The organism is Candidatus Palauibacter sp., from assembly GCF_965208055.1.
Lineage (GTDB): Bacteria > Gemmatimonadota > Gemmatimonadetes > Palauibacterales > Palauibacteraceae > Palauibacter.
Window position 1 is genome coordinate 1,434,796 of sequence record NZ_CBDBNY010000004.1, and the last position, 115,343, is coordinate 1,550,138.

The 115,343-nt window shown below is 68.6% G+C and carries 96 protein-coding genes and 3 pseudogenes (2 of these 99 only partly in view); 29 read left to right on the forward strand and 70 right to left on the reverse strand.

Translation table 11 applies throughout. The annotated features are described in order from the left end of the window. The 4 genes from lepA to ACOGXI_RS06585 form a co-directional block, all read right to left on the reverse strand. Window positions 1–1,329, reverse strand: the 5' portion of a protein-coding gene (gene lepA / locus ACOGXI_RS06570; RefSeq protein WP_419938074.1) for a translation elongation factor 4. 486 nt of this gene lie to the left of the window's left edge; 1,329 of the gene's 1,815 nt are visible here — the first part of the coding sequence; its start codon is at window positions 1,327–1,329; its stop codon lies off the left edge, out of view. Continuing rightward, complete coding sequence (locus ACOGXI_RS06575) at window positions 1,326–2,054, reverse strand: MBL fold metallo-hydrolase (protein WP_419938075.1); 729 nt, start codon at window positions 2,052–2,054, stop codon at window positions 1,326–1,328. Before ACOGXI_RS06575 ends, lepA begins: the two co-directional genes overlap by 4 nt. Before the next feature lie 75 nt (window positions 2,055–2,129). Continuing rightward, on the reverse strand, window positions 2,130–3,578 hold the full coding sequence (gene pyk, locus ACOGXI_RS06580; protein ID WP_419938076.1) for a pyruvate kinase: 1,449 nt from the start codon (window positions 3,576–3,578) through the stop codon (window positions 2,130–2,132). A gap of 33 nt (window positions 3,579–3,611) precedes the next feature. Further along, window positions 3,612–3,941: a hypothetical protein gene (locus tag ACOGXI_RS06585; RefSeq protein WP_310756488.1), complete on the reverse strand. Its 330-nt coding sequence runs from the start codon at window positions 3,939–3,941 to the stop codon at window positions 3,612–3,614. 333 nt (window positions 3,942–4,274) lie between these two features. Between ACOGXI_RS06585 and rpsU the strand changes: the two genes are divergently transcribed. Then, window positions 4,275–4,475 (forward strand): 30S ribosomal protein S21, encoded by a 201-nt coding sequence (gene rpsU / locus ACOGXI_RS06590; RefSeq protein ID WP_310756486.1) that lies wholly within the window; start codon window positions 4,275–4,277, stop codon window positions 4,473–4,475. Between the two features lie 29 nt (window positions 4,476–4,504). Here rpsU and ispG read toward each other — a convergent pair whose 3' ends face one another. From ispG to murQ, 6 genes are all read right to left on the reverse strand, one after another. Next, window positions 4,505–5,662 (reverse strand): flavodoxin-dependent (E)-4-hydroxy-3-methylbut-2-enyl-diphosphate synthase, encoded by a 1,158-nt coding sequence (ispG, locus tag ACOGXI_RS06595; protein WP_419938077.1) that lies wholly within the window; start codon window positions 5,660–5,662, stop codon window positions 4,505–4,507. Window positions 5,663–5,752: 90 nt separating this feature from the next. Further along, on the reverse strand, window positions 5,753–8,392 hold the full coding sequence (locus tag ACOGXI_RS06600) for a vitamin B12-dependent ribonucleotide reductase (protein ID WP_419938078.1): 2,640 nt from the start codon (window positions 8,390–8,392) through the stop codon (window positions 5,753–5,755). A 333-nt stretch (window positions 8,393–8,725) separates the two neighbouring features. Then, a complete protein-coding gene (locus tag ACOGXI_RS06605; RefSeq protein WP_419938079.1) occupies window positions 8,726–10,453 on the reverse strand; it encodes a sodium:solute symporter family protein in 1,728 nt (575 codons plus the stop codon). Continuing rightward, entirely contained in the window at window positions 10,450–11,910 is a 1,461-nt protein-coding gene (locus ACOGXI_RS06610; RefSeq protein WP_419938080.1) for a glycoside hydrolase family 3 N-terminal domain-containing protein, read from the reverse strand. The genes ACOGXI_RS06605 and ACOGXI_RS06610 overlap by 4 nt, the downstream gene beginning before the upstream one ends. After that, entirely contained in the window at window positions 11,907–13,034 is a 1,128-nt protein-coding gene (locus ACOGXI_RS06615; protein ID WP_419938081.1) for an anhydro-N-acetylmuramic acid kinase, read from the reverse strand. The genes ACOGXI_RS06610 and ACOGXI_RS06615 overlap by 4 nt, the downstream gene beginning before the upstream one ends. Then, a complete protein-coding gene (murQ, locus tag ACOGXI_RS06620) occupies window positions 13,031–14,473 on the reverse strand; it encodes an N-acetylmuramic acid 6-phosphate etherase (protein ID WP_419938082.1) in 1,443 nt (480 codons plus the stop codon). Before murQ ends, ACOGXI_RS06615 begins: the two co-directional genes overlap by 4 nt. 157 nt (window positions 14,474–14,630) lie before the next feature. Here murQ and ACOGXI_RS06625 point away from each other — a divergent pair, with 157 nt between their 5' ends. After that, the gene (locus ACOGXI_RS06625) at window positions 14,631–15,377 is read left to right on the forward strand and encodes an endonuclease III domain-containing protein (RefSeq protein WP_419938083.1); all 747 of its coding nucleotides are present in this window, start codon (window positions 14,631–14,633) and stop codon (window positions 15,375–15,377) included. Between the two features lie 31 nt (window positions 15,378–15,408). Here ACOGXI_RS06625 and ACOGXI_RS06630 read toward each other — a convergent pair whose 3' ends face one another. Beyond that, the gene (locus ACOGXI_RS06630) at window positions 15,409–16,179 is read right to left on the reverse strand and encodes a hypothetical protein (RefSeq protein ID WP_419938084.1); all 771 of its coding nucleotides are present in this window, start codon (window positions 16,177–16,179) and stop codon (window positions 15,409–15,411) included. A gap of 101 nt (window positions 16,180–16,280) precedes the next feature. On the opposite strand from ACOGXI_RS06630, the gene ACOGXI_RS06635 reads away from it, so the two are divergent. Continuing rightward, on the forward strand, window positions 16,281–18,062 hold the full coding sequence (locus tag ACOGXI_RS06635; RefSeq protein WP_419938085.1) for an ABC transporter ATP-binding protein: 1,782 nt from the start codon (window positions 16,281–16,283) through the stop codon (window positions 18,060–18,062). Window positions 18,063–18,080: 18 nt separating this feature from the next. Here ACOGXI_RS06635 and speB read toward each other — a convergent pair whose 3' ends face one another. The 8 genes from speB to ACOGXI_RS06675 all read right to left on the reverse strand — a co-directional run bounded on the left by speB (window position 18,081) and on the right by ACOGXI_RS06675 (window position 23,437). Then, on the reverse strand, window positions 18,081–19,151 hold the full coding sequence (speB, locus tag ACOGXI_RS06640) for an agmatinase (protein ID WP_419940166.1): 1,071 nt from the start codon (window positions 19,149–19,151) through the stop codon (window positions 18,081–18,083). Continuing rightward, a complete protein-coding gene (locus tag ACOGXI_RS06645; protein WP_419938086.1) occupies window positions 19,061–19,462 on the reverse strand; it encodes a Fur family transcriptional regulator in 402 nt (133 codons plus the stop codon). The genes speB and ACOGXI_RS06645 overlap by 91 nt, the downstream gene beginning before the upstream one ends. A 113-nt stretch (window positions 19,463–19,575) precedes the next feature. Further along, window positions 19,576–20,025: a hypothetical protein gene (locus tag ACOGXI_RS06650; protein ID WP_419938087.1), complete on the reverse strand. Its 450-nt coding sequence runs from the start codon at window positions 20,023–20,025 to the stop codon at window positions 19,576–19,578. Window positions 20,026–20,133: 108 nt separating this feature from the next. Beyond that, window positions 20,134–21,162: a DHH family phosphoesterase gene (locus ACOGXI_RS06655; RefSeq protein WP_419940167.1), complete on the reverse strand. Its 1,029-nt coding sequence runs from the start codon at window positions 21,160–21,162 to the stop codon at window positions 20,134–20,136. A 2-nt stretch (window positions 21,163–21,164) separates the two neighbouring features. After that, window positions 21,165–21,794, reverse strand: coding sequence for a dephospho-CoA kinase (gene coaE / locus ACOGXI_RS06660; protein ID WP_419938088.1), 630 nt, complete (start codon window positions 21,792–21,794; stop codon window positions 21,165–21,167). A 34-nt stretch (window positions 21,795–21,828) separates the two neighbouring features. Then, complete coding sequence (locus ACOGXI_RS06665) at window positions 21,829–22,188, reverse strand: HesB/IscA family protein (RefSeq protein WP_419938089.1); 360 nt, start codon at window positions 22,186–22,188, stop codon at window positions 21,829–21,831. Window positions 22,189–22,289: 101 nt separating this feature from the next. Continuing rightward, complete coding sequence (locus ACOGXI_RS06670) at window positions 22,290–23,126, reverse strand: PHP domain-containing protein (protein ID WP_419938090.1); 837 nt, start codon at window positions 23,124–23,126, stop codon at window positions 22,290–22,292. A 62-nt stretch (window positions 23,127–23,188) separates the two neighbouring features. Continuing rightward, complete coding sequence (locus ACOGXI_RS06675; RefSeq protein WP_419938091.1) at window positions 23,189–23,437, reverse strand: hypothetical protein; 249 nt, start codon at window positions 23,435–23,437, stop codon at window positions 23,189–23,191. Between the two features lie 107 nt (window positions 23,438–23,544). On the opposite strand from ACOGXI_RS06675, the gene ACOGXI_RS06680 reads away from it, so the two are divergent. Further along, window positions 23,545–24,318: an NAD-dependent deacylase gene (locus tag ACOGXI_RS06680; RefSeq protein ID WP_419938092.1), complete on the forward strand. Its 774-nt coding sequence runs from the start codon at window positions 23,545–23,547 to the stop codon at window positions 24,316–24,318. On the opposite strand, the gene ACOGXI_RS06685 is transcribed toward ACOGXI_RS06680, so the two are convergent. The 5 genes from ACOGXI_RS06685 to ACOGXI_RS06705 form a co-directional block, all read right to left on the reverse strand. Further along, the gene (locus ACOGXI_RS06685; protein WP_419938093.1) at window positions 24,315–24,983 is read right to left on the reverse strand and encodes a metal-dependent transcriptional regulator; all 669 of its coding nucleotides are present in this window, start codon (window positions 24,981–24,983) and stop codon (window positions 24,315–24,317) included. The two genes, ACOGXI_RS06680 and ACOGXI_RS06685, sit on opposite strands and share 4 nt — an antisense overlap. Further along, on the reverse strand, window positions 24,980–25,804 hold the full coding sequence (locus ACOGXI_RS06690; RefSeq protein ID WP_419938094.1) for a hypothetical protein: 825 nt from the start codon (window positions 25,802–25,804) through the stop codon (window positions 24,980–24,982). Before ACOGXI_RS06690 ends, ACOGXI_RS06685 begins: the two co-directional genes overlap by 4 nt. Window positions 25,805–25,879: 75 nt before the next feature. Next, the gene (locus ACOGXI_RS06695) at window positions 25,880–26,326 is read right to left on the reverse strand and encodes a hypothetical protein (protein WP_419938095.1); all 447 of its coding nucleotides are present in this window, start codon (window positions 26,324–26,326) and stop codon (window positions 25,880–25,882) included. After that, window positions 26,323–28,143, reverse strand: coding sequence for a hypothetical protein (locus ACOGXI_RS06700; protein WP_419938096.1), 1,821 nt, complete (start codon window positions 28,141–28,143; stop codon window positions 26,323–26,325). Before ACOGXI_RS06700 ends, ACOGXI_RS06695 begins: the two co-directional genes overlap by 4 nt. A gap of 1 nt (window position 28,144) precedes the next feature. After that, window positions 28,145–29,182 carry an MBL fold metallo-hydrolase gene (locus ACOGXI_RS06705; protein WP_419938097.1) on the reverse strand — a complete coding sequence of 346 codons (1,038 nt, stop codon included), beginning with the start codon at window positions 29,180–29,182 and terminating at the stop codon, window positions 28,145–28,147. 83 nt (window positions 29,183–29,265) lie between these two features. On the opposite strand from ACOGXI_RS06705, the gene ACOGXI_RS06710 reads away from it, so the two are divergent. Continuing rightward, window positions 29,266–29,532 (forward strand): hypothetical protein, encoded by a 267-nt coding sequence (locus tag ACOGXI_RS06710; RefSeq protein ID WP_419938098.1) that lies wholly within the window; start codon window positions 29,266–29,268, stop codon window positions 29,530–29,532. Beyond that, window positions 29,532–31,022: a sodium:solute symporter family protein gene (locus tag ACOGXI_RS06715; RefSeq protein WP_419938099.1), complete on the forward strand. Its 1,491-nt coding sequence runs from the start codon at window positions 29,532–29,534 to the stop codon at window positions 31,020–31,022. Before ACOGXI_RS06710 ends, ACOGXI_RS06715 begins: the two co-directional genes overlap by 1 nt. A 1-nt stretch (window position 31,023) precedes the next feature. Here the strand turns inward: ACOGXI_RS06715 and ACOGXI_RS06720 are convergent, their stop codons facing one another. The 20 genes from ACOGXI_RS06720 to ACOGXI_RS06815 form a co-directional block, all read right to left on the reverse strand. Beyond that, window positions 31,024–32,100 carry a carboxypeptidase regulatory-like domain-containing protein gene (locus ACOGXI_RS06720; RefSeq protein WP_419938100.1) on the reverse strand — a complete coding sequence of 359 codons (1,077 nt, stop codon included), beginning with the start codon at window positions 32,098–32,100 and terminating at the stop codon, window positions 31,024–31,026. A gap of 101 nt (window positions 32,101–32,201) precedes the next feature. Further along, a complete protein-coding gene (locus ACOGXI_RS06725) occupies window positions 32,202–33,419 on the reverse strand; it encodes a M20 family metallopeptidase (RefSeq protein ID WP_419938101.1) in 1,218 nt (405 codons plus the stop codon). A gap of 94 nt (window positions 33,420–33,513) precedes the next feature. After that, window positions 33,514–34,944: an amidase gene (locus tag ACOGXI_RS06730; RefSeq protein ID WP_419940168.1), complete on the reverse strand. Its 1,431-nt coding sequence runs from the start codon at window positions 34,942–34,944 to the stop codon at window positions 33,514–33,516. A gap of 31 nt (window positions 34,945–34,975) precedes the next feature. Next, window positions 34,976–36,136, reverse strand: coding sequence for a serine hydrolase domain-containing protein (locus ACOGXI_RS06735; RefSeq protein WP_419938102.1), 1,161 nt, complete (start codon window positions 36,134–36,136; stop codon window positions 34,976–34,978). Further along, window positions 36,133–36,933: a cyclase family protein gene (locus ACOGXI_RS06740; RefSeq protein WP_419938103.1), complete on the reverse strand. Its 801-nt coding sequence runs from the start codon at window positions 36,931–36,933 to the stop codon at window positions 36,133–36,135. Before ACOGXI_RS06740 ends, ACOGXI_RS06735 begins: the two co-directional genes overlap by 4 nt. Window positions 36,934–37,027: 94 nt before the next feature. Next, window positions 37,028–38,617 (reverse strand): acyl-CoA synthetase, encoded by a 1,590-nt coding sequence (locus ACOGXI_RS06745; protein WP_419938104.1) that lies wholly within the window; start codon window positions 38,615–38,617, stop codon window positions 37,028–37,030. Beyond that, window positions 38,614–39,510, reverse strand: coding sequence for an FAD binding domain-containing protein (locus ACOGXI_RS06750; RefSeq protein ID WP_419938105.1), 897 nt, complete (start codon window positions 39,508–39,510; stop codon window positions 38,614–38,616). The genes ACOGXI_RS06745 and ACOGXI_RS06750 overlap by 4 nt, the downstream gene beginning before the upstream one ends. Beyond that, the gene (locus tag ACOGXI_RS06755; protein WP_419938106.1) at window positions 39,507–41,900 is read right to left on the reverse strand and encodes a molybdopterin cofactor-binding domain-containing protein; all 2,394 of its coding nucleotides are present in this window, start codon (window positions 41,898–41,900) and stop codon (window positions 39,507–39,509) included. The genes ACOGXI_RS06750 and ACOGXI_RS06755 overlap by 4 nt, the downstream gene beginning before the upstream one ends. 16 nt (window positions 41,901–41,916) lie before the next feature. Further along, a complete protein-coding gene (locus ACOGXI_RS06760; protein ID WP_419938107.1) occupies window positions 41,917–42,462 on the reverse strand; it encodes a (2Fe-2S)-binding protein in 546 nt (181 codons plus the stop codon). After that, window positions 42,459–42,773 (reverse strand): type II toxin-antitoxin system RelE/ParE family toxin, encoded by a 315-nt coding sequence (locus ACOGXI_RS06765; protein ID WP_419938108.1) that lies wholly within the window; start codon window positions 42,771–42,773, stop codon window positions 42,459–42,461. The genes ACOGXI_RS06760 and ACOGXI_RS06765 overlap by 4 nt, the downstream gene beginning before the upstream one ends. Then, the gene (locus ACOGXI_RS06770) at window positions 42,770–43,048 is read right to left on the reverse strand and encodes a type II toxin-antitoxin system prevent-host-death family antitoxin (protein ID WP_419938109.1); all 279 of its coding nucleotides are present in this window, start codon (window positions 43,046–43,048) and stop codon (window positions 42,770–42,772) included. Before ACOGXI_RS06770 ends, ACOGXI_RS06765 begins: the two co-directional genes overlap by 4 nt. 129 nt (window positions 43,049–43,177) lie before the next feature. Then, complete coding sequence (locus ACOGXI_RS06775; RefSeq protein WP_419938110.1) at window positions 43,178–45,130, reverse strand: Ig-like domain-containing protein; 1,953 nt, start codon at window positions 45,128–45,130, stop codon at window positions 43,178–43,180. Between the two features lie 152 nt (window positions 45,131–45,282). After that, a complete protein-coding gene (locus tag ACOGXI_RS06780; protein ID WP_419938111.1) occupies window positions 45,283–45,879 on the reverse strand; it encodes a hypothetical protein in 597 nt (198 codons plus the stop codon). Window positions 45,880–46,035: 156 nt separating this feature from the next. Continuing rightward, window positions 46,036–47,199 (reverse strand): ATP-binding protein, encoded by a 1,164-nt coding sequence (locus ACOGXI_RS06785; protein WP_419938112.1) that lies wholly within the window; start codon window positions 47,197–47,199, stop codon window positions 46,036–46,038. 112 nt (window positions 47,200–47,311) lie between these two features. After that, on the reverse strand, window positions 47,312–48,991 hold the full coding sequence (gene asnB, locus ACOGXI_RS06790; RefSeq protein WP_419938113.1) for an asparagine synthase B: 1,680 nt from the start codon (window positions 48,989–48,991) through the stop codon (window positions 47,312–47,314). A gap of 36 nt (window positions 48,992–49,027) precedes the next feature. Next, window positions 49,028–51,358, reverse strand: a complete 2,331-nt coding sequence (locus ACOGXI_RS06795; RefSeq protein WP_419938114.1) for a choice-of-anchor B family protein — start codon at window positions 51,356–51,358, stop codon at window positions 49,028–49,030. A 2-nt stretch (window positions 51,359–51,360) separates the two neighbouring features. Continuing rightward, window positions 51,361–52,803 (reverse strand): MBL fold metallo-hydrolase, encoded by a 1,443-nt coding sequence (locus ACOGXI_RS06800; protein WP_419938115.1) that lies wholly within the window; start codon window positions 52,801–52,803, stop codon window positions 51,361–51,363. Window positions 52,804–52,845: 42 nt separating this feature from the next. Next, the gene (locus ACOGXI_RS06805; RefSeq protein ID WP_419938116.1) at window positions 52,846–54,042 is read right to left on the reverse strand and encodes a M20 family metallopeptidase; all 1,197 of its coding nucleotides are present in this window, start codon (window positions 54,040–54,042) and stop codon (window positions 52,846–52,848) included. Continuing rightward, window positions 54,039–54,887, reverse strand: coding sequence for a zinc ribbon domain-containing protein (locus tag ACOGXI_RS06810; protein ID WP_419938117.1), 849 nt, complete (start codon window positions 54,885–54,887; stop codon window positions 54,039–54,041). The genes ACOGXI_RS06805 and ACOGXI_RS06810 overlap by 4 nt, the downstream gene beginning before the upstream one ends. Continuing rightward, the gene (locus ACOGXI_RS06815) at window positions 54,884–56,221 is read right to left on the reverse strand and encodes a M20/M25/M40 family metallo-hydrolase (protein WP_419938118.1); all 1,338 of its coding nucleotides are present in this window, start codon (window positions 56,219–56,221) and stop codon (window positions 54,884–54,886) included. Before ACOGXI_RS06815 ends, ACOGXI_RS06810 begins: the two co-directional genes overlap by 4 nt. 308 nt (window positions 56,222–56,529) lie before the next feature. On the opposite strand from ACOGXI_RS06815, the gene ACOGXI_RS06820 reads away from it, so the two are divergent. The 4 genes from ACOGXI_RS06820 to ACOGXI_RS06835 are packed head-to-tail and all read left to right on the forward strand — an operon-like array spanning window position 56,530 to window position 60,243. After that, window positions 56,530–56,967 carry a cytochrome c maturation protein CcmE gene (locus tag ACOGXI_RS06820; RefSeq protein WP_419938119.1) on the forward strand — a complete coding sequence of 146 codons (438 nt, stop codon included), beginning with the start codon at window positions 56,530–56,532 and terminating at the stop codon, window positions 56,965–56,967. Between the two features lie 53 nt (window positions 56,968–57,020). After that, window positions 57,021–59,087 (forward strand): heme lyase CcmF/NrfE family subunit, encoded by a 2,067-nt coding sequence (locus tag ACOGXI_RS06825; RefSeq protein WP_419938120.1) that lies wholly within the window; start codon window positions 57,021–57,023, stop codon window positions 59,085–59,087. 29 nt (window positions 59,088–59,116) lie between these two features. Continuing rightward, a complete protein-coding gene (locus ACOGXI_RS06830; RefSeq protein WP_419938121.1) occupies window positions 59,117–59,671 on the forward strand; it encodes a redoxin family protein in 555 nt (184 codons plus the stop codon). After that, window positions 59,671–60,243 (forward strand): cytochrome c-type biogenesis protein, encoded by a 573-nt coding sequence (locus ACOGXI_RS06835; RefSeq protein WP_419938122.1) that lies wholly within the window; start codon window positions 59,671–59,673, stop codon window positions 60,241–60,243. Before ACOGXI_RS06830 ends, ACOGXI_RS06835 begins: the two co-directional genes overlap by 1 nt. A gap of 55 nt (window positions 60,244–60,298) precedes the next feature. Here the strand turns inward: ACOGXI_RS06835 and acnA are convergent, their stop codons facing one another. Beyond that, window positions 60,299–63,082, reverse strand: a complete 2,784-nt coding sequence (gene acnA, locus ACOGXI_RS06840) for an aconitate hydratase AcnA (protein WP_419938123.1) — start codon at window positions 63,080–63,082, stop codon at window positions 60,299–60,301. A gap of 211 nt (window positions 63,083–63,293) precedes the next feature. Here acnA and ACOGXI_RS06845 point away from each other — a divergent pair, with 211 nt between their 5' ends. Genes ACOGXI_RS06845 through ACOGXI_RS06855 form a run of 3 tightly spaced genes read left to right on the forward strand, consistent with a single transcriptional unit; the run spans window position 63,294 to window position 66,770 of the window. Further along, on the forward strand, window positions 63,294–64,733 hold the full coding sequence (locus tag ACOGXI_RS06845; RefSeq protein ID WP_419938124.1) for an ABC transporter substrate-binding protein: 1,440 nt from the start codon (window positions 63,294–63,296) through the stop codon (window positions 64,731–64,733). Continuing rightward, the gene (locus ACOGXI_RS06850) at window positions 64,730–65,470 is read left to right on the forward strand and encodes a hypothetical protein (protein WP_419938125.1); all 741 of its coding nucleotides are present in this window, start codon (window positions 64,730–64,732) and stop codon (window positions 65,468–65,470) included. The genes ACOGXI_RS06845 and ACOGXI_RS06850 overlap by 4 nt, the downstream gene beginning before the upstream one ends. A 1-nt stretch (window position 65,471) precedes the next feature. Beyond that, window positions 65,472–66,770, forward strand: a complete 1,299-nt coding sequence (locus ACOGXI_RS06855) for an OFA family MFS transporter (RefSeq protein ID WP_419938126.1) — start codon at window positions 65,472–65,474, stop codon at window positions 66,768–66,770. Window positions 66,771–66,777: 7 nt separating this feature from the next. Here ACOGXI_RS06855 and ACOGXI_RS06860 read toward each other — a convergent pair whose 3' ends face one another. The 4 genes and pseudogenes from ACOGXI_RS06860 to ACOGXI_RS06875 all read right to left on the reverse strand — a co-directional run bounded on the left by ACOGXI_RS06860 (window position 66,778) and on the right by ACOGXI_RS06875 (window position 68,329). After that, a complete protein-coding gene (locus tag ACOGXI_RS06860) occupies window positions 66,778–67,194 on the reverse strand; it encodes a HEPN domain-containing protein (protein WP_419938127.1) in 417 nt (138 codons plus the stop codon). A gap of 7 nt (window positions 67,195–67,201) precedes the next feature. Continuing rightward, window positions 67,202–67,558, reverse strand: coding sequence for a nucleotidyltransferase family protein (locus ACOGXI_RS06865; protein ID WP_419940169.1), 357 nt, complete (start codon window positions 67,556–67,558; stop codon window positions 67,202–67,204). Window positions 67,559–67,747: 189 nt separating this feature from the next. Continuing rightward, window positions 67,748–68,092, reverse strand: a pseudogene (locus ACOGXI_RS06870) (type II toxin-antitoxin system VapC family toxin); the annotation flags it as partial. Between the two features lie 6 nt (window positions 68,093–68,098). Then, window positions 68,099–68,329, reverse strand: coding sequence for a FitA-like ribbon-helix-helix domain-containing protein (locus ACOGXI_RS06875; protein WP_419938128.1), 231 nt, complete (start codon window positions 68,327–68,329; stop codon window positions 68,099–68,101). Between the two features lie 165 nt (window positions 68,330–68,494). Between ACOGXI_RS06875 and ACOGXI_RS06880 the strand changes: the two genes are divergently transcribed. The 3 genes from ACOGXI_RS06880 to ACOGXI_RS06890 are packed head-to-tail and all read left to right on the forward strand — an operon-like array spanning window position 68,495 to window position 70,351. After that, complete coding sequence (locus ACOGXI_RS06880) at window positions 68,495–69,331, forward strand: ankyrin repeat domain-containing protein (RefSeq protein WP_419938129.1); 837 nt, start codon at window positions 68,495–68,497, stop codon at window positions 69,329–69,331. Beyond that, window positions 69,328–69,678 carry a PadR family transcriptional regulator gene (locus tag ACOGXI_RS06885; RefSeq protein ID WP_419938130.1) on the forward strand — a complete coding sequence of 117 codons (351 nt, stop codon included), beginning with the start codon at window positions 69,328–69,330 and terminating at the stop codon, window positions 69,676–69,678. The genes ACOGXI_RS06880 and ACOGXI_RS06885 overlap by 4 nt, the downstream gene beginning before the upstream one ends. Then, window positions 69,662–70,351, forward strand: coding sequence for a hypothetical protein (locus tag ACOGXI_RS06890; protein ID WP_419938131.1), 690 nt, complete (start codon window positions 69,662–69,664; stop codon window positions 70,349–70,351). The genes ACOGXI_RS06885 and ACOGXI_RS06890 overlap by 17 nt, the downstream gene beginning before the upstream one ends. Window positions 70,352–70,442: 91 nt before the next feature. Here the strand turns inward: ACOGXI_RS06890 and ACOGXI_RS06895 are convergent, their stop codons facing one another. Continuing rightward, entirely contained in the window at window positions 70,443–71,171 is a 729-nt protein-coding gene (locus tag ACOGXI_RS06895; protein ID WP_419938132.1) for a hypothetical protein, read from the reverse strand. Window positions 71,172–71,928: 757 nt separating this feature from the next. On the opposite strand from ACOGXI_RS06895, the gene ACOGXI_RS06900 reads away from it, so the two are divergent. Further along, a complete protein-coding gene (locus tag ACOGXI_RS06900) occupies window positions 71,929–77,106 on the forward strand; it encodes a hypothetical protein (RefSeq protein WP_419938133.1) in 5,178 nt (1,725 codons plus the stop codon). 399 nt (window positions 77,107–77,505) lie between these two features. Here the strand turns inward: ACOGXI_RS06900 and ACOGXI_RS06905 are convergent, their stop codons facing one another. After that, entirely contained in the window at window positions 77,506–78,528 is a 1,023-nt protein-coding gene (locus ACOGXI_RS06905) for an IS110 family transposase (protein ID WP_419938134.1), read from the reverse strand. A 234-nt stretch (window positions 78,529–78,762) separates the two neighbouring features. Between ACOGXI_RS06905 and ACOGXI_RS06910 the strand changes: the two are divergent. From ACOGXI_RS06910 to ACOGXI_RS06920, 3 genes and pseudogenes are all read left to right on the forward strand, one after another. Then, window positions 78,763–79,397, forward strand: a pseudogene (locus ACOGXI_RS06910) (IS3 family transposase); the annotation flags it as partial. A gap of 299 nt (window positions 79,398–79,696) precedes the next feature. Next, window positions 79,697–80,765, forward strand: a pseudogene (locus tag ACOGXI_RS06915) (IS110 family transposase). Between the two features lie 70 nt (window positions 80,766–80,835). After that, entirely contained in the window at window positions 80,836–81,066 is a 231-nt protein-coding gene (locus ACOGXI_RS06920) for an integrase core domain-containing protein (protein WP_419938135.1), read from the forward strand. 276 nt (window positions 81,067–81,342) lie between these two features. Here ACOGXI_RS06920 and ACOGXI_RS06925 read toward each other — a convergent pair whose 3' ends face one another. Continuing rightward, on the reverse strand, window positions 81,343–81,591 hold the full coding sequence (locus ACOGXI_RS06925) for an integrase core domain-containing protein (RefSeq protein WP_419938136.1): 249 nt from the start codon (window positions 81,589–81,591) through the stop codon (window positions 81,343–81,345). A 245-nt stretch (window positions 81,592–81,836) separates the two neighbouring features. Between ACOGXI_RS06925 and ACOGXI_RS06930 the strand changes: the two genes are divergently transcribed. Then, a complete protein-coding gene (locus ACOGXI_RS06930; protein WP_419938137.1) occupies window positions 81,837–82,712 on the forward strand; it encodes a M23 family metallopeptidase in 876 nt (291 codons plus the stop codon). Here ACOGXI_RS06930 and ACOGXI_RS06935 read toward each other — a convergent pair. The 12 genes from ACOGXI_RS06935 to ACOGXI_RS06990 all read right to left on the reverse strand — a co-directional run bounded on the left by ACOGXI_RS06935 (window position 82,693) and on the right by ACOGXI_RS06990 (window position 100,696). Beyond that, complete coding sequence (locus ACOGXI_RS06935; RefSeq protein ID WP_419938138.1) at window positions 82,693–83,454, reverse strand: DUF1295 domain-containing protein; 762 nt, start codon at window positions 83,452–83,454, stop codon at window positions 82,693–82,695. The two genes, ACOGXI_RS06930 and ACOGXI_RS06935, sit on opposite strands and share 20 nt — an antisense overlap. A 16-nt stretch (window positions 83,455–83,470) precedes the next feature. Further along, window positions 83,471–84,478 (reverse strand): ornithine cyclodeaminase family protein, encoded by a 1,008-nt coding sequence (locus tag ACOGXI_RS06940; RefSeq protein WP_419938139.1) that lies wholly within the window; start codon window positions 84,476–84,478, stop codon window positions 83,471–83,473. Between the two features lie 112 nt (window positions 84,479–84,590). After that, window positions 84,591–84,983 carry a hypothetical protein gene (locus ACOGXI_RS06945; protein WP_419938140.1) on the reverse strand — a complete coding sequence of 131 codons (393 nt, stop codon included), beginning with the start codon at window positions 84,981–84,983 and terminating at the stop codon, window positions 84,591–84,593. Window positions 84,984–85,118: 135 nt separating this feature from the next. Continuing rightward, a complete protein-coding gene (locus ACOGXI_RS06950) occupies window positions 85,119–86,054 on the reverse strand; it encodes a TSUP family transporter (protein ID WP_419940170.1) in 936 nt (311 codons plus the stop codon). Continuing rightward, complete coding sequence (locus ACOGXI_RS06955; protein WP_419938141.1) at window positions 86,051–89,524, reverse strand: hypothetical protein; 3,474 nt, start codon at window positions 89,522–89,524, stop codon at window positions 86,051–86,053. Before ACOGXI_RS06955 ends, ACOGXI_RS06950 begins: the two co-directional genes overlap by 4 nt. Before the next feature lie 12 nt (window positions 89,525–89,536). After that, window positions 89,537–91,636, reverse strand: coding sequence for a BatA domain-containing protein (locus ACOGXI_RS06960; protein ID WP_419938142.1), 2,100 nt, complete (start codon window positions 91,634–91,636; stop codon window positions 89,537–89,539). Beyond that, on the reverse strand, window positions 91,633–92,559 hold the full coding sequence (locus ACOGXI_RS06965) for a DUF58 domain-containing protein (RefSeq protein WP_419938143.1): 927 nt from the start codon (window positions 92,557–92,559) through the stop codon (window positions 91,633–91,635). Before ACOGXI_RS06965 ends, ACOGXI_RS06960 begins: the two co-directional genes overlap by 4 nt. A 20-nt stretch (window positions 92,560–92,579) precedes the next feature. Beyond that, window positions 92,580–93,680 (reverse strand): AAA family ATPase, encoded by a 1,101-nt coding sequence (locus ACOGXI_RS06970; RefSeq protein ID WP_419938144.1) that lies wholly within the window; start codon window positions 93,678–93,680, stop codon window positions 92,580–92,582. A 41-nt stretch (window positions 93,681–93,721) separates the two neighbouring features. Next, window positions 93,722–94,528, reverse strand: a complete 807-nt coding sequence (locus ACOGXI_RS06975) for a DUF4159 domain-containing protein (protein ID WP_419938145.1) — start codon at window positions 94,526–94,528, stop codon at window positions 93,722–93,724. Then, window positions 94,525–97,215, reverse strand: coding sequence for a tetratricopeptide repeat protein (locus ACOGXI_RS06980; protein WP_419938146.1), 2,691 nt, complete (start codon window positions 97,213–97,215; stop codon window positions 94,525–94,527). Before ACOGXI_RS06980 ends, ACOGXI_RS06975 begins: the two co-directional genes overlap by 4 nt. After that, window positions 97,206–98,252: a hypothetical protein gene (locus ACOGXI_RS06985; protein WP_419938147.1), complete on the reverse strand. Its 1,047-nt coding sequence runs from the start codon at window positions 98,250–98,252 to the stop codon at window positions 97,206–97,208. Before ACOGXI_RS06985 ends, ACOGXI_RS06980 begins: the two co-directional genes overlap by 10 nt. Further along, window positions 98,249–100,696, reverse strand: coding sequence for a glutamine amidotransferase (locus ACOGXI_RS06990; protein WP_419938148.1), 2,448 nt, complete (start codon window positions 100,694–100,696; stop codon window positions 98,249–98,251). The genes ACOGXI_RS06985 and ACOGXI_RS06990 overlap by 4 nt, the downstream gene beginning before the upstream one ends. Window positions 100,697–100,922: 226 nt before the next feature. Between ACOGXI_RS06990 and ACOGXI_RS06995 the strand changes: the two genes are divergently transcribed. The 3 genes from ACOGXI_RS06995 to ACOGXI_RS07005 are packed head-to-tail and all read left to right on the forward strand — an operon-like array spanning window position 100,923 to window position 102,732. Then, the gene (locus ACOGXI_RS06995) at window positions 100,923–101,228 is read left to right on the forward strand and encodes a ribbon-helix-helix protein, CopG family (protein WP_419938149.1); all 306 of its coding nucleotides are present in this window, start codon (window positions 100,923–100,925) and stop codon (window positions 101,226–101,228) included. Continuing rightward, entirely contained in the window at window positions 101,225–101,773 is a 549-nt protein-coding gene (locus tag ACOGXI_RS07000; protein WP_419938150.1) for a type II toxin-antitoxin system VapC family toxin, read from the forward strand. Before ACOGXI_RS06995 ends, ACOGXI_RS07000 begins: the two co-directional genes overlap by 4 nt. Before the next feature lie 26 nt (window positions 101,774–101,799). After that, on the forward strand, window positions 101,800–102,732 hold the full coding sequence (locus tag ACOGXI_RS07005) for a virulence RhuM family protein (protein ID WP_419938151.1): 933 nt from the start codon (window positions 101,800–101,802) through the stop codon (window positions 102,730–102,732). Here the strand turns inward: ACOGXI_RS07005 and ACOGXI_RS07010 are convergent. Continuing rightward, on the reverse strand, window positions 102,638–103,540 hold the full coding sequence (locus tag ACOGXI_RS07010) for an alpha/beta fold hydrolase (protein WP_419938152.1): 903 nt from the start codon (window positions 103,538–103,540) through the stop codon (window positions 102,638–102,640). The genes ACOGXI_RS07005 and ACOGXI_RS07010 overlap by 95 nt on opposite strands. Window positions 103,541–103,576: 36 nt before the next feature. After that, a complete protein-coding gene (locus tag ACOGXI_RS07015) occupies window positions 103,577–104,485 on the reverse strand; it encodes an aminotransferase class IV (protein ID WP_419938153.1) in 909 nt (302 codons plus the stop codon). Window positions 104,486–104,924: 439 nt separating this feature from the next. Between ACOGXI_RS07015 and ACOGXI_RS07020 the strand changes: the two genes are divergently transcribed. From ACOGXI_RS07020 to ACOGXI_RS07035, 4 genes are all read left to right on the forward strand, one after another. Next, window positions 104,925–107,339: a TonB-dependent receptor gene (locus tag ACOGXI_RS07020; protein WP_419938154.1), complete on the forward strand. Its 2,415-nt coding sequence runs from the start codon at window positions 104,925–104,927 to the stop codon at window positions 107,337–107,339. A gap of 153 nt (window positions 107,340–107,492) precedes the next feature. After that, window positions 107,493–108,467, forward strand: a complete 975-nt coding sequence (locus ACOGXI_RS07025; RefSeq protein ID WP_419938155.1) for a phosphorothioated DNA-binding restriction endonuclease — start codon at window positions 107,493–107,495, stop codon at window positions 108,465–108,467. A gap of 128 nt (window positions 108,468–108,595) precedes the next feature. Next, window positions 108,596–109,099 (forward strand): hypothetical protein, encoded by a 504-nt coding sequence (locus tag ACOGXI_RS07030; RefSeq protein WP_419938156.1) that lies wholly within the window; start codon window positions 108,596–108,598, stop codon window positions 109,097–109,099. A gap of 4 nt (window positions 109,100–109,103) precedes the next feature. Beyond that, a complete protein-coding gene (locus ACOGXI_RS07035) occupies window positions 109,104–109,988 on the forward strand; it encodes an HNH endonuclease (protein WP_419938157.1) in 885 nt (294 codons plus the stop codon). A 1,020-nt stretch (window positions 109,989–111,008) separates the two neighbouring features. Here ACOGXI_RS07035 and ACOGXI_RS07040 read toward each other — a convergent pair. After that, window positions 111,009–111,605: an aminotransferase class IV gene (locus ACOGXI_RS07040; RefSeq protein ID WP_419938158.1), complete on the reverse strand. Its 597-nt coding sequence runs from the start codon at window positions 111,603–111,605 to the stop codon at window positions 111,009–111,011. Window positions 111,606–111,750: 145 nt separating this feature from the next. On the opposite strand from ACOGXI_RS07040, the gene ACOGXI_RS07045 reads away from it, so the two are divergent. Further along, window positions 111,751–113,100, forward strand: a complete 1,350-nt coding sequence (locus ACOGXI_RS07045) for a type II toxin-antitoxin system death-on-curing family toxin (RefSeq protein ID WP_419938159.1) — start codon at window positions 111,751–111,753, stop codon at window positions 113,098–113,100. A gap of 375 nt (window positions 113,101–113,475) precedes the next feature. Here ACOGXI_RS07045 and ACOGXI_RS07050 read toward each other — a convergent pair whose 3' ends face one another. The 3 genes from ACOGXI_RS07050 to ACOGXI_RS07060 form a co-directional block, all read right to left on the reverse strand. Continuing rightward, on the reverse strand, window positions 113,476–114,213 hold the full coding sequence (locus tag ACOGXI_RS07050) for a hypothetical protein (protein WP_419938160.1): 738 nt from the start codon (window positions 114,211–114,213) through the stop codon (window positions 113,476–113,478). Continuing rightward, window positions 114,206–114,529 carry a hypothetical protein gene (locus ACOGXI_RS07055; protein ID WP_419938161.1) on the reverse strand — a complete coding sequence of 108 codons (324 nt, stop codon included), beginning with the start codon at window positions 114,527–114,529 and terminating at the stop codon, window positions 114,206–114,208. The genes ACOGXI_RS07050 and ACOGXI_RS07055 overlap by 8 nt, the downstream gene beginning before the upstream one ends. A gap of 87 nt (window positions 114,530–114,616) precedes the next feature. Beyond that, a protein-coding gene (locus ACOGXI_RS07060; RefSeq protein WP_419938162.1) for an IS30 family transposase crosses the window boundary here: on the reverse strand, window positions 114,617–115,343 show its 3' portion. The gene runs 434 nt beyond the window's last position; the window shows 727 of its 1,161 coding nt (coding positions 435–1,161); its start codon lies off the right edge, out of view; the stop codon is at window positions 114,617–114,619.

Sequence of the window (115,343 nt, forward strand, 5' to 3'; positions counted from 1 at the left end):
GGGATCCAGGTACTGGAGGTCGACGTACTTCCCGCGCCGATCGTGGCAGATCCTCTGGATCGCGCCGATGTACTCGGCCGGCGACACGACGCGAATCCGGACGAAGGGCTCCCGCACTTCGCTGATGTGGACGCGGTCCGGCATCTTCGACGGGTTTTCGAGCTGGATCTCGTCGTCGTTCGTGAGCGTCACCTGGTACTCCACGCTGGGCAGCGTCGTGATGAGGTCGACGCCGAACTCCCGGTCCAGCCGCTCCTGCACGATCTCCAGGTGGAGGAGCCCCAGGAAGCCGCACCGGAACCCGAAGCCGAGCGCGCCCGATGTCTCCGGCTCGTAGTTGAGGCTGGCGTCGTTCAACTGGAGCTTCTCGAGCGCCTCGCGGAGTTCCTCGAACTGGTCGGAGTCCGTCGGATAGACGCCGGCGAAGACCATCGGCTTCGCTTCCCGGTAGCCGGGGAGGACCTCCGCAGCGCGATCTCCGGCGTCCAGCACCGTATCGCCGACCCGCGTATGGCCCACGTTCTTGATCTGGGCCGTGAGATACCCGACCTCCCCGCAGCGGAGGGCGCCGGCGCGCTCGAACCCGAGTCGCATGAAGCCGACCTCGTCGACTTCGTACACCGCCTCGTGGCGTCCGAAACCGATGCGCAGCCCCTCGCGCAGTTCGCCATCCACGACGCGCAGCATGGGCATCGCCCCGCGGTAGCGGTCGTACTGCGAGTCGAAGATGAGCGCCCGCAACGGCGCCCCGGGGTCTCCGCCCGGGGCCGGGACGCGCTCGACGATGGCGTCGAGGACCGCGTCGATTCCCGTCCCTTCCTTCGCGGAGACCTGGATCGTCGAGGCGGGATCCACGCCGATCAACTCCGAGATCTCCGCCGCGACGCGTTCCGGGTCGGCCGCGGGGAGGTCGATCTTGTTGATCACGGGGACGACTTCGAGATCCGCCTCGAGTGCGAGGAAGAGGTTCGCGAGCGTCTGCGCCTCGATGCCCTGCGTCGCGTCGACGACGAGGAGGGCCCCCTCGCACGCGGCGAGACTCCGGCTCACCTCGTAGGCGAAGTCGACGTGCCCCGGCGTGTCGATGAGGTTGAGCTGATACTCGACGCCGTCCCGGTACCCGTAGGCCATGCGAATCGCGTTGAGTTTGATCGTGATCCCGCGTTCGCGCTCAAGCTCCATCGAGTCGAGGATCTGCTTCCGCATCCGTCGCGCGTCCACCGTGCCGGTACGCTCGAGCAGCCGGTCGGCCAGCGTCGATTTCCCGTGGTCGATGTGCGCGATGATGGAGAAATTCCGGATGCGCTCCGTGGTCCGGGGTGCCGTCACAGTTCCACCACCAGTCCGTCGTACGCCGGCGTGACGCCGGCCGGGAGGCGCCGTTCGATGTCCTCGTGTCTCGTCCTGTGCGCGATGTGCGTGATGTACGTGCGTCCGGCCCCGAGTCGACGCGCCGTCGCCGCAGCCTCCTCCATCGAGAAGTGTCCCGGATGCGGGTCTCCGAACCAGAGCGCGTTCGCGACGAGGACGTCGACGCCCGCGAACACCTCCATGGCATCCTCGGGTACGGACTTCGCGTCGATCAGGACTCCGAGACCGCCGACGCGGAACCCGTAGCTGCGGTACGCCCCGTGCGGAAGCGCAACGACCTGCAGCGGGAGCCCGCCGGGCTCGATGACGTCGCGGTCGTCGAAAAGCGTCAGATCGAGTCGGGGCACCGCGGATCCGGGCTGGGAAGGGGCGTCTCCCCAGATATACGAGAAGCGGCTCCGGATGCCGGCGTCGAACTCGCGCGCCACATAGAACGGGATGGGCCGGCGCTCCCGGAGAGAGAAGATCCGCAGATCGTCGATCCCGTGCGTATGGTCCGCGTGCTCGTGCGAGAGAAAGACGGCGTCCAGCCGCTCGACGCCCGCCCGCAGCAACTGAAGGCGAAGTTCCGGGGGCGTATCCACGAGGAGACGGGTCCCGCCGGCTTCGATGAGGAGTCCGTGGCGCGTGCGTCGGTCCCTGGGGTCCGACGAGCGGCACGTCGCACAGTCGCAGCCGATCACCGGAACCCCGAAGGAAGTACCGGTACCGAGAAAACGGACTCTCACGGGCCGGGCGTCAGTGGCGGAAGAGGCGGATCACAACTCTTCGACGCGCATCATGTTGGTCGTGCCGGGGACGTGGAAGGGGACTCCGGCCGTCACCACGAAACGCTGCCCCGCCTCGCCCATGCCCAGCTCGAGGGCCACATCCCGGGCCTTGTCGAGCATGCTCGAATAGCTGATTCCGCCGTGGAAGAGGATCGGCTGCACGCCCCACACGAGCGCCAGCTGGTTGTACGTCCTCCACTGGTCCGTGATCGCCAGGATCGGGACCGAGGGACGCTGCGCCGACACGATGCGGGCCGTGTAGCCGCTCTGCGTGAACGTCACGATGAACGGCGAGCCCACGCGCTCGACCGCGATCAGCGACGCCGCCGCGATCGCTCCCGATGTCGTCTGCTGGATCTTCGAGAAGCCCTCCACCTGTTTGCCCGCCCGCCCGGTGCGTCCCAGCCGCTCGTGCTCGATCCGGCGGATGATCCGGTCCATCGTAAGGACGGCCTGCACAGGATACCCGCCCGCGGCGGTCTCGGCCGAGAGCATCACCGCATCGGTGCCGTCGAGCAGTGCGTTCGCGACGTCCGACACCTCCGCCCGCGTCGGCTGCGGGCTCTCGATCATCGACTCCAGCATCTGCGTCGCCGTGATCACCGGCCGCGCCCGTTCCTGCGCCAACCCGATGATCCGCTTCTGGATCATCGGCACTTCCTCGTACGGCAGCTCCACGCCGAGGTCGCCCCGCGCGACCATGACGGCGTCGCTCAGAGGCAGGATCTCCGCCAGGTTCTCCAGCGCCTGCGACTTCTCGATCTTCGCGATGAGCAGGCACCCCCGGTCCATTTTCCGGCGGGTCGTTTCGAGGTCGGCCGGTTGCCGCACGAAGCTCAGCGCCAGGTAGTCGATGACCTGTTCGACGGAGAACTCGATGTCCGCGATGTCCTTCTCGGTCAGCGCCGGCGCGCCGACCCGCACGCCGGGGAGATTGATCCCCTTCTGGGATTTGAGGACGCCGGCACTGAAGGCCACCGCCGAAACCCACGGCGGGTCATCGCAGACTTCGCGGACCGCGAACTCGAAGTGCCCATCGTCCAGAAGGATCCGGGTTCCGGGCTCGACCTCCTCGGCCAACTCCGGATACGTGGTCGGAATCCGTCCGCGCGGCGTGCTGCCCGCGGGGGGATCTTCGCCTTCGGGAAAGAACCAGTACGTGCCTTCAGGCTCGATATCGAGCTGGTCGCCCGGCAGATCGCCGACCCGGATCTTCGGTCCCCCGAGGTCGCCGACGATCGCCACCGGCCGACCGACCTCGCGGGCCACGTCGGAGATCTTCCGTACCATGCCGGCGGCGCGATCCGTCGACGTATGAGTGAAGTTGATGCGAACTGCGTCGCTGCCGGCCTCAATCAGGTCGTGCAGCACGTCCCGGTCCCAGGAAGCGGGGCCGATCGTGCTGACGATCTTCGCTCTGCGGAAACCTGCGCTCATCCGTGGCCCAAATGGCGTGGGAGGCCACGGTTCCTATCCAGGCAGCCGGCCAGCCTCCGAGAGATCGGGTCGGTGGGCTACGATCCACTCGTGCATGTGCTGCAACTGGCCGAGCGGGAGCCCCTCGAGGGATTTTACCTGCAAGCCCGGGATGATACAGGCGGCGGCGCGGCGGAGAAAGTAAGCGCGCTGGCGGCGGCGCTGTTCCGGGTTGAGGCTCGTACCGCCGGGGATGTCCGGGATCGGCTCCATGAGGCGGCGGTAACTGTAAACTTCGCGGGCGGAAAACTCTGCGGGGATCAGATAGGCGTGGCCTTCGAGTTCGAGGGTGCCGTCCGATGAGATGGCAACGGGACCTGCCATGTCCAGCCTCCTTACGCCTTACGTAGCTGCCAGAGACGCAAAAGACCGTGCCGCCGGAAGGTCGGACAATCTCCTCGATTCCCCTTCATCCCAGCCACACGGTCCTCGGGCTTCCAAGACCTACTATAGGCTTGAACGTGCCCTCGATGCAAACTTCCCGTCCCCGTTTCGCCTGGTTCCGCGCCGTGTGCGGACCCCGGACGCCGCCCGGGGGAGGATCGGGCCGTGACCGGGCGTGGGCGGGATATTTGACGCGCCGCCGCGGCGGCCGCTAAACTTCGGCCCTGTTGCGCCTACGGGCCGTCAGAGTTGCCCTGCCAGGGAGGCTTACACTTGCAGTACACGCTACGCGACAACGAAGAACTCGACCGCGCGCTGCGGAAATTCCGCCGCAAGGTCCAGCGAGCCGGGATCTTCCGGGATATCAAGAAGCACCGGTTCTACGAGAAGCCGAGCGAGGCGCGCCGTCGCAAGATGAAGGCGGCGGAACGGCGTCGGCGTCGGCGTCGGCGTCGCCAGAAGGCCCGCCGCTAGCCGGCAGTTCTCCCCGCAGTCTCGCAGTCTCAGGAAAAGCGGCGTTCGACGTACCCGTCGAGAATCTGCAGGAACTCCTCCACGATCCCGTCGCCGCGCAGCGTCGAGTGGTGTTCGCCATCGACGTAGACGGGCGCGGTCGGCGCCTCGGCGACCCCCGGCAGCGAGATACCGAGGTCCGCATGCTTCGACTCGCCCGGCCCGTTGACCACGCACCCCATCACGGCCACGGAGAGGTCCTCGACGCCGGGATAATGCTCCCGCCAGGCCGCAAGACGATCCGCAATATGGCTTTCGACGTCGAGCGCCAGCTGCTGGAAGAAGGTGCTCGTCGTCCTTCCGCAGCCGGGGCACGCCGTCACCTGAGGCTTGAAGCTCCTCAACTCGAGCGACTGCAGCAGCTGCTGCGCGATCCGGACCTCCTCGGTCCGGTCGGCGCCGGGTTCCGGCGTCAACGACACGCGGATCGTGTCGCCGATCCCCTCCGAGAGCAGGATGGCGAGGGCGGCCGAGGACGCGACCGTGCCCTTCCGCCCCATCCCCGCTTCCGTGAGTCCGAGGTGTAGCGGGTAGTCGCAGCGGGACGCGAGTTCGCGGTACACGGTCACGAGATCCGGCACGCGCGACACCTTCGCGCTGAGCACGATCCGGTCGGGTCCGAGACCGAGACTTTCCGCGGTTTCGGCGGAGGCCAGCGCACTCTCCACGATCGCGTCGAGGGTCACCCGGTGCGCATCCAGCGGCTCCGCGCGGCGCGCGTTCTCATCCATGAGCCGGGTCAGGAGCATCTGATCCAGCGAACCCCAGTTGACGCCGATGCGGACGGCCTTGTCGTGCTCGATCGCGGAGCGGATGATCGTCGCGAACTGCTCGTCGCGCCGCTTTCGGCCGACGTTGCCCGGGTTGATGCGAAACTTGGCGAGGGCGGCGGCGCAGTCGGGATGGCCGGGCAGGAGGATGTGCCCGTTGAAGTGGAAGTCCCCGACGAGGGGGACTTCGATGCCCAGGCCGGAAAGACGTTCCGCGATCCGCGGCACCGCCCGGGCGGCACGTGACGTATTCACGGTGATGCGGACGATTTCCGAACCCGCCTCGCAGAGGGCCCGGACCTGGTCCGCCGTGGCCGCCACATCCGCCGTATCGGTGTTCGTCATCGACTGGACGACGATGGGATGGGCGCTGCCCACCCGAACGCCTCCGATGTCGACGGACTTCGTCGAGCGACGTGAAGAAGTGGGAGTGTTCAAGGGCTTACTGCTGTGGATGAACCGGTGGCGTCAACCGCACTCGCTGTAGCCGCAAGCGTAGCACTTCGCGCAGCCTTCCTCAAAGGCGAGGCTGCTGCCGCACTCCGAGCACGCTCCGAGGAAGAGCCGGGCCGCCGACTCCTGGTAACGTTCGATCACGGGGCGCTGCGCCGACCGGGCGCCCCCGTTCGTGTTCTTGCTCCGAGCGGTTTCGACATCCTCGATGGGAAGCGTCTGCTGAATTCCTTCTTTCTCCTCGAGGTAGCGTTCGATGACCTGAGCGATCGCGTCGGGGCCGGACAGCACCTTGCTCGCCCCGAGTCCGACGGCCCGGTCGGAAGAAATCCCGCGCAACTGCTTGTGCACATCGCGCAGCGAGATCCCCGAGCGCAGGGCGAGCGAACACAGCCGTCCGATGGCTTCGGCATCCGCCATCGCCGCTCCCCCCGTCTTGCCGAGGGCGACGAAAACCTCGAACGGACGACCCTGATCATCCTCGTTGATCGTCACATACATCGTACCCAGCGGCGACTCGATCTGCCGGGTGTGGCCTCGCAGGACCTTGGGCCGCTGCCGCCTCTCGACGCGGCGCATTCTGGAACCTTCGAGTTCGGTGATCCGCCGCTGATTCTTCTCGACGGCATTCTCGAGCTTCCGGTTGTGCGCGCGCAGTTCGCCGTTCTGCGTCTCCGCGGCGGCGAGCCGGGTCAGCGTGTCCGCGAGATCTCCGGCAAGTTCGGGCTCCACGTCGACGGCTTCGAGCCGGACTCCGTCCGCGGCAACGGCCGAGCCGCTCTCGCTCGTCTGACGCTGGACATCCTTCGCCGTCGAGCCTGTCGACAGCACCTGCTCGTCACGCGACCCATCGCGGTAGACGGTGACCCCCTTGCACCGCAACTCGTACGCCATCTCGTAGATCTTGCGCACGTCCTCCTCCGTGGCGGTCGTCGCAAAATTGCACGTCTTCGAGATGGCGGAGTCGCAGTGCGCCTGAAACGCCGCCTGCATGCGGATGTGCTGCTCGGGCGGAACATCGTGCGCCGTGACGAAGATCCCCTGGACATCCCCCGGCACTTCATCGAAGTGGATGTGGCCCTCGTCGGCGATGCGCTGCATCAGCTCCTCGAAGTACCAACCCCCTTCCTTCGCACGGCGCACGAAGTCCGGATTCACATCCGGCATCAGCACGCCTGCCTGATTCCTCATGAATGCGACCGCGAACAACGGCTCGATCCCACTTGAACACCCCGCAATGATCGAGATGGTCCCTGTCGGGGCGACCGTCGTCAGGTTGCAGTTGCGGAGCCGGCGTTCCGGGCGGATCCGGTGGCCGTCGGCGTCCCGCGCGCACGTCTCGTCGGGACCCCAGATCGATCGCTCCCACTCGGGAAAGACCCCGCGCTCGGCGGCCAGCCGTTCGGACTCGACCTTGGACTCCTCGTCGACGAACTCCATCAACTCGCGCGCGAGTTCGACGGCGCGCTCGGAGCCGTAGGGTTCGCCGACCCTTACGAGCATGTCGGCCCATCCCATGATTCCGAGACCGACGCGGCGGATCCGCTGCGACAGGTCTTCGATTTTCGAGAGCGGATAGCGGTTGGCATCGATGACGTTGTCGAGGAAACGAGTCGATGCGTGGACGGCCTTTCCGAGCCCGTCCCAGTCGATCCGACCCTGATCGTCGACGAAGTAGCCGACGTTGATCGAGCCGAGATTGCACACGTCGTAGGCGAGCAGCGGCTGTTCGCCGCAGGGATTCGTGGCTTCGTAGTCGCCGAGGTGCGGGACCGGGTTGTAGCGGTTCGCCTCGTCGATGAAGAAGACCCCGGGCTCGCCGTTCCGCCACGCGCTGGAGATGACGCTCGAGAACACCTCCTCGGCGTTCAGCTGATCCACGACATCGCCGGTCCGCGGGCTGATGAGATCGTAGTTCGAACCCGTCCGGACCGCCGCCATGAAGGCGTCGGTGACGCCGACCGAGATGTTGAAGTTCGTGATCCGCGTCTTGTCGGCCTTGCACCCGATGAAGTGGCGGATGTCCGGATGATCGACGCGCAGGATGCCCATGTTCGCACCCCGTCGCGTGCCGCCCTGCTTCACGGCCTCGGTCGAGGCGTCATAGACCTCCATGAAGCTGACCGGGCCGCTCGCCACGCCCATCGTCGACTTGACGACATCGCCGGAAGGACGAAGGCGACTGAACCCGAACCCGGTGCCGCCTCCGCTCTGATGGATGAGGGCCATGTCTCGCAGCGTCTCGTAGATGCCGTCGAGACTGTCCGGAACGGGGAGCACGAAGCACGCGGAGAGTTGCCCGAGCGGACGCCCGGCGTTCATGAGCGTGGGGCTGTTCGGCTCGAAGATGCCGTCGGCCATCAGGTGATAGAAGCGTTCCGTGCATTCGCGGATCGCCTCGTCCGTCGCCCCGTAGCGGCCGTCCTGCGATGCGACGACGTCGGCCACGCGCCAGAAGAGGTCGCGCGGCCCCTCGATGGGTTCGCCACGGTCGTTCTTCTTCAGATACCGGCGCGCCAGCACCGTCCGCGCGTTCTCGGCAAGTCCGGGCTCGGCGAGGTCGGCCGGCCTGGCATTGGATCCCATCCGCATTTCACCCCGCACCGGAGCGCTCGTCGACCCGCCCTCCCGCACCGCCACATCCGGTGGATTCATTGCCGCCCCCGCCTTCCTGTTCACGACCGTCCACAACTCAGGTCAATCCGCGAAAAAAACCGGCTTCGGCCGGGACCCGACGACCGCGCGAGTCGAATGCCGGCCTAGGCCGGGAAGCCTGACGGGCGCGGAGATCGACTTACCCCGCGCCCATCGTTCTGGTTCTTCCTGGGCGACCGCTGTGGGCCGTCGTGCGGTTTTCCACGACTCCACAGCTTTTCCACACAAACCCCGTGTTTTTCCACACGCACCGCTATATGTGGTGGCCTCCGGATGATAACTACACCATATGTTGTGGTCAAGCCGGCGAACCGCGCCTCCCGGGCCTGCCGGCTAGACCGCCCGCCGGGTGCGCAGGATCCAGAGTCCGGCCCCGCCCAGAGCGGCCACGCCGGCGGAGAGCGTGCCGGTCCGCGGCTCGAGCAGCAGGAAGGCGCCGAGGGCGAACATCGCCCCGAACAGAAGCAGCGTGGCCCCGGCCGTCCGGAGCAGCGCCTCGCTGAGGGGAAGGTCGGGAGAAACGCCCGCGCGTTCGCGGATCGCGCCCCAGCCCGGTCCGGCGGGCCGCACCCGTCGACAGAACTCCACCAGGGTCGCCTCGTCCTCGGCGCGCGTGAGCCACATCACGGGAAGCCAGACCGCGGCCGACCCGAAGGCGGTCAGCGCGAGCCGCGTCCCGAATTCCATCGCGCCGAACGCCGGCAGGTAGGAACAGAGCGCGATGGCGAAACCGGCGAGCATGGAGGCGAGTTCGGCCCAGGCGTTCACCCGCCACCAGAACCAGCGCAGGATGAGCACCGCCCCGGGCCCCGTGCCGATGGCGATCATGAACCGAAAGAGGGCCCCGATGTCATTGGCGAAGAACGCTGCCGCCGTCGCGGCCGCCACGATGCCGACCGAGGCGATCCGGCCCAGCAACACGAGTCTCGCGGCCGAGGCGTCCGGGTCGACGAAGCGGGCGTAGAGGTCGTTCACGAGATAGCTCGCGCCCCAGTTGATCTGTGTCGAGACGGTCGACATGAAGGCGGCGAAGAACGACGCGACGACGAGGCCCAGGAGACCGGCGGGAAGGTAGCGCAGCATGAGCATCGGGTATCCCAGATCGGGATCGGCCAAGTCCGGAAAAACGACGACGGCCACGAGTCCGACGAGCACCCAGGGCCACGCGCGGACCACGTAGTGAAGCCACACGAACCACCATGCGGCGCGCTCGGCGTCCGCCTCGGAGCGGCAGGCGAGGAGGCGCTGCACGAACTCGCCTCCGCCATCGGAGCGGCGGAACGCCCACCACTGTATGCCGAGGTAGGCGAGGAAGGTCCCGAACGGGAGGGCTTCGGACCCCGGCCGGGGGACCATCTCCAGCACATCGCTCCGCCCCGCCGCCGCGAGTTGCGCCTTGAGTTCCGCGATCCCCCCGATTTCCGCCAGCGCGAAAGCGGCCACGAGAATGGCCCCGAAGAGCGCGAGAAAGAACTGGAAGAAGTCCGTCGCGACGACCCCCCACAGCCCGGCGATGCTCGCGTAGGCGAGCACGAAGATGGAGAGAGCCACGACGGCCCACAGGCGCTCGTCTCCCGGCATCCAGCCGGACAGGTCCGGAAGGAGCCCGAGAGCCTCGACGACCTTGCGCATGGCCAGCATCACGAAGCCGATCGAGATGCAGTTGATCGGTACCGCGAACAGGAAGGCGCGCGTGGCCCGCAGGACCGCGGCCGGGCGGCCGCCGTAGCGAAGTTCCGTCAGTTCCACGTCCGTGACGATGCCGGCGCGGCGCCACAGGCGCGCGAAGAGGTAGATGAGGAGGAGATGGGAGAGGCCGAAGGACCACCATTCCCAGTTGCCGGCGATGCCCCGGCGCGCGATGAGGGCCGAGACATAGAGCGGCGTATCCACCGAGAAGGTGGTCGCGGCCATCGACGTGCCCGCAAGCCACCATGGCAGCGCTCGTCCCCCGACGAAGAAATCGACGATGCTCCCGCGCGCCCGGCGCGAGAGCCACAGTCCGACGCCGAACGTGAGCGCGAGGTAGATCGCGACGATCCACCAGTCGACCGGGCTCAACGGCCTGTCCCGCCGGGCCGCGTCCCCGCCGCCGCCCCGACCGCGGAGCGCAGCCAGCCCGCGGCGGCTCGCTCCATCACCGTCTCGGTGGACCAGGCGCAGATGCCGGGGACGCCGAGCGCATCGAGCCAGCGGCGGTGACCGAGCAGGACGACGAGGCCGCGGCGCGCCGAGCGGATGAGGGCGCGCGTCTGCTCGACGACTTCGGCGGCGGGCGCGCCACGGCCCTTCCAGCCGCGAGGCGTCGCGGCGAGCACGACGATGCACTGCCCGGAATCGGAGTCGTCCGTGATCCGCCAGCCGGCCGCGCGCAGCTCGCCGGCGACGATCGTGCCCAACGCTCCCGCCCGGCCGGCCGGCGGCCCGACATCCGGATCGTCGGACACTCCGACGACCCGCGTTGGCGTCCGCGGCGTCCAGCCGCGCAGGATCTTCACGTCTCCCACGATGGTATCCCGGGCGAACGCGACCGGCTCGAACTCCGGCCGCGACGTTCGCGCGGAAGGCGGGCAGCCGCGGGCCGAGCGGGTCAGGGCCTCCTCGAACCTGGCGGCAAAGAGCGCGTCGTCGGCGGCCCGCGCCAGCGCAGCGACCGTCGCACCGGCATCCGCCGGGTAGCAGATGAGGTCGCACCCGGCGGCGACCGCCTCGACCGCGGCGCTCGCATCGTCGGGGCCGGCGCCGCCCATGATCATGGCGTCCGTCGTCACGACGCCTTCGAAGCCCAGCCGTCCGCGAAGGAGCCCCGAGACGATGTTCGGCTCCACCGTCGCCGCCCGCTCGCCGCCGAGCGCCGGGTAGGCGACGTGCGCCACCATCACGCTGGCGACCCGGTCCGCCGCGGCCGCGAAAGGCGCGAGATCTTCCTCGAGCAGTTCGGCGGGGGCATCGATGGACGGAAGTCCGATATGCGAGTCCTCGGTCGTCCGGCCGTGGCCCGGAAAGTGCTTCGCGCACGCCGCGGCTCCGGCGGATTGGCAGGCGTCGACCCAACGGACACCCAGCTCTCCGACGCGCCGCGGATCCGCGCCGAAACTGCGCGTGGCGATGATCGGGTTGTCGGGTTCCGCATCCAGATCGAGTACCGGTGCGATCACCCAGTTGATCCCGACGGACAGCGCTTCCCGAGCCGTGACGCGACCCGCCGCGGCGGCTGCGTCGCCGGGATCCGGATGCGCCGCGAGAGCCGCGGGCGGCGGTAATTCGATCAGACCCCGGATCTGCTGACCCGCTCCCCGCTCGAGGTCCGCCCCGATCCAGAGCGGCCGCGCCGCGTCGTCGCGGATCCGTTCGACCAGACGGCCGACTCGTTCCGCGTCGCCGCCGAACAGAATGAATCCGCCCACCCCGAGGGCGAGCGCCCGGTCCGCACGCCTCTCCACGTCATCGGGGGACCAGCGATCGAGCCGGAGCGCCTCAATGACGACCCGGGCCGGGCCCACGTCGGATCCGGTCACACGGCGGTCCGTACGCCGAGCAGGCGGGGACCGCGCGCACCCGTGGCCCATGGAGCGTTGGCCGGATAGCCGAGCACATGCTGTCTCGCCAGGAGTGCGAAGGCCACGGCCTCGCGGGCGTCCGCGTCGAGGCCGAGGACGGACAGGTCGCGGACGGGCACGGGATCCAGCAACTGCTCCAGTTGCGATGCGAGAACCGGGTTCCGGGCTCCGCCGCCGCAGAGGTAGCACGCCATCGGCGCTTCCTCGATCCACCGGTAGGCGTCCGCGATCGTGCGCGCCGTGAGTTCCGTCAGGGTCGCGACCGCGTCTTCGGGTGACAGCGCGGCGTGTCTCCGCAGCCAATCCAGCAGCCGGTCCCGCGAGAAGCGCTCGCGTCCCGTCGACCGGGGCGGCGGCTGGCTGAAGAAGGGATCGCTCAGCCAATCCGAGAGAGCGTCTTCGCTCGCGACGCCGCGCCGCGCCATCTCCCCGTCGAGATCGAAGCGGGATCGTCCGTCCGTGAGGAACTCGACCGCGCCATCGATGAGCACGACCCCCGGGCCGGTGTCGTAGGCCTGCGGCGTCGCCCCACTGGATTCGGCGGGAAGCGCCGTCACGTTGCCTATTCCACCGATGTTCTGAATCGCGCGTGATTCCCGGGCGCGAAAGAGGAGCGAGTCGGTATAGGCCGTGAGGGGCGCGCCCTCGCCGCCCGCCGCCACATCCCGCACGCGGAAGTCCGACACCACCGCGCACGACGTGCGCTCGGCGATGACCGCCGCCTGGCCGAGTTGCAGCGTCGACCCTCCCCGGGCGTCCGCGGGAGGCTCGTGCCACACGGTCTGCCCGTGGCTGCCGATCGCTTCGACGTCCGCCGGTTGGAGCGCGGCGGAAGCCAGCGTCCGGTTCACGGCCGCGCCGATCCACTCACCCAGTTCGAAGTCGAGCGCGCAGATCGCGGCGGCGCTGCCCGAAGTGATGGCCTTCGCGATCCTGCCGCGCGCCGCGCTGTCGTAGCTCTCCGTCTCGAAGGCGACGACGCGCCATTCCGCCGGCCGCTCGGCCTCGCCGGCCGTCTCGACGATGGCCACGTCGATGCCGTCCAGCGAAGTCCCCGACATCACGCCGATCCACAGAGTCACGCGTCCGCCTCGGTCAGCAATGCCGGGTGCACGCGCTCGCGCAGCCTCGTTTCGTGCGCGGCGTCGTGCTGCGCGACGCCTCGCAGAAACTGATACAGCGTCAGTGTCTCGGAGCCGACGCGGGCGCGACGAGAGAGAGCCTCCGCGACCCGCGCCGGACCGTCGGCCACGGCCGCCACGGTGAGGGCCCTCTCCGCGGAGAACCCCGCCGTCTCGATCTCGAAGCCGCGTTCGGGCGGAGAGGCGTTCGCCGTCCAGTCCTCGAAAGTCGGGAGCGACCCCGTCGAGTCGGCGGCCGCGAGCCACCGCTCGACTCGCGGCCGCACGGCGCTCCGCTCGAAATCCGCCAGGTGCGCGGCGTGCTGGCCCGGCGTCCACGCGGTTCGGCGGGCGGCGACGCGCTGCCCCTTCGCTTCGGCCGCGGCGCCGGCCGCGCGCGCCGCGGCGAGACGGGCCGGCGTGGCGCTCAGCCGCGCGAGCAACGCCGCGCCGTCGGGCCAGCCCGGCGCCGCCGGGTAGCCGCCGTAGCAGGGACGCTCCGGGCCGCCGAAGCGCTCGACCGCAAGGCCCAGGAAGCCGTCCGCGCAGTCGAGGTATCGCTCGGCCAGGGCCCGGTCGACCCGCAGGGCGTGCATGGCCAGCGCCGTCTTCACCGCGCCGCCCGTACGGATCAGCGCGCGGCGCGCTTCCTCGCGCGATGCCCCCGTGAGCGTCACGAAAATGCGGAGCCCGCGGTCGACCAGCTTATCGGATCGCGCCCGCAGGTCGACCATGAGATTCTCGAACACGCGGCCGCTGCGGATCATCGCCCCCGTGGTGATCGTATTGAGCACGAGCTTCGTCGCCGTCCCCGCCTTCATGCGGGTCGAACCCGCGATGACTTCGGGCCCGACGAGCGGCAGGATGAGGTGGTCCGCCAGCTCCGGGACCTCCGGAGGCGGCGCCGTGCAGCCGAGAAACGCGGTCCCCGCCCCGCGCGACGCCGCCTCCGCCAGCGCCCCGAGGACGTACGGCGTGGTTCCCGATGTCGTGATCCCGAGCACGAGATCCGCGGGCGAGACGCCGAACGCCCGTACCGCCTCGGCTCCTCCCCTCCGGGAATCCTCCGCCCCCTCGGCGCTCCGCACGAGCGCGCCCGAGCCCCCTGCGATGATCGCCTCCACGAGGCCCGGTTCGACGCCGAACGTGGGCGGACACTCCGCCGCGTCGAGCACGCCGAGGCGGCCACTCGTCCCCGCGCCGACGTAAACGAGACGCCCGCCGCGGCGGAAGCGCTCCACGACCTCATCGATGACGCGTGCGAGCGCGTCCGCCTGCGAGGCGACGGCTTCCGGCACCGCGCGATCTTCCGCCTGTATCATATGGACGATCGTCGCGCTGTCCGCGCGATCGATGGCGCGGGTACGCGGGTTGCGCCCTTCGGTTAGACGGGGATCCAAGCGTCAGGTCCTCGGGAGCCCTGCGGCTCGTTGCTGGAGTTCGCGACGTCCGGGTACATTCGGCAGGCGCCAACGTAGAAGGTTCGCCGGGGGGGCGGGAGTCGCGGCGGGAGTCGCGGCGGGAGTCGCGCCGCTTCGAAGAGGAGAGACGCGCCACGTGAGTTCCGGCCCTCAGCCGACGCAGAATCCGACGCAGAATCCGACGCAGAGTCCGGGGACGGACCTCGTCCTCAGGCGCCTTTCCGAGCGCTTCCCCGTCCCCGACAAGCCTCGCCTCGCCCCGCTGGACGAACTCGTCCTCACGATCCTCAGCCAGTCGACGACCGACGAGAACCGGGATCGTGCCTGGCGAACTCTCGCGGCGCGGTATCCGGCCGAGCTGGGGGCGGCGGAGGGCGGAGCGTCGGCGCCGTCCGGGCCGATCTCGTGGGAATCCGTGCTTCGAGCCACGCCGGCCGAACTGGCGGACGCCGTGCGCGTCGCCGGCCTCGCGAACCAGAAGGCGCCGGCCATCCACGCCGCTCTCGCGCGACTCCGGGCCGAAGTGGGGCGGATCACGCTCGATCACCTCGAGGAGATGGCCGATGAGGAGGCGATCGCCTATCTCACGACGTTCCGGGGAGTCGGAGTGAAAACCGCCGCGTGCGTGCTCTGCTTCTCGCTCCGCCGGCCCGTGCTGCCGGTCGACACGCATGTCCTACGGATTGCACGCCGCTTCGCATGGGTCCCGCCGCGAGCTTCGGCCGACCTGACTTACACCGCCCTCTCACGGACCGTCGCTCCCTCCGAGCGGTTCCGCATGCACATGCTGCTCATCACGTTCGGTCGTTCGCTCTGCCTCGCCCGGGCTCCGCGCTGCGGGGAATGCCCTCTCGAACCCGAGTGTCCGAGAATCGGCGTCTGACGGGCGCGCGCGCCGGTCGATGTAATCCTCGTCATCCTCCGATGTTCGGAAGCCCGAACACCAGGGGCTCGTCCAGCCGCAACCTGAGGATCGCCCCGACGGGGAGCGCCGGCTCCGCTCCGCCGGCTGCGAGGAGGATGGCGGAACCTCTCACGGCTCCCGCCGCGGCGCCCGCGACGGCGCTCTGGCGGCCACCGGCGAGGACGCGGCCCAGATTCATCCGGGCCTCCGCGCCGGCCGCCGCAGCTCCCGGCCCCGGTACGATCTCCACCACCGACGCCGATATGGGCCAGGCTTCGCCGTTGAAGAAGACATCGACGAAGCGGACCTTCACCATCACGTGTTCGCCGTCCCCGCCGGCTCCACCGTCCTCCCGGTCTTCCTCGCCGTCGGCCGCGGCCTCGACCGCGGTGATCTCGCCATTGATCAGCGAATTCAGCGGCACCAGGATCATGTCGTTCTCGATCAGCGGCCGCGTCACCCCGAACTTCACGGCGTCCCCGGGCCGCAGGTCGCCCGGCCGGATCGGATCGAGGAGTTCGACCTCCAGTTCCGCCCCGGTCTGAACGGTCACCATCGTGTAGGTCATTTCGGGCGCGCCGCCCGGCTCGGCCGCCGGTCCCCCGGCTACCGGCGGAGCCGGCGTTCGCCGCACGGGTGACGCGGGCGCCGTGCTCTCCGCCGCCGCATCGTCCGCGTCCGCGCTCCCTCCCGCTCCGGGGCCGATTTCCGGCGCGCAGCCCATGACCATCGTGGTCATCGCGCCGAGCGCAACGAGAGTCGCCGACGTTGTCCGTTCCATTTGTTCCTTCCCTCGTGTCGTTGTACGGCCTGCAAGCCGCGCATACGTTCGAACCGTGCGCCCCGCAGAATAAACGCCCGGCCGGCTCCCGCGGAGACATCTTGAAATCGCTCAGAGCGTTGCTACCCTACTTCCGCCCGTACCGCCTGGGTATCGCGGCCGGGCTTACGCTCGTGATCGTGAGCAACCTGTTCACGGTCGCAGGCCCCTGGGTGCTCAAGATGGCGGTCGACGCGCTGGAGAGGGAACTCCGCCCCGACCTCATCCTGCGCTACGCTCTCGTGCTCACAGCGATTTCCGTTGTGGCCGGCGCGACGAGATTCTGGATGCGCAAGCTGCTCAACGGGCTGAGCCGCCGCATGGAGACAGATATCCGGAGCGCCCTCTTCGCGCACCTCCTCAGGCTCCCGCCGCAGTTCTTCGACGCCTGGCGCACGGGCGATCTGGTGAGCCGCGCGACGAACGATGTCCAGGCGGTCCGCATGGTCGCCGGACCCGCGATCATGTACGCGGTGAACACCGCCACCGTCGCGACGCTCGCGCTCGGGCTCATGATCTGGATCGATCCCATGCTCACGCTCTGGGCGATGATCCCGATGGTCATCCTCCCTCCCATCGTGTTCATCTTCGGCCGGCAGATCCACGAGCGCTTCGAGAAGATCCAGGCCCAGTTCTCCGAGATCTCCAACTTCGCCCAGGAGAATCTGGCGGGGACCCGCATCGTGAAGGCGTACGCGCGCGAAGAGGCGCAGGCCCGGCGTTTCGAGACCCTCAACCGGGACTACAAGTCGCGCAATCTATCCCTCGCCCGCGTGTGGGGGCTGTTCCATCCGTCGCTCATGTTCTTCACGGGCATCGGCGCGGTCGTCGTCCTGTGGTTCGGGGGCGGACAGGTCGTCCGCGGCGCGATTACGCTCGGCGATTTCGTCGCCTTCTCCTTCTACCTCACGATGCTGATGTGGCCCATGATCGCGCTCGGCTGGGTCACGAACCTCTTCCAGCGCGGCGCCGCCTCGATGGGCCGCCTCAACGCACTGTTCGACATCGTGCCCGCTGTCCGTGACCCGGAGTCGCCCGTCACGCTCACATCCGCGCGGGGCGCGCTGGAGTTCGACGACGTTTCCTTCCGCTATCCCGGGACGGAGCGGGATGTGCTGCGGGACATCTCTTTCCGCATCGAACCCGGGCAGACGGTCGCCATCGTCGGCGCGACCGCGAGCGGCAAGTCCACGCTGGCCGCGCTCATCCCCCGCCTCTACGACGTGACGGCGGGGACGATTCGTCTGGATGGCGTGGATATCCGGGAACTCGACCTGGATTCGCTGCGCGACTCGATGGCCTTCGTACCGCAGGAGCCGTTCCTGTTCAGCATGCGGCTGAGGACGAACATCGAACTCCGGCGTGGTGGGGTGGATGCGGGCGAGGCGATCCCGGACGAACTGCGCAGCGCGCTCGCCGTCTCGCAACTGGAGAAGACGCTGACGATCCTCCCCGACGGGATCGACACGCGTCTGGGCGAGCGCGGCATCAACCTCTCGGGCGGACAGAAACAGCGCGCCACGCTGGCCCGGGCGGTCCACCGCGACGCGCCCGTGCTCATCCTGGACGACGCCCTGTCGGCCGTGGATTCGGAGACCGAAACCGCGATCTTGGAGGCGCTCCGGGAGTACATGTCCGGGCGCACCTCCATCATCGTCTCTCACCGCGTGTCGGCCGTGCGCACCGCCGACACGATCCTGGTCCTGGACGACGGACGCCTCGTGGAACGGGGCAAGCATGAAGATCTGATCGCGGCCGACGGGGTCTACGCGCGGCTGCTTCGCCGACAGCTCGTGGCCGAGGAACTCGAGCGCATCGAGCAACGGCGCGTCGCGAGCGCCTGACCGCCGCAGGGGCCCGGGTTACCGGTACTCCGACCAGAACCCGATCATCTTGTAGGCGAGCTTCGCCGCGGTGAAAGCCGAGGCCTCCTCCCCCGGCCGCGGGGCGAGTTCCACGATGTCCGCGCCCACGACGTTGCGTTCGCCGAAGACCCGTGAGAGCAGATCCAGCGCATCCCACCAGCTTCCACCCCCGGGTTCCGGCGTGCCGGTGGCCGGCATCGCCGACGGATCGAAGAAATCCACGTCGAACGTGATGTAGACGTTCTCTCCCAGCGCCTCCACCGCCCGCTCGATCCAGCCCGGCCGGCGCATCTCATGCGCGAACACGACCTCGATCCGGTGTTCGCGCCGGTGTTCGCGGATGACGTCCCGCTCCTCGCGGGTGAGCGCCCGGATCCCGACCGCGACGATGTCCGCCCCAGTCGTCCCGGTCGCCCCAGTCGTCCCGGTCGCCCGGTTCGCGCCGTTCGACCGGTACTCGAGTACTCGGCGCATGACGCAGGCGTGATTCCACGGAGAGTCGTGGTGACGATCCCTCAGGTCCGTGTGCGCGTCGAACTGAAGAATCGTGACGTCGCCGCCGAGTCGATCCGCCCACGCGCCCGCCGGAGCGCTGGAAATCGAGTGTTCTCCGCCCAATCCGATGACGAACCGATCCCCGGCGGCCTCGAGCAGGTCGTCGTACAGGGCCCGCAGGCGCGCGATCGCGGGCTCGGGGCCGGCCGTGCCGAGGTCGATGGACGGGAGGGTGCACACGCCGACTTCGTACGGCTCGCGGTCCAGTTCCTCGTCATACCATTCGATGTAGCGCGACGCCTCGATGATCGCGGTCGGACCTCCGCGCGTACCCGTCCCCCAGCTTGTCGTCGCTTCGTACGGGATGGGGAGGATGACGGCGCCCGCCGCCTCCCAGCGGCACAGCTCAGGCGGGAGATCGAGGAAGTTGCGGCGGTCCGTCCAGGCGTGCTCCGCGAGAGCCCGGGGCAGGTCGGCCTCGTTCAGTGCAGGCAGTCGGGGCAGTAGCCCTCCAGCTCGAGCCGGTAGCCGACGACGTTGAACGGCGTCATTTCGGCCAGACCCTCCATCCAGTCGCGCGGGCGCAGGCCTTCGATGTCCTGAACGCGGCCGCAGGAGAGACAGCGGATATGCTCGTGATCATCGGTTCGGCCGTCGTATCGCGCCGGACCCACGCCGAGCGAGAGCTTGCGCGCGACCCCGCAGGTCACGAACGCCTCGAGCGCCTTGTAGACCGTGGCGAGGCTGATGTCGGGAAGCCGCTCGCGCACCGAGGTGAAAACGTCGTCCGCCGTCGGGTGCGAGGACGTGCCGGACAGCACGCGGTACACGGCCGCGCGCTGGGTCGTAAACCGGTGTCCCCCGGCTTCGAGGGCACGACGCAACTCTTCTCGGGACACGCCTCGGCGTGGAGTTTCGGGAGGACTCACTTGACCATCACACCGTCAGGAACGGGTCATCGATCGGCCTTCGCGACCGATCCTCGCGTCCGGCGAAGCTAGCGACCCTGTCCAGCGGGATCAACGGAGGCATCCGCCTCCCGCGACTGTTCGAGGAGAGCTTCCCAGCGCGCGCCGTCACCCTCGATCGGTATGTGACGGACGGCCGCGGGCTGTCCGAGTCGCCGCTGCAGTCCGGCTACCAGGCCCGGCACGCGGTTGGCCGGCGCCCGCCCGTGCTCCACCACGACCTGGTGGGAGGGCGTGCCGTTGGCCGGCACCATGCGGGCGCTGTAGAGGGCGCGCCCGCCGTCCTCGAGGATGCTCGTGAAGAGGAAGAACTCCGAAGACTCCTCGACCTGGGGGAGCGGCGGAAACAGCCAGACATCGGCGATGCGGGGTGGAGGAATGCGCCGGCCGAGGTCGCCGAGCCGAGCCGCGCGAGAACCCGGATCGACCGTGATCCCGTTCCCGCTGTGCGGCATATCCTTCGTGACCTTCGCGTCCATCTCACCCTCCCCGCCGAATCCCCACCCTGGGCCCGCTACCGGCAGCCCCGAACGCACGGCACCGCGTCAACCTACTCCGATCTACCGGACGGAGGCAATCCGAAGACTCTACCGGTCCTTCTTCGAGGCGACGGCCGCTTCCACGAGCGGGCGCAACGCGTCCAGCACGACTCGCACCGCCTCGTCCAGGTCGAGTTCGACGAGGACGCCGGAAGCCTTCGCGTGTCCGCCGCCGCCGAGGAGTTGCGCGACACCGGACACGTCCACTGCCCCGTTCGAACGCAACGACACCTTCGTCCGATTGCGCGCGAGGCCGCGGAAGAGGAGGCCGACCTCCATTCCCGCGAGCCGGCGCGGGAACTCGACCAGACCCTCCATGTCGTCGCTGCGCGCACCCGTCCTCGAGAGGGCCCGACGATCCAGCGCGATCCAGGCGATGGGAGCGCGAGGGTCGACTTCCAGGCCCTCGAGGGCCAGCCGCATGAGGGCCAGCCGCCCCCGGCTGTACACGCCGTACAGCTCGCGGTACAGCGCACCCGTATCCACCCCCGTCTCCAGGAGCACGCTCGCGATCGCGTGCGCGCGGGGGGAGGTGTTCGAGAAACGGAATGAGCCCGTGTCCGTCGAAATCGCCGTGTAAAGGGCTTCCGCTTCCGCCCGAGTGAGCCTCTCGTCGTCGAGGGCGAGCAGGTCGTAGACGAGTTCACCCGTCGCGCAGGCGGAGGGATCGCGAATCGCCGGCCTCACGAGCGGAGACCCCACGGGCGGATGATGGTCGATCAGGACGCCGCCCGTCCGCTCGACGTGCTCGGGCAGGCTGCCGAGACGCTTGGGCTCGGCGGTGTCGAGGATGGCGATCGTGTCGGCGCCGTTCAGCGGGTCCGCAGCCGCCGGGTCCTCCTCGACGAGCACCGGGATGTCCCTGAGGAGGAATCGCAGCGAAGCCGGCGGTCGGCTCGGGGTGACGATCGTGGCTTCGGCTCCGTGCCGCAGCAGCCGGGATGCGAGCGCAACCATGCTGCCGAGGCCGTCGCCGTCCGGATTCACATGGGTCGTGAGCACGACGGACGACGCGTCGCGCAGGCGGCGCCGGATCGCTTCGAGCGCCTTCGCACGAGCCCGCAACATCGGGGACACGGTCAAGACCCGCTCCCGACGGCTGCCCGCAGGATCTCTCGCCAGAGTCCGCGGGTGGCGATGTCCAGTTCCCCGGGATCGCCCCGGTTGTCGAGTACGCGGTCGGCCCGACGCCGTTTCTCCGACGCCGCAAGTTGCGCGGCATCGATGGCGGCGAATTCCTCCGCGGTCCAGCCGCGGGACCCCAGCGCCCGCGCCTCGCGCACCTCTCGCGGCGCATCGACGACGACGATCATGTCGTAGTCGTCTTCCAGGCCGACCTCGAACAGGAGGGGGATTTCCTCCACGATCACGCGTACGCCGGCCGCGGCGGCCTCGGAGATTCGGCGGGCCCGCAGTTCGCGGATTCCGGCGTGAGAGATCTCTTCGAGGCGCTCGCGGGACCGTTTGTCGGCGAAGGCCGCCTCCCGGAGCGCGGATCGGTCGAGGGTCCCGTCGGGGGCGATGACCCCTTCCCCGAACGCTTCGCGGATGCGGGCGTATGCCGGAGAGCCCGGACGCACGATTTCGCGCGCGAGTTCGTCGGAGTCGATGACCGTGGCGCCCCGTTCGGCCAGATTGCGGGCCACCATGCTCTTGCCGGCGGCCACCGTTCCGGTCAGTCCGACGCGAAATGGCGTCGTGCCGTTCACCCGCGTATCCGGGCTTCCGCGGGAGACCTCGAGGCTAGACGGCGAAAGAGGTCCCGCAGCCGCAACTCCCGGTCGCGTTCGGATTCTCGAACGTGAACCCCGTGCCCTGAAACGAACTGTGGTATCCGATGGAAAGCCCGGCCAGGTACTGCGCGCTGAACGGATCGATGACGACGGGCACCCCCTCCGACTCGAAGGTGAAATCGTCCTCGCGCACCGCGGTGTCCATGTCCAGCCCGTATTCGAAACCTGAGCATCCGCCCGGAATCACGCTCACCCTCAGGACCGTCTCGGCGTCCGCCCCGGCCTGGAACTCCCTGACCTTGGCGGCCGCCTCGGCCGTCAGCGTGACGATGGGTTCGGCCGACCGCATGGCCTCTGCTATTTCGCTCATACCGCCCTTGCCTGCATCGCGTCCGTCTCGGCGCGCCGGATTCCCGGCGCTGTCCACCTTCCTCAAGACTTCCTCAAGATAACCGACTTCGTCGCTTCTCCCTAGCCGACGGATCCCCGGGCGGGCTGCCCCTCCGTCTTCCGGCATGACCGCCGGCCGATCTCCTCCAGCCAACGCATGGGCACATGCGCCCACCCGGGAACACCCCTTCGGCCCGCGTCGGGTCCGTGCCAGTCCGAGCCGCCGCAACGGAGCAGGCCGAGTTCGCCGGCCAGAGCGTGCATCCGGCTCCGCACGGCGGGGGGATTCGCGGGGTGGACGACCTCGACGCCATCCAGACCCTCGCTCGCCCAGCGGCGGATCTCATCCTCGCCGTGCATCCTGCCCGGGTGCGCGAGGCAGACGACGCCGCCCGCCGCGTGCACGCGTTCGAATACGATCTTCGGCGGCGTCGGTTCCTTGCCGACGAAGGCGGGACATCCGCGCGACAGGTAACGCCGGAACGCCTCGTGGATATCGGAGGCCGCGCCACAGGCCACAACCGCCCGGCCGACGTGGGCCCGGGTCGGGGCCGCGGCGCCCGTCTGGAGTTCCACGTCCTCCCAGGTCACGGGTGCGCCCGCCGCCTGCAGCCGCGCGACGATCTCGCGCGCGCGCCGCAGCCGATCCTCGCGGTAGCGGGAGAGAAAACCCTGCAGGTCGGGATCGGCCACATCGAAGCCGTATGCCAGGAGGTGCACGGACCGGCCGGGTTCGTTAGCGGACAACTCCGCCCCCGGCAGGAAGCGGAGACCGAGTCTTCGCGCCGCCGTCTCCGCCTCGGCGAGTCCCTGCGTCGTGTCATGGTCCGTCAGAGAGAACCCGTCGAGACCGGCGTCCGCCACGGCCCGGGCCACGTCGGCCGGCGCGACGGTGCCATCGCTGGCGGTCGAGTGCATGTGCAGATCGACGCAGGGCCCTGTTCCGGGCCCGGGGACCGTCTGGCCGGCGATGGGAACGTTCACCGACTGTAGGTCGGATAGTCGCGGGGGATTCCCATCGAACGAGAGGCTTCGAACAGGCCCCGGAGTTCCTCTTCCGGCATTTCCTCCAGGGCTTCACTCCCGCCCCGCCGGTCCGGATCCAGGCGAACCACCCGGTAGGGGCGCTGATCCGTGCTCTGGCAGAAGAACACGACGAGGCGCTCCCCATCCTCCTCGGCGAGTTCCGCCCGCCACACATCTCCCTCGGCCTTGATTCTCGTGCTCACGCGTTCATCGTCCGTTATCCGGTTCGTCGTCCTTCGGGGCGGCGCTGCGGGCTCGGGCGCGGCATGCGGGCCCGGGTTTGAGGTCGGGGTCACAAGATCGGGAGACGATGGAACAGGGTCAATGGCGACAGGCGCGTCGACTCGTGCGTGAAGCCCGGCATGCGATCGCGCTGACGGGGGCGGGGATTTCCGCCGAATCGGGGGTTCCGACGTTCCGCGACGCCGGCGGGCTGTGGAAGAGCTATCGCCCGGAGGAACTCGCCACGCCCGAAGCGCTCGCGCGCGATCCGCGGACCGTGCTCGAGTGGTACGCCTGGCGGCGCTCGGCGCTCGCCGACTGCCGGCCCAACGAGGGACACCGGGCGCTGGCGCGCTTCTTCCTGGGGCGCGGGGAATCCGGACTCGTGACCCAGAACGTCGATGGCCTCCACACGCGCGCCGCGCTCGAGGAAGCGGGAGACGACCCCGCGGAGGCGGCACTGCCCCTCGAGCTTCACGGCGCCGTGGGTCGCGACCGCTGCCAGTCCTGCGAGACGCGCTGGCCCGCCGAGCCGCTGGGCGAGACGCTCCCGCGGTGTTCGGCCTGCGGCGGTCTCCGGCGACCCGATGTCGTCCTCTTCGGCGAGGCGCTCGACGCCGACCTGCTGGACCGCGCGCGCCGGCTGGCGGAGCAGGCCGACCTCTGTCTCGTCGTCGGGACGAGCGCCGTCGTCTATCCCGCCGCCGCGATTCCCCTCGCGACCCGCGAGGCCGGCGGCCACATCGTCGAGGTCAATGTGCGGCGGACGGCCCTTACGGAGGCCGCCACGCTGGCGCTGCGCGGGGAGGCCGGAACGATCCTTCCCGCCTTGCTGGACCGGCAGTCCGGCAACCCCCGCTAGGACTCGGGTTCGACGAAGACGGCGCGCGCGAGGACGGGCTCGACGTCGAAGGAGCGGTCGTCCACTTCGAGACGGGAGACGCCATCGGCCTGTTCGCCGAGACACCGGATGCGGGTGCCCGGGAAGAGCCCGAGCGCCGCGAGTTCACGCAGCGTCCGCGGACTCTGGTCCGAGACTTCGCGCACGACGCCGCGGCCCCCCTTCAACTCCGCGAGAGGGATCCACTCGGTGCGGGCGAGTTCGCCATCCCGCGTCGGGATCGGACTCCCGTGGGGGTCGATCGACGGCTCCCCCAGCGCCCGCGCCATCCGGTCGATGAGCGCTTCCGAGGCGGCGTGCTCGAGGCGCTCGGCTTCGGCGTGCACATCCTCCCAGGAGAAGCCGAGTCTCTCGATGAGGTACAGTTCAATCACCCGGTGCCTTCGGATGATCCGGAGCGCCGCCGCCTCCCCCGGCACCGTGAGGAGCACTCCCCGGTACGGCGTGTGCCGGAGGAGACCCTGCGCGGCCAGGCTCTTGACCATGTTCGTGACGGACGCGGCGGAACGGTCCAGTGCCTCGGCCAGCGCGGTCGTGGAAACGGGCTCGCCGGCCTGCTGGAGCTTGTAGACGGCCTTCAGATAGTCCTCGACCGCCCGGCTCGGGTCCGGAGGGCCGGATTTCACGAAGTCGGCCGACGGAAGATGGAGTCCGACAGCACGGGGTTCAGTTCGACGTCATCATGGCGGAGTTCGCGCGTCGGGTTCATCTCCGTGTCCCGGTAGAGCCGCGAGATGACGTACGTGAAGTCTCCGGCCTGCTCGTACCCGTCCCAGTACATGCGCGCGCGGCTCTCCTCTCCCCTCCCCTGCGAGATGTAGTGGACCTGCTCGGGGTAGGGATCGTCGTCGAGGAAGTAGTAGAAATAGCGGTCGCCGGACTGGAGACCGACGCCGTCGCCGAAGGTGATGCGCACCTCGTATCCCCCTTCTTCGCGGGAACCGGCCCGCCGATTCACGCCGGGGTCGAAGAGCTTGTACGGGAGCCCGAACCAGTAGACCACGTCCCGTCCCACATACTCGGACTCGTCCCAGGCGCGGATTCCCGGCTCGAGAAGGCGCTCGTTGAGCGTGGCCCACATGTCGGAGCCCGTGAAGGTCTGGACGTAGAGGCCCTCGGCCTCGGGGCGTTCGATTCGTGTCTGCTCGACGCCGTCCACCTTCCGGTACTCCACCCGGCGGGGGCGCATGCGGCGGATTTCACCTGTCGAGTCGTACCACACGGTGGTGATCGTGTAGCGGGCCGATTCGATGTCGCGCCAGGCCTCCATGCCGCCCGCGGCCTCGACCCAGGCGCCGATGAGCGAGTCGGCGAGGACCTGATCGGGCTCCGGATCGGCGGTCGAGGTTGCGGGAGACGAACCCTCGCCCGCACAGCCCGCGGCTGCGGCGAGGGCAAGGGCCAGGGCGGGGCCGAGGCGTCGCGGGAGTTGGGCGCGGTGGTTCATGGGGACCTCCGGTGTCGGCTGCGAGTCGATCCTGTCGTCGCGGGGGGCGGAATATGCACGTTGGGGGCGGGCCCGTCACGGCGCGTCCGGCGCGGAGCCGACACCCTTCAACTGCACGACGACAACCTCGACAGGCTCGGACCCCCGGTTCACATCTCCGTGGAGTTCGCCCGGAGGATCGGCGTCGAGCCAATAGGCCCGGCCCGTCTCCCACGTCATGTCGCGCCGTACCCCGGCGTCACTGACGACGGTGAGCGTCCCCCCCTTGAGCGCGATGATGGCGCGGGGGCTGTCGTGGCGGTGCATCTCGAGCGGCTGGTTCGGCGCGATCACGCTCTTCCATACCTGCACGTGCTCGTTCTCGAACTGGGGCGTGCGCCCGGTGGTGGCCGCCTCGGCGTCCGGTGCCGCCCGTTCGCCGGCCTGGCCGCAGCCCGAGACCAGCACGGCGGCAGCGAGGACGAAAACGGCGGCGGGGACGACACCGCGGAGGGCGGCTGGGACGATTCCGGCGTGCATCATGGGTCTGCTCCTTGCTCGGCGACGATGTCGATTTCGGCACTGGAGTCGGCCGTCCCGCGCGTGGGCGAAACGACTTGCAGCGTAAGGCGATACCGCCCCTCGTCGAGCATGGGGAGGCGGAGTTCGACGGTACGGCCCTCGGCAGCGGAACCGGTCGTCGCCTCGAGCCAGCGGATGCCCGCCTGTTCCGTGTCGCCGCGGGCGAGCCCGCTCCATTCGAGTGCCCGGCGCCAGAACCCCTTCCCCTCCCGCGCGAGCGAGAGCGTCACCTGGAGCGCGGCGGCGGGAGCGGGGTCGGGAGCGGCGGATCCGTACCACTCCCAGTAGACGGCCAGGGTCTCGCCCGCTCGCGCGGTGCGGTGGCCTCGTGCACGGGCGAGCGCCTCCGCGAGCGTGGAGGGCGGCGTAGAGGGCGAAGCGTCGCCGACATCGAGCAACAGGATGTCGGACAGCAGGGGATGGCCGGCGGTGAGGGGCATCCGTGCGCGTGCGGCGCCGGGTCCCTCTTCGCAGCGCGCCTCGACACCGACGAGCGTGGCGGGCGCGAGCCCACGCGGCTCCGCGACCGCCAGCGGCCCGTCGCCGCGGCCGGTGCGGGTCGCCGTCACGCCGTGGGCGTCGGCGAGGAAGAGTCCGCTCTCCAGGTCGCAGGACGGCAGGGAGTCGGGCCACGTGAACGCCGCCACCACCCGCCGGCGCCCGTCTCGTCGAAAGCCGGCCACCTGGTGAGGGAGGTGCGCGATTTCGCCGAAGGCCGGTGCCCAGCTTGTGCGGCCCTCCGGCTCGTCCAGGTCCCAGAGCGGCTCGTCGTCCGCAGGCCCGAGGCGCGACACGGTGAACCGTTGTGCCCCGGGAAGGCGGTGGGACCACACGATCTCGTCGGTGCGCGAGCCCACGAACCGGCGGCGCGCCCGCTCCCATCCGGCGGGCCAGCCGAAGCGCAAGGTGATCTCGGTGAGATCGTCGCCCCATCGCATCCCCCAGGGGCTCGCCGCATCGGTCTGGAGCGCGGCGCGGACGCGCCGGGCGAGGTGTTCCGAGCGCCGCTCCAGTCCCGGCACGAGCCACAACGGGTCGGAGAGATGCCAGAACGACCGCTCCACGGCGCGCCGAGGCGGGCTTCCGCAGGCGAAGCGTTCGTAGCGGCCGCGCATGCGCCGGTCGAGGACCGGTCCGAGAGCGGTCCACCGGCAGCGCTTTTCTTCGGTCATTCCGTCGAGCGCACGCTCGAAGGCCATCTCCGCCTCCGCATAGCGGCCGTTCTCCTGGAGGACGAATCCGGCCAGCCCGGCGCACCACGCACTCTCCATGCGGCAGGCTTCGAGCAGCGCGAGCGCCTCTTCCGCGCGTCCGGCCTCCAGCCGGTAGGCAACGCGCTGCCCGGTCAGCCACTCGTCGCCGGGAATGATGCGGGCGACGCTGTCGAGGATCGCGAGCAGCGCGCGCCGCTCGTCCACGACCTCCTGCTCCTCGGGGACCGGGTCCCAATCGTCGTCGTCCCAACCCTCCACGAGGCAGAAGCGCCCGATCCCCTCGCCGCATTTGGGGTTGACCAGCGGGCCGCGCGGGAAGTTGCGGCGCCGGACGTGCTCGAATGCGCGCTGCGCGTCGCGCGCCGTTCGCATCGCCGCCTCGGCATCGGGTGATGCGGGCGATTCGCGAGCTTGAGCCGCGTCCGCTGCGAACGCGAGCGCCGAGGGCGCGGGGGTGGCGGGCGCGGGGGTGGCCACCGCCGGCGCCGAGAGCGCGATGACCGCGAGCGCCGGGGCAAGCGCCGTGCGGGAGACGCGGATCCCGATGTTCCGCCCCGAACCCATCTCAGTACACGTCCAGGTCCCGGCCGTAGGCGAGCGGTCCGTCGTAGCCGGCGGCGCGAATCTCCGCGACCATCTCCTCCGGTGTGGCTCCCCAGCCCAACTGGTGATGCAGGACGAGGATCCCCGGACGCGCCCGCACGGCGAGTTCCGCCAGTTCGACGGTCGACGTGTGGGCCTGGGCGTGATACGACTGCCATTCCGGCGGACGGTCGCGGAACGTCGTGGCCGAGTACACCTCGTGCACGAGCACATCGCATCCCGCGCACATCTCGATGATCGCCTCGGTCGGAGCGGTGTCGCCCGAGATGACGACCGAGCGCCCGCCTCCGTCGAACCGATAGCCGTACGCCTCGGGCCAGCCCGTATGCGGCACGGCGAAGGCGGTCACGCGGACGCGCTCGTCCTCGTAGATGACCCCCGGATCGATGTCGACCGCATCCACGCGCCACCCGTCCGGCGTCGCCGGCTGCTGGCCGCTGAGCCGGTTCTCGAGGTCCGCCGCCCATGCCGCCGTCAGGTGCGTGGCCATCGCCGCCGTCCCGTCGGGGCCGAACAGCTTCAGCGGCGCCTCCCGCTCGGCCACCCAGGGCGTGTGGATCAGGTCCGGCAGGCCGACCGTGTGATCGCTGTGCAGGTGAGTGAGAAAGGCGATGTCCAGCCGCGCCGCCGTGAGGCCCTCCGCTCCGTAGCGGTCGGCCGCCTCCGCAGCGCGCCGCACGAGGCCGGGGCCCGCGTCGACGATGTAGGCCCGTCCGTCCACGAGTACAGCGGTGGCCGGGCCCGAGGCCTCCGGTTCGGGATTGGGCGTCCCCGTGCCCAGCAGGACCACGTGCATACCGGTCGAGAGATCGGCGCCCTCCACGGCGCCCTCCACGGCGGCGACCTCGGCGGAGGGCGGCGTCTCGGCGTCGCCGGGGGCCCCGGCCGCGCCGGATGAAGCCTCTCCGGGGCCACACGCCGACAACGCCAGCGCGTGCCAGACGAGGAGCGGGCCGGGGGCGACGGCCGAGCGCGGGCGGCTTCGCTTCGTGCGGGACATGCGGCAAGATCGTTCGATCGAGCCCGCGGCTCAACCGTTCCACCAGTCTTGACCGGGTCCCGCACAGCCGGCCTTTTGCGGCGATGGACGAACCACGCCGCGCCACGCCCCCCGACCGCAACCTCGTCGCCATCGCCGTCGCGGCCTTCTACGTGCTGCTCTTCGCGGCCCTCGTGTGGCCCATCTATCCGTGGTTCGCCACCATCGAGCCCCGTGTGCTCGCGATGCCGTTCTCGCTCTTCTACGTCGTCGTCTGCCTCCTCCTCTCCTTCTTCGTCCTGTTCGGGTACTACCTGTGGGAGCGGAAGCGGGAGACCGTCGACGGCGATCCGAACGGCGCGAGCCGCTGATGCCCGCCTGGCTGGTCGTCTTCCTCGTCACGATCGGGTATCTGCTCGCCTCGCTGGCGATCGGGCTCGCCTCCGGCCGCCACGCCTCCGACAGCACCGAGGGCTACGTCGCGGGCGACCGCTCGCTGAACTTCCTCGTCCTCTACTTCATCATGGGCGCCTCGGTGTTCAGCGCGTTCGCGTTCCTGGGCGGGCCCGGCTGGGCCTACTCGCGCGGCGCGGCCGCTTTCTACATCCTCGCCTACGCCTCGGTCGGGCTCGTCCCGTGGTATTTCTTCGGCCCGCGCGTCGCCGCGCTCGGCCGGCGCTTCGGCTACGTCACGCAGGCGGAACTCTTCGCGCACCGCTTCGACAGCCGCGCGATCCCGGCCATCCTCGCGGTCCTCTCCGTCTTCGCCTTCGTCCCCTACCTGGTGATTCAGATGAAGGGGGCGGGATACGTCTTCAACGTGGTTACGGAGGGGCGGGTGCCTCCGTGGGCGGGGTCGGCGATCGCGTACGGCGTCGTGCTCATCTACGTCTTCCGGAGCGGCGTCCTGGGCGTCGGCTGGACGAACACCTTCCAAGGGATGTTCATGATGGTGCTCGCGTGGGGGCTGGGCATCTACCTGCCGGCGAAGCTGCACGGCGGCGTGGGTCCGATGTTCGACGCGATCGCGACCGGGTTTCCCGACATGCTGCGGGGGCCGGGACTGGGAGCGGACGGGCAGCCGTGGAGCTGGGGCGCCTACTCGAGTTCCGTCGCCATCTCCGCCTTCGGGTTCAGCGTGTGGCCGCACTATTTCATGAAGATCTACACGGCCCGCGACGTGGACACCCTCAAGCGGACGGTCGTCTACTATCCGACCTTCGCGCTCTTTCTCGTCCCCATCCTCTTCATCGGTTTTTCGGGCGTGCTCGCCTTCCCCGGCGTGGAGCCGTCTGACGCCATCCTGCCCACGATCGTGACGTCGGCGCAGATCGGACTGCCGCCGCTCATCGTGGGGCTCTTCTGCGCCGGGGCGCTCGCGGCCTCGATGTCCACGGGCGACGCGCTATTGCACGCGGCGGGATCCGTGGCTGTGCGCGACTTCTGGGGAAATCTGAAGCCCGGGGCGCTCGACGACGCGGCGCAGCGCCGGTGGATCCGGAAGATGGTGATCGTCGTCGGGGCGATCTCCTACCTTCTGGCGCTGATCCCCGGGCTGAGCCTCGTCGAACTGCTGCTCCTCAGCTACGGGTTCATCGCGCAGCTCTTCCCGCTGACGGTCGTGACCTTCCTGTGGCGAGGAGTCACACGCGCGGGGGCGCTGTGGGGCCTCGTGACGGGTGGCGGCATCGCGTTCCTGCTCGATCTGGCTCTGCGGCTGGAACTCGTCTCGGCCGCCGCGACCGCCGGCGTCCACCCGGGCATCTACGGCATGGTCGGAAACGTGATCGTCATGATCGCGGTCTCCCGCCACACCGCCCGCCTCGCCCCCGCACATGTCGCCGAGTTCATCGACAGCTGAGCTACCGCGTCCAGATCAGGACGAGGCCGCACCGTCCGACCCCGAATCGCATCGTGCCGGCCGGGAGTGACGTGGAGGCCCGGTACACCTCGACGCCGGCGACCTCGCTCGGCAGTAAGACCGAGTCCAGCGTGAAGCTGTTCCCGGCGCCGTCGTCGAGATTGTTCATGTTGATGTTGTCGAGATACACCTGGACGCAGCCGCCGAAGGTCCCGGGAGTCGGCCCCCCGCGCACGAGCCGCGGGTGGAGCATCGTGTGTTGCTCGAGCAACTGGCTCATGCGCATCGGACGCCAGCGCTCCAGGTACTCCGGCGTGAGAAACTCGCCGACACCCAGCATCTCGCCCCAGTACCGCCGCTCGTAGAAGCCGTTACTCTCCAGCGTGGACGACCGGACCGTCGTCGCGACGAGAGGCTCCATTTCGACGGGATCGGGAACGAGGCCGATGTCCACCTGCGTCGTGAGTCCCGGCTTGACGGTGACGACGTATTCGAGGGGCTCGTATCCCATGCGGCGGACCTCGAATTCCTTCGCCCCCGCGGGGATGCCCGTGAGGATGTACCGTCCCCAGCGGTCGGTTTCGATGGCGCCCCGGCGACCGGCCACGGTCACGGCGGCGGTGGTGATCGGGTCCTTCGTCACGGCGTCGAATACGCGGCCTTCGAGGCGCCCGGGGTTGTCTTCCGCCAGGATCCGGAGTTCGACCGTACTCGTCTCGCCGCGTACCAGATCGACGGATGCCTGCTCGCTCGACCCGTCCCGGGCCTCCACCCACACCGTCGCCTGCGTCGCGTCCCTCGGAGCGCAGAACATCAGGCGGCCGTCATCGCCGGCGCCCCTGCGCACGGGACTACGGACGACATCGACCCAGCGAATACGCACGTCGGCCCCGCTCACCCGCACCATTCCCGTCGCGTCCAGCACCTCGATGCGGAGCCCGGCGCGATCCTCGCACGTGTGCGCCTCCTGGCCCGCCAGCGCTCCCGCCCCCGACAGGCTGTAGAGCGCCACGAACGCCGCTGAAGCGACGAGAGCCCGCGTACCCCGGGCCGCGCCCGCAAATGTCCGCCGTTTCATTCCGAACCTCCTCCTGGTTGACCTGCCCGTACCCGGATACCAGACGCCCCGGGCCGACCGCGGGTCACAGACCATCGGCGCCGGGCTTCCTTCGCGGCGCCTCAGCCCGCCCGTGCGTAGCGGGCCGGCCAGTGGAGGGCGAGGGCCGTGTTGCCGCGGATTCCGGTGGCCAGTTCGTCGATCACGATGTGCTCGTTGACGGTGTGGGCCAGCCGGTCGTCTCCGGGCCCGAAGCCGACCACGGTCATGCCCGCGAGCCCGAAGTGTCCGCCGTCCGTAGCAAAATCCCAGACGTCGACGGGCGGCTCGGCCCCGAGCGGGCCGGTGAGGACCTCGACCGCCGTGCGCACCGCACCGTGGTCGGCGGGTAGCGAGAGGGCCGGGTTGTCGGCCGGATATGTCATCTCGTAGCCGGCATAGCTCGAGCGCTCGTGCTGCGGGATCAGAATGTCGCTGCTCGATCCCTCGATCTCGCACGCGCGCAGCACCGGAAGGAGTTGCTTCCGCAGCGAGGCCGCGTCCTGCCCGGTCACGGTCCTGCAGTCGAGCGTGACCTCCGCCAGACCGGGGATGACGTTGCCGCTGCTCTGGTCCGTCCCGATGAGGGTCGGGGCGATCGAGCACGTGCCCAGATCGGGATCATGCGCGAGGTCGACGTCTTCCAGCGCGGCGAGGAACCGTCCGAGCACGGTCAGCGGGTTGCGGCCGATGTCGGTCATCGAGGCGTGGGCCATCCTCCCCCGCACCTGGACGCGGAGTTCAATCCGGCCCCGGTGTCCGCGACGGACCTCGTTCCGGCTGGGCTCGCCGATCAGGACCAGGTCGGGCCGCAGCGTTTCCGCCATGTAGCGGGCGCCGAGTCCCCCGACTTCCTCCTGGACCGTTCCCGTCACGTAGACGTCGCCGGGGGGCCGCCGGCCGGCGGCGATGAGGCGGGCGATGCCGTGCACCTGGGCCGCGAGCGGTCCCTTGATGTCGATCGCGCCCCGCCCCCACAGCAGGCCATCGTGTATCTCGGCGCCAAAGGGGTCATGGGGCCAGTCCGCCGGATCCCCGGCGTCCACATGGTCGAGATGGGTGTTGAACATCACCGAGGGAGCGTCGCCGTTGCCCCGGATGAGGCCGATGACGTTGCCCGCGGCGTCATCGTCGACCTCGTCGTAGCCGAGGGCGCGCATCTCCGCGGCGACGAGCCTGGCGAGTTCACCCTCTTCGCCGGGCATCGACTGCGTGCGGATGAGGCGCTGCAGGAAGCGGACACAGGCATCGAGTCCCTCGCCGGACAACTCCGGGACGGCGTGGTCGCTTGACATCATCATGATCGGCTCTCGGGGGTTCGGGGGTTGGTCGGCGGCAGCCGCGACCGCGGGAATCTAGCGCGGAACGTTCCCGCGGGAACGTCTCGCCATTCGCTCAGGGGTCGGCTCGGTGGTCGGCTCGGTGGTCGGCCACGACGGGCGGGAGGCCGATGGGCCGCGCCTCCTGGATGGCCGACGCCACCGCGAGCGCGCGCCATTCCCCGCGCGGGGGCCCGACGACCTGCAGCCCGACCGGGAGCCCCGCCGCATCCAGACCCGCCGGGACGCAGGCGACGGGCAGGCCGGGCATCGAGAGCAGGAAGGTCGGGGCGATCCAGTCCACGTACGTCTTCATCGGCCGCCCCCCGACCGTCTCCGGGTAGTTCTGCTCCGCCGGGAAGGGCGGGATCGCCATGCACGGCGTCAGCAGCGCGTCGTACCGCTCGAGGAGGTCGAGAAGCTCTTCCCTCACGCGGCGGCGCACGTTCTCGGCCTCCCCGATCTCGGCCGGGGTCAGCGACAATCCGGAGCGGAGGTTGGCCGACACGTTGGGCCCGAAGGCGTCGATGCGGTGGAGTTCGGCCTCGAAGTGGGACACGAACCAGTGCCCGCGGAGGACGAGAAACGCGTCCCACGCGTAGGAAAGGTCGAGATCCACCTCGTCCACCCGCGCGCCGCCCGCCCGCAGCGACTCCAGCGCCTCGCGGCATGCCGCCTCCACGCCGCCGTCGATTCCGATCCGCGCGATGTCGCCGCAATACGCCCAGCGGCCTCGGGCGAGATCCGTGGCGCCGGGTTCCGGCCAGTGCGGCTCGGGGGCGGAGACGGGCGAGGCCGGATCGGAGCCCGAGATCGCGCGGAGCCCGAAGGCGACATCCTCCGGATCCCGTGCCATGAGGCCGGTCGATTGCAGGTCATCCCACAGGTAGGCGGCCGGGACCGTCGGGACGAGCCCCGGCGTGGGGCGTAGCCCCGCGATGCCGCAGAAGGAGGCGGGGATCCGCAACGAACCGCCGAGATCGGTGCCCTGCGCGAGCGAGATCATCCCCGTTGCGAGCGCGACCGCGCCGCCCCCGGTGGACCCCCCCGCGCTGACGGCCGCGTTCCACGGGTTCCGGGTCACGCCGAACACCTCGTTCCATGTGTTGCCGCCCGCCGCGAACTCCGGCGTGTTCGTCTTCCCGAGGATCACCGCGCCGGCCTCGCGCAGGCGGCGCACGACGAGCGCATCCTCCTCGGGCACGTGGTCCGCGAACAGCGGCGAGCCGTACGTCGTGCGGAGGTCCGCCGTCTCGGTCACATCCTTGATGCCGACGACGAGCCCGGCGAGCGGTCCCGGATCCTCGCCGGCCCCGAGGGTGGCGTCGACCGCGGCCGCCTCCGCCTCCGCCCCGGGGTTCAGGGTGACGACCGCGTTGAGCGCTCTATTGTGCCGTTCGACGCGGGCCACGCAGGCGCCGAGCAGGTCGGCCGCGGCCAGCTCCCCGGCGCGGATGCGCCGAGCCTGCTCCCGCGCCGGGAGCAGCGCCGGATCATCGCGTTCCATCACGGCAGGCGAGTCTCCCCGGCTCCGGCGCCTATGGCAGGAACATCTGGGCGATCGCCTCCCCGTAGCGGGCGGAATCGAAGGGGAGCGCGTTCGTCTGCAGCGCGACCACCACGCCGTAGTCGTCGAAGTTCGCGAGGAAGGACCGTGTCCCCTTCACCGTCCCCGTGTGGCTCGGATAGCGACGTCCCTGCGGATCCGTGCGGATGAACCACGCCAGCGCCTGCTCGTGCGCGATCGGCTCGCCCAGCCCGTCCGGTGACGACGGATCGATCTGCCGGATCCCCGGTTCGAGTTGCGGGCGGTGCATCTCGGCCACCGTCTCCGGCGCGAGCAGCCGCCCGCCGTTGATCGCGAGCGCGAAGCGGACGAGGTCCTCCACGTTCGAGATGATGCCGCCGCCCGCGTACTTGTAGCTCGGATCCTCCGGCGGGGCGTTGATGAAGCGACCGGACTCGCCCCGCATGTAGCCGCGGCCGCGGTTCTGCACGACCCGCGACGGGACGTCGAACTGGGTGGCGAACATCCCGGCGGGCTCCCACACGTAACGCTTGAGGTATTCCTCGTAGTCCATCCCGGACGCCGCCTCGACGATTCCGTGCTGGAGGTTGTGGGCGTGCGAGGAGTACATCCACCCGGAGCCCGTGTCGTAGGCGAGGGGGTCGTCGCGCCACAGCTCCGTCGCCTCCTCGAAGGTGTCGTAGTGCCGCAGGCTGAGCAGGTCGTGGGGACCGAATTCGACGCCGTTGTAGTGCCGGATCCCGGAAGTGTGCGTGAGGATGTGGCGCACCGTGATCGGGAACTCCCGCTCCGGATACCAGGGCATGTACGTCTGGAGTGTCGCGTCGAGATCCACCTTCCCCTGCTCGACGAGCTGCATGAGACCGACCACGGCAAGCACCTTCGACACGGATCCCACGTTGTGGACCGTCCGGCCGGTGGCCGGGGTGCGATGGTCCAGTTCGGCGACGCCCACGCCCTCCGAGAAGACGATCTCCCCGTCCACCGCCACCGCGACAGACAGCCCGGGAAGGTCGTTGTCGTGGCGGATCTGCTCCATGTAGTCGAGCAGCCCGTCCCACGAGAAGCTTTGGGCCGCGAGCGGGGCCGCGGCCTGCGACAGGAAACCGAACGACAGAAGGAGCGACAGCAGCGGCAATGCGTTCGTCCGCGCCCGGCTCTGGGTCGTCATGGTCCACCTCTTTCATCGAGAAACGCCACCACGCGGCAGAAGGCGGCTTCCCCGCCCTTGAACTTCCAGGGGAAGCACCCGATGGTGAGCCGCCGGTTCTGCAGTTCCGGAGCGGCGATCTGTCCGCCGAGGTTCTCTATGTGCATGCAGTTGTGGGGGAAGAGCGCGTTGTGCGTGAGCTGATAGTGCTCTTCGGGAAACAGTTCCTCCACGGCCCCGGCCCCGCCGAACACCTTTTCCGCCATCGCCCGCACGCGGTCGCAGTGTCCGAAGGTGCCCTGCCCGAGGAATCTCCCGATCGGGAGGTTCATGGGATGATCCGTGGAGATCACGTCCACGCCCCAGACCTTGATCTTCCGGTCGATGAGCCACTGCACCATGTCCGGGTGCGCGCCGGGGTGGGTGTGGACGTAGCGCTCCTCGTTCGCCTCGGCGCCGAACTGTGCGAAGCGCTCCCAACCCGTGTGCAGGATCAGGAGGTCTCCGTCGCGGATCTCTACGCGCGATTCGATCATCTCGGGCGTGTACACGGCGAGATCGCCCATCTCGTCGCGCAGGTCGACGATGACACCGTCCCCGTACAGCCACTCCAGGGGGATCTCGTCGATCGTCATCCCGTTGGTTACGAAGTGGCGGGGGGCGTCGAGGTGCGTGCCCATGTGGTTCGAGGTCTGGATGTACTGCGCGTTCACTCCGTGTTCGACCTTGCGCTTGATGTACTTGACCTCGAAGGGGGGATAGTAGGGCCAGAAGAAGCAGTCCTGATTGAGGGGCTGTGAGAGATCGTAGAGTTTCATGAGCGCTCGGCTCCGCCTGGTGCGAGGTTGAAGTGAGGACCGATGGCCGTACGCTCCCCCATCCGGTCGGGGAACGCAATGCCGGGGGCTCGGGTCAGGACGGCCGGGCCCGGACGTTGAAGAGCGCCTGCACGGCCGGCTTGCGCACCTTGCCCATCGCGTTCCGGGGCAGGTCTCCGACGCAGAGCCAGGCGCGCGGCGCCTTGTAGCGCGCGAGCCGCTCGCGGATCCACGGATCCAGCCGTTCGGCGAGCGCGTCCGACCGCGGCGCCGCGTCGGGTTCGGGGACGACCGCGGCGGCGATCCGTTCTCCCCAGTCGTCGTCCGGGATCCCGACCACGGCGCAGTCGCGCACCGCGGGATGCGTGCGCAGGAGTTCCTCGATCTCGACCGCCGAGATCTTGTAGCCGCCGCTCTTGAGGATGTCGACGGAGCGGCGCCCCAGAAGACGGTAGTAGCCGTCCTCGAGGACCGCCTCATCTCCGGTCAGGAACCACCCGTCGACGAAGGCGGCCGCCGTCTCGCGGGGACGGCGCCAGTACTCGGAGAACACCATGGGGCCGCGAACCCGGATTTCGCCCGATTCTCCCGGCTCCCGGGCTGCCACGGCTTCCACGCCCTCTGCAAGCACGCGCCCCGTGGCCGGGCGCACGAGACGCAGGCCGACGCCGGGGAGAGGCTGGCCCACGGTGCCCGGCCGCCGCTCGCCATCGTAGGGATTCGAGAGCCCCATGCCGATCTCCGTCATGCCGTAGCGCTCGAGGAGGCGGTGCCCGGTGATCTCCTCCCACCGCCGGAACACGCGCACGGGGAGGGCCGCCGAACCGGACACCATCAGCCGGAGCGCGCGCACGCCGTGCGACCATCGCTGACGGGTGGCGTCTTCCGCAGCTTCCCAGGCGCGCAGGAGCTTGGCGTAGATGGTCGGCACGGCCATGAACACGCTGATGTCGCCCGAGGCGAGTCGCTCCCAGGTGGGCGCCGGGTCGAACGATCCGCCGAACGCCACCGCGGCCCCCGCGTAGAGCGGACAGCAGAGGGCGTTGACAATTCCGTGCGTGTGATGGAGGGGGAGGACGTGGAGGATGCGGTCGTCCCGCTCCCACTTCCACGCGTCGAGCAGCGACCGGATGTGCGCCTCGATCTGGCCGTGCGTCGTCACGACCCCCTTGGGGCGTCCCGTCGTGCCGCTGGTGTAGAGGATCATCGCGGGCCGGTCCAGCCCGACCGGTGGCAGCGGACCCGGGTCGGGCGCGTCGAACGCGGCAGAGTCTGCGTTCGTTGCGGATGCGTCGCGAGATGCGTCGTGAAACGGGATGCCGCGCTCCCGCGCGGGGCCCTCGATGCGAGCGCCCGTTTCTCCGGCCCCGATGAGCGCGGCGCAGTCCGCGTCGTCGATCACGTATTCGATCTCGCGCGCGGGATGGTCCGGACAGAGGGGCACGGCGATCCCGCCGGCGCGCCAGATGGCCCACTGCGTGACGACGTACTCGAATCCCGGCTCCATGAGGAACCCCACCCGGGCCCCGTCCAGATCGGCGGCACCGGCTTCGGCGAGGAGATGTCGGGCCCGCAACCGCGATTCCGCCTCAAGTTCACCGTAAGTGCGGGACGCGCCGCTCGAGACCACGGCGACGCGGGAGAACCACTCCCGTGACGGATGGAAGAGCGTGGGGCCGGTCAAGGTCGGGCGCGGGCGGCGGCGCGCGACAGCACGCGGGAGGTCAGGACGCGGATCAGGTGCCGGCGGTACGCCTCGTTCGCGTGCATGTCGGGGGCGGGGTCGGAGGTCTCCGCGCACGTGGCGGCGGCGGCTTCGATCGCTTCCGGCGTCGGCTGCGCGCCGACGAGTGTCTGCGCGGCCTCTCTCATCAGACAGGGGGTGGATCCCCCGTTCACGAGCGAGATCGCAGCGTCGTCGCAGACCCCGCCGGAGTCCAGCCGCACCCGCGCCGCGACGCCGGCGAGCGCGTAGTCGCCCCGGCGCCGGGCGATCTCGTCAAAGGCCGTCCCCTCTCCCGCGACGGACGGCGGCACTTCGATCGTGGCCAGGAGTTCGTCGGGCTCGAGGGCGGAGTAGAACGGGCCGAAGAAGAAGTCGTGCAGATCCAGGGTCCGCTGCACGCGAGAGCCGGACTCCCCGTCGCGCGAGCGGCGGGCGATCCTCACGCGCGCCCCGAGCGTGAGGAGGACGGCGGGCAGTTCCGCCGCGGGATCGGCGTGCGCCACGGAGCCTCCGACCGTACCCCGCGAACGAATCTGCGGGTGGGCGATGAAGGGAGCCGTCTCGGCCAGGAGCGGAGCCCGCTGCGCGATGAGCGATTCGTGTTCCAGCTGACGGTGCCGGACCATGGCGCCCAGACGGAGCCCTCCATCCTCCATCTCCTCCACCCGCGCCAGTTCCTCGATCCCGTTCAGGTCCACGAGGCGTTCCGGCGCCGCGAGACGGAAGTTCAGCATCGGGACGAGACTCTGCCCCCCCGCCAGGGGACGTGTCTCCAGCGACGTGTCCGCGAGCGCCTCCAGGGCCTCGTCGAGCGTGGCCGCGGCCACGTACTCGAAGGACGGGGGCTTCACGACACGCCCGCCGGGGGCGCCGCTCGTGGCCCCGAACGCCGCTCCCCATGCGCCTGAAGGAGTTCGAACAGGCGGCGCGGACTCGTGGGGATATCGAGGATCTCGAGTCCCGGTGCGATGTCGGCCAGCGCATCCTCGACGGCCTGCGCGAAGGCGGCCGCCACCGGGATCGCGCCGCCCTCCCCCACCCCCTTCGTGCCGAGAGGGTTCAATGTCGAAGGCGTCTCGAGGTGGGCCGTCTCGATCGCGGGCACGTCGGTCGAGGTCGGGAGCAGGTAATCCATGAACGAGGCGTTGCTCGTGCCGCCGAACTCGTCGAACACGAGTTCCTCGTAGAAGGCGTTCCCGATCCCCGCCGCGACGCCGCCGTGGATCTGCCCTTCCACGATCGTGGGGTTGATGACCGTCCCGCAATCGTGCACGACGAGGTAGCGCAGGATCTCGACCATCGCCGTCTCCGGATCCACCGCGACGACCACGGCGTGCGTTCCGTTCGCGGTCGTCCCGTACGGCGGCCCGAAGTACGAGGTCGCCTCCAGCCCCGGCTCGGTTCCGGGCTCCACGGCCCCGCGCAATGGGTTGGCGGCCAGCGCCAGCGCGCCGAGATCGACGGAGAGGTCCGGGGCGCCTCGCACGCGGGCGGCGCCGTCGGCGAGCTCGAGGTCCTCGGGGTCGACCTCGAGCGCCGCCGCGGCGTGGTCCAGGATCTTCTCGCGCACGGATTGCGCCGCGGCGTGGATCGCGTTGCCGGCGACGACCGCCCCGCGGCTCGCGAAGGTGCCCGTCCCCCAGTGGAAGTCGCTCGTGTCCCCGGTCACGACCCGCACGTCGGACGGCGTCACCCCGATCGCGTCGGCCACGATCTGCGCGAAGGAAGTGAAGTGCCCCTGGCCCTGGGTTCCGACGCCGGTCGCGAGACGGACCGTGCCGCCGGGCTCGACGGTGATGCGGGCGCCCTCGTAGGGGCCGATCCCCGTCCCCTCCACGTAGTTGACGACGCCGATGCCGACCGCGCGCCCGTCCGTCTGCACCCGCTCGCGTTCCCGCGGGAACGTCTCTTCGTAGCCGACGAGGCGGACCGTCTCTTCCAGCGACTCCTCGTAACTGCCGCTGTCGTAGCGGAGTGGGGCGAAGTCCTGGTACATGATCTCGTGATTGTACGGGAACTCGTCCGGGCCGATCACGTTGCGCCGCCGGATCTCGACCGGATCGAGGCCGAGGCCGCGCGCCGCGAGGTCGAGCAGCCGCTCCATGACGAACACGCCGTGCTGCCGGCCGGCGCCGCGCACCGGCGTGACGATCGGCTTGTTCGTGAACGCGACCCGGAACTCGCTCTCGTAGTTCGGCACCCGGTAGGGCCCGAGAAGCGTGCACTGGGTGTTGATGGGGATCGTGAGCCCGTAGGGGTCGTACGCGCCGGAATCGTGGATGAAGAGGTCCCGCACGCCGAGGATCCGGCCCTCGCGCGTGACCGCGATCTCCGCCTCGTGCAGTTGCCCCCGCTCCTGGGTGGTGGCGAAGAAGTTCTCGTACCGGTCCTCGACCCACTTCACGGGCCGCCCCAGCTGGATCGACGCCCAGGGGACGAGGATCTCCTCCGCGTAGAACATGATCTTCGGGCCGAAACCGCCGCCGACGAAGGGGGCGACGAACCGCACCTGCGACTCGGACAGGCCGAGGGCCGCGGCCACGACGTTGCGCACGGGGATGGGAGCCTGCGTCGTGTCCCATACCTGCAGCCGGTCGGCCCGCGCATCCCACTCCGCCACGACGGCCCGGTTCTCGATCGCGCCCCCGATCCCCCGGTCGTAGGAGAAGCGGCGCTCCAGCACGAGGTCGGCCCGCGCGCGGGCTGCGGCGTAGTCCCCCTTCGCCTGCCGGACGTGCGCCGCGAGGTTCGACGGGAGATCCTCATGCACGCGAGGCGCATCCGCATCGAGCGCCCGCCCGAGATCCACGACGGGATCGAGCGGTTCGATGTCGGCCTCCACGAGTTGGGCCGCGTCCTCGGCGACGTAGCGGCTCTCCGCGACGATCATGGCCAGCGCCTCGCCCTGATGCCGGATCCGTTCGCGGACGAGGGGGAGCGCCGTGCGCGCGTGGAACACCAGTCCTTCGAGCGGCGGCGGCGGCACGAGTACCGCGCCGGGCCGGAGGAGCGGGCCGAGGTCGGCCGCCGTGAAGACAGCGTGGACGCCGGGGTGCGCCCGCGCGCTCTCCACATCGAGGCTCCGCAGCCGTCCGGCCGGAAGGTCGCTCCGCACGAAGGCGACGTGCAGCGCGCCCGGCGGCTCCACGTCCTCCACGAACTGCGCGCGGCCGGTCAGCAGCCGCGCGTCCTCGTTGCGTGGCACCCGCGCCCCGACCCACGTCCCGCCCGCACGGCTCATGCGCGACCCGGCCGGCTCACGGCTCGCCCTCCCCACCGGCGGCGGGACCGTCGGCGGCGGGGCCAGCCGCTGCGAGGCGCTCGGCCGCCAGCGCGACCCCTTCGACGATGTTGTGGTAGCCCGTGCAGCGGCACAGGTGCCCGGACACCGCCTCGCGGATCTCCTCGCGCGAAGGCGCCGGGTTCTCGCGCAGGAAGGCCTCCGCCGTCATCAGGATCCCCGGGGTGCAGAAGCCGCACTGCAGCCCGTGCGCCTCGTGCAGCGCCCGCTGGACCGGGTGCAGGTCCTCGACGGAGAGCCGGCCGCCGGGGCCGCCGGCCGCCAGCCCCTCGACCGTCGTCACCTCGTGACCGTCGATCTGCACCGCGAACATGAGACAGGCCCGCACCGGTTCCCCGTCCAACTGCACCGTGCACGCCCCGCACACCCCGTGCTCGCAGCCCACGTGCGTGCCCGTGAGCCCCACGTCGGAGCGCAGGAAATCCGACAGGAGCAGCCGCGGCTCCACTTCGCCGGACCACTCGACGCCGTTGATCCGGGCGGAGATGCGAATTCCGCTCACAACGGGACCACCTGTCCCCTTGCAGATTCCCGTTCACGCACACAAGGAGGTTCGTAACGGTCGCGCTCGGCCCCGTGTGCGGCGTGCACCACATCGATGACGGTGACCACACGGGCATGAACGTCTTCACCCTCGAAATCACCCACGATCCGCAACGCATACGGGTGAGTCTTGAGGGTGTCGGTGCTCCGCATGATCCGCGTGAGCCATTCGTTGGCACGGCGGGTTCCGGAATACTGCATGATGTAGCGGGTAGTTTCCCGGAGCGAAGAGAGAGCCCTGGGCGAGAACTCGACGTCGAATCGGTTCACACGTCCAGGCCAAACTCATCCGCCAAGGCACGGATTGCCTCCGTGGCCGGGATACCGCGCTCACCAGCTCTATACCCGCGAATCGCCTCCTGCCACAGGTGGCCCCGCTCGGCTGAGTGGACGAGGAAGTCGTAGCGTTCCGGGCTCATGACGACCAGCGCGGCCTCGCCATTCTGGGTAATGGTTTCAACGCGGCCCTCGCGGATGCGCTCAAGGTGCTCGCTCGTGCGCTGTCGGAAATGGCTGAGCCCGTACGTGTCCTGGGTGCGATGCATCGGCGCCTCCATACGTGATTCGTAACAAATTCAGTATGTCGCGGCGTCGTCCAAGTGTCCAGGAGACCGGAAGGAGCACGCCGGGGGCGCGGGCGGGGGGATTCCACGGAAGCCGCAGCCGGCCGGCCGCTACGGGACGAGTTCCTGGCGCGGCTGGAGCTTCACCGCCCACAGCCCGCTGAAGTACTCCGCGAAGAAGAGGTTCCCCTTGTGGATCTGCGGACCCCAGGTGAAGGGCGCGTTCGCCACCACCCCGTCCGGATCGTACGCCATGTAGCGCGCGATCTCACGACCCTGCTCGCCCAGGTTCCCCTTCAGTTCTCCGGAGATGTCGAGTACGCGCAGCCCGCCGTTGTAGAACGCCGCGTAGAGCTTGTCGTCCTCGATCCACATGTTGTGCGAGCCCGCCTCGGGGATGTCGTAGCGGGCGACTTCCTCCGGGTTTTCGGGATCCGTGAAGTCCACCACATGGATGTAGCCCGACATGAACTGAGGCGTCCGCTCCGGATCCTGTCCGTCGAAGCCCGGGCGCCCCGCCTCGTCTCCCATGAACACGTAGAAGCGCCCGGTCGGACTCCGGTACGGGAAGGCCGCGTGCGTCCGCCCGCCGATGTCGCGGAAGCGCGCGATCTCGACGGGATTGGACGGAGAGCCGCCGCGGTCGCCGCCGCCCACGTCGATGAGCACGACCCCGTCGCCCCAGTTCGATGTGTAGGCGATCCCGTCCACGATCCAGATGTCGTGGATCGCGTGCCCCGGCGTGTCGAGTTCGAACCGGCCCACACGGTGCGGGCTGGCCGGATCCTCGATGTTGATCACGTCGAAACGGCGCCCGTTGTTCACCGCGTACACGTGGTCCTCGTGGATGAAGAGGTTGTGGACGCCGCCCGTAAGCTCGTCGTCGAACACGGAGATCGTCGTCACGTCCCGCGGGTTCCGGCAGTCGAGGATGACGATCCCGTTGCGGCGGTTCGAGGCCCCTTCGCGCGAGATCACGCAGATCTCCCCGTCCTCGCTCACCTTCACGTCGTTCGTCGTGCGTGCATCGACCACGACGGAGTCCGTGAGGACGGGACTCGCCGGATCCGTCACATCCCAGAAATAGACCGCGCCCGCCGCCGCGTGCGTGCCGGTGATCGCGTAGTCGCGCCCGTCGACGCCCTCCCACACCCACAGGTCCGAGGTGCGCTCGTTGTTCACCTGTCCCTGTCCCACGAACGTCACTTCCTGCGAGGCGTGTCGCGGATGGACCTCCAGCGAGGTGCGCGCGGCGCGGCCCGGCACGTTGGCGACGACCGTGTACACGCCGGGGAAGTACGCCACGAACCGGCCCTGCTCGTCGATCTCCGCCGGGGGAATGTCCGCCGTCGCCTCAATGGAGGGGTCCGACATCACGGTCCAGGTGACCGGAAGGTCGCCCACGGCGCCGCCCATCGCGTCCTCGACCATCGCCTCGAAACGCACCACGTCGCCCGTTCGCGCCCGCTCCGCGCTCCCCGACACCGTGAGGCGGGCGGCGGGGTTCTCTCTGACCTCGTAGGGCACGTCCGCGGAGATGCCTTCCGCCTCTGCCTGCAGCACCACCTGTCCCGGAGCGTGCGCGGTGAGGATGCCGAACCGGTCCACCGTTGCGACCCCCTCGTCCGACGTGGACCAGCGGATCTCGCCATCACGCTCATCATCCGCCGTGTCGAGCAGCGTCGCCCGGTGGCGCGTCGCGACGCCCACGTACGTCGACCCGTCCGCCGGCGTCACATCGATCCGGTCCAGCGGGGGGAAGGCCACGCTCACCATCGCCTCGCCGCGCAGGCCGCGCGCCGTTGCCACGATGGCCGAAATCAGGAACTCACCGCCCTTCACGGCTCGCACCCGGCCGGTCGCGCGGTCCACGTCGATGCTCTGACGCGCGCTCCCGCTCCGCCCGTCCGCGAACGCCGGGAAGAACAGGACCTGTGCTTCGAGCACGTTCCCCTCCGCATCCAGGACGCGGGCTTCCAGCGTGGCCTCCTCCCCTACCTCCAGCGACAGCGCGCCGGGCACGATCTCGACCGAGACCGCCTCCTGCGCCGCGGCGGGAGCCATCGCTGGAAATCTGGCGGCTGACACCAACAGGAGGGTGAGGACTACGGGGCGGACGGGCATCTTCATCGTTCGACCTTCGTGTCGGGGGAGTGCGGATCAGACGCCCCAAGATGTCCGGTTCGGAAGCTACGGCGCAAACCAGTCGGGGATCTCTAAACGGCTTGGGCGATCGCTCCCAGTGCACGCTGGCGCTGCTTGGCGCGATCGTCGAGCACATCTTCCTTCGCTGCCATGATCGCGCCACGAACCAGATCACTCCTGGTGGCGCCCGCCGTCCCGACGGTGGCCTCACACAGCCAGACGAGAAGCTCCGATGGCACTCGTAAACGCAGATTCTTCCGACACTTTCCCGTCGCAAGTCGGCTCTTGGAGAGCGCACGCAGCCGATGAACCATATCGGCGTCGGAGGAGGCCAAGGTCAGGTAGTATCGAATAACCGCAGGAGCGAACTGCTTGGGCGCCGCGTGATAGCGGTCAGCAACGAGGTGAAGCACGTCGTCGAGTTCCCGAGGCATCCGGACGCTCATCACCTTCTCCTTCGTCGCGTCCCTCGCCGCTTTCAGTTTCGGCGTCGACTGGGCGGGCACCGTCAGCACTTCTCCGGTTTCGGAGTCCACGCCGACAAGGACGTTCCTCACCGTGGCTTTCGACTTCTCGAGTTCGACCGTTCGGTACTCGTAAACGACTTCGACGCGCCCGCGTTCGGGTGCCAACGCGTACCCGCGATCTCCTTCACGCAAGATCTTCATCTCAACTCTCTGTTCGATGAACGCTTATGAACATCGCCTTCCGGTCGTCCCGGCTGGACTCAACGAAGTACACCTTGATGTACCACCGTTCCTCTCGAACCGTTGGCCTAAAGGTGGAGCTGTCCCGCTTTCACGGACACCTTCGCTCTTCACACTCTACACGACCCGCCACCACGGGGCGGCGAGTGCGTGCGGGCCGAGCCACTCGAGCGAGGTCCCGGTGTGGAGCAACAGGCCGGCGCGCGCCATCTCGCCGTGCTCGTCCCGGAACGTCTTCAGGTGCCGTGCGTCGCGGAGGCGAGGTCGTGTCGTGGCCTTGACTTCGATCGGCAGCAGCGAGTCTCCCGTCTCGATCACGAAGTCCACCTCCTCCCCTACCGTGGTGCGCCAGTGCAGGATCTCCGCCCGGCCAAGTCGGGCGTCACGCCAAGCCAGCAGGCTCTGCAGCACGAGGTTCTCGAGGTGGGCTCCGCGGGGCTCGCCTTCCCCGGCGAGGCTCAGCGCCAGACCGGTGTCCCCCCAGTAGAGTTTGGGGGACTTCGTGAGTCGTTTGGTGCGATTGACCGAATAGGCGGGAATCCGCACGAGGAGATACGACGTCTCGAGCAGGTTCAGGTATCGGTTGACCGTCGGCTGCGGGAGCCCGATGTCACGCCCGAGCGCCGTCTGGTTTACGAGGCCGCCGATACGCAGGCAGGCTGCCCGCATCAGGCGCCGGAAGTCCGGGAGGGCGGTGATCGAGGAGAGCGCCTGCAGATCTCGTTCCAGGTACGTCCGGACGTAGCCATCGAACCAGATTTCGCGCTCTCCGGCATCGCGGAGATGGACGGCGGGTACCGGAAAACCCCCACGCCGGGCCAGGGCGCGCCAGTCCTCGGCGTCGGCCGGCTCCGCGCCGAGGAGATCGCGCCAACCGGCGTCACCGGTCTCGATCAGATCCTCCCAGCCGCCGCCCTTCCCTCGCCCCAGCTGCTCCTGGCGCGTCATCGGCCACAGGGTCAGATAGCTGGCCCGCCCCGCAAGCGACTCCGAGACACGGCGCATCATGAGCAGGTTCGCGGAGCCCGTGAGCAGGAACTGGCCAGGTCGGCGATCACTATCGATCGCGCGCTTGACGGCGCTCAGCAGACCCGGCTCACGCTGGACCTCATCGAGCGTCACATGCTCCGCTCCCCTCACCAGGGAGTCGGGATCGCGCCGAGCCAGATCGAGCAGGTCAAGGTCGTCAAGCGACAGATAGCGACGCCCCTCCGGCCCGCACTGGCGCGCGAGCGTACTCTTCCCGGTCTGGCGCGCCCCGGCCACGACGACGGCGGGCATGACCCGCATCCTGGCCTTGAGAGCTTGCGTCACGAAACGGGGGAGCGGAGATATATTCATGGCGTGAATGATAATCATTCATACCGTGAATAGAAAGATCGACTCCGAGCCTTCAGTAGCTGTCGGCGTGGACGCCCTGTACTGCCCGGCCTGACGGGTCGGCCATGGCGGCGAAGGCGGGGTCCCAGGCGATCGCGGCGGGGGTGCTGCAGGCGATGCTCGGGCCCTCGGGGACGCAGCGCACCGCCGGCTCGCCGGGGAAGTGCGACGCGAAGATCGAGCGGTAGAGGTACGCTTCCTTCGTGAGCGGCGTGTTGGTGGGGAAGCGGGCCGCCGCGCGCGCCAGCTGTCCGTCGCTGACCTCGGCCTCGGCGATCTCCTTCAGGCTGTCGATCCAGGAATATCCCACGCCGTCGGAGAACTGTTCCTTCTGGCGCCACAGGATCTCGTCCGGGAGGAGTCCCTCGAACGCCTCGCGCAGGATGTGCTTCTCCATGCGTCCGTCCGCCGGTCGCTTCGACTCCGGGTCGAGGGCCATCGCGACATCGAGGAACTCGCGGTCGAGGAAGGGGACCCGCGCCTCGACGCCCCAGGCCGCCATCGACTTGTTCGCCCGTAGGCAGTCGTACTTGTGGAGCTGGTCGAGCTTGCGGACGGTCTCCTCGTGGAACGCCCGCGCGTCGGGCGCCTTGTGGAAGTAGAGGTAGCCCCCGAACACCTCATCCGCGCCCTCCCCCGAGAGCACCATCTTGATCCCCATCGCCTTGATGCGGCGGGCCATGAGGTACATCGGCGTGGACGCCCGCACCGTCGTCACGTCGAACGTCTCCAGGTGCCGGATGACGTCGGAGACCGCGTCGAGCCCTTCCTGCAGCGTGTAGACGATCTCGTGATGCACGGTGCCGATCGCGTCCGCGGCGGCGCGCGCCGCCTCCAGGTCCGGGGCCCCGTCGAGTCCGATCGCGAAGGAATGAAGCCGCGGCCACCACGCCTCCTCCGTATCTCCCGTCTCCACGCGGCGGCGCGAGAACTTCATGGCCAGCGCCGAGATGATCGACGAGTCGAGGCCGCCCGAGAGGAGCACGCCGTAGGGCACGTCCGACATGAGCTGCCGGTGGACCGCCTCCTGCAGCGCCTTCCGCACGCGCTCGGGATCCGCCGGGCCGTCCGCCACCGCCTCGTACTCGCGCCACCCCGGTCGATAGTACGGGACCGGCCGGCCATCGCCGCCATGGCTGTCGAGCAGGTGCCCCGGCGGGAAGTCGTGGATCTCCGGGCAGGTGTCGATGAGCGCCTTCATCTCCGAGGCGACGTAGAAGCGTCCTTCCGTGTCCCGGCCCGTGTAGAGCGGCATCACGCCGATCGGATCGCGCGCGATCAGGTAGCGGTCGCGGGTCTCATCGTAGAGGGCGAAGGCGAAGATCCCGCTCAGCTCGTTGAGCCACTCCGCAGGGGCGTCGGGCCGCCCCTCGTACAGCGCGAGGATGACCTCGCAGTCGGAGCGCGTCCGGAACTGGTAGCCGCGCGCCGCGCCCCGCTCCAGCTCCGCGTGGTTGTAGATCTCCCCGTTGACCGCCAGCACCGTCGTGCGGTTCGGTCCGAAGAGGGGCTGCGCGCCGCTCTCCACGTCGACGATGGAGAGCCGCTCGTGCGCGAGGATCGCGCGTTCGCCCGCGTAGATCCCGCTCCAGTCCGGGCCCCGGTGCCGCTGGCGCCGCGAAAGGTCGAGCGCCCGGCGGCGGAGGCCCGTCGCGCCCGGTTCGATCTCGAAGATGCCGAGGACGGAACACATGATGGGAAGCGCCCGCCTCAGACCCGGGGGAACCGGTTAGGGGACAAGTCGCTCTGCCCGCGGCTTCACGAGAAACAATCCCTCGCGCCGGCTCGAGAGCAGGATCGTCCCGCTCTCGAAGTACGGATAGACGCTCCACGTCCCGTCGAAGCCGGCCGCATCCTCGCTCCAGGGCGTGGTGTCGAAGCTCCCCGCCTCCATCGGATTCTCGGGGTCGCTGATGTCGAGCACGCGCAGGCCCGCGCGGTTGTTCGACATGTAGAGGCGGTCGCCCCGCACGTAGAGGTTGTGGTCCGTGACGCTGGTCGCGCTGTAGTACTCCCGCACGAGCAGGGGATCGTCGAGGTCGCGCAGGTCCCACACGAGCGTCCGGGTCCGGTCCACCTGCCCGCTCACCTCGTCGAGTTCATCGTTGGAGTAGAAGTACGCGTGGTCTTCCGTGAGCCAGCCCTGGTGCGCGTAGGCCACGTTCGGGTATTCGGCGCGCGCCACCGCGACCGGGTTCGACTTGTCCGTCACGTCGGCGATCGAGATCGCCGTCTCGTTCGCGTTCACGCAGATCTCGCGGCCCGCGTAGTCCTCGTCCGGGCCGTGGTAGACGACGCACTGCGTGTCGTGCGAGTTGCCGGTGTTGCGGCGCCCGGTGTTGGGATGGGCGAAACAGCCGACGAACATTGGATTGAGCGGGTCGTTGATGTCGACGATGTGCGACCCGCCGCCGCACGTCTCCCCTCCGCCGGACGCCCCCACGAGGTAGGCGAACCCCGTCGCTTCGTTGATCGCGACGTTGTGGACCGAAGCGACATCTTCGTACAGCGCCGTGGGTTCCCAGTCGCGGGGCTCGGTGACGTCGCGCAGCTGCGTGAGGTCGAAGATCTGCATCCCGTGCTGCCCCGCCCCGTCGGCGACGACGAACATGTGGTCCCTGAACACCTTCATGTCGCGCCACGTGTTGGATTGGCTGCCCGGTGTCTTGGCGAAGTTGCCGAGATAGCGCGGGTTGAACGGGTCGGTCACATCGACGAACGCGATCCCGTCCATGCGTCCGACGAGCCCGTACTCCCGCCCCGTCGACGGATCGGTCCAGCCCCACACGTCGTTGAGGCGGACGCCGCGGGGGGCGCCGAGTTCCTCCCGGGGGATGAAGGAGAGGAGGTCCACGCGGTCGCAGTCGAATCCCTCGGCGAGCCCCTCCTCGCAGTCGATCTGGCCGCCCGAGATCGAGGAGAGGCCTGCCTGCTCGCTCACGAGCCGGATCAGCCCGGACCCGTCCATGAGCACGGCGGACCCGGCTCCGAAGTCGTCGGCGGGCAGGCCCGCGACGACCCGGCCGCCTCCTGCGGCCACCACGCGCCCCGTCCGGACCGGTTCCTGGCCCGGCATGTCGAACCCGGCACCGACGGTCCAGCCGTCCTCCGATCGTTCGACCCGATACACGAGGCCCCTGCCGGAGGCCAGGGGCGCACCGACCCACGCGGTGGCGCCGTCCACGGCGAGCGCGGCCCCGAAGGCGGTGGGCGCCGGGTTGTCGGGCGCCACGGTCCCGGCGGGCTGCCATTCCCCGTCGGCGTCCCTCGCGAACCGGTGGACCGCGCCGAGCCCGGCGTCCTGTCCGGCCGCGCCGACCAGCGCCTCGTCGCCCGCAAACGCGACGGCCGACCCGAAGGCGCGCCCTTCGGCGCCGTCATCGCCGCCGAGTTGCGCGACCTGCCGCCATCCGGCGGCCGCGTCGAAGTGAAAGAGGTACGCCTCGCCCCGAGTCTCGTCGACGAGCGGCGCGCCGACGAGCGCGAGGTCGCCGGCCAGCGCGACCGAGGCCCCGAACCCCGCCGGCGCGGCGTCCGCCGCCAGCCGCGCCGCCTCCTCCCAGCCCCCGCCCGCGCGCCGGTAGGCGACGACGACATCCGCCCCGCCGGGGCCGTCCGAGGCCGCCACGAGGAGGTGCGTGTCCCCCGCGGCCAGCCCGCGCCCGAACTCCTCCAGTCCGGGAGAGGCGATCTCGGTCGCGTGTCTCCATTCGCCGTCCGCGCGCTCGAACACGTGCACGGCGCCCGCCCCCGGCGCGCCCACGAACAACCGGGCGCCGGCGGTCGCGAGCGCGACCCCGAAGCGGTCTCGCACGACCGCGCCCGGCGCGTACAGCACCTGGGCTTCGGTCCAGTCGCCGGGGCGGAAGACGCGCACGCTTCCGGGCTCACGCTCGGAGGTGGGCTCGCCCACCAGGACTCCGTCCTCGACGATGACGACTGAACTGCCGAACCCCTGCCCGGCCAGCGCCGCGGGACCCGTGATCGACGCCAGGACGGCGAAGGCGGCGACGGCGGCGATGGCGGCGGCCAACGAGCGGATCTTCATGACTGTGACCATGATCAAGGTCCTCCGGTTTCCAGCGATCCCGCGTACGCGGTGAACAGGTCGTTGATGTAGCGGACGTCGCGCCCCTCGCGGGCCAGGTAGCTCGCCGCCACCGCGGCGCGCGCGCCGCTCAGGCAGTGTACGAGCAGCGAGCCGTTCGACGGCAGCCGGTCCGTGTAGTCGGGCAGCCGCGTGTAGGACGCGTTAACCGCCCCGGGCAGGTGCGACGCCGCGTACTCCGATGCGTATCTCACGTCGAGCACGTCGCCGTGCCCCTTCGTCGACAGCCGGCTCGCGGCCTCGAGGTCGATCTCCGGAATCGCGGCCGCTTCCCCGCCTTCGGCAAAGTACCGCTCGAGCGCTTCCGGCTCCACGAAGCCCTTCACGTCGTCGAACCCGATCCGCACCAGACGCCGCACCGCCCACTCGAGATCGCGCTCATCGATGACGAGCGTGACCGCCGCGCCCTCGGGCAGCACCGAGCCGACCGCCGTGCAGAACGACTTCGTGAGCGGAACGTAGACCGAGCCCGGGAGGTGCCGGGCCATGAACGCCGACCGGTCCGGTCGCGTGTCGATCACGACTTCGGCGGCCGTCGAATCGGCCCGTGCGAGTGACGCCGCTTCCTCGGGCGCGAGCCGGCGTGGCTGCGGGAGGCTGGCCAGCACGCGGGCGCCGTCCCGGTTGTCCCGCTTCATGCGGGCGAAGTACATCGGCGGCTCGGGCTGTCCCTCGAGGATGTGGGAGACGAACGCGTCCTCCCCCCGAAGCGCCGCCGCGATCGCCGGGCTGAAGCGCCGTTCATAACCCACGGTCGTCTCCGGCACCGCCCCGAGCGCCTTCCCGCACGAGGATCCGGCGCCGTGGGCCGGCCACACCTGCAGGTAGTCGGGCAGGTCGAGGAAGCTCCGTACCGAGCCGAACAGCCGGCGCGCGGCGGGAGCCATCGCCCCCCTGACCCGGGCCGCCGTCTCAAGCAGGTCCGGCCGGCCGAGATCGCCCACGAAGACGAAGTCCCCCGAGAGGAGGCCCATCGGCTCGTCGGCCCCCGCCCCGCGGTCCGTGACGAGAAACGACATGTGCTCGGGCGTGTGTCCCGGCGTGTGCAGCGCCCGGAAGTCGATGTCGCCGATCTCGAAGCGGGCGCCATCCCGGAGCGGGACGTGGTCGTAGCCGCCGTCGCGGGCCCACTCGTACCGCCAGTCGGGGCCGCCCTCGTCCGAGAGATAGAGCCGGGTCCCGAAGCGTTCGGCGAACTCCCTCGCGCCGGAGAGGAAGTCGGCGTGAATGTGCGTCTCGGCCACGGCGACGACCCGCAGGCCCTCGCTCGCGGCCAAGTCCGCGTAGCGGTCGATGTCGCGCTGGGGATCGAAGAGGATCGCGTCTCCGGTACGCTGGCACCCGATCAGGTACGCGTACTGCGCGAGCGTGTCGTCGAAAACCTGTCGAAAGAACATTCCGTCGAAGCCGCCTCTCGAAGCCCCTCCAGCCGGCTGGCGCTACGGCGCCGCGATCAGCCCCGCCAACAACGCGACGCGCTCCACGGCCCGGTCGATCCACACGAACTCGTGCCGGGCGTGGGCGCCGTCGCCCACCGCCCCCAACCCGTCGAGCGTCGCCGTGTACTGGCTCGTCAAGTTACCGTCCGAGCCGCCGCCCGCCGATCCCTCCCGGAGTTCAAGGCCGATCTCGTCCGCCACCCGGAGCGCCCGTTCCCAGAGCACGACGTTGCGGGGCGTGCGCTCCAGGGGTCCGCGGCGGGCAACCTCCGTGACCGCGATCCGCGTCCCCGGCACCGTGGGCTTCAGTCCGACCATCCCCTCGCGGATCCGCTCGGCCTCCGCCGCCGTCCACACGCGCACGTCCACCTCGCAGTTCGCGCTCGCCGCGACGACGTTGGGGCGAGAGCCGCCCTCAATGAGCCCTACGTTCATCGTCGTCCCGGTCCCGGGATCCGCCAGGCGGTCGATCCCCCGGATCGTGTGGGCGAGTTCTAGGATCGCCGACGCGCCTTCTTCCGGGGCGAGTCCCGCGTGCGAACTCCGCCCCGCGACCTCGACGTGGTACTGGCCGATCCCCTTGCGCCGCGTCTTGAGCCGGCCGCCGGGGCCCAGCGCGGGTTCGAGGACGAAGGCCCTGGACGCGCCACGCGCCAGATCGCGGATCAGCGGCTCGGATTCGGGGCTCCCGATCTCTTCGTCCGAGTTGATGAAGAAGACGGGTGCGACGCCCGCGTCCAGCCCGAGGTCCCGGAGCGCCCGCAGCGCGAACACGCCGATCGCGAGTCCGGTCTTCATGTCGAAGGCGCCGGGACCCGAGAGGCGCCCGTCGGCCACCCGCACCGGCATCTCACGCAGCGTGCCGACGGGCCACACCGTGTCCATGTGTCCCACGAGAAGTTGTGCCCCGCCCGCCGCCGGCCCGTCCGTCGCGGCCCGTCCGTCCGCCGCTCCGGGGCTCCGCGCGAGCAGGTGGCCCCCGCTCGCACGCCCCGGGATGTGCTCGACATCCAGACCGACATCGCTCAGGGTTTCCGTGAGGATCGCGCGGATGCCGCTCTGGGTCTCCGGTTCGGTGGAAGGGGATTCCTCGCGCACGAGTTGGGAGATGAAGTCGACGAACTCGTCGCGCAGTTCTGTCATGCGGCCGCCCACGGCCTGCGCCGGCGTGCGCCCGTTCGCGCCGGGGCCGGTCATGCGCCGCGCTCCCCGTCGCCTTCTCTCGCTCCGCCGTCCGCCTGCAGCACTCCCTCGATCAGCGTCCGGTGGGCCTGGTATTCGGGGACATCGGGAATGCCCCCGGCCTCCTCCACCCGCGTCCGGAGGCGGACTCTGAACGCCTCCGCCGCTTCCGCGTCCCCCTCGAAGTCGGCCGCGCGCGCCGCGAGCAGGAGCCCGAGCAGGTGCTCCGGATGCGCGGCGAGGATCTCATCCGCCATGTCCCGGGCACGGCCGGACTCTCCCATGAGGAGACGCAGGAGGCCGACGTGGAACCGCGCATCCGCGTCGGTCTCTTCCGGAGGGACGGCGTCGTACGCCTGCAGCGCCATGTCGATGAAAAAAGCGGCGCGCTCGAAGTCGCCGCCCTCGTGTTCGCGCATCACGCGCTCGAAGAGCCGGTCCGCGACCCCGCGCGGGCCCATGGCGGCGAGTTCCTCCATGCTCGGCATGCCGGCTGCCCCGGCCCCGCCCTCCGCCGCCGGGGCCGCCGCCGGGCCACCCGCCGTCTCGCCCGGGAGACCGCCCGTCATCGTCATGTCTCCGATTCGCGTCACGCTTCCCCGCTGGACGAGCACCGCGATCATCACCGAGAAGGCCACGAGCCCGAGGCCGGAGAGGACCCACGGGAGCAGCGCCGAGCGAGGCTTCCGCGCCGGAGCGCCCACGGGCGTGCCGCACGCGGCGCAGTAGAGGGCGTCCGTCCGGAGCGGCGCCTGGCAGGCCGGACATCCCGCCCGCCGGGCGAGCGGGGCCCCGCATTGCGCGCAGAAGTTGCCCGACGCGGGGCTCGCGCAGCGCGGGCACGCCGCGGGACGGCTCATTGGGGCCGGTCGGCCCGGTCGCCGAGCCGCACGGTCGCCTCGTGCTCTTCCCCGTCCCGCAGATAGCGGAGCACGATCTCGTCTCCCGGTCTGTGGGCCGCGAGCGCGTCCGTGAACGCCTGCAGGTCGCCGACCTCGTAATCCCCGAGGCCGATGAGGACATCCCCCCGCGCGAGCCCGCCGCCCGCCGCGGGCGACCCCTCCGTGACCCCGGCGAGGAGCACGCCGAAGTCGACCGGCGTGAAGTCGGGCACGGTCCCGAGCCAGGCCCCGTAGCCTCCGGCGCGCTGCTCGCGCTCGCCCACGCCGGGGATGACGGCCAGCCGCTCTCGCCGTTCCGCCAGCGCCCGCGCGACGTTCTCCGTGAGGCGGGCCACACGTCCCAGACCGGCGGCATCGATCTTCTCCGCGTCATCAGTGTGCCGGTGATAATCCGAGTGGACGTTCGTGAAGAAGTGGAGGACGGGGATATCGTTCGCATAGAACGAGGTGTGGTCGCTGGGTCCGAACCCGGCCTCCTCCCACGCGAGCGGAATCCCGATGTCCGCGTTCGCCGTCGGGACGATCTCCTCCCACTCGGGCGCCGTCCCCATCCCGTACACGATCATCTCGCCGTCCTCGAGCCGCCCCACCATGTCGAGGTTGACCATGGCCACGGTCTCTTCCAGAGGAATCGTCGGATGGTTCGCGTACCAGGCCGAGCCGATCAGGCCCAGTTCCTCTCCCGTGAAAGCGATGAAGACGATCGAGCGCGCCGGACGCGGTCCCCCCCGGAGGGCACGAGCCGCCGCGAGGACGGCCGCCACCCCCGACGCGTTGTCGTCCGCCCCGTTGTGGATCTCGCCCGCCTCGCCGGTACTCCCGAACTCGCCCAACCCGAGGTGGTCGTAGTGCGCGCCCACCACGACGGCGCTCTCGCGCAGCTCGGGATCACTACCTCGGAGAATCGCGACGACGTTGCGCCCCCGGCCCGGCGGCGCGTGCGGCTGCGCCGCGCTCGCGAGCGGAAGCTCCTGGAAGAACCCGTCCTCCCCGCCCGGCTCGAGCCCGAGCGAGGCGAACATCGCCGCGATGTACTCGCCCGCGCACCGCTCCCCCGCGCTCCCGGAGAGCCGGCCCCCGAGCGCATCGTCGGCCAGATATCGCACCGTCTCCATCGGCGTCCCGAGCCGCGCGCCGTACACCGGGCAGGCCGTTTCGTCCTGTTCTCCGGCCTGGCCCTGAAGCCCGTCCGGGCTGGTGAGCGAGGCAAACACCAATCCGGGAATCAGCCACCGTCCATGGTGCGGCCGAGCTGACCTCCGCCCTCCCCTCAATTCTCCTGGTTCTCTCATGTCTGTCTCGACTCTGTCTCGACAAACCCAATTGCCTGAGGACGGCCCGGACGGTACCGGATCTTAAGATCCTTACTGCCCCAATCGGGAATCACTGTCTGACGTCAACTCTCTACCCGCCTCGGCATGCCTTCCGGCTGCGGCTCCAGGACGAGTGTAACGCGGATCACGAGGCGAGCTTCTCCTTCTTCGAGGCGAGTACGGCTCTACCCCGCGAGGTTCGCGCCTCGGCGGGCCTGTGGCAAGCGCGGCGCGGAAGGTGCATCTTGCGGGCATTCCGCACGATGGTCTTGGAAGGCGAGGAAACGTTGAGACGCAAACTCTGGATGTTGGCAGGGCTCGGGGCGATCGCGGGGGCGATGACGGTACTCGCCGCGGGCGGGCTGAACGAGAACATGGTGTTCTTTCTCACGCCTGCCGAGCTCGAGGCGCGCGCGGTCGAGATCGTGGACCAGCCGATCCGGCTCGGGGGCCAGGTCAAGCCGGGGAGCGTGGACTGGAATCCGGAGGCCTCCGAACTGCGCTTCGTCATCAGCGAAGGGGGCATCGAGATCTCCGTCGAGAGCACCGGCGCGCCTCCCTCCATGTTCCAGCCGGGGATGGGCGTCGTCGTCGAGGGAGCCTACGGGGAGGACCATGTCTTCCGCGCCACGAACCTGATGGTGAAGCACTCGAACGAGTACGCCCCCCCGGAGCACGCCGGCGACGCGGGCCAGGTCTACAAGTCCCTCCTCGAAGACTCCTGAGGACCTGGTGGAGACCCCGGTGAAGACCCGGTGAAGCTGCACGGGGTCGCCGCATGCTGAGCACGCTCGGCTACGCGTCCGTCATCGCGGCGTTGCTGGCCGCCGTGCTGGCCACCGTGGCCGGCGGCTGGGCCGGCCTCTCCCGCTCGGGCGGCGAGGTATCCAGCTCCCTGGCCCGCCGCGCGGCCTACTTCGCCTTCTTCGCGATGTCGGGCGGCATGCTCGTCATGGAGATCGCCCTCCTCACGCACGACTTCAGCGTCGAGTACGTGGCGCGAGTGGGGAGCCGCGAGACGCCGACGTACTACACGGCGATCTCGCTCTGGAGCAGCCTCGAGGGGTCGATCCTCTTCTGGGGCTGGATCCTCGCCGGCTACGGTGCGCTCTTCGCCTTCACGCGCCGCCGCGAGTTCGGGGCGCTGCGGGCGGCGGGTGAGCCGCTGACCGCGGTTGGCGGCGGACTCGCGCACGGTCTCCGGACAACCCCCCTCGTCCTCGGCGTCATCGGCGTCGTCCAGCTTTTCTTCTTCGGACTCCTGGCGGGGGCGGCGAACCCGTTCGGCATCGTGGACCCGGCGCCGGCCAACGGCCCCGGACCCAATCCCCTCCTCCAGAATCACCCGCTCATGGGCCTGCACCCGCCCATGCTCTACTTCGGATTCGTGGGGATGACGGTTCCCTTCGCGTTCGCGGTCGCGGCGCTGCTGCGGGGCAACGTCGAGGCGCGCTGGCTCCGGGACGCCCGCCGCTGGATGGTGGCGGCGTGGGCCTTCCTCACCATGGGGATCATCGGCGGCGGCTGGTGGTCGTACGAGGTTCTGGGCTGGGGCGGCGCCTGGGCGTGGGATCCGGTGGAGAACGCGTCCTTCCTCCCCTGGCTCACGGCCACCGCCTTTCTGCACTCCGCGATGGTCCAGGAGAGGCGGGGGATGCTGAAGACGTGGAACCTCACGCTGATGATCTCGACCTTCCTCCTCACCCTGTTCGGGACGTTCCTCACGCGGTCGGGCGTCATCGACTCCGTGCACGCCTTCACCGAGGGCGTCATCGGGCCCGTGTTCCTCGCCTTCATCGCGGTGGTGGCGATCGCCTCGCTGGCGCTCATCGGGTGGCGGAGCAACCGTCTCCGGGCGCCCGGGCAGGTGGAGAGTCCCGCCTCGCGCGAATCCGCCTTCATCCTCAACAACCTCCTCCTCGTCGGGTTCACCTTCACCGTCCTTCTCGGCACGATGTGGCCGCTCGTCGTGGAGGCGCTGAGGGGGGACCGGATCAGCGTGGGGCCGCCGTACTTCGACCAGGTCGCGAGCCCGATCGGGCTCGCGCTCATCTTTCTGATGGGGGTCGGGCCGGCGCTTCCGTGGCGGCGCGCGGGGCGAGAGCAGTTGAAGCGGTCGTTCGCGTGGCCGGCCATCATCGGCGCCGCGGCCGGGCTCAGCGTCTTCGCGCTCGGCATGCGGAACTCCCTCCCCATCCTCACGATCGCCTTCGCCGCCTTCGTGCTCACGACGATCGCGGACGAGTTCCGGAAGGGGATCGCGGCGCGGAGGAGGATCGCGGAACGGTCGTTTCTCGGCGCCCTGCGGGATCTGTTCACGCGCACGGGACAGCGCTACGGCGGCTACGTCGTGCATGTGGGCGTGATCGTCATCGCGCTCGCGATCTCGGTATCGTGGACGTGGAAGACGGAACGCGAGATGACGCTCCGGCCCGGCGAACGCCTCGCGATCGAGGACTACGAGGTGGAACTCATCGATGTGTGGGGGCGGGAGGAACCGCACCGGTTCGTGATAGGGGCGACCTTCGCGGCCTACCGTGACGGACAGGGGATCGGCGAAGAACGGCCCCGCATCAACTTCTACAAGGCCACGTCACAGAACATTGCCACACCGGCGGTGAAAAGTTCGCTCACGAGCGATCTCTACCTCACGCTGATGGCGGTGGACCCGGAGGGCGGAGACCACGCGACGGTGCGGGCGATCGTGAACCCGGGAATCGTCTGGCTCTGGATCGGGGGGATGATCATGGGCGTGGGCGCCCTGATCGCGATCTGTCCCTGGGGGCGGAGCCGGATGCGCGCGGCGGGGGCCGAACTGCTCGCCGATCCGGCGGCCGCGGCATGAGAGCGGCATGAGAGCGGCATGAGGGCGGCATGAACGGCTGGTGGCGGTGGGCCCTGCCGCTGGCGGCGCTACCCGTCCTGGCGCTCCTCTACTGGGGGCTCGGACAGGACCAGCGGCGGCTTCCGTCCGCCCTCGAGGGGCGCGAGGCGCCCGCGTTCCGGCTCGCGAACCTCTACGAGCCGAGCGATTCGGTGAGCCTGAGCGACTTCGAGGGGAAGGTCGTCGTACTCAACTACTGGGCCTCGTGGTGCATCCCGTGCATCAGCGAACATCCGGTGCTCGTGCGGCTGCGCGAGACGTACGATCCGGAGGAGGTGGCGCTCATCGGCGTCCTCTTCCAGGACGCGCCGGAGAACGGGATGCGCTTCATCGAGGAACTGGGCGGGGAGTGGCCGCTCGTCACGGATCCGGGGAGTCGGACCGCGATCGAATACGGCGTGTACGGGGTGCCCGAAACGTACTTCATCGGCGCCGACGGCGTGATCGCGCTGCGGCACGACCTCGCCGTCACGTGGGATCTCGTGGAGCGGAACGTGGACTCGCTGCTGGTCGCGCGGGCCGCGGCCGCTCCGCCGGGAAGCTGATGCGTCCCGCGCGGCGATCGGCGGCCCCGGGGTCGTGGCGGCGCGGCGCGTTTGCCGCGGCCGTGCTCGCCGCGGCCGGGATCGCGCTCCCGGCGGCCCCCGCCGCCGCCCAGACCGTCGACGGGGCCCTCGCCGGCATCGAAAGGCCGGCCGCCCCCGGCGACCCGGTCCGCACCGCGGAAATCGACCAGCGGACGGCGGAGATCGGCGCCACTCTGCGCTGCCCTATCTGCCGCCAGCAGTCCGTCGCGGAGTCCTCGGCCCGCATTGCGCGCGAGATGCAGAGCGTGATCCGCACCATGCTGACGGAGGGCCGCACCGCGGAGGAGATCGAAGCCTACTTCGTCGAGGCCTACGGCCCCTGGATCCTCCTCAAGCCCCGGGCCGAGGGCATGAACCTCTTCGTCTACATCGGCCCGGCGCTGGCCTTCCTTCTCGGCGGGTTTCTCGTGGCGCGCCGTATCCGACGGGGCCGGAGTCGCGACGCCGCGGAGGGCGTCGAGCCGAGTACGCCCGACCACCTGCGGAAGGCGGACCGCAGGTGGATCGAGGCCGCGATCAAGGGGTCCTGAGCGCCGGGAGACGTTCCCGCGGGAACGTCTCGGCGCGACTCCGGAGTCCGCCGGCTCAGGCTTTCAGTTGCTGGCGCAGGACCGTCTGGAGGATGCCTCCGTTGCGGTAGTAGTCCACCTCGACCTCCGTATCCAGCCGCGCGATGGCCTCGAAACGCTTCTCCGGCCCGTCGTCCGGGACCGCCGTCACCCGGATCGGATCCTTCGGCCGCAGCCCGTCCGCGATCCCCCCGATCGTGAAGGTCTCGCTGCCCGTGAGCCCCAGCGTCGCGGCCGTCTCCCCGTCGCGGAACTGGAGGGGCAGGATCCCCATCCCGATGAGGTTCGAACGGTGGATGCGTTCGTAGCTCACGGCGATGACCGCCTTCACACCCTGCAGGAAGGGGCCCTTGGCCGCCCAGTCCCGGCTCGAACCCGAGCCGTAGAGCGCGCCTCCGATGACGATGGTGGGCGTCCCCTCCTCCTGATAGCGCGTGGCCGCGTCGAAGATCGTCATCCGCTCGCCGCTGGGGACGTGGCGGGTGAAGCCCCCTTCCACGCCCGGCACCATCTGGTTCCTGAGCCGGATGTTGGCGAACGTCCCCCGCATCATCACCTCGTGGTTCCCGCGGCGGGCGCCGTACGAGTTGAAGTCGCGGAGGGCCACGCCGTGTGCCCTGAGGTAGTCCGCGGCGGGCGAGGTCGGCGCGATCCCGCCGGCCGGAGAGATGTGGTCGGTCGTCACGGCGTCACCGAGGAGCGCTAGACAGCGGGCGCCCGCGATGTCCGCGGGGGCCGCGGCTTCCTTCGACATCCCGGCGAAGAAGGTCGGCTGCCGCACGTAGGTCGAGGCCTCATCCCACGCGAAGCGGTTGCCCATGGGGATCTCCAGCGCGTTCCAGCGCTCGTCCCCCGCGTACACTTCCGCGTACTTGGCGCGGAACATCTCCGTCTTCACGGAGGTGCGGACGGCTTCGTTGATCTCGTCCCGGCCGGGCCAGATGTCGCGCAGGAAGACCTCCTCGCCCCAGTCGTTCGTCCCCAGCGGCTCGGTGTACAGGTCGATGTCCATCCGGCCCGCGAGCGCGTAGGCGACGACGAGGGGAGGGGAGGCGAGGTAGTTGGCGCGCGAATCGGGGCTGATGCGGCCCTCGAAGTTCCGGTTCCCGGAGAGGACGGAGCAGGCGACGAGGTCGTTCTCGCGGATCGCGCTCGAGATCTCGGCCGGGAGCGGTCCGCTGTTGCCGATGCAGGTCGTGCAGCCGTAGCCCACCACGTGGAAGCCGAGTTGCTCGAAGTACGGCATGAGGCCGGCTTCGTTGAGGTATTCCGTCACGACCATCGAGCCGGGGGCGAGGCTCGTCTTCACCCATGGACGCTGCTTGAGACCCGCCTCGACGGCCTTCCTCGCCAAGAGGCCCGCTCCGACCATCACCGAGGGATTCGAGGTGTTCGTGCAACTCGTGATCGCGGCGATGACCACGGATCCGTCGCGGAGGGAGAACTCGTGCGACTCTCCCTGTTCATCGGTCAGGCGCACGGCGACGCCGGCCGGAGCCTCGGCCACCGCCACGCCGCCGTCTCCCGCGCCGCCGGACCAGCCGGTCATCTGCGTGAGGCCGCCACCCCCCGTGCCCGGCCCTTTCAACGCGTCGAGCGCCTCCAGGAAGCGCGGCTTGCTCTCCGCCAGCGGCACGCGCTGCTGCGGCAGCTTCGGGCCCGCGATCGCCGGTGCGACGGTCGAAAGGTCCAGTTCCACGTGGTCGCTGTACTCCGCCTCGGGGGTCTCCTCATCGTGGAAGAGACCCTGCGCCCGGGCGTACCCCTCCACGAGCGCCACCTGCTCGTCGGAACGGCCCGTGAAGCGGAGGTAGGCGAGCGTCTCCTCGTCGATGGGGAACATCGCGCACGTAGAGCCGAACTCGGGCGACATGTTGCCGAGCGTCGCCCGGTCGGCGAGCGAGAGGCCGGCCAGACCCGGTCCATGGAACTCGACGAACTTGCCGACAACGCCCGTCCCCCGGAGGACTTCGGTCACGCGGAGCACGAGGTCCGTCGCCGTCGCGCCGTCGGGGAGCCGCCCGTGGAGCCGGAAACCGAGCACCCGCGGGACGAGCATGGAGAGCGCCTGCCCCAGCATCGCCGCCTCGGCCTCGATGCCGCCCACGCCCCACCCGAGGACGCCGAGACCGTTGATCATCGTGGTGTGGCTGTCCGTGCCGACGACGGTGTCGGGATAGGCCACGCGCTCGCCCCCCGTCGCGTCGTCGAACACGACCCGGGCGAGGTACTCGAGGTTCACCTGGTGCACGATGCCCGTGCCCGGGGGGACGACCTTGAAGTTGTCGAACGCCGTCTGCCCCCAGCGCAGGAAGGCGTAGCGCTCATGGTTCCTCTCGAACTCCCGCTCCGCGTTGATGAGGAACGACTGCGCGGTGCCGAACGAGTCCACCTGCACGGAGTGGTCGATGACGAGTTCGCACGGCATGAGCGGGTTGATCGCGGCGGGGTCGCCGCCCAGTTCCGCCATCGCGTCGCGCATCGCGGCCAGATCCACGACGGCGGGCACGCCGGTGAAGTCCTGCAGGAGTACGCGGGCGGGCCGGAAGGAGAGTTCCCGGCCGGGCGTCGTCTCAGCGTCCCAGTCCGCGATGGCGGCGATGTCGTCCGCCGTCACCGACTGTCCGTCCTCGTGTCGGACGAGGTTCTCCAGCACGACCTTGATCGAGAACGGAAGGCGCGACAGGTCGCTCCCGGTGGCGGAGGCGACGGCCCGCAGGTCGCGGATCGAGACGGGGCCGCCGGGAGCATCCAGCGAAGCGCGCGCGCCGAAGGAGTCGAGATCGGGGAGGTTGGACATGGTGGACCTCATCGAGACCGCGAAGGGTTGTTATTCTGTGGGCTTTCCCGTAGGGCAACGTATCGAATCCGAGGCCTCCGATCGACCGGAGAGCGGGGCTTCAGGTTGAACATGAATGTACTTGCGAATAAACTCTGATGCCGGTCGGTCGCCACACGACGGACTGGCCTTGGCGACGCGGATGGCCACCGACGTAGGCAAGGAGAGGGTATTGTCCGGAAGTCGAAAAGGGACGCAGCCTTCCGACGGACCGCCGGTCCTGGACCGCGATCCGCCCCGGGCGCTCCCACCGCCACCCGGCGGGCTCCTGACGCGCCGCTCGGCGATCCGCGCCGGGCTCGCCGGTCTGCTCGGCGCGCCCTTCGCGACATCGCTCGGCGCATCCGCCGCCTCCGCTGCCTCCTCTTCCCGGCCGCTCGCTCCCGGCCTGCGCTGGAGCGGAAGGAGCCAGGCGCAGCCGGACGACGAGATCCTCCTCGGCGTGTCCGCGGCCTTTTCCGGGCCCTCGCGGGGACTGGGCACCGAGCTGTATCGCGGGGCGATGTCCTGTTTCGGGCAGGTCAACGAGCAGGGCGGCGTCAACGGCCGGCGGATTACTCCCAAGCTCTACGATGACGGCTACCAGCCCGATCCGTGCGTGGAGAACACGCTCAAGCTGATGCTGGAGGACGAGGTCTTCCTGCTGTTCGGCTACGTCGGCACGCCGACCGTGACCCGCGTCCTGCCGCTTCTGAAGAAGTTCCAGGACCAGCAGATGTACATCTTCTTCCCCTTCACCGGCGCGCAGCCTCAGCGGGAGCCGCCGTACGGGGAGTTCGCGTTCAACCTGCGCGCTTCCTATGGCCAGGAGACGGCCGGTCTCGTCGACAACTTCGTGCGCATCGGGCGGCGGCGCATCGCCGTTTTCTACCAGGCCGACGCCTACGGGCGCAGCGGCTGGGCGGGCGTGAGGGCGGCGCTGGCACGGCACGGGGAGACGATTGCAGGTGAGGCCACCTACCGGCGAGGCACGCAGTTCACGAGCATCATGCGGCCGCAGGTCGAGATCCTGCAGGAGGCCGAGCCCGATGCGGTCATCTGCGTGGGGGCGTACGCCGCCTGCGCCGCCTTCGCCCGCGACGCGATGGATCTGGGTCTGCACGTGCCCATCGCGAACCTCTCCTTCGTGGGCAGCGAGAACCTGCTCTCCCTCCTCGTGGAGGCCAGCCGCGACGACCCGGCCCATTACACACCGTGGCTTGTGAATTCGCAGGTCGTGCCCAGTTACGAGGACACGACGATTCCGTCCGTGCCCGAGTACCGGGATCTGATGGACCGCTACGATCCACAGGTGCCGGAAGAGCTGGTGGTGGAACCGTACGACCCGTTCCCGTACAGCTTCACGAGCCTCGAGGGATACCTGGATGCGAAGCTGCTGACGGAAATCCTGCGTCGGATTGACGGCACACCGGAGCGCGGCAAGCTGAACGACGCGGTGTTCTCGGTGCGGAACTACGATCTGGGGATCGGCGAAATGGTCTCGTTCGGGCCCGATCGACGACAGGGTCTCCAGAGCGTCTATCACACTGTCGTGGAGGACGGCCGCTTCGTCACCCTCAACGACTGGGAAGCCAAGTTCGGCCTGAACGCGACAAGCGACGGGGCCTCGTGAGCCGGCCGGAAGCAAACGAGATCCGGATCAAGAAGCTCTTTCGGAGGACGCGCTTCGGCATTTTCGTCCTCTTCGGGGCGATCGTCTTCTCCACCTCCGCGCTCTCGATCCGCACGGTCTCCAGCCAGCTGTCGGAGGAGTACGAGAGCAACAGCGCGAACATCGCCAAGAACATCGCCGACTCCAGCGTCGACATCCTCCTCAACCGCAACCTCGCCACGCTGCAGTCGCTCATCGACCAGTTCGTCGAGATCCAGAGCATCCGGTACATCTACATCACGAGCGACACCGGCGAGATTCTGACGCATACGTTCGTGCCCGGCGTCCCCGAGGTGATCCGCGAGGGCGATCCGCACGCCACCGAGGCGATCGAACGCAGCCTGCCGGGAATGGGAGACTTCGTCGAGGTGGGCAGCCCGATCCTGGCCGGCCAGGCCGGCACGGTGCACGTGGGGATGGACCTCGATCTGGTGCGGCTGAAGATCCAGCGGGCCACGGGCCAGCAGATCTATCTCATCTGCATCATCCTCATCGTCGGAATCCTGGGCTCGATCTGGTTCGTGAGACTCGCCGCGACGCCGCTGGAAGACCTGCTGTCCTATGTGGTGACGCTGGCGAGCCGTGACGAAGCCGCGGCGACCGATGCGAAGGTGCTGGCGCGCGATGACGAGATCGGGGAGATGGCCCGCCTCATGCTGCACGCCGTGAAGGGCGAGACGGCGCCGGGAGCGGACTGAGGTGTCCTCATCCTCGGAGGGCTGGAAGGCGCCCCGAGTCGCGATCGCCTTCTTCTGCACCGTCCTGCAGGTCTGTTTCGGCACGGTGTACGCCTGGAGTTTCTTTCAGACGATTCTCGTCCGGCAGGCCGGCTGGACGTTCACCGAGGGATCGCTGGCCTTCTGCATCGCGATCTTCTCTCTCGGGACGGCCGCGGCCTGGGCGGGCCAGCTGCTGCCCAAGGTGGGGCCCCGGCGTCTCGCCCTCATCGGAAGCACCCTGTTCGCGGGTGGCTACGTCGTGGCAAGCTTCGCGTTGCGGCTGGATTCGATCCTGCTCTTCTACCTTGGCTACGGGTTCATCGGCGGGATGGGCATCGGACTGGGGTACGTGACACCCGTCACCACGGCCGCGAAGTGGTTCCCGGACCGGAAGGGACTCGTCACGGGCATCGTCGTGATGGGTTTCGGCATCGGCGCGCTTCTCCTGAGCAAGGGTCTCGCGCCCCTGCTCGTGCTGCAGACGGAGGGGGACCTTCCGCAGACCTTCCTGTGGTTGGGGATCGTCTTCGCCTGCATCCTGATCCCGAGCAGCCTGGTCATCGACGACCCGCCCGCCGCCCAGGTCGCGCCGTGGAAGCAGCCCGCACAGGTGGCCCCGTACCTGACATCCAGCCAGTTCGTCATCATCTGGATCGTCTTCTTCTTCAACATCGCCGCGGGCATCTCGGTCATCAGCTTCCAGTCCGAACTCCTCCAGGAGGTGTGGGGGCTGGCCGATCCGAGCGTCGAGCCGGCGGTGCTGGCGGAGTACGGCGCGACGCTCATCGCCGCGAGTTCCGTGTGCAACGGGCTGGGACGGATCCTGTGGGCCTGGCTCTCCGATCGTGTCGGGCGCGTGGCCGTGTTCCGGATGCTGCTCGCGAGCCAGATGGTCGTGTTCGGCGTCCTCATGACCGAATCCAACCCGTGGGTGTTCTCGGCGCTCGTGTGCTACGTGCTGCTCTGCTTCGGCGGCGGGTTCGCGACCATGCCGTCGTTCATCCTCGAGGTGTACGGCCCCAGGAACATGTCGAAGGTCTACGGTGCGACCCTCACGGCGTGGGCCGCGGCGGGGATCTGCGGCCCGCTGTATGTGGGGTACCTGAAGGACAGCTACCCCGACCGGGCGGTCATGTACTGCTTCCTGATCGGAATCCTCATGCTCGGCGCCGGCTACCTGTTCTCCTACCTGCTCGACGATGACCGCGTCCGCCTCGGCCGCCCGACGGTGAAGCAGACGCTGGAGCGTTACGGGATCCCCGTCCCCGACCGGTCCTGACCTGCCGCTACGCCGGTCCGAGTCGAGTCTGGAGATGCTTCCGGACGGTCTCGACGATGGCTGACGCCGCGGCGAGTGCTCGCTCAGCCTGCGGTTTGGCGAAGCCCGTCGCGGGTGTCCATGAGTCGAGGCCGTTCGGGTAGCGGGTGGGGACGTAGTAGAGGTCCAGGTCGCGGGCGTCGTCGAGCCGGGCGTCCAACTCGGCTACGCGCGGATCGAGTCGTTCTATCAGATTCCGGACGCTGTGTCCGAGTACGGCGCGCGCCCCGCCGGCATAGTGGACCGCCTTGACCGCCTTCTCGGCCGCCTGCTGAGCGGAGAAGCAAGCGTGCGCGTGGTACTCACCCTGCTCCGCGTAGGCCGCGAAGTCGAGATCCTCCACGGCCACAGCCAGCCACCGCCGTGCCTCGTCTTCGCCGGTCACGGAACTCTCACAGAATGTCCACTCCCTCGCGTCGGAAGACATCGAAGACGCCAAAGCCTCCGGCCTCGCCAGCCTCGAACTCGGCGGGCGTGTAAACGAGGAGGTCGACGACGACGGGAAGCGCGCCATCCAGCTCCCGGGCTAACGTTCGCCCGCGCTCCAGACGGGGCAGATCCGTTTCCATGACGACGGCCAGGTCGAGATCGGAAAACCCGTCGGCCTGGTCCCGCGCCCACGAGCCGAACACGATGGCTCTCCGCGCTCCCGCCTTCCGCAGTACCGGCTCCGCGCGCTCCCGCACCTCTTCCAGCGAGCAGGGCGCCGCCTCGGAAATCACCGTCACCTTCGACGGCCCATTGGACACCGCCGACATTTCCCCGGTTCGCGCGCGCAGACGCCCCTCCTCGATTGACGGTTCCGTCGCTCCACCACGGGAGCGTAGCCGTGCGGGGATTCGATATCCAGCGTGCGAACCCGGTGCGGGGTCCGGCTCGGCTCGGGCCGAGAAGAGTTCGACGCGAACGGGAAGATTCGGCGCCCCGGCAAGCCGATCATCCGTGGTGAGCAGAGGGGCGCCCAGGCTTTCGGCCAATGTGACGTACGTCGCGTCGGACGCTCTCATGTGGTGCCGGTAGGACCAGATCCTCGGGAGGAGTGGTTCGTGATCGTACCGCTTCAAGTCGAGGTCCCGAAGGTTGCGGAACGCCTCGGCGGCACGGGGGCGTGACACGGTGCCCGCGACTTCGTAGTGCCACAGAACGCTGGAAACCTCGAGGTCCAGAAGTGCGGGGCAATGGAGAGAAAGCTCCGGATCGCAGACCCGGCGCAAGATTCGCGCGCCGGATCGTGTACCGAGAACCAGGTCCACAGCCGCTGACGCGTCCAGAACGACGATCACTGCGGCTCAGCGCCTCTCCCGGGCGGCCCGCAGAACTTCGCTCGGAGGCGGGTCGACTTCGATCGGCGGCAGCCGGGCCATGCGGGCCAACAACTCCTCCCGCGCAGGTTTCTCCAGCGACTGCCGGATCTCGCGGAGGACGTAGTCCGACATCGATGTGCCGGCGAGCGCGGCGCGGGACTTGAGCCGCCGGTGCAGGTCGTCCGGCACGTTTCGGACCTGAAGCATCTTTGACATGCGTCAAACATGATTTCATGTTAGAGACATTGTCAACCCGGATCCTGCGATCGTCGGCGCGGGGCACATCCGGGAACCGTTCCGGCTCGACCCCGCCGCTGCCGAGGCCGGCGCTGGTGGCTAAGATGATGTCGCGGTCGCACCTTTCTTCCAAGGAGGTGTCCATTGGCGATTCTTCTCGCCCTTCAAGCTCTGATCGCGCTGCCGGTCGCACAGGCTGCCGCCCAGCCTCCGTGCGAGGGTTGGGCTACGGAGCAGTTCTGGCGGACCGCCGGTCCGGCGACGGTAAGGGAGTGCCTTGCCCGCGGGTCCAGGATCAACGACCGGTTTCCGCCCAAGAACATAACGGCCTTGCACCTGGCGGCAGGGTTCAGCGACGATCCGGCAGTGATCGCGGTGCTCGTCGAGGCGGGGGCCAGCCTGGAGGCTTCGTCACCGCCCGAGTATCGAACGCCGCTTCACTACGCGGCTCGGTTCAGCGGAAATCCGAAAGTCGTACGCGCGCTCCTCGGATACGGCGCGGACGTCTATGCCGTGAACAGACCAGGGCGGACGCCGCTGCACCTTGCGGCCCTGTACAACGACAACCCGGAAGTGGTGGAAGAGCTGGTCCAGGCAACGCAGGTGAACACCCAGGCGAGGGACGGAGAGACGCCGCTGCACGACGCCGCGAGAAGACGGCCGAATGATATGAGGGTGGGCGACCCGAATCCGGCCATCGTGGAAATACTCCTCCGGCAAGGCGCGGATCTGTCGGCGGAAGCCTTCGACGGCGGCACCCCCGCGCGCTGGGCCGAAGATGGACGTGTCGCCGACCTGATACGGAGCGAGGAGGAGCGGCGGACCGCGATCCGGGAGCGGTTCCTCCAGACGGTCGTGACGAGAGTCGTTGCGGGAGCGCTCGTGCTGGCGCTGCTGGGACCTCCGGCTGTTGCAGCCGCCAAGCGCTCAAGGAAGATCCTGCGTCGCCTGAACGGCGGGCGGCGGGCGGGGAGCGAATGAAAAAGAAGATCTACAAGGAGTTGGTGGCGGCCTCCTCGCGCCCGCTGGTGCTCTCCATCCTGGCTGGAGGTGACAGGTACGGGTACGAAATCCTCAAGCACGTGAAGCGTCTCTCGGCTGGCGAGCTGGAGTGGGCCGGTGGAATGCTCTATCCGCTGCTCCATCGGCTGGAGCGCGACGGGTTCATTGAGGGCTACTGGGAGATCACCAAGGAAGAACGGCCGCGCAAGTACTACCGGTTGACCGCCCGCGGTCGGCGCCAGATGTCGAAGGACAGGGCGAGCTGGCAGGCGGTGCATGCAACCCTTGAGTTGTCCTGGCGAGGCGCCGGTGCGTCGGCTGGATGACGAAGTCCGGACTTGGCGGGAGGGCCTGGAGGGCAAAGGGTGGTTCTCTCCGCGCGAACTGGATGAGCTGGAGGATCACCTTCGGACCCATGCTGTTGAGGCCCTGGAGTGGGACCCCACCCTGGGCTCCGACTCCGCGTTCGGAGCCGCGGTCCGCGAAGAAATCGGCGAGCCGCCCGTCCTCGTCCGGGAGTTCGCGAAAGCGGAGACCCCCGGGTGGAGGCCTCTCCTGGTGGCGGGATGGGGGCTGTACGGGCTGTCGTTCCTTCTCCCCGGCTTCGGCATTGTGGCGTTTGGGCCGTCCACCGCGGACTTCGGAGTCTCCGCCTCGGGGTGGGAGTTCCTGCGGCTTGCGCTGAGGAACGGCTGGATCATTGCACTGCTGCCGAGCCTGGCGATGGCCATGACGTTTCCGGTATTCGGCCGCGTCCGACGCCGGATCGACGGATGGACGGGACGCGCGCTCTCGGCGCTGAGTGTCTCCGCCTTCGGATTCGGAATCCTCAATCTCCTGCGTCCGCTTCCGGTCACGGTCGATGGCGACCTCGTCATGTACGGACATCTCGGTCCCGCCTACTGGGCGTGGTCCGCGTCGTTCGCGCTCGTGACCGCCGCCGCGTGGGCGCGCGCTCGCGAGTGGGCGTCCGACCCACCGAAGAAATCGTTCGCGTAGCCGGACGAGCCGTCCCCCCGCCCTCCGCAGGTCCACGCGGCTCTCCGGGGCAAGCCTTTCCAGCTGCGATCTGCACCTTCCTTCTTGCCATCTACACATGGGATCTTCTCGATGAACTTCCGGATGTCCGCCCGGCACCCACGCCCTTGAGCAGCCGGACGTTGCGGACGACGGCGCCGATGTGCTCGAACTGGGTAACCCGGTCGACGACGTTGAGCGCGTAGAGGCCCTTCTCGCCGTCCCGATCGCCCTGGTGGACGGTGTCGACACGGACGAAGCCGGGGCGGCCGTCGGGATCGGGCTTGCGGCGGACGCCGGTGGAGACTTGGACGGGGCGGGTCTTGTCGAGGGAGAGGGATCCCAGGCGGTAGTCTCGCCGATTGCGGAGGTTGTAGGTGTGGCCGTTGGAGATGTGTGCGAGGCGCTCGAAGCGCCCGTCGCCGTGGACCTCGTACTGGCGGCGGAGGACCTCCTTGGTGGCGGGTCCGGAGAGGCGTCCGTAGGCGACGTCGACCTCGGCCAGGAGGGCGGCGTCCCTCGGCGTGTAGCGCCGCTGGAAGGCGTTGGCCGGGGGCTTCCCGCCCCGGTCGCGGATGTGGCCGGTCCTTCGGTGCTGGGCGATCAGCCGGGTGAGTTGCGCTCTCGAGAGTCCGGTCACCTTGGCGAGGTAGACCTTGACGAGGCCCTTGTCCGGCTTGCCGAGGCGGTGGTAGCGGAGCCTCTCCAGCGAGCGCCGGACGAAGAGATAGATAGGCCGAGTCCCGGTCGTCGAGGGTAAGATCCACGGGCTCGCTGCCCTCGAGGAAGGCGCAAACCTCATCGAGCGTCCGACTCCGTTCGGTGCGAAGCGTCACGACCATGCCTCCATCATCTCATCGTCCCGCGCTTCGGGCTCACTCCCCGGTGGAAACCCATCCCCCGTTCAGGCTTGTCTCCCGTTGGACAGGCTTGCGCTTTTCCACCTTGCTATTAGTATTCGCTAGTACCTATTGCTATGCTGTGCCTCTCTGCATCTCGCAGCACTAGCTACACGGCCGTGGAAAAAGTCGCGATGTCCCGCGCCGGTGTTACCGAAGGGATCCGGGCGCCGGGACACCCGTTCTACCGGGCCTTGGAGGGTCTCTTGGCCGGTGCCGGGTTCGACGCGCGGTGCGAGGAGGCGTGCGCGGCGCTGCGCGCGATCGTGCAGCGTGACGACGAAACGGAGTACAACACATGGCTCCAACAATGCCTGGAAGCATCCGCACGACCCCCAGGCGAGGGAGTGATGGCCCGGCCACGCCGGCAACCACTTCTTCCACGGCCTGCTACGGGGTTGTCCCAAGAGCTGCGGCCGGCCTGGGCCCGCTACCTTGCTGAGGGGGCCCGTATCCCAGACCTCGAACAGCGGTCCGTCCGGCCGCCTCGCCAGCCATCTGATGCTTACCGTAGTCCTGGGCATTTCTGTAGCCTATTGCAGTGATACCATCTCTGGTCCAGACAGTCGTGCTGCCCGGTTGCCGTCCCCTTCCTTCAGCTGGACCCTCGTAATCTCACCCGATACAGTCCGATTTCGATCCCTTCAAGATACTCTGCGCTTGCAGGCGCAGCTGGTTGATGTTGTAGGTAGTGATTCGACTCAATCTGACGTGGCCTGGAGCACACTTGATACTCTGATTGCCACGGTCGATGAAGGTCTAGTCACCGCTCGGGGAAACGGCAACACGCAACTTATAGCTGTTTCGAGTGGACTTCAGGATACTGTTCAGGTGTTCGTGAATCAGATGGCCGCGAGCATCGATATTGATCGTGATCGCTTCGTATTCCTAGAGCTTCATGAGTATCAGCAAGTTCGTGCGACTGTTCGTGATTCCGGCGGGACAACAGTCGAGGTTGGTTCCGTCACTTGGACATCTACCGATGCCGGAGCTCTTCGCGTACCCACCCGTTGTGGCGGGAATGCCCATCTCGCTTACCCATGCGCACGGGCGATTCGTTCTGATACGGCCACTCTCATCGCCAGGTATGATGGGGTGGCAGATAGCGTTCCGGCGACGATTGCGGTCGCGAGACGGATCCGTCTGATCAGCAAGAGCTTCTACTTCTACGAGACTCCCGGAGCGACTTTTCAGATCGAGGCAGAGGTCACGGATCGGCGTAGGAATGTTATCCAACATGCGCCGATAACATATGACTTTCCCTTTGATGGAGTGGCTGTAGTTGACTCGGGGGGGTTAGTGACAGTCGTAGGACATGGTGACGCCTTGATCACTCTTCGTGCTGGCTCCGCTCGAGCGACAGTTCACGTGAGTGTGTTCTCCCCCGCAACATCGATCGAGATCGAACCAGATACCATCCATCTGCCTGCCCGGGGAGCTTCGGCGACATTCGCCGCTGTTGCCACTACCGCGGCAGGAGATCGTTACAGCTTAGGTGAGCACCTACCATTCAGTCGGGAGTCTCCCGAGTGGTCATCCACTGATACCAGTGTTGTGGCAGTAAATGCCGTCGGACTGGTGACGGCAAGAGATGAGGGGTCAGCGTCGATTGTGGCGACCTATCTCGAAGACACGACGACTCTTGTAGATACAGCTCTCGTTGTGGTCTCCTACCTGGACGAGATTGAGATTCGGCCATCTGGAGATATTCACCTGTCACGGATAGGCGATACGACGAGGGTGAGGGCTGTTGGTACTGGTCTCGCCGTATCACTGGCTGTTGGATGGTCGAGTGGGGATACAACCATTGCGACGGTTGATGAATCGGGACTGATAACGGCCGTGGGGTTTGGTACGACATCAATCGTCGCTGAAACAGGACATCTGCGGGCACAACGATCCGTGATAGTGCGTGAACGTCTGCCACCTACTGATGGTATCGAGCCTCAATCTCTGACGCTGTATCGGCCTCTGCTGAGACAGCAGTTGAAGCTTCGGCTGTTCGACGGATTCACTGAGATTACGCCCAAATCAGTGGAATGGAGCGTGAAGGATACTCTCGTCGCAATCATAGATCGAAACGGTCTGCTCACGAGTAGACGTAAGGGACAGACAGAGGTGGTTGCTGTCGCGGATGGAAAGACCTACACGGCCAACGTGGAGGCGTTTGATCCAGAACGTGATATGCTCATGGAACTTTATCATGCGCTGGATGGTCCCAATTGGACTCGTAATGGGAACTGGGGCACGGATCAGTTGATTTATGAGTATCCGGGTTGGGAGGGCGTCACTCCGTGGCTAGTTGCTCGGACTGAGCAGCTCGCTCCGACAGGTGCGAAGTTCTTCGCGAGTCTAGACCGACGATCACACGTCGCACGGGTGGTCGATGGATTGTCGATCACTGATCAGAAGGCAGCGCTACTGGATGCTGTAGATCGGGTCTTTGCGAACGACGAGGACAGGTTGTTGGATTCCCTTTCAGCTTTCCATGAGGGAAGGGTCTATGCCCTGGAGTTTGGCCGAAATGAGATGAGGGGAACCCTGCCGAGCCGGTTCTTCAATACGCTATCCGCCCTCACAGCTATTGACATGCGTCAGAACGAAGTGCGGGGATCTCTTGAAGAAATGAATGAGCTCGAGCTTGCGACTGTCGTGATTCTGGAGAGTAATCGCTTCTCTGGACCGCTTCCAGTTATTGACTTTCCAACTCTCATCATCTTCGGCGTGAATGGGAATGCTCTGTCGGGCACACCTGTGATAGCGTCCCCGGTGTTGACTCGGTTCTCCCTCTCACAGAATGAGTTCACTGGTGCTTTCGATATCACTCAGAATCCTAGCCTGATCGGCGCCGACTGGTCCAATACAAAAAGCCTGTGTACGAACGGCGGCGCATCGTTGGAGGCATGGGTGGAGGCGGCAGTTGGGCGTGAGTTCGGTCTCGGTCTACACGGGCCGATCTGCAATGATCAAGATGAGTTTGTAGTTGGTGCCCCATTTGCTGTGCAGGTTCAGTCAAGAAGGCCGGGACGCTTCACTGCTGCCATGGACAGTATCGAGCTGGATGTCCGATTCGTGGATCTGGCCGGGGCCCGGATATCTACGGCAGTGGATACTCCACTGGTATGGACTGTGATAAGTGCTGCCGCACCTGGTGCTGATTCAGTTGTGCGAGTTGTGAGCCATCCGAAGGCAGATGGAGACACGGCGTTCTTTGTTCAGTCGAAATGGACTGGCGTGGCTGAGGTTCGGGTTGGCATTAAGAATCACTTTATCCGGTCAGTTGATACTCTGTTCCTCACCAGTCCTATCGTCGATACCCTTGTGCGGCGAGATTCGACGGCAATATTCACGAGTTTACCAATTACGGTAGAACAGACAGTCGCTAGTCTTGATGTGCCAAGCGTATCCGTTGCTGCGAACACGTTTGGTGCATGGTCCTATATCGGGAGGGACCGTAACGATCAGCCTGCCTATGTGATCCCGCCCGTGGGCGTGTCATCGAGCGATACGTCTGTGGTGAAGGCGTTGCGGAATGGGGTTCTTCAGGCTGGATCTAGCGCAGGCACATCGTCAATCGTGGTAACGCAGCAGGATGGGATTGTTGGATCGGGTACCGTAACGGTCATTGCGAATACGGCTTCGGCTACAGCACCGTCGATTGACAGTATGCGAAACACAATGGTGTCTCCGGGTACGGAAGTCGTTTTGAGGGGGAGTGCACTGGATAGTACGACGAGAGTGGGGATTGACGGAGCGTTTCTACCTCTTTCTTCGCCACCGTGGCTTCCGGCAGGCGGTTGTGGATGGTATGAGTATACGGACGGTCTATACACGCCATTCGGATTCACGGTTCCGGACTGTCCCAATCCGGAGCCAACTCCGCTTGAGGCCTGCAGCGCGATTTATGATTGGATCATAACCGCCTTCACGGCGGCTTACGATGCAACGACGGCGCAGACATTCGCCAATGGAGTGGCACCGTACTGCCGGCCCTTTACTGTGCAAACGGCAGATAGCGTGAAGTTCACGATTCCGGATTTCGGACGTTTCCAATGCACGGCGGATCGTAACATTGCCCTTGTTCTCATGAATGATGCGGGAGAGGGCGATGCCATTTCGGTCCCCTTTGAGCTGCCGGGCAAGGAAGTACCTGCCGATCTGGCTGTTGGAGGGGTGTTTGCAGTGGACAGTTTGTCGCCCGGAGCTGGTGTTCGAGTGGAAGCGAAGCCGATATGTCTGGAGTTCCCCCGATCCTCTACGGAGAAGGACTATGTGATCACGGTGTCGGCTACTGCGCATCCGGATAGTGTCGATCTACTAAGAGTGAGTGATCTCAATGATGCGTTTAGGCTGACCGCTCGAGTTTCGGCTGATGATGGGCTCGCTGGAGCCGTGGCGGAGGGGATGGTTGCAGGAACAGGCTCTGAGATTCCCACGGACTTCCAAGAGGGATCCGTGATTATTGAAGATCATAGGAGAGCGAAGGAGGAGTTGAGGAGGCGCGAGAGAAGCGCGGCGGCGAATCATCGTCCGGGTTTAGCAGAGTCTCGTGCAGGTCCGAAATATGGAGTTGATTCGACGACGGCAGTAGGCGATACGGTCAAGCTCTTCCACGGTTTCGGTAGTTGCAGTGCGGATAACACTGTCGTGACGGGAGTGGTGAGGAATATTGGTACCCATGTGGTCATGGTAGCAGATATTGCAAACAGGAATGATTATACGGATGAGGATTACACATGGTTCACCGACATTCTGGATAAGGATATCCTGCCGGTGTTGATTGATTACTTCGGTGAGTTCTCTGATGTCAACGGGGACGAACGAGTCGCGGTTCTTTTCACAGATGAAGTAGGTAATGCTGTCCCGGGATTGCTTGGATGGGTGACGGTACTGGACATGCTCGACAAGGCGCATTGTGCGGGAAGCAATCATATGGAGATTTTCTACGGTCGGACTCCGGATGAGGATCTTGATCGAGAGCGCATGCTGGAGATCGTCCCGCCGTTGATTGCTCACGAGCTGACTCATGTCCAACAAGGGCGGGCTGCGGTAGGAACGACAGGTATCGAGGAAGCACTCAATGTCTTCTTGGAGATATGGGTGGCTGAAGGGCAGGCAACGTATGCAGAGGAAATAGTAGGGTTTGCGATTCAAGGCTTGTCAGAGGGGCGAAACTACGGCCCGGATAAGCTTGAGGGACAGCGTGAGGCATATGGTGAGTGGTTTGTAGACCTCTTCTCGGATTTGGGGTCATACCTGCATGAGAGGGTGTCCTTCCGGGATGGAGTCTCGGGGACGGGACCATGTAGCTGGTGGCGTGCCCAATCGGATCCATGCAGCGGTCGCTCTCTCTGGTATGGGGTGTCGTGGTCGTTCTGGAGGTTCATTGTCGATCAGTTCGGATCTAATATCACGGGTGGTGGGAAGGGGTTCCACCAGCGAATGATCGACAAAGGGGAAGTAGACATATGGTCCTTCATTGAGACGGAGACGGGGACTCCGGAGAGGGACGTTTTGTCGGCATGGAATGCGATGTTCTATCTTGATGATCATTCTGACTACGATCTGCCGACGTATCAGATGACGAGCTGGAAGGTGAAGGAAGCAGTAGAGTCTCTGGTGGAGTTTGTGACGATAGGACCGATACCTCGGATTGTTCCGGGATCGAATGTGACTCTCCCGGATCGAAACATGCGACTCAGTTCGGGACTGCGATATCTGATCGATACGAGCGGTGCGCATGAGGAGAGAAATATCTTCTTTGAACTGAAGTATGATCCGGGATATGTTCGCTCCGTACCGGTGCTTTTTCCAATCCGAGTGATTCGGGTGAAGTGAAGTTTGTGTGCGGGTATGGTGAGAGGGTACCGAAAGGCCCGAACGCACTGGAAAATATAGCGGAACCGGGTTGTACAAGGAGGTCCGGTCAATAAGTGTATGTGGACGCCCCCAGGTGGGCAAGCGGGGCAACTCCACAGAACCGAGTTGGTGGTAGTGTGGCCAGGTACTGTCGTATGTCCGGCCTCTGGATGCGGCGCTGTGTGGCCGCGGGTCCGTATGGTGTTCGTAAGATCGGATCCAAATCGTGTAAGCGGGCTCAGAGGCCCTTCACCTAAGGCTGGTTTTTCCGATCCCGTCTTGTCGACCGTTTGCCCTTACCCGTTCCTGCGTCCTGCTCTACACCCACACATCCCCGACAGCTTCTTTGCTCTTGGCTTCTCTCCCTTCAGCGCCCGGTCAGGCGGCGCCGCGAACCCCGTAGGTCTCTCGTCTCGTCGTCAGTGCCCAGACCCTCCGCGCCATCCTGTTGGCGAGCGCCACCGCGACCACCTTCTTCGGCTTGCCCGCCAACATCCCGGCCAGCCACGGATCCGTGTCCCCATCGTACCGGATCGCGTGCCGAACAACGGTCATGGCTCCCGTGACCAACAGCCGCCTGAGATCGCGCTGACCCATCTTCGATATCCTGCCCAGCCTCGGCTTGGCGCCCGTGGTATGCTGCCGCGGCACAAGGCCGAGCCAAGCCGAGAAGTCGCGACCGCGCCGGAAGCTCTCCATCGGCGGCGCGAAGGCTTGGATGGCCATCGCGGTGACCGGCCCGATGCCCGGGATCGTCATCAGGCGCGCCGCCTCCTCGCACTCCCGCGCGCTCGTCCGGAGTTCGCGGTCGAGTCCGTCGATCTTCTCATCAAGCTCGTCGATCCGCCCGAGCAGCAGCCCGCCCAGCTCGACGACCGCCGCGGGCAGGCCCGAGTCCCCGTCCTCGATCACCCCGGCCAGTTGCCCGAACCCGCTCCTGCCCTGCGGAGCGACAACGCCGTACTCGGCCAAGTGACCCCGAAGCGCATTGATCGTCTGCGTGCGCTGGCGCACCAGCAGGTCGCGGGTGCGAAACAGCATCCCCCGCGCCTGCTGCGCCTCGGTCTTGACCGCCACGAAGTGCATCGTCGGACGCTCGGCCGCCTCCGTGATCGCCTCCGCGTCCGCCGCGTCATTCTTGTGCCTCTTGACGAAGGGCTTCACGTAGATCGGCGGGACCAGCCTCACCTCGTGGCCGAGCGCCATGATCTCCCGGCCCCGGTAGTGGGCGCTGGCGCACGCCTCCATCGCCACCGTGCACGGCGGTTGCGAAGCGAGAAAGCCCAGCAGCTTCCCGCGGCCAAGCTTCCTGCGGTAGGCCACCGACCCGTCCGCCCTCGCTCCGTGCACCTGAAAGCTGCGCTTTGCCAGATCGATCCCGATGACGCTAACCTCCTCCATTGGATGCCTCCTCCCTCCGATGGTCGACGAATCGCTCAGCACCATCTTGGCACATCGCGATGCCGTCGGGAGGGGGCGTCCACTCCATCGTGTAAGAGTGGAGGCGACGTACCTTTCAGCTGACCAGTAACAGCGGATCCGGGGTGAGACCCGGAGAAAGGACGTCGCCTCATGGGCAACGATACGCGGGAGAGGTTCGCCGGGGGCGCGGGCCGGAAGCTCGCAAGGGAGCACGAGGCGAAGCTCCGGGAGCTGCACGCGAAGATCGGAGAGCTCACGGTCGAACGGGATTTTTGTCGGCGCGGGCTCAAGCGCTGAGCCGGGCGGAGCGAGTGCGGATGATCGAGCGGGACGGAGCGCTGAGTCTTACGAGACAGTGTGCGCTGCTGGGCGTGAGGCGGTCGTCGCAGTACTACCGGCCGAAGGGGGAGAGCGCGGAGAACCTGGCGCTCATGCGGCGCATGGACGAGCTGCACATGGCGTATCCGTTCTACGGGAGCCGGCAGATGGTGCGGCATCTGCGCCGCGAGGGGGTCACCCTTGGCCGGCACCGGATCCGGCAGCTCATGCGCCTGATGGGGGTGGAGGCGGTCTACCGGCGACCGCGCACGAGCGTGGCAAGTCCGGAGCACCGGATCTTCCCCTATCTGCTGCGCGGCCTCGCGATCTCGCGGGCGGACCACGTGTGGTGCGCGGACATCACCTATGTTCCGGTGACACAAGGCTTTTTCTACCTCGTGGCCGTGATGGACTGGGCGACCCGGCACGTGCTCGCCTGGCGGCTGTCGAACACGCTGGACGCGTCGTTCTGCGTCGAAGCCCTGGACCACGCGCTGGGCTGGAGGGCTCCAGAGATCCTGAATACCGACAGTGAGTATTCGAGAGCCGGTGCCCTCGCCGTGGTCTGACTCGAATACTGACTGACGCCTGGAGGTCTGGTGCGGGGGCGGCCGCAGCCGCCCCAAGGTGGCTTGACCCGCACTCCGACCGACCGAGCTGTCATTCGCTGGACTCGTCGGCCACCCGGGGGCAACCGGTTGAGGCTCCGGCCTCGACCGACATCGTGACCTTATGAGAGTCTGGCCCAAGGCGTCCCTTCACTGTCGTGTGCGACATCGGCCGGGTTCGGTGCCAACCCGTTCACCCATCATGGACAGAGGGGGCCGACATGGCGAGTACGCCAGCTGGGGACACCGGGATCGTCGGGGGCGTCGACACCCACCAGGATCTGCACACCGCCGCCATTCTGACGGTCGAAGGCGCGGTGCTCGGCACCGAATCGTTCTCCACGACACGAACCGGATACCGGGCGATGCTTGCCGGGTTCCGGTCCCACGGCGAGCTCCTGCGCGTGGGAGTCGAGTCCACCGGCAGCTACGGCGCCGGCATTGCCCGGCACCTGGCGCTGTCCGGAGTGCCCGTGCTCGAGGTGACCGGTCCGGACCCGGCCGCGCGAAGAGCCAGGGGGAAGGACGACGCGCTCGATGCGGTTGCGGCCGCCGAGGCGGCTCGCACGGGATGCCGGGTCCAGGTCGCCAAGGGCCGCGGCGGCGCGATGGAGGCCCTGCGGGTGCTGCGCACAACTCGCAAGACCGCGGTCAAGTCCCGCCACGCCGCCCTGCAGCAGCTCCACAACACCGTCGTCGCCGCGCCGGCCGAGGTGCGCGACCGGATCCGCGACCGGATCCGCAACCTCACCCGCATGCGCCGCCTGCGCGCCTGTGCGGCCTGGAGGCCGGATGCCGCGCGATACCGGGACCCGGCGATTGCCACCAGGCTCTCTCTGAGGTCCCTCGCCCGCAGGATCCTGGCCCTCGACGAGGAGATCGCCGCGCTCGAGCGTAACATCGCTCCGCTCGTCGAGGAGCTCGCTCCCGATCTGCTCGCGCTCGAAGGCGTGGGCGTCGCCAGCGCGGGCGAGCTGATGGTCGCCGCCGGCGAGAATCCCGGCCGACCGCGCTCCGAGGCGAGCTCCGCGATGCTGTGCGGTGCCTCCCCGCTGCCCGCATCGAGCGGGAAGACGCAGCGCCATCGCCTCAACCGCGGGGGGAACCGCCAGGCCAACTCGGCCCTCCACATGATCGTCGTGTGCCGCATGCGCACCGACCAGCGAACCCGGGACTACGTCGAGCGGCGCACCCGGGAGAGACTTTCCAAAGCGCGAGGTCATGCGCTGCCTGAAGCGTTATGTGGCACGCGAAGTCTACCGCGTGCTCACCGCGCCATCGCCCGCTTGACAAACATGAGAGCGTCCAGGGCGCCCAGTTCACCAGCGAGGCGTTCGCGGACCGGGTGCTGGGTGCGGGCGTGGCGTTCTCGACGGACGGCAGGGGCCGCTTCCTCGACATCATCTTCATCGAGCGGTTGTGGCGGTCGCTGAAGTACGAGGCGGTGTATCTCCACGAACTCCGCGACGGGCTGGACGCCGAACGGATCATCGGCTCCTGGTTCGACTTCTACAACGAGGTGCGTCCGCATTCGTCCCTCGGCGGGCGGACGCCGGGCGAGGCCTACCGCAACGGCGAGGGGGCGGTGTGAACGGCGGATCTCCACACCTGTCGCGGGGCGCTCTCTCGCGAGCCCGCGGGGCCGAGCAGAAACCTGGGATCTGCCCGTCCCGGACGCCTCGCACCATCGGTGGCCAAGCCTCGGTCGCCGACCGGGTTTCCCTCCCGGCCACCGGGGCTCATGTTGGAACCCGTCCTTCCCCTGCCCGGGGGAGGACCTGCGGGTGGAGCACCCACTCCAAGACAACTCACGGAGTGAAGTGACCCCCAAGAGTTGGACACCCGACCTCCGGGTTTATTGTGCTGCTCAGTCCTCGCGGTAGAAGTCCTCGACGATGGTCATGGGTGGCCGGTCTCCGAGGGAGGAGTGACGACGCACCCGATTGTAGTAGTTGATCCGGTCGCGGACGACGGCCGCGAGTGCCTCGACCGGGTCTCGGTCCTGGTGGACGATGACCCCGTCCAGCGAGTGCCGGAGGCGGGCCGTGGTCCGCTCCGCCGCCGTCCAGGCCGAGGGCGCCAGGCCGGAGTTGGCCGACGCCCAGATCCTGGACATCCCGGCATTGTGATGTTTGACCTCCGGGCGCAGTGCTGCGCAGGGTAGAATCTGGCAGGCCGGAAGGAGGTCGACATGGCACGGCGGCCGTGTACGCCCAAGCCAAAGGCCCAGGTGATGGCGGAGGTCTTCGCCGAGGAGACGACGGTGAAACAGTACAAGCGGGGGATCCGGGATCACACGTTGGTCATATGACCTGCATCCGGCGCACGGCACCGCGGGGACCGAAGCGCGGCGTCGTGGCGGTGTCCACGCTAGCCATCGCGCTGAACATCGCCTGTGATCCGCCGCCGCCTCCCTTGCCACCGGTGGAGGTCGGCTGGGCGCCGGCCGAGCCCGTGCAGGGCCACCTCTTCGTCATCGGCGTGGCGGCGCCCTCGGGCTCCGGCGTGATTTCGGCCACCGGCGAGGTAGCGGGCGAGGCGCTGCACTTCCGGCGCGCCGGCCCGGTGTTCGAGAGTCTGGCCGCGGTCCCGATCTCGACGGTGGACACGCTCGACGCGTGGGTGCGGGCGGACTACGCGGACGGCCGCTCTCGGACCGACTCGCTCCGCATCCCGGTTCGGGCCGGCGAATACGCGCACGAGCGGCTCACCGTGGCGCCGCGCTTCGGGTCCCCGCTGAACGAGGAGGACCAGGCCCGGCTGCGGAGCGACCGGGAGAAGGCCGCGCGCGCCGCCCGAGAGGCGCACGCCGCGCCCCGCATGTGGAGCGTCGTGCGGCTCCCCCGCGAGTCCCGCGTGACGAGCGGGTTCGGCACGGGTCGCGAGTTCAACGGACAGATCACGAGCCGCCATATGGGACTGGACCTCGCGGGTGCCCGCGGCACGACCGTGACGGCCGCGGCGGACGGCGTCGTGGCGGTCGTCGACGGCTTCCTGCTCGCGGGGAACGTCGTCTACCTCAACCACGGAGGAGGCCTGCTCACCGGTTACTTCCATCTGAGCGAGCCACTCGTCTCCGTTGGCGACACCGTCGCGGCGGGGATGCCCATCGGGCGGGTCGGGGCCACCGGCCGGGTCACCGGCCCCCACTTGCACTGGGTCGTGCGCTACGGGGGCACGAGCGTGGATCCGCGCAGCCTGCTCGCGCTTCCCGGGATCAGAGCCATCCCGGAATGATCGCCCTCCGCCCCGGCGGGTAGTCCTCGAACCGTTCCCGGTACCAGCGGTGGTGGCTGAGCGCCCGCGGGACGAGGTTCGCCGCGGTGAACAGGAAGAAGGCGAGCCCGGCCAGCGACCACGTCGCCAGCGCCCAGCCGGCCCATTCCATCACTTCGCCCAGATAGTTCGGACAGGAGACGTAGCGGAACCCGCCGCCCTGCGGGATCGAATAGCCCGTCTCCCCGGGCTTCCGAAGCTTCAGCAGGGTGTTGTCGGAGTGAAGGTTCAGGGCGAAGCCGGCCGCGAAGACGAGCAGGCCGGCCAGGAACCGGGGATCTCCCAGCCACTGCGGGTCGTATCGTCCGATCTCGGAGATCCAGCGCGCGTTCACATACGCGTTGACCATATTGAAAGTGAACCCGGAGGCCGCGGCGGCGACGGGCATCCTCTTTCCCGTGGTCCGCGTCCGGAGGGGATAGACGAATGTCCGGTGCAGATAGTGGCACTGCCAGATGCCGAGAAAGACGAGCGGGGCGCCGCTACCGGCCGACTGTCCACTGAAATAGACCCAGGCAAAGAAGGCCGGCGCCGGCAGTTCCATCAGGATCCAGCCGACGCGATCCGGGAGGGCCGGACCCCAGCCGCGCCCGGAATAGTGGCGGCCGTACGGAGCCTTCATCCGGAGCAGGCCGATGAACGTCAGCGGAGCGAGCGCGAGGAGGGCCCATACCAGAGCGCCATGGAGCGTGACCTCACTCATCGCGGTCCGCGTTCCGCTAGAAGGGGACGACCGAGCCCAGTCCGAGATCCTCCGCCCGGCTCAGGGCCGCTTCCGCGATCGCGACATCCTGCGCGGCGTTCCCCACCGACTTGAAGAGGGTGAAATCGTGGTCGCCGCGTCCGCCCGGGGCCTCGCCGTTCACGATCTCGCCGAGTTCGGCGTCGATCACGTCGCGCCCGACAACCCCCTTCTCCACCGGGATGATGAGGTCGCCGGCCTCCTCCCAGATCGCCTCGCGCTGGTCCACAATCACGCGGGAGCGGGCGACGATCTCCTCCGGGATCTCGCGGGTGTGTGGCTGGAAGGCGCCGATCGCGTTGATGTGGGCGCCGGGTTCAAGGTGTTCGGGGGAGAAGACCGGGGTCTCGCTCGTGGTTGCGGTCACGACGAGGCCCGCGCCGTCGAGCGCCTCGGCCGGGGTCGCGGCGGCTTGGATCCGGGGCTGAGCACCCCCTTCCGGCGGCACGAGCGATGCGGCTCGCTCCGTGAGCGCTGCGGCCAACTCCTCGGCGCCTTCGGGAGGGACGGAGACGATCCGGATCTCGCGCAGCGGCCGGCACGCCGCCAGCAGTTCGATGTGCGCGCGACCCTGGGCGCCGGCCCCGAACGCCGCCAGCACGTCCGCCGCCGGATCGGCGACGAGCTCCGTCGCCAGCCCGCTCCCCGCCGCCGTCCGGATCTCCGTCAGCGAGGCGCCGTCGAGGAGGGCACGGACCCTCCCGGTCTCGATGTCCATCACGAGGACCGCCCCCTGGATCATCGGCTGACCGATGGAGAGGTTGCCGGGGAAGACCGACACGATCTTGGCCCCGAGCCCTCCGGAGCCGCCGAGGAAGGCCGGCATGAGGAGGGTGATCCCGCGCCGGCTCTCGACATGCCCGCGCACGGGGACCACCGCCTGCCCGCCGGACACTTCCCCGAACGCCACCCGCATCGCGTCCACCGCCGCCGCCGCGTCCACCGCCCGCTCGATGTCGACTCTGGAGAGAACTCGAATGCTCATTCGGATCAGGCTCGTCTCGCAAAAAGGATGAACGCGGCGAATGCGCGCTTGTCACGGAGCTCAGAACTCTCCAGCCGCTCGATCGCGTTCTCGCAATCTTCGATGTCCGCCATCACTTCGCTCCGGATGAGATTGGGAGATGGATGATAGTCCGCCCGATGCCGCTTGTCCTGCATCTCCGTGAACACATTGGCGAAATCGACGATGGGCTGTGGAAAACCGAACCTGTCGACCTGTGCACATCTCTTGGCGTAGTAGGCGGCACTAACTGCGCAGCGCAGGTCGGCTTGACGCGGTTTGTATGAGGCCGAAGATGCCGGACGAAGCCGACGCGAGCGTTTACGTCGAGCGGCTTGTCCGACCGGAAGACCGCCCTGACGTAAAGAACGGCATCGTCGTCATGGTCCGTGCCCTCGCGGATTCGAACGGAGTCGAAGACCACACCGCTGAACTGCTCGCTGAGAACCTCCCTCAGGACTGTTTCGAGCTTCTCCAGATCTGCCATTCCGTGCGCCCTCCTCGCGCTTCAAGGTGTCGTCCGGATGCGGCCGTGCGGCTGTCATGGCGACCTTCCTCCAACCTACATGGCCACCGCCGATCCGTTCCACCCGATACTATCGTCCGGGCCATCAATCAGAACTCAACGAGCCCCCGCGGCCCTCCTTCCGTCTGCCGCCGGGCCGGGGCCGGAGCGGCGCTCGTGGAGGGCGGATCGCAGCATCGCGATCGCGGCGTAGAGGACGACGATGACGACGAGCCAGCGCATGGCGGTGAGGGGAAGCGACCGGACGATGAACGCGGCAATCAGCACGGCCGGGATCCCTCCGGTCGCCAGGCCGAGGGCCGCGCGGAGTCCGTAGCGTCCCGCCTTGAGGAAACGCAGGCCCGCGACCGGCATGAGGAAGGCGGACGCGCCCATCATGATGGGGAAGGCGACGGCCGGGTTCAGTCCCATGAGACTGACGACGATCATCGTCGGGGCGTAGATCCCGATCCCGATCGTCATCAGCGCGCCGAGGACGAACAGGCAGCCCGCCGCGAGGGCGAGCGACCCGCCCGACAGGCCCGATGCTTCCCCGCCCACGGCGGTGACCTCGAAGATCGCCATGAGGAAAGTGGCGGCGGCGATGAGGAGCGCGACCCCCATCCCGATCTGGATCCGGGAGCGGGGCAGCCGGGCCACGATCCCCGCGCCCAGCCATGCTCCCAGCACGGCGGCGGCGATGAGGACGAAGAGCGTCGTCGGCTGGACGCTGATGATCGCGATGAAGATGAAGGCCTGGATCACGACGGGGGGCGTGTGCCCGATCATCATCGTGCCGGGGATCTCCTCGTCGGGCACGACGTTCTTCAGCTTGAACAGCGAGGTCGTGGGGGCGAAGGAGCCGATGCCGAGCGTGTCGAAGAAGTTCGTGCCGAAGCCGACCACGAGTTCGAACGCGCTGGGGCGACCGCGCCAGCCGTCTCGCTCCCGCCCGGCCCGCGTGGCGGCGGCGGCGGCGCGCGCCCATGCGGCGAGAAGCCCGGCCGTGAGGAGCGCCAGGACGGAGAACAGGTAGAGGCGCGGATCGCTCAGGGCGGTGGGTCCTCGGACAGCGCCCGGTAGTAGGCCTCCACGAGTTCGCGGTATTCCTCGGGGACGTCATCCGACCCGGAGAGGAAGAAGCGCTCGATCTGCGAACCCAGCTCGCGGCGCAGGGCGAACTCGAAATCCTTCAGGCCCCGTAGCACGTCCGCCTGGAGCGCTGCGAGTTCCTCCGGATCGTCGAAGTCTCCCGCGGTCCGCAGGCGGTCGAGCCCGGCGATCGCCCGGTCGAGGTCGCCGACGTCGACGCCTTCCTGACGCAGTTCGTCGCGCAGGCGGCGCGCGTCCAGTCCCCGCTCGCGGAACTCGCGCTGGAACTGCCGGACATCTTCCGGCGAAAGCCGCGGTCCGCCGCCTCCGCCGCCCCCTCCGCCGGGCGCGAACCCCTGGCCGCCCTGCGGCGTCTGGCCGGGCTGCCCCGGCTGCCCGCCACGGCCGCCCTGGCCCTGGCCCTGTCCCTGCTGCTCGCCCTGTCCCTGCCCGCCCTCGCCTTCCTGCTGACCCTGGCCCTCCTGTCCCTGCCCCTGTTGCCCCTCCTGCCCCTGTTGCAGGCGTTCCTGGAGTGATTCGAGGCCACGGACCAGGTCTCGCGTCTCGTCCAGTTGCCGGCCGAGACGGCGGGGGTCCGATTCGCCCAGCGCGTCCCGCGCGGCCTGGACCCGGGCCCGCACGTTCTCCGCGTCACGGGTGATCTGCTCCTCGAAGTTCCGCACGTAGTCCTCGGACTGGGTGCCGAGAACCCCTCGGGAGAAAAGAAGCTTGTCCCGCAGCCGGCTCTCGCGGATCTCGGCCGCGGCTTCTCCCAGGCGGCGGGCTGCGTCCGGCTGGTCCTGTCGTGCCTCGCGCGCCAGACGGTCCAGATCGGTCTCCAACTGGTCGACCTCACGCGCGAGTTCGGCCTTACGTTCCCGGAGTCCGGTCACGCGGTCCCGATCTCCGCCCGTCGGATCCTCGTTCACGTCGCTCTGGAGTTCCCGCTGACGCTCCGCGATGCGCTCGGCCCGCCGGGCGGCGTCTTCGACTTCCCGTTCCACCGCCGCGACCTGACGGTTCTCGAGCAGGCGGCGCGCCTCGCGCAGTCGGTCGAGGGCGTTCGAGGCCTCCGCCTGCCCCTGCCCGCGGCGCCCCTGCGCCTGCGCCCGCCGCATCTCGTCCGCCGCCTCCTGCAGCCGGCGCGCGGATTCCTCGACCTCCGCCCGGTCGTCCTCGCGAGCCAGGCGCTGCAGTTGCCGGGCCAACTCCTCGGTCTGCTCGATCATCTGCTGCTGCTGGCCCTGGCCTCCGCCGGCGGCGCCGCGCGGCTGCGCGGCCGCGCGTTCGTTCATCTGCTGCTGGCGCCTCGCGAGTTCCTCGAGCTTCTGCAGCGCCTCGTCGACCTCCTGGTCCTGCTGTTGCTGCTGGCCGCGCTGGACGGTCTCGTACTGGTTCCGCAGGCGGTCCAGTTCCAGTTCGAACAGGTCCGCGAGTTCCTCGGCCCCCGCCCCGACGCTCCCGGGCGTACCGCCGCCACCGCCGCCGCCCTGCTGCACCTGGACATCGCGGAACGCGGCCTCCGCGCGCTGCAGGTGCTGGAGCGAGCGCTGCTCGGGCGCGAGCGCTTCCCGCAACCGACGCTCTCCCAGCTTCGTTTCCGCCTCCAGCATCGCGGGCGGCGCCAGCGGGAGTTCGCCAAAAACCGTCTCGAGCGACGGATCGCCCGCCACGCCCCGCTGCTGCATCTGGGCGATCAACTCCTCGACCTGCTGCCGCAGCCGCCCCTGCAGCAGTGTCAGGGTGGCCAGGTTCTCCGACATCTCCTCGTCGTCGAAGTCGTTCTCGTCGCGCTCGAGGCGGAAGGTCGCGGCGACGATCTGGCGCTGCTGTTCGGACAGTTCGCCGCCCATGCCGGCCCCGCCGCCTCCGCCGCCTCCCCCGCCCTGCTCGGCCTGGCGGAAATTCCGGTCGAAGGGACGGATTTCGACGAAGTAGATGTCCGAGCTTTCGACCCCGCCGCCGGGGCCGCCGGAGCGCAGGTCCGTCGCGCGGGCGTAGTAGGAGACGACGTCGCCCGGCTCGAGCCCGAACTCCTCCAGAAAGAAGGTGTGTCCGCCGGAGATCTGAGTGGTCCCGCCGCGGGCCGCGCCGTGGAGAACGCGGGACGATTCCTCACCGCCGTTCACCGAGTAGAGGAGCTCCACCCGCCCGAGCCCGAAGTCGTCCTCCGCCTCGACCTCCACGTACAGTTCCTCGATCGGCGAGAGGCGGGTGTCCCGTCCGGGCTCGGAAATCCGAACCCCGGGGGGTTGGTCGTCGAGCGGTTCGACGAGGTAGTCGGGGGAGCCGATGACGAAGCGGCTGCCCGGACCCATGAATTCGATGCGGTAGAAGGTCTCGCCGGTCACCGTGAAGCTCGTCTCGAACGCGCCGTCCACGAGTTCGAGCGCCGCGCCCTCCTCCTCGCCGTCGAAGGCGAGCCGCGCCGCCTCCGTGGCCATCGTCGGCATCACGCGAAGCCGGACCTCGGTCCCGCGCAGCACGGCGATGTCGCCGCCGTCCTCGACGGTCCGGGGGCTCAGCCCGGTGTAGGCGGGGAAGTGGTACTCGAGGTCGATCCGGTCCACGTAGGGCAGGTCCGCGACCTCGATGGTGAAGACGGGGGAGCGGACGCCCTCGGAGCTCACCGTGTAGTCGGTGGGCTCGTCGAGGTCGAAGAGCAGGACCTCGAACGCGGCGCCCTCCGCGGCCGGCGTCATGAAGTAGCGTTCCCACACCTCCGACTCGCCGCGCCGCACGGCGACCTCCACCTCGTCGGTCTCGAAGCCCTGCGGGAACGCGCGCACGAGTTGATCCGAGCCGCGAGCGATGAGCGCGTCTCCGGGCTCCACCGTGATCGCGTAGGGATTGGCGGCGTCGGCGGTCTTCCAGGGGCTCAGGAGGAGCGAGCCCGCCGTGCCCTGGAAGGCGGGACCGAAGAGGGCGATGAGCAGCACGGCCGTGGCGACGCCCGCGAACCAGGCGGTCGAACGGCGCAGCCGGTCGCGCTCGACGCGGCGTCCCCGGTCCACCCGGCGGGCGCGCCGGGCCGCGACCTCCAGCAGACGAGCGTCGAGGCCGGAGCGGGCGCCCGGCGACCCGGCACGCTCGATGGCCGCGAGGAACGCCGCCTTGAGCGACGGTTCATGCTCCTCCAGGTAGAGCGCGACCTGCGCGTCCGAGACCCGGCGCAGGAGCGGACGCACCACGAACCAGGCGGCGAGACCCGCCGCGGCGACCCAGAGCAGGATGCGGAAGGCGAGGACCGCGCCGTCGTCGAAGCGCAGCCGGTCGATCCCGAAGGTCGCGATGAAGAAGACGGCGAAACCGATCCCCAGCGTCACGGCGACGCCCTGGATGAGCTGGCGCACGCGCCACCGGCGTCTCACCCCGCGAACGATCTCGAGCAACTGGTGCTCCGTGTTCCGCGTCTTCGCCCATCGCATCATCGTCATCCTCCTTCAGGCGCCCGCCAGCCCCGACACGGGGCGTTGGCGCGTCCAGCGGTTCGCCAGCACGCTCTCCACGGCCAGCACGAGCCCCGCGAGCACCAGGAGCACCCACCAGAGCTCGGCCCGCCGCGGTACGGTCTCTTCGTCCGCCGCCGCGCCGTTCTCGCCGGCGGCTCCGGCCGCCGGCGGCGCGACGCCCGCCACGGCCTCCACAACGCGCTCGGTCGCCACCGGCGCCAGATCAGATTCGGTAATCGGAGGGTTCACCGCCACGGTAATCGCGCGGCCGGCGTCGTCCCGGAGGGCCACCTGGTAGAAGCCCGCGCGGGGAAACTCGATCCACGTCGGCCCTTCGCCGACATCCACCGGCTGACGGTCGCCGTCCGGATCCACCAGGACCCACTCGGCCTCGTCCCCGGCGAGCTCAGTGACGCCCGCGACACCCGCCCCACCCGTTCCGACGAGCGCGGCAAGCTCGAGCACGCCCCCGGCTTCGATCCAGCGTTCCGGCTCCCGGTACCCGGTGGCGTGGAGCGCCAGCCGGTGCACGAAGGGCAGGAAGACCGGCTGCAGCGCGAGGTCGTTCCAGTAGCGGTCGAGGGTCGACGTCCAGACCAGCACGCGGCCCTCGCCCACCGAATGTTCGAACAGGGCGGGCTCGCCGCTGTCGAAGCGCGCCACCACCACCGTGCCCTCGCCAGGCTCGAGGCTCCAGAAGCGGTCGAAGCGCGCGCCCGAGAAGTCTCCGCTGCGGGGACCGGAGAACAGCTCGAACACGGGGTGGTCGTAGTCGAGCGACGACAGCCGGCGGCCGTCCGCGGCGTCCACGAGGGAGCCGGGGGCGGCGCCGAGCAGTTCCAGTCCGGCGTCGGACCACCGATTCATGCTCGCATCCCGTCCGAGGACGATGAGCAGGCCCCCGCCGTCGCTCACCCACTCGCGCAGCCGGCCGGCCCGGCCCGCGTCGGCGAGGTCGGCGTCGTTGAGGATCGCGAAGTCCGCGGACGACAGCGCCCCGGCATCGAGGCCCGTGGCAGGCGTCCGCGAGGTCTCGATACGGGGCGCGTCGCCGATTTCGAGGGCGCGCTCGAGAAAGAGACTCCCGTCCGACGCCCTGCGGTTGTTCTCCAGGATGAGCGTGCGCAGTCCCGCCTCGGGCGCCGCCACGAAGCGGAACGCGTTGTCGATGGCCAGCCCGTCCTCCGGGATCGTGAGGCGCCCGCGGCTCCGGCCTTCCGGGAGGGCGAGGTCGTCGAAGACCGCCGTGCCGGCCCCGCGCGGCGGCATGTCCACCGGGATCGTCGCGACCGTCCGTCCCGCGATCTCGAGCGACACCGGGAGCCCCTCCACCGCCGCGTCGCCCATATTCGCGAGCCGGGCCAGGAGCCGGACGCGCCCGTCGCCCGCGGCCCGCACCGCCGCCTCCGCGAGCGCCACGTTCGCGCCCTCCTCCGGCGCGACGCTCGCCGCCCGCAGCGCGACTCCGTCGGGAAGCCGCACCCTGCCGCCGTCCTCCCACCCCGTGCGCTGGAAGTCCGAGACGAGCACGACCTCCCGCGTCCGGTCCTCCGACTCCGAGAGGATCCGCTCCGCAAGCTGGATTCCCCCTTCGAGCCGCGTCCCCAGGTCGGTCGTCGCCAGATCCGCGAGCGCGTCCCGGGCGGCCACGAGATCGAGCGTCAACGGCACCCGCTCGCGCGCCCGTTCATCGAACGTCGCCACCGCGACGCGGTCCCCCTCCCCGAGGCCGTCGAGGACGGCGCGCGCGGAGTCGAGCGCGGCCTCCCAGCGCCCTTCGTAGCCCAGGCTCGCCGACACGTCGAGGAGGATGACGACGTCGCGGGCCGAACCCGCCTCCATCTCCGCCACCGTGTCGAAGAAGGGCCGGGAAAAGGCGAGCGCGAGGAGGATGACCGCGATGCAGCGCAGCGCGAACAGCAGCGGGTGCCGGATCCGGCGCCGGTTCATCGTCTTGAAGGGCAGCTTCCGGAGGAACATCAGCGACGGGAACACCGTCACCCGGCTGCGCTGGCGATGCGTGAGGTGGATGATGATCGGGATCGAGAGGAGTCCGAGCCCGGCCAGGAACCACGGGGTCAGGAAACTCATCGGTCCTTCCCCTTCAGGCGCCGCGACCGGTGCGACAGGTAGCGGAAGAGCACGGCGTCGAGCGGCGTCGAGGTGACGACGAGTTCGTGGTCGATCCCGCGCTCGATCATCAGCTTCGAGATCTCGCCCACATGCCCCTCCACCAGGGAGAGGTACTCCTCGCGCATCACGTCGGGGGTCACCGGAAGCCGCTCTCCCGTCTCCAGGTCCTCGAACGACCTCGCGGCCTCGAACGGGAAGTCGACCTCGGCCGGGTCCATGATCTGGAACACGATCACGTCCTGTCCCTTGCCGCGGAGCGCCCCCACCGAGTCGAGGACGGTCTTCGGTTCCGTGTAGAGATCCGAGACGAGAACGACGATCCCCTTGCGGACCAGACTCTCGGCCACCTGCGTAAGGGGCCGCGCGAGATCGCCCGCCGTCTCGGCCTGGATGCGGTCGAGCGCCGCCAGGATCAGGCGTCGGTGCCGGACCGAGGGGGGGATGTATTCGAGCAGCTTCTCATCGAAGATCGCGGCGCCCACGCGGTCGCGCTGACTCGCGGAAAGATAGGCGAGGCAGGCCGTCAGGTAGCGGGCGTAGTCGAGCTTCGTGATCCCGCGCGAGCCGTAGTCCATGGAACGGGAGGCGTCCACGGCGAAGAAGACGTTCGCGTTGGTCTCGGCCTCGTACTCCTTGATGTAGTGGCGGTCGGTGCGTCCGTAGACCTTCCAGTCGATCTTGCGGATGTCGTCGCCCGGCAGGTACTGGCGGTGCGCCGCGAAATCGAGCGACAGCCCGAGGAAGGGCGACCCGTGCGCGCCCGCGATGAACCCCTCGACCACGGATCGCGCCACGAGTTCGAGGTTCCCGATCCGCGTGAGCACCGCCGGATCGAGGAACTGCGTCCCCGGAACCGTCCTCGAGACGATTCGCGCCCGCATGGCTCAGCCCGGCTCCCCGCTCACATCCCCGACTTCGGCGGCTTCACGTCGTCGAGGAGCCGTTCGACGAGGTCGTCCGTCGAGACGCGCTCGGATTCCGCGTGGAAGTTCGTCAGGACGCGGTGGCGGAAGACCGGGGCGCAGAGCGCGCGCACGTCGTCGAACGACACATTGATCTCGCCCCGCAGCAGGGCCCGCGCCTTGCCGCCGAGCACGAGGTACTGCGCGGCGCGCACGCTCCCGCCGTACGCCACGTACTGCTTCACGTAATCGGGGGCGTCGTCGCGCCCGGGGCGGGTGCGCCGCGCCAACTGCACCGCGTAGCGCGCGACCGACTCCGAGATCGGCACCTTCCTGACCAGGTGCTGGAAGCCGGCGATCGCCTCCGCCGACAACACCGGCCGCGGGGGCTCGCCCTCGACCGTCGTCGTCCGGAGGATGACCTCGAGTTCCTCGTCCTCGGGCAGGTAGCCGATGTTGATCTGGAACATGAAGCGGTCGAGCTGTGCCTCGGGGAGCGGATACGTGCCTTCCAGCTCGATCGGGTTCTGCGTGGCGAGGACGAAGAACGGGTCCGGAAGGCCGTAGGTCCGTCCCTGGATCGTCACCTGCTTCTCTTCCATCGCCTCGAGGAGGGCGGCCTGCGTCTTGGGCGGGGTGCGGTTGATCTCGTCGGCCAGCACGACGTGCGCGAAGAGGGGCCCCTGCATGAAGACGAGCTTGCGCTGCCCCGTCTCCGGGTCCTCCTGGATGATATCCGTCCCGGTGATGTCCGACGGCATGAGGTCCGGCGTGAACTGGATCCGGTTGAAGCTCAGGTGCAGGACGTCGGAGAGCGTCTGGATGAGGAGCGTCTTGGCGAGTCCCGGGACCCCGACGATGAGGCTGTTTCCGCCGGCGAAGATCGAGATCAGGACCTGTTCGACGACATCGTCCTGGCCGATGATGACCTTCTTGAGTTCCGCGCGGACGGCTTCGGCGCTCTCGCGCAGGCGGTCGGCGAGTTCGGCGTCGTCCGGGACCGCTTCGGGCGCGGCATCCGGGGTTTGGTCCGGGGCCTCGTCCGGCTCCCGATCCGGTGTCCGGTCCGGCGCGTCAATCCAGCGGGGGTCGGCTTCCATGCCGGCTCCTTCCGGGTTCAGTGTCTCGGCTCCACGTGAGCTCAGTGTGTGAGGGCGTACACCACATAGTTGACGCCCAGCTTGTACGCTTCGTTGGACAGGGCGATGGGAACGAACCCCCGGTCCGACCACTCCATGTAGTCGCCAATGTCGTTGTCGTGATTCACGATGACCATAAGGCGGCCATCGGGATCGTTATCCTCGAAGACCCCCCAGTAACTCGCCATCCCGCCCCGGTAGGGATGCGGCATCTCGATGTTGCTCTGCTCCAGGTGGAAGAACGAGTCGAAGATCGGGTGGCTCACATCGAGTTCCACGAGTTCGAGCCCCGGGAGCAGGACGCCCAGGACCTGCTCCGTCCAGTCGAGATCCCGCTGGCCGCCCATGTCGTCGATGATGAGGAACCCGCCCTTGCGGAGATAGTTGCTCAGGTTGTCCGCCTCCGCCTCGTTCATGCCCCAGTCGCCGGGCTCCGAGAGGTACGCCACCGGGAACTTGAACAGGTCCGGGTCGTCCATGGCGAGGACGTTGCCGCCCCCGCGCCGCGGGCCGATGGTCGTGAGCGCGTCCATGATCTCGCCGAAGTTGCGCTCGGCCACGGGCCAGTCGTGCGACCAGCCCGGGTTCCAGCCCCGGCCGCCCGTCCGGTAGTAGAGGCGGACGAAGGTGAACTCGCCCGTGTAGGGCGTGTTGTACTCCTGGTAGGCGCCGAGGTCGTCCCCGAATCCGCCGCCACGGCGTCCGCGCCCGCGCTGGCCCTCGAGGTCGGCGGCGGCGAGCAGCGTGAGCAGCGCGGCCAGGCCGCCGGTCGCGAGACGGCGGGCCACGAGTCGGGTCCGCGCGGTCATCGCCGGTCCTCCGGGTCGCCGCGGATCTCGAGCAGGAGGTCGAGCGCGGCCTCGAAGTTGGGGGCGATCTCCAGCGCGTCGAGCACCGCGCTGCGCGCGCTTCGGGCGTCCCCGCCCCGGTGCAGAGCGAGGGCAAGCCGGTAGTGGGCTTCGGCGAGGTCCGCCGGCTGCAGCGCCAGCAGCGCTCGCCGTTCGCGCGCCGCCTCGGGCCAGCGTTCGGCCCTCTCGTAGCTCGAGGCGAGCCGCGTGTGCAGGTCGAGGTGGAAGGGGTCGATCCAGATCGTGCGTTCCAGCACCTCGCGCGCGGCCGCATCATTGCCGAGCGACTGTTCGAGGTCGGCCAGCGCGAGGTGGGCTTCGAAGTGGTTCTCGTTGAGGGCGGTGTACGTCCGGTACGCCTCCGCGGCGCCCGCGAAGTCGCCCGCTTCGCGGCGGAGGTGGCCGAGAAAAAGGACCGGTGCGTCGAGCCCCGCGTATTCGGGGAAGATCTCGTGCGCCCTTTCGAGCGCCCGCAGCGCCTCTTCCCTCCGGCCCGCGCGCTGGGCTTCCGCCGCCGCCACGAGCAGTCCGGCGAAGGTGTCGGAGCCCGGCGGCGCCCCGGCTTCCTCGTCGCCCAGCGCCTGCAGCGTCGGGTCGAAGCGCGTCTCGATGTAGTCCCGCAACTCCCGGTCGAGGGCCGGGAGCGTCGTCCCCAGCGCCCGTTCCACGACCTCCGGCGTCTCCAGCCCGTCCCGGTATCCCGCGAGCATGCCGAGGATCGCGTCGAAGCCGCGCGTCGTCTCGATCATCTCGCACAGGAGGGAAGCCAGGTAGTAGGCGTGCTGCACCTGGCCGGGGTAGGCGGGCCGCACGAAGCCGTAGTTGAAGCGTTCGAGCGAGGGCAGCCGCTCGTCCCGGAAGGCCGCGAGGAAGCCGGGATCGACATCGGATCCCCACCCTTCCCGTGCATGTCGCTCGTCGAGGACCGCGAGTCCCTCGGAAAGCCAGCGGGGGACGCGGTGCTCGGTGTAGCCGAGCGTGAAGGCGTGCGAGATCTCGTGCCACAGCGTCGAGCCCCAGTTGAACGCGCCGCCCGGGCGCGCGCCGGGGGAGTCCATGGCGAGGACGGAACCGAAGCTCACGCCGAGCGCGCCGATGCCGGCGAGTCCGACCGTGCGCACGGAGAAATCCGCGTGCCGGTCGTAGACCTCGACCGAGATCGGTGTCGGCGGCTCGAACCCGTAGCGGGCGCTCAGGGCGTCGAACGCTTCCTCGGCGAGCGCCGTGGCGTAGATGGAGAGGGCGCCGGCCTCCTTCGGGTGCATGGAGAAACGGAAGCGCGGACTCTCCACCGTCTCGAACCCGGCCAGTTCCTCGAGCAGGTCGAGCGTATTGAACACCCACACGTTGAAGGGATCGCCCGCGAAGGAGGCCTCGAGGGTGGCGCGTCCCGCCTCGATATCGCCCGTGCGGAGCTGGTTCAGCCCGAGTTCCGCCCTGCCGGGCCAGGACAGGGGATCGAGGGCCACCGCTTGCCGCGCGAACTCCACCGCATCGGCGTACCGGTGCGTGCGGTAGGCGACCTGCGCGAGGGCCACGTAGAGGTCGGCGTGCCGCGGATCCAGCCGCAGCACGCGGTCGCGCGCCTCCGCGAAGGCGGCGGCGTCCCCCCGGAGGTGAGCGGCCGCCGCGATCTCCGTCCACGCGAGGAGGGAGACGGGGTTCGTCTCCAGCGCTCGCCGCGCCTCCGCTTCGGCCTCGCCCACGTCCTCGAGCTCCAGGTAGAGTCGCGCCATGAAGGCCCGAGCCTCCGTGAAGCGGGGGTTCGTCTCCAGCGCCTGCTCGGCGAGTTCGAGCGCCTCCGTGGAACCGTCGAACTTCGCGCGGCGCGCCTTCGCGAGGAGGGCGGCCGCGTGGGCCGGATTCCGGGCCAGCGCCTCGTCGATCAGCGGCCCGGCCTCGAAGCTGTCGTACTTGTCGAGAAAGAGGAGTCCGAGGTCGATGCGCGGCTCGGGGTCGCCGGGGTCGGCTTCGATGGCCTCCTCGAAAGCGCGCACGGCGTCGTGGAAGAGGTCGGGGTCGCGGGCTCCGAGGTAGGTGAGCGCGGCGCCGACGGCGCGGAGTTCCTCCGAGTCGAGACGGCGGGCGCGGTTGTAGAAATCGATGAACCCGTCGAACAGGGCGAGGGCTTCCTCGCGCTCGCCGCGGTCGAAGAGAAGGCGGCCCAGGTCGAGCCGCGCGAGCTGGGCGTCGCCGGCCCGGCCTTCGATGGCGCGGCGGAAGTTCGCTTCGGCGTCGTCGAGACGCCCGAGGGCGTACAGCATACTTCCGCGTGCGCGCGCGAGTTCGGTCTCCGCGTCGGCGCCGTCCGGGGCGCGCGCGGCGGCGCGGTCGAGCGCTTCGAGCGCGGACTCGTACTCTCCGGTCGCGGCGAGCGCGCGCGCCCACCCGCGCGCCGAGGCCGGGAATTCGTGCCCGGAGCGGGCCAGCGACCGGTAGGCCGAGACCGCCTGTCCGTAGTCGCCGGTCTGGTGCGCTTCGAGGGCGACGTGCAGGGGACCGCCGCCGTCGTCCGCGCTCGCCCGCTCCTGTGCGCGCCCCGGCAGCGGCGCTCCAAGCACCAGCGCGAACGCCAGCGCCGGGGCCGGGAGCGCGAACCGCGTCGGAGACGCGGGCAGCCGGACGACGCGGCGCCGGGTCAGCCGCACGGGTCGCTCCCGCTTTCGCGGAGGGCGCGGTTGATGCGGGCGAGTTCGACGAGGAGCGTCTCGAGCTGCGCGTCGTATTCTTCCTCCTCCAACTCGTCGCGGCGCGCCCGGAGGGCGGCGATCCCCTCTTCCACCTCGCGCTTCCGCGCCAGGAGCGCGGCCACGGCCGGATCGTCGGCCGCCGCCCCCGCGAGCGCCGGCGGCGCCTGGGCGAGGAAGAACCGGTTCGCGAGCGTCCCGTCGGGTCCGTCCGGACTCGGCTCGAGCGATCCCTCGCCGTCCCCGTCGTCGTCGAGCAGGGCGTGTTCGGTCAGCATCTCGTTGTCTCGCTCGTACCGGCGGCGGACCTCGCCGGTCGCGTAGCGGAAGGCTTCGAGCAGCGACACGCGCTCGTCCTTGTCCACGTCCGCCTCGTCCAGCGCGAAGGCGTCGACGAAAAAGCCGCCGAAGTGGGTCCGCTCGCGTTCGCGCGGGGAGCGCGTGGCCGTCACGACGATGCGCCGCTCGCCCGCGACCGCGGGCACGAACCCGCCGCTGGCGCTCGCCGCGTTCACGACCGCCACGGTCTGGGTCGGGAACGCGTGGAGCCACATCGAGAGCGCGTCCGCGGACAGGTCCGGGCCGGGCAGGCTGAAGCGCGACTCCTCGCCGCGGCCGCTCCCGTGGCCGAGCAGCAGGATGAGCGCCACGTCCGAGCGCCCCGCCCGGTTCGCCATGGCGAGTACTTCCCGCTCGACCGCTTCCAGGGTGGCCCGGTCCGCGACGCGGGGGGACAGCGCCGCATCCTCCGCGAGCCAAGTGACGGTCTCGCGAACGCCGAAGCGGCGGTCGAGCGCGTCGAGCAGCGACTCGGCTTCCGCCCGGAACTGCTCGGAGTACTCCGGCGCGCCCCCGAGGCCGCTGACGATGAGCACATGGGTCCGCGGCGCGGCGGGCCCCTGAACCGGGGGAGCGTGGCCGGACGCCGCGCCGGCGCCGAGGAGCAGCGCCGGGACGAGCACCGCGGAGACCGAAGTGAGCCGCGCGCCCCGGGTCACGCGAGGTCCTTCCGCCGGCGATACGCCCACTCCCCGCCCAGCAGTCCCGCCAGGAGGAGGAACAGAATGGGCATGTCCCACAGCGCGCGCTCCTCGTACACGGTGTCGCCGCTCTCCGTGTACAGGATCTCGTCGGCCATCACCTGCGCCTCGTCCGCCGTGTAGAACCGCCCCCCCGTCTCGTCGGCGATCCGGCGCAGCAGTTCCGTGCGGCGCCCGGCCCCGAACTCCTCGATCCGGGGCGTCCCCGCCCGGAAGAAACTCACTTCTTCCGCGATGTCGCGGCTCGTCTCCGCCCCGGCCCCCGCGCCCCCGATCCGGGCTCCCTCGGCGCGAACCTGCACGCTGTACAGTCCCGGCTCCCGCGGCACGAAACGTCCCTCGTACTCGCCATCCCGCTCCACCGTCCAGTCGAGCCGGACCTCCGACTCGGTCCCGTCCGGCCCGGTGACGCTGGCGACGACATCCGCTCCGTTCACGCGCAGGTAGCGCTCATCCTCGACGTCGGCCCGGATCCGGAGCGGCTCGCCCATGGGCGCCACGTCCTCCCCCGCATCGAGCTGGATGCGGCCCGGCGTGTCATGCACGAGCCAGCGCAGCAGTTGCCGCCACAGCGTTTCGTGCGTCTCGTCCTCCAGCGGGATGTCCGCGTGCATCTGCCACAGCCACGAGTCCTGCGTGGCGAACACGATGGACGTCCCGCGCCCGTACCTCTGGTGCGCGAGGAGGAGGCGCGGTTCGCCGTCGGCCGGCACCCCCCGAAGGAGGTCGACGGCCCCCGGCTTCAACCCGGTCACGAACACGCGGTTCACCGAGGTCAGAGGCGGAAGCTCCGTCCAGCGTTCGCCGGAGGCCTCGGCCGTCTCCGCGATCCGCATGGCCGCGTGCCTCTGTCCGGCCAGGGTGAGTTCCGCCGAGATCTCGAGCACGTCCGGCTCGCCCGCTCCCTCGAGCACCACCGGCAGCGCGTCGGCCAGCGGCGTCCCCGAGTAACCGCCCTCCCCGAGCGACCGCCGCCCGCCCAGCACGAGGAGACCGCCCCCACGCTGCGCCACGAAATCCGCCATCATCTGCAACTGGTCGTGCGTGAAGAAGCTCGCCTCCACGCTCCCCAGGATCAGCCCGTCGTACTCGTACAACTCCTCGCGCGTGGCCGGGAACCCGCCCGCGAGTTCGCCCGGCCCCTCCACGTCGAGCCGCAGGTACTTCTCGTCGGCCGTCCTCAGGAGCGTGACGACGTGCAGGTTCTCGTCTTCCGCCACGGCGCGGCGCACGAACTTGTTCTCGGGTCGCGGCGAGCCCTCGAAGTAGAGGATCTTCCGGCGCGTGTCCCCGACCTCCACCAGGACCTGACGCTCGTTGTTGCCGGTCAGCGCCTCTCCCTCCTGCGGATCCACGAAGAAACGGATCGCGCGCGGGCCCGACTCCTCCAGTGTGAACTGGAGTTGCACGGCTTCCTCGCCATCCGGCCCCAGCGTGAGATTATGCGTGCCCACGATGCGCCCCTCGTCCTCCACATCGAGCCGCACCGTGCGCCCGGCCAGCCCCGCGTGGGAGACGATGACGTCGGCCACGATCGTCGTCCCCTCGAGCGCCGCGCGGGGCACCTCCACGCGACGCACCTCGACATCGGGGGCGATGCGTTCCGCCCCCATTCCGATGGTGTAGATGGGGATCCCCGCCGCGCGCGCCGACAGCAGCGCCTCCGAGAGCGGCGGGATCGCTTCGTCGTCGTTGTCCGCGCCGTCGGAGACGACGACGATCCCGGACAGCGGGAGTCCGGCCATCTCCTGCTGCACGCGCGTGAGCCCGGCGGCGAGGTTCGTGCGGGGGCCGGTGAAGGCCATCTCGCCCGCCGCGTCGATCCGGTCCGCGTCGGAGTCGAACCCGTACATCCTCAGCCGGAAGCGGTCCTCGAGCGCCTTCCGGAGCGCGCCTTCGCCCCGCTGCATCTCGAACGCCCGTCCATCGTCCGGGTCCGCGGTCGCCGGATCCATGGCGGCGGAACCCGACACGCCGGGGTCGGCGGCCAGGGGATCGGCCGGCGGATTGTCCGTCCCTCCCTCCGCATCCTCCTCCGCCCCGCCGAAGAGGTCGAGCATCCGCTGCGCACGCGTTTCTCCGTTCTCGTCCGCCACGCGCATGCTGCGCGAGTCGTCGAGCAGAACCGCCACGAAGTTCCGCCGGGGGACGACCGTCGAGACGAGGAGCACCGGCCGCAGGAGGAGGAAGGCGAGAACCCCGAGCGCCGCGGCGCGCAGCCCCATGAGGACCCAGCGGTCGCGCGCTTCCACGGTGGGTCCGACGCGGCGGTATTCGAGCGCGAACCAGACGACGGCCGCCACGCCGAGGAAGACGAGCATCACCCCCCACCACGGGGCGGCGAGGGAGAGATCGCCGCGTTCGAACACGACGGGCCTGTATTTGAAGAGAAACTCGAACACGCGCTGGCCAGCCCTTCTCTTCCCTCGGACGGTCGCGGGAGCCGGGCCGCGGCGCCGGGCTCGTGTCCCAGGGCGCGCGCGGACGGTTCCAACCTACGGGATGCCGACTGCTCTATGAAACAAGGCTTGGCCGATGATCGTTGCTCACCGGCGCCTGACGGACGTTTGCGGTCAAATTCGTATTACACATAGAATACATGAGAACCCTCAACCGAAGGATTGGGACATGGGTCTGCGGACGGTGCGGCTCGATGAGGAGGAGGAAGCGATCCTCACGGATCTTCGCGAGAAGACCGGCAGGTCGATCTCGGACGTGCTGCGGCGGGGGCTCCGCTCCTACGACACGGACGTGAACGGAATCCGGCTGGGGGGACAAACGGACGAGACGATTGGCGAAGCCTACACGCGCATCATGCGGCGATACGACGATGGGTCGGCCGGGGCTCCGGACGATGCCGAATCCGCTCCCATGCCGCGTCGGTGCTACAAGGAAGCCGTCGTCCAGGCGATCCGCGAGAGGCACCGGCAGTGATCCTGATCGACACGGGGCCTCTGGTGGCCGCGTTCGATCCGTCCGAGCCGGGCCATGCCGCCTGCGGCCGGACCCTCGCGGCCCTGCGCGACGAGTCCGTCACGACGGCCCCGGTGCTCACGGAGGCCTTCCACCTGCTGGCGCGACGGCCGCGGGCGGCGCGGGGCGTGATGGACCTGGTGCTGGACGGCCCACTCGCCGTCTCCCGCTTGGAGGATGGGGATCTGTGGCGCTGCTTCGACCTCATGGTCCGATATGCGGATATGCCGATGGACTTTGCGGAGGCCTCCCTGGTCTGCGTCGGGGAGCGCTCGGGCATCGATCGGGTGTTCACCCGCGACCGGCGGCACTTCTCCGCGTACCGCATGAGGCGCGGTCACCGCCATGTGCCGTTCACGATTATCGAGCCGGAGGGCCCGGAGCCGACGACAGTTCGGGAGCCGGTGCAACCGTATGGAACCCGGCCCGCCGAGCCCACCGCCGAGTCCGCCCTTGGGGATGTCCGCGAGGCGCTGGACCGGCTGGACCGCATTCTGATGAGGTGAGGAGGAGGACGATGGGAGGAATCGGGATGGATCTTGAAAGCACCGTAACCGATGCCGTCGACGATGCCGCACCCGGCGGCGAGGTCATCGTATACGAGGAATCCGATGGCGACGTGCGGGTGGATGTCCGCTTCGACCGGGAGACTGCGTGGCTCACGCAACGCCAAATCTCGGAAGTGTTCGGCACGACATCGAGGAACGTGCAGATGCACCTCCGCAACGTCTTCTCGAGCGGCGAACTCGAGGCCGGAGCAACTACCAAGGATTTCTTGGTAGTTCGAGCCGAGGGGGATCGTACGGTTCGACGACGGCTGAAGCACTACAACCTGGATGCGATCATTTCGGTCGGTTACCGCGTGAACTCCAAGCGCGGTGTGCGGTTCCGGCAGTGGGCGACGCGCACCCTGCGCGAGCACTTGATCCACGGCTACACGTTGAACGAGCGGCGGCTGGCGGAGCGCGGCCTGCGTGAAGCACGCGACACTCTCGACCTGCTCAGCCGCACGCTGAAGAACCAGGTGCTGGTGACCGACACGGGCAGGGCCGTGCTGGACGTCATCGGGCAGTACGCCGACACCTGGCGCCTGCTCGTGGAGTACGACGAGGACCGTCTACGGATGCCGCCCGGTCGGAGTCCGTCGACCGGCGTGCTGGACTTCGACACCGCCACGGGCGCGATCATCCGGTTCGCTGCTCTTCCTGCTCTACCTGAAGCAGGAGAACGTCGAGCACGCGCTGAACCCGCAGGCGGTCACGGCGCTCACGCTGCTCATCGCAGAGAGCGCCCCCGCGGCCAAGGATCTGATGGTGCGTCTCATCATGAACCTCCTGCATGGCGGCGAGAGTGCCATGGGGCAGGTGTAGCTACGCGAGGCCCTCCCGTTCGAGGAACGCGATCATCGTGGAGACGCACTCCTCGGGGTGTTCGAGCTGCAGGAAATGCGTCGTGTGCGGGATGAAGTCGTAGTCCCACCCGATCAGTCCCTCGAGGTCGACGCTGGGCAGCGAGGAGAACTCGACGCTCGGATCGCCGCCGATCACCTTCACGGGACAGGCGAAGTCCGTCGTGTCCGGCTCGAAGGAGTACGCGAAGCCGTACTCGAACACCTGCGCCTCGAACTCGCGCGGACAGCGGAGTTCGTACCCGTCCCCGTCCGATGCGGGCCGGAGCAACGCGTCCGCCGCGAGGTCTTCCACCCCCGGCCGGGTGAACTCGAACACCCACGAACGCCGGAACTCCTCGGCGAACTCCTCCCTCGTGGCGAACCGGGGCTGGCGATGCCGGGCCAGCATGCCCAGCCGCCGCCACAGCGTGTCGATGCCGTAGTGGTCGCCGTCGGGCAGATACATGGGCGGATCGAAGAGGACGAGTCCCGCGTACCCGCGCCCGGGCGGATCCTGGTTGAGGGCGATCATCGCCGACAGCGAGTGAAACACGCCGACCGCAGGCTTGGCGCCGAAGTGACGTTCGATGCCGGCCCGGATGCGCGCGTCATCGGCCGTGAAGGTCGCGACGCTGTGATCGGCGAGGTCGGCCGTCGGGTTCCGGCCGTGGCTGCGGAGGTCGTAGACGATCAGTTCGAAGCGGGAGGCGAGGCGCGACCAGAACGGGTAGTAGAGGTCGATGGCGAGCCCGTTGTCATGGCTGAGGACGAGCCGCGCACCGTCCACCTTCCCGTGCCGCCTGAGGATGATGCGGGCGCCGCCGGTCGCCTCGACCTCGACCGCGTCGAGCGGCTCCGGGACCCGCCACTCGGGTGTGGTCATGGACCCCTCCTTTCCGAGGGATGATATACGCGCCTGTTATGCGGATGGCGAGACGACGACCCCTTCGCGCGCAGTCAGATCCCGGTAGAGTTCGCCGAGGCGCTTCGTGAGCGGCCCCGGCGATCCGTCTCCAATCACCCGCCCGTCGATTTCGGTCACGCTCGCCAGTTCCCCCATCGTCCCGGTGCAGAACGCCTCGTCCGCGCGATAGGCCTCGGTGAGGGAGAGATCCTTCACCCGGCTCGGGATATCGTGCTCCGCGCAGAGTTCGAGCACCGTGGCGCGGGTGATGCCCTCGGGACAGGCGACGGTCCGGCTCGTCATCGCGACGCCCCCGGATACGAAGAAGAGGTTCGTCGCGTTGGTCTCGGCGATGAATCCGCGCCCGTCCAGCATCAACGCGTCGTCGGCGCCGGCCGCGTTCGCCTCGATCTTGGCGAGGATCGACTGGAGGAGGTTGGCGTGATGGATCTTCGGATCCAGCGTGTCCGGCCCGAAGCGGCGCAGCGCACTCGTGATCAGCTTGAGGCCCGATCGGTCGTACACCGGCGCCTTGTGTTCGGCGAGCACGATGAGCGTGGGTCCCGACTCGTTGAGGCGCGGATCCATGCCGCTGGTGAACTTCACCCCCCGCGTCAGCGTGAGCCGGACGTGTACCCCGTCGCGCATGCGGTTCGCGGCGAGCGTCCGGCGGATCTCCTCGATGATCTCCTCGTCGGAGGGGATCTCGGCGAAGGCAAGCGCCAGGGCGGAGGACCGGAGCCGCGCGAGGTGTTCCCGCAGCTTGAAGATGCGGCCGTCATACAGGCGAAGCCCCTCCCAGACGGCGTCGCCCCCCTGCACAACCGAGTCGAAGGGGCTCACGCCGGCCTCGTCGCGGTGGACGAGCTTGCCGTTCACGTTGACGATGAGGCCGCGATTTCGCTCGTCGAACTGTTGTAGCACAGAAACCCGCCGTTGGTCCGGCCCGATTCAGCTTCGGCTCTTCCCATAACCGAAGCCCCCAACGAAGCCGACGACCAGAGCGCCGAAGACGTCGGGCGTCATGTGTTTCGCGATGGGATTGGGGGCCGGGCCACGCTGGACGGAAGTTATCATGGCCCGGAACTGCTGTTCGATCGAGCGTTTGCCGGACGAGTCGGCGGCCTCGGGCGCCAAGACTTCGGCTCCCGCAGCGTCCGAATCGGGAGAGTCGGGTTTGTCCGTCACGCTATCCGCTCCATGCGAGCTCCTTGCTCGTGGGAATCCACCCGATAGTACGTCAGGGTGTGCCCTGTCGCCGCGCGGTTCGATCCGCCCGGATCTGCCCCGGAGCAGGGGGAGCGGCGCAACAGAGGGCGTCAGATGTAATTTGCGGTCCGATCGATTCGGGGATGATACTTCGATGATGGAGATTCCCCGGAGGACTCGGGCGCGCACCGTGGCGACGATTTCGTTGGCGGCCGTCATGCCGGCGGCCGCGCTCGCCCAGGAACCGCCGCCGCCCGATCCGGACTCGGTGCGCCGCCTGCCGGAGGTGGTGGTCACGGCCAGAAACCGCGGGGAGTCCGTGCAGGACGTTCCGCTCGCGATCTCCGCCTTCTCCGGCAGGGATCTCGAGGTACGTCAGATCCGAAGCACGGACGAGCTGGGCGCCATCACGCCCAACCTCTCGTTCAACTCCTCGGGCGCCTTCGCGGGCACGAAGTCCGCGGCCCAGATCTTCATCCGGGGCGTGGGGCAGGTGGATTACCTGCCCGTGACGGACCCGGGCGTCGCGGTGTACGTCGACGGCGTCTACATGGCGCGCTCCGTGGGGGCGGTGATGGACCTTCTCGACGTGGAGCGCGTCGAGGTGTTGCGCGGCCCCCAGGGCACGCTGTTCGGCCGCAACGCGGTGGGCGGGGCCGTGGTGCTGCACTCGCGGCGGCCCGGTGAGCAACCGCGCCGGAGCTTTCGGGCGCAGTTCGGCAGCGACCGCATGACCCACGCCACGGCTGTGGTCAGCGGCCCCGTGGCGGACGGACTCTTCGCCGGCGTCACCATGGCCTACCGCAAGCGGGACGGCTACGTGACGCGGGTCCACGACGGCCTCGACCTGGGAGACGACGACAGCCAGGCGGCCCGGGCCACTCTCGCGTGGCGGCCGAGCGAGACCCTGCAACTCTTCGCGGCGGCGGACTATTCCCGCAGCCGGGAGAACGGCGCGCCCACGGTGTCGGGGGGCATCAACGACCGCGCGGCGTTCGGGGCCTTCGGCAACGGGCTGCTGCCGGGCTGCGGCGCGGTGGCGATCAACCCCGCCTACCCGGCCGGGGGTCCGCCCACTCTCCCCCCTCCCGGCGCGAGCACCGGGGGGGCCGCCGGCTGCTACGGCCCGGACAGCTTCGCGGGCGAGTACGTCGCCGAGGGCACCTTCCCCGCCTTCTCCGAACTCGACGCGTGGGGCGGCAGCGTCGAGCTGACCTGGTCGCCGGTGGGGTGGGCCACGCTGCGCTCGCTCACCGGCTACCGCGGCTTCGACATGAAGGCCTCGCGCGACGCCGACAACACGCCGGCCAACATCCTTCAGACGCAGGAATGGCTCGACCACGCCCAGCTCAGCCAGGAGCTGCAAGTGAGCGGCCTCGCGATCGGCCACCGCATACACTGGCAGACCGGCCTCTACCTCTTCCGCGAGCACGGATACCAACGGAGCGCCGTCATCGTGCCGCCGGGAGCCCTGCGCAGCGGCGGCGACTACGACAATCGCTCCGTGGCGGGGTTCGCCCAGGTGACCGGCGAAATCACGGAGGCGCTGTCGCTGACCCTCGGGGGCCGGTACACGAGAGACCGGAAGGGGCTCACGCCCGATCTCTACGCGCTCGGGGACGCCTCGCAGGGCACGGGCAGCATCTTCGCCCCCACGTGGCCGGGGGCCGCCGGCATCTACCTGTCGCCGGCCGGCCCCATGAAGCCTGGAGACCGCATGCTGCCGCGCCGGGACTTCGTCGCGGACTTCGGGGCGCTGACGGTTACGGCGAAGTTGGGATACCAGCTCAGCTCCGGCGTGGCGGCCTACGCCGGGTTCTCGAACGGATTCAAGAGCGGCGGCTTCGACATCCGCTATCCCGCGCCGCCCGCCGGGCACGAGCCCAACTCTCCCGGCGCGGCTCCGGGCACCTACGAGCCGGAGACCGTCTCCAGCTACGAGGTTGGACTCAAGTCGCTGTTGTCCGGTGGCCGCGTGCGGCTGAATCTCGCGCTGTTCCGGGCCGACTACGACGACATCCAGGTCCTCATCCGCGAGTCGTTCAACCCGATCACCTTCAACGGCGGGGCGGCGGACATTTCAGGGGCGGAGGTGGAGGCGGCGTGGCTCCCCGGCGCCGGCTGGGACATCCGCGCCCACCTCGGCGCCATGCGCGCCCGCTACGACAGCCTCAGCCCCAGCGTACTAAACAACGCGACCCCCGTCCTCCCCGGCTACAAGCTGGCCAAGACCCCGAGCCTCAGCCACGGCCTCATGGTCGGCAGGGCCGCGACCCTCTCCGGTGGAACCATCCTCACGCCCCGCGTCCAGTGGACCTACACCGGCGCCCAGCACCACGACGCGATCAACACCCCCCAGATCTTCCAGCAAGGCTATCACCTCCTCAACGCGTCGCTCGCCCTGCAGACGGGAGACGGCCGCTGGGAGCTGGTGTCCGCCGCCCGCAACCTCACGAACACCCGCTATCTCGTGACGGGCAACTCCGCCTTCGACACGGCGGCCGCCTACGTGGAGCGCGTCTACGGCCGGCCGCTGGAGTGGTCCGTCACGGTGGGATACCGCTGGTGACGAGCATTGGGTCGCTCCGCCGCGGACTTAGCTGCCGTTCGATACGATATCTGTTGATTGTCGCAGCGCATCCGCCAACCCGCGCCTGCCGTGGGTTGAGAACGTGATCGTAGGCGTCTCATTTTTGTTCTGATGAAAGAATCTGCAGAACCAATGACTCCCGGCGAGTTCCTCCGCCACCTTGCGCAACTCAACACTCATACGCGTCGGGGCAGGCGGGCGCCGCACAAGCCGCTCCTGCTCCTGTTCGCCTTGGGCCGCGTGCTGCGCGACCGCGACCGTCTGGTCGGGTACGCCGAGGTGGATCGGCGCGTCGGTGACCTGATGCGTCGCTTCGGGTTACCCGGGAGCGCCGTTCGTCCCCAGTATCCGTTCCGTTGGCTGCTCTCCGATGGACTCTGGGAGATCCCTCGGTATGCGGAGCTTCGGAAGAACGCGAGCGGAGACCTGTACGTTCGGCAGTTGAGGGATCTGGGCGTCGAGGGAGGCTTTCCGGAGAGAGTGCACGACCTCCTTCGCGCCGATCCGGGTCTCGCATGGCGAGCCGCGGAGGAGATCCTGCACGGACATTTTCCCGAATCTCTTCACCGGGAGATCCGCGAGGCGGCCGGCATCCGGGGAGAGCGGATGGCGAGTGAGGCGGAAGATGCCTCCGCAGCGCCGACCCTGCGGGAGCGGGAACTCGGTCCGCCGAGCTTCTATTCGTACCTGGCACGCCGACGGCGTCGCGATCCCCTTTTCCGCGGGTCAGTGCTCGACGAATACATGGAGCGCTGCGCGGTGTGCGAACTCGACATCCGCCTCGGTGCACAGCCGCTCGGCTTGGAAGCCGCGCACATCCAATGGCATTCCCACGCCGGTCCCGATGAAGTCGTGAACGGCCTCGCCCTCTGCCTTCTACATCACGAGGCCTTCGACCGCGGCGCGCTTGGCTTGGAGGAGCGCAAGGGGACGGGATTCAACGTGCTCGTTTCTCACGAGGTGCGGGAGTCACGCGGCGAGGCCGCCGGGTCGCTCATCGAGTTCTCCGGCCGCCGGATTCGGTCTCCCCGAACTGCGTCCCGGGCACCCGCGCCCCTATTTGTTGAATGGCACTCCAGAGAGGTCTTTCGCAGCCCGCCACTCTAGATCGGGGCCGGGGTTGATGAGGCCGACGCCGCTGTCTCATCTTCTGGCGCCGGACGGACGGGAGGTTCGCGTCGTGCCTGGAATCATGGCGACCGAGAGAGGGGCTTGATCGGACGCCGGGAGGCGGAATGGGGAAAGCACAAGATCAAAGCCGGTACGCCATCGTGTTCGCTTGCGGAGATGAGGACCTGCCGCCGCAAGAGTGGCCGGTCTCCGGGCGGGTTCCTGAATGGATTCGGGCCTACCGCGACGGCGTACCGCTCGGCCTCGTGGCTGCGGAGTCCGGGGATGGGCGCTTCGAGGCCGACGGCATCGGACGATTCCAGGTCCGGTATGCGTGGATCGAAGACGACGAGGTCACGTCCTACGCGCCCGGAGATTTCTGGCGCGGATTCCGTGAGTGCTCCGGCCTTCCCGACACGCTGGCGCTGTACCGGCGGGACGGCGACGAGCGCTACAGGTTCGTCCACGAGGAGGCCATCGGCTGGCCGCCGCCCTTTCGCCGGCGGCACTGGATCGAGTGGGAGGATCTCAGCTTGGCGACCCGCGTGGAATACATGGACGGGGAGATCGACACGCTTCCGCTGGGCGCCCCGCCGCGGCGTCCGGGGATGACCGAGTTGGCCCGGTAGCGCCGTGCCGAAGGCCGTCTTCACGACGAAGGTGGACCCCGCCTACGACGATCTCCCGGAGCAGCGGTACCACTTCCCGCGCACGTATCTCAACGCCGCGCGGGGCGCGTTGGGCGACTGGATCGTGTACTACGAGCCCCGGCGCTCCACCGCACACCTGTCGAGTTCCGGCGGGCGGATGTCCTACTTCGCCACGGCTCGCCTTGTGCGGATCGCCGCGGATCCCCGCCGGGCGGACCACTACTACGGCTATGTGAAGGATTATCTGGAGTTCGACCGGCCGGTCCCCTTCCGTGAGGGAAGCCTCTACTACGAGCGGAACCTCCAGAAGCCAGACGGCAGCACGAACAAGGGGCGGTTCGGCCGCGCCGTGAGAACGATTCGCGACTCCGAGTACCACCTGATTCTACAGGCGGGGTTCCACGACCTCGCGAGCCCGCAGTGGCGGCTGATGGAGCGCGATCCGGTGGAGACGGAGCGGCGCATCGTGGAGCAGATCTCACGCAGGCCCTTCCGGGACCGCGTCTTCTCGACAGCGGTGCGAACGGCGTACGACAACACCTGCGCGATCACGGGACTCCGCATCATCAACGGCGGCGGGCGCCCGGAGGTTCACGCCGCCCACATCAAACCCGTCGCGGAGAGCGGGCCGGACAGCATGCGCAACGGCCTCGCGCTGTCCGGCACCGCGCACTGGATGTTTGACCGCGGCCTCATCTCGATCGCCGACGACTACAGGCTGCTGCTCCGTGAGGGGGCGATCCCCGACCACTTCTTCCGCATCATCAACGAGGACCGCCGCTTGAAGGTGCCGGACATGCCGTCGCACCGCCCGCATCCGAACTTCCTCAAGTATCACCGCGAACAGGTCTTCCAGGCTCACGCATAGGAATCGGTCTACGCGGCCGTCTCGTAGAGGACGGCGTCGTGGAGCTGCTCCCGTCCAGATCGTAGTCGTGGGCTACGGCGGCGATTTCCTCGCCGGCGTCGATGCGGTCTACGAGGGCCCGAGTGGACACGCCGGATCCGGCCAGCACAGGTCGTCCGAACACCTCGTGGAGGTGGGAACAAGGTACTATCGGGCCGCAGGCGCGGGAGCCGGATTTGCGTGCGTCTCGACGCGACCCTGGACGCCCGCGATCCGATCTCCGCCACCCGTTCCTGCTTGCGCTTGATGCCCCGTTGACGACCTGCCGGAAGCTTGGTTCGGATCGACGGGGCGGAGGCCGATCGTCCCTCGCGGGTCTCGACCACGGTGGTCTGCCCGTACCACGTACTCTACGTTCCGGCTGGCACCATTGCCGGGCGCAAATCCGTAGAGAACCAAGAAAAGGAGAAGAGATCGTCCATGTCAAAGCGCCGTTCCGAAGACGACAGGCCGCGTCGCAACATTCGGTTCACCGGAAAGGGGTACTCGGTGGATCCTCGCGAGATCCTGGAAAGCAGCAGCGCGAAAGAGATCCTGCGAAACGTGCGAGAGAATTTCCCCGCGAAATCCGCGCCGGCGACCCCCGCCGAGAGGAACCGCTGATGTTGAATAAGCCGCGCCGCCGCAGGGAGTGCCGCAGGCTCAGTCGGGGCCGCTGCCGCACCGGGGGCACGCCTTCCCCGGAGGATGGGAGGGACAGCGTCGGGTTACCCCGGCGGCGCAGCAGAGTTGACAGATGGCACCCGGACATCCTCCTCCGGGGCTCGTCCTAGCAATTCGCTGCCGATGTCGAGAGCAATTCAAAATATTATCTGGCAATGGATTACGGGAGCCTTGGACGAGACACCCGCAGCAAACTATCAATTGATGTGATTTTGACATTTTGCGAAGGGAGGGGGTGCCGTTGTCGATGCCGCTCCGCTGAGGCGCTTCGTGAGCGGCCCCGGGGATCCGTTTCGATCACCCGCCCGTCGATTTCGGTCACGCTCGCCAGTTCCCCCATTGTGCCATCGCAGAACGCCTCCTCCGCGCGTCGGCGGCGGCGGCCGCGTTCGCCTCGATCTTGGCGAGGATCGACTGGAGGAGATTTCGCGTGGTGGATTCTCGGATCCAGCGTGTCCGGCCCAAAGCGGCGCAGCGAACTCGTGGCCAGGCCGCAGGCCCGACCCGGTCGTAGACCGGCGCCTTGTGCTCGGCGAGCACGATGAGCGTGGCTCGCGACTGGTTGAGGCGCGGATCCATGCCGCCCGTAAACTTCGCGCCTCTCGTCAGCGTGAGTGGGATGTGCATCCCGTCGCGCATGCGGTTCGCGGTGAGCGTCCGGCGGACCTCCTCGATGATCTCCTCGTCCGGGAGGATGTCGGCGACGGCGAGCGCGCGGGCGGAGGACCGGAGCCGGGCGAGGTGCTCTGCCAGCTTGAAGATGCGCCCATCGTACGGGCGCAGCCCCTCCCAGACGGCATCGCCCCCCTGCACCACCGGGTCGAAGGAGCTCACGCCGGCCTCGTCCCGGTGGACGAGCGTCCCGTCCACGTTGACGATGAGGTCGCGGTTCCGCTCGTCGAACTGTTGCAGCATCTGGCGTCCTTGTCACCCAGCGGATCCCTTTCGCGGTCCGATTTGTGCGATTGGCACGCGGCAACAATCTTATGCTTGCAACTTGGTCGGACCTTCCATGATGCTTCCCGCTCACGGACGGCTCCGTGCTGACCGGAGGATTCGAGTGACCCGAAAGTCCACAACGGTTCTTGCGCTCGCCAACGAGGCGGAGATCGACGTCCATGAGGTGTTGCTGGTGCTCTGGGATCTCGGTCTTGACCACATCCTTGAGCCCCGAGACGCCGTACCATTCGGCCACCTGAAGAACGTACAGGCCAGGATTGGCGTTGCCTCGAAGCGCCAACTACAGACGATCTCGTATTGGGCTACCATCCTCAATATCTCCACCGAGGACCTCAGGCACCGGCTTACGATGGCCGGCTGCCCACTTCGTCCCGCCGCCAAGAGGCTCCCTCCTGGTGCTATCAAGCACCTGAAAGCCCTCGGACTCTCCATGGGGATCAATCCGATGACGGGCCGGCCCACGGAACGTGCAGTGCCTGCTCCTCCGCCGCCCGTCTCCGAGGATCCGAGTCCCCCGGCTCCGCGCATCTCTTCCACCCCGCCCTCGGCAACGCCCCGTGCTACTCTCGTCGACTCGCCGTCGTCGGTACACAGGAAATCTACTGCTCCGCAGAGCAAAGAACGCCCTCCGTCACCGGTCTTTTTCAAGCTGGGGCGCGAGAACAAGGACATGAGATGGCTCGATGACGGTCACGTTACGACTATTCACGAGCGTTTGGTTGAGGATTTTGCCAAGCGGTCCGATCCCATCTCGCCATCCGGTGTTCGCAATGCGGACCTGCTGGCATCTGCTCTGTTTCGCCCCCAGACCGGTATGGGCGATACTCGAAAATATCCCACCGTGGAGACTGCGGCCGGCGCCCTGCTTCACGCGCTGATTCACGACCACCCGTTCCACAACGGGAACAAGCGAACTGCGATCGTCTCGACGCTAGTGTTCCTAGACTGGAACGGATTGGTCCTCACTTGCACCGAAGAAGAGCTCTTTCGTTTCGTAATAAGGGTCGCCCGCCACCGGATCATAGCGTCTGTAACAAGCGAGATGGCCGACCACGAAGCCTACGCCATCGCGAAATGGATCCGGGAAAATTCCAGAATCGTTGACAAGGGCGAGAACGTTCTCCCCTTCCGCAAATTCAGGCGAATCCTCCAAGCCTACGGCTGTGAGATCGGATCGCCCGGAAAAAACGGACAGGTCAGGATCGAGCGTGGTCCAGTCCGGAAACGGCGTGGGATTCGACTACGACGACAGCCGTTCACTGCACAGATACCGTACCGAAACGAGGGCCAGGAGATCCAGATTCACACGATAAAAAAGGTGCGCGAGGACCTCAGGTTGACGCACGAGCACGGTATAGATTCGTCGGATTTCTACGCGAAGGGTGCGAATCAGATCGATGACTTCATCGCAGAATATCGGATAATCCTCGACAAGCTGGCGAAACTGTAGAACAGCGAGGGTTAACGTCGCGCTGTGTAACGACCGAAAGGAGCAGTGCCACGGCTCGACACGCTGGGCAGGCTTCTCAATCCCGAAATGCGCCGGGACGTGGGGCGCCGGCGGCGCTCCGTGGCCGCAGGCAGGACACTCGGCGGTCTCCTGCAGCGGGTCGAGCGCGCTCTCGCACTTCGGGCAGTGCACGTCCGTACGCGGCTTCCTGAGATCGCCCAGCATATCCGACAGCGACTCGCCCTCGTACTCGCCGCCAACCCGCAGCTTCGGGCACAGGTCCTCGATCAGCAGCACGAACGCCTCGATCTCGCCACGCTGGGCGATCAGCCCCCTTGTGCAGCTCCTCGAGCGTCGTACCCGGCTCGAAGGTCATCATGGTGCCAACTCGCATGCCGCTCCGTACCGCTTCCCTACGAGATTCCCGGTGTGGAACTGCTCCACGTAACGGCCAATCGGGATCCGGCGCACCCCCGCGCCCCGTCCGCACTCGAGACCCGTCAGATCCCAGCGCGACACGAGAGAGTCCGCCTGGAAAACGTGCGGAGAATGGGACAGCCTCACCAAAGCCTCGCCACGGCTGTCCGTCACCACCCGCTCCAGCACCGCGCCGGACGCCGCGTCCTCGATCACGACCTCGTGTCCCGCCTGCCCCTGCGGGCCCACGTTCAGCCAGAACCAGAGCCCGAAGTCCCGGCGGTGCCGCAGCTCGACGGCCACCGTGTCGCCCAGGGCCGTGTGGCTCCCCGCGGCGACGGCCACCGTGTCGAGGATCGAGAGGAGTCCGGAGTGTCCGTAGGCCGTGTTGCGGTAGCCGTACGCGTCCGCGCTCCAGTACCGCCGCTCGACCGCCTCGAGCGCCACGTGCACGGTCAGCGGCGCGTCCCGCTCCACCTCGAGCTGCACGTCGCCCGTCCGGGTCGAGACCACCGTGTCGCCGCCGATCACCACCGGCCAGCGGTCGAAGATGTCCGCCGGCCCGTCCCCGATCAGAGCCCGAACGTAGGCCGGGGCCGGGGGTGGCGGGGGAGGGGGCGCCGGCGGCTCCGGCCGCATGAGCGCCTCTCCCCCGCCGCAGCCGGCCAGCGCCAGCACCGCGACGAGCCTACGCATCGGCGTCGGCCTTCTGGTTCAGCGCCGAGCGCGCCTGTGACGCGGCCAGGTCGTCCCGGACCTTCGCCAGATGCTGCTGCCGCTTCGCCTCGATGAATTTCAGCCCCGCCGCCCCCGCCTGTGCGTCCGGCTTCCACTTCCCCGCGTCCGCCAGCTGCTGAACCCCGGCTGCGGCAGAGAGCCCCGCTTTGAAGCCCATGTCCGCACGGGCCACCACCATCTCCTCGACCGCAGCCGTCGCCAGCTCCTCCTCCGGGATCTGCCGGCCCTCCCGGTTCGCCTCGATTAGCATCTTCATCAGCCGCTCAATCGCCATCAACCCGTCCGTCCTTTGCGGTGCCCGACTCGTGCAGAGCCGCCAGCACGTCCACGTCGTAGTGGGGATGGACTTACCCCGGCGGTCTCAAGCGGTCAACGCAACGGTCCCGGCGAAGACCTCACATGGTTTCAGCCAGTCGAGGGTTTGTCGAGGGCGACCATTGAGTTGCCGGGCGACGGCATCGAGGTCCGCCTGCGAGTGCGCGGAGAGATCGGTGCCCTTGGGGAAGTACCGGCGGAGCAGGCCGTTGGTGTTCTCGCTGGTCCCGCGCTGCCAGGGGCTGCGCGGATCGCAGAAGTAGACCGACACGCCGCTCTCGATGCTGAAGCGGACGTGCTCGGCCATCTCCTTGCCCTGGTCCCAGGTGAGCGAACGCCTGAGCTGCTCCGGCAGCGTGATCATCCGCTCGACCAGCGCGCGGCGCACATGCGGGGCGGTCCGCCCGCCGGGAAGGTGCAGAAGGAGCGCGTAGCGGCTGCGGCGCTCGACGAGGACGCCGATGGCGGATCGTCCCAGCTTGCCGAGGATCAGGTCCCCTTCCCAGTGGCCCGGCACGGCCCGGTCCGCGGCCTCGGCGGGCCGCTCGGAGATGGAGACCATGTCCTTCAGCCGCCCCTCTCCGGGCCTGTGCCTCGGGGATCGTCGTCGCGTACGGCCGGTGCGCAGGCAGGCCGTGAGTTCCTTTCCGAGCGCGCCCCGCGTCTGCACGTACAGCGACTGGTAGATCGTCTCGTGAGACACGCGCATCTCAGGATCCGAGGGACGGTCGAGCCGAAGGCGATGGGCAATCCGCTGCGGAGACCAGCGCTCG

What these genes read in the sequence shown, in the direction of transcription:
- pyk (WP_419938076.1), bottom strand. Translation starts at nt 3,578, where the DNA reads ATGAGCGCAGGTTTCCGCAGAGCGAAGATCGTCAGCACGATCGGCCCC.
- ACOGXI_RS06585 (WP_310756488.1), bottom strand. Translation starts at nt 3,941, where the DNA reads ATGGCAGGTCCCGTTGCCATCTCATCGGACGGCACCCTCGAACTCGAA.
- ACOGXI_RS06600 (WP_419938078.1), bottom strand. Translation starts at nt 8,392, where the DNA reads ATGAATCCACCGGATGTGGCGGTGCGGGAGGGCGGGTCGACGAGCGCT.
- ACOGXI_RS06630 (WP_419938084.1), bottom strand. Translation starts at nt 16,179, where the DNA reads ATGGAACGGACAACGTCGGCGACTCTCGTTGCGCTCGGCGCGATGACC.
- ACOGXI_RS06650 (WP_419938087.1), bottom strand. Translation starts at nt 20,025, where the DNA reads ATGGACGCGAAGGTCACGAAGGATATGCCGCACAGCGGGAACGGGATC.
- ACOGXI_RS06665 (WP_419938089.1), bottom strand. Translation starts at nt 22,188, where the DNA reads ATGAGCGAAATAGCAGAGGCCATGCGGTCGGCCGAACCCATCGTCACG.
- ACOGXI_RS06670 (WP_419938090.1), bottom strand. Translation starts at nt 23,126, where the DNA reads ATGCACTCGACCGCCAGCGATGGCACCGTCGCGCCGGCCGACGTGGCC.
- ACOGXI_RS06680 (WP_419938092.1), top strand. Translation starts at nt 23,545, where the DNA reads ATGGAACAGGGTCAATGGCGACAGGCGCGTCGACTCGTGCGTGAAGCC.
- ACOGXI_RS06690 (WP_419938094.1), bottom strand. Translation starts at nt 25,804, where the DNA reads ATGAACCACCGCGCCCAACTCCCGCGACGCCTCGGCCCCGCCCTGGCC.
- ACOGXI_RS06695 (WP_419938095.1), bottom strand. Translation starts at nt 26,326, where the DNA reads ATGATGCACGCCGGAATCGTCCCAGCCGCCCTCCGCGGTGTCGTCCCC.
- ACOGXI_RS06700 (WP_419938096.1), bottom strand. Translation starts at nt 28,143, where the DNA reads ATGGGTTCGGGGCGGAACATCGGGATCCGCGTCTCCCGCACGGCGCTT.
- ACOGXI_RS06705 (WP_419938097.1), bottom strand. Translation starts at nt 29,182, where the DNA reads ATGTCCCGCACGAAGCGAAGCCGCCCGCGCTCGGCCGTCGCCCCCGGC.
- ACOGXI_RS06710 (WP_419938098.1), top strand. Translation starts at nt 29,266, where the DNA reads ATGGACGAACCACGCCGCGCCACGCCCCCCGACCGCAACCTCGTCGCC.
- ACOGXI_RS06715 (WP_419938099.1), top strand. Translation starts at nt 29,532, where the DNA reads ATGCCCGCCTGGCTGGTCGTCTTCCTCGTCACGATCGGGTATCTGCTC.
- ACOGXI_RS06720 (WP_419938100.1), bottom strand. Translation starts at nt 32,100, where the DNA reads ATGAAACGGCGGACATTTGCGGGCGCGGCCCGGGGTACGCGGGCTCTC.
- ACOGXI_RS06725 (WP_419938101.1), bottom strand. Translation starts at nt 33,419, where the DNA reads ATGATGATGTCAAGCGACCACGCCGTCCCGGAGTTGTCCGGCGAGGGA.
- ACOGXI_RS06730 (WP_419940168.1), bottom strand. Translation starts at nt 34,944, where the DNA reads ATGGAACGCGATGATCCGGCGCTGCTCCCGGCGCGGGAGCAGGCTCGG.
- ACOGXI_RS06735 (WP_419938102.1), bottom strand. Translation starts at nt 36,136, where the DNA reads ATGACGACCCAGAGCCGGGCGCGGACGAACGCATTGCCGCTGCTGTCG.
- ACOGXI_RS06740 (WP_419938103.1), bottom strand. Translation starts at nt 36,933, where the DNA reads ATGAAACTCTACGATCTCTCACAGCCCCTCAATCAGGACTGCTTCTTC.
- ACOGXI_RS06755 (WP_419938106.1), bottom strand. Translation starts at nt 41,900, where the DNA reads ATGAGCCGTGCGGGCGGGACGTGGGTCGGGGCGCGGGTGCCACGCAAC.
- ACOGXI_RS06770 (WP_419938109.1), bottom strand. Translation starts at nt 43,048, where the DNA reads ATGCATCGCACCCAGGACACGTACGGGCTCAGCCATTTCCGACAGCGC.
- ACOGXI_RS06775 (WP_419938110.1), bottom strand. Translation starts at nt 45,130, where the DNA reads ATGGCTCCCGCCGCGGCGCAGGAGGCGGTCTCGGTCGAGATCGTGCCC.
- ACOGXI_RS06780 (WP_419938111.1), bottom strand. Translation starts at nt 45,879, where the DNA reads ATGAAGATCTTGCGTGAAGGAGATCGCGGGTACGCGTTGGCACCCGAA.
- ACOGXI_RS06785 (WP_419938112.1), bottom strand. Translation starts at nt 47,199, where the DNA reads ATGCCCGCCGTCGTCGTGGCCGGGGCGCGCCAGACCGGGAAGAGTACG.
- asnB (WP_419938113.1), bottom strand. Translation starts at nt 48,991, where the DNA reads ATGTGTTCCGTCCTCGGCATCTTCGAGATCGAACCGGGCGCGACGGGC.
- ACOGXI_RS06795 (WP_419938114.1), bottom strand. Translation starts at nt 51,358, where the DNA reads ATGGTCACAGTCATGAAGATCCGCTCGTTGGCCGCCGCCATCGCCGCC.
- ACOGXI_RS06800 (WP_419938115.1), bottom strand. Translation starts at nt 52,803, where the DNA reads ATGTTCTTTCGACAGGTTTTCGACGACACGCTCGCGCAGTACGCGTAC.
- ACOGXI_RS06805 (WP_419938116.1), bottom strand. Translation starts at nt 54,042, where the DNA reads ATGACCGGCCCCGGCGCGAACGGGCGCACGCCGGCGCAGGCCGTGGGC.
- ACOGXI_RS06810 (WP_419938117.1), bottom strand. Translation starts at nt 54,887, where the DNA reads ATGAGCCGTCCCGCGGCGTGCCCGCGCTGCGCGAGCCCCGCGTCGGGC.
- ACOGXI_RS06815 (WP_419938118.1), bottom strand. Translation starts at nt 56,221, where the DNA reads ATGAGAGAACCAGGAGAATTGAGGGGAGGGCGGAGGTCAGCTCGGCCG.
- ACOGXI_RS06825 (WP_419938120.1), top strand. Translation starts at nt 57,021, where the DNA reads ATGCTGAGCACGCTCGGCTACGCGTCCGTCATCGCGGCGTTGCTGGCC.
- ACOGXI_RS06830 (WP_419938121.1), top strand. Translation starts at nt 59,117, where the DNA reads ATGAACGGCTGGTGGCGGTGGGCCCTGCCGCTGGCGGCGCTACCCGTC.
- ACOGXI_RS06835 (WP_419938122.1), top strand. Translation starts at nt 59,671, where the DNA reads ATGCGTCCCGCGCGGCGATCGGCGGCCCCGGGGTCGTGGCGGCGCGGC.
- acnA (WP_419938123.1), bottom strand. Translation starts at nt 63,082, where the DNA reads ATGTCCAACCTCCCCGATCTCGACTCCTTCGGCGCGCGCGCTTCGCTG.
- ACOGXI_RS06875 (WP_419938128.1), bottom strand. Translation starts at nt 68,329, where the DNA reads ATGTCAAAGATGCTTCAGGTCCGAAACGTGCCGGACGACCTGCACCGG.
- ACOGXI_RS06885 (WP_419938130.1), top strand. Translation starts at nt 69,328, where the DNA reads ATGAAAAAGAAGATCTACAAGGAGTTGGTGGCGGCCTCCTCGCGCCCG.
- ACOGXI_RS06895 (WP_419938132.1), bottom strand. Translation starts at nt 71,171, where the DNA reads ATGAGGTTTGCGCCTTCCTCGAGGGCAGCGAGCCCGTGGATCTTACCC.
- ACOGXI_RS06905 (WP_419938134.1), bottom strand. Translation starts at nt 78,528, where the DNA reads ATGGAGGAGGTTAGCGTCATCGGGATCGATCTGGCAAAGCGCAGCTTT.
- ACOGXI_RS06925 (WP_419938136.1), bottom strand. Translation starts at nt 81,591, where the DNA reads ATGTCCAGGATCTGGGCGTCGGCCAACTCCGGCCTGGCGCCCTCGGCC.
- ACOGXI_RS06935 (WP_419938138.1), bottom strand. Translation starts at nt 83,454, where the DNA reads ATGAGTGAGGTCACGCTCCATGGCGCTCTGGTATGGGCCCTCCTCGCG.
- ACOGXI_RS06940 (WP_419938139.1), bottom strand. Translation starts at nt 84,478, where the DNA reads ATGAGCATTCGAGTTCTCTCCAGAGTCGACATCGAGCGGGCGGTGGAC.
- ACOGXI_RS06945 (WP_419938140.1), bottom strand. Translation starts at nt 84,983, where the DNA reads ATGGCAGATCTGGAGAAGCTCGAAACAGTCCTGAGGGAGGTTCTCAGC.
- ACOGXI_RS06955 (WP_419938141.1), bottom strand. Translation starts at nt 89,524, where the DNA reads ATGATGCGATGGGCGAAGACGCGGAACACGGAGCACCAGTTGCTCGAG.
- ACOGXI_RS06960 (WP_419938142.1), bottom strand. Translation starts at nt 91,636, where the DNA reads ATGAGTTTCCTGACCCCGTGGTTCCTGGCCGGGCTCGGACTCCTCTCG.
- ACOGXI_RS06965 (WP_419938143.1), bottom strand. Translation starts at nt 92,559, where the DNA reads ATGCGGGCGCGAATCGTCTCGAGGACGGTTCCGGGGACGCAGTTCCTC.
- ACOGXI_RS06970 (WP_419938144.1), bottom strand. Translation starts at nt 93,680, where the DNA reads ATGGAAGCCGACCCCCGCTGGATTGACGCGCCGGACCGGACACCGGAT.
- ACOGXI_RS06975 (WP_419938145.1), bottom strand. Translation starts at nt 94,528, where the DNA reads ATGACCGCGCGGACCCGACTCGTGGCCCGCCGTCTCGCGACCGGCGGC.
- ACOGXI_RS06995 (WP_419938149.1), top strand. Translation starts at nt 100,923, where the DNA reads ATGGGTCTGCGGACGGTGCGGCTCGATGAGGAGGAGGAAGCGATCCTC.
- ACOGXI_RS07005 (WP_419938151.1), top strand. Translation starts at nt 101,800, where the DNA reads ATGGATCTTGAAAGCACCGTAACCGATGCCGTCGACGATGCCGCACCC.
- ACOGXI_RS07010 (WP_419938152.1), bottom strand. Translation starts at nt 103,540, where the DNA reads ATGACCACACCCGAGTGGCGGGTCCCGGAGCCGCTCGACGCGGTCGAG.
- ACOGXI_RS07020 (WP_419938154.1), top strand. Translation starts at nt 104,925, where the DNA reads ATGATGGAGATTCCCCGGAGGACTCGGGCGCGCACCGTGGCGACGATT.
- ACOGXI_RS07025 (WP_419938155.1), top strand. Translation starts at nt 107,493, where the DNA reads ATGACTCCCGGCGAGTTCCTCCGCCACCTTGCGCAACTCAACACTCAT.
- ACOGXI_RS07030 (WP_419938156.1), top strand. Translation starts at nt 108,596, where the DNA reads ATGGGGAAAGCACAAGATCAAAGCCGGTACGCCATCGTGTTCGCTTGC.
- ACOGXI_RS07040 (WP_419938158.1), bottom strand. Translation starts at nt 111,605, where the DNA reads ATGCTGCAACAGTTCGACGAGCGGAACCGCGACCTCATCGTCAACGTG.
- ACOGXI_RS07050 (WP_419938160.1), bottom strand. Translation starts at nt 114,213, where the DNA reads ATGCGTAGGCTCGTCGCGGTGCTGGCGCTGGCCGGCTGCGGCGGGGGA.
- ACOGXI_RS07055 (WP_419938161.1), bottom strand. Translation starts at nt 114,529, where the DNA reads ATGGCGATTGAGCGGCTGATGAAGATGCTAATCGAGGCGAACCGGGAG.